Source organism: Streptomyces tsukubensis, assembly GCF_003932715.1.
In the GTDB taxonomy this organism is placed as follows: Bacteria; Actinomycetota; Actinomycetes; order Streptomycetales; family Streptomycetaceae; genus Streptomyces; species Streptomyces tsukubensis.
Window position 1 is genome coordinate 7,130,088 of the sequence record NZ_CP020700.1, and the last position, 115,343, is coordinate 7,245,430.

At 71.0% G+C, this 115,343-nt stretch carries 93 protein-coding genes, 1 tRNA gene and 4 pseudogenes (2 of these 98 cut by a window edge); 42 read left to right on the forward strand and 56 right to left on the reverse strand.

Translation table 11 applies throughout. The annotated features are described in order from the left end of the window. The 7 genes from B7R87_RS29685 to B7R87_RS29715 all read right to left on the reverse strand — a co-directional run. On the reverse strand, positions 1-222 hold the start of the coding sequence (locus tag B7R87_RS29685; protein ID WP_006345319.1) for an ABC transporter substrate-binding protein. 2,724 nt of this gene lie to the left of the window's left edge; 222 of the gene's 2,946 nt are visible here — the first part of the coding sequence; the start codon lies at positions 220-222; its stop codon lies beyond the left edge, outside the window. A 201-nt stretch (positions 223-423) separates the two neighbouring features. Continuing rightward, entirely contained in the window at positions 424-1,278 is an 855-nt protein-coding gene (locus B7R87_RS29690) for an ABC transporter ATP-binding protein (RefSeq protein WP_006345318.1), read from the reverse strand. Beyond that, positions 1,275-2,324 (reverse strand): FecCD family ABC transporter permease, encoded by a 1,050-nt coding sequence (locus B7R87_RS29695; RefSeq protein WP_040913154.1) that lies wholly within the window; start codon positions 2,322-2,324, stop codon positions 1,275-1,277. The genes B7R87_RS29690 and B7R87_RS29695 overlap by 4 nt, the downstream gene beginning before the upstream one ends. A 29-nt stretch (positions 2,325-2,353) precedes the next feature. Next, entirely contained in the window at positions 2,354-3,397 is a 1,044-nt protein-coding gene (locus B7R87_RS29700) for a FecCD family ABC transporter permease (protein WP_006345316.1), read from the reverse strand. A 6-nt stretch (positions 3,398-3,403) separates the two neighbouring features. Further along, positions 3,404-4,354, reverse strand: coding sequence for an ABC transporter substrate-binding protein (locus B7R87_RS29705; protein ID WP_006345315.1), 951 nt, complete (start codon positions 4,352-4,354; stop codon positions 3,404-3,406). Positions 4,355-4,456: 102 nt separating this feature from the next. After that, positions 4,457-5,299 carry a siderophore-interacting protein gene (locus B7R87_RS29710; RefSeq protein WP_006345314.1) on the reverse strand — a complete coding sequence of 281 codons (843 nt, stop codon included), beginning with the start codon at positions 5,297-5,299 and terminating at the stop codon, positions 4,457-4,459. A gap of 236 nt (positions 5,300-5,535) precedes the next feature. Continuing rightward, a complete protein-coding gene (locus B7R87_RS29715) occupies positions 5,536-8,007 on the reverse strand; it encodes a hypothetical protein (protein WP_130584752.1) in 2,472 nt (823 codons plus the stop codon). Positions 8,008-8,383: 376 nt separating this feature from the next. Between B7R87_RS29715 and B7R87_RS29720 the strand changes: the two genes are divergently transcribed. Then, the gene (locus tag B7R87_RS29720) at positions 8,384-17,023 is read left to right on the forward strand and encodes a DNRLRE domain-containing protein (RefSeq protein ID WP_006345312.1); all 8,640 of its coding nucleotides are present in this window, start codon (positions 8,384-8,386) and stop codon (positions 17,021-17,023) included. After that, complete coding sequence (locus tag B7R87_RS29725; protein ID WP_006345311.1) at positions 17,014-17,553, forward strand: SMI1/KNR4 family protein; 540 nt, start codon at positions 17,014-17,016, stop codon at positions 17,551-17,553. The genes B7R87_RS29720 and B7R87_RS29725 overlap by 10 nt, the downstream gene beginning before the upstream one ends. 55 nt (positions 17,554-17,608) lie before the next feature. On the opposite strand, the gene B7R87_RS29730 is transcribed toward B7R87_RS29725, so the two are convergent. Continuing rightward, on the reverse strand, positions 17,609-18,298 hold the full coding sequence (locus tag B7R87_RS29730) for an RNA polymerase sigma factor (RefSeq protein ID WP_130584753.1): 690 nt from the start codon (positions 18,296-18,298) through the stop codon (positions 17,609-17,611). 155 nt (positions 18,299-18,453) lie between these two features. On the opposite strand from B7R87_RS29730, the gene B7R87_RS29735 reads away from it, so the two are divergent. The 3 genes from B7R87_RS29735 to B7R87_RS29745 all read left to right on the forward strand — a co-directional run bounded on the left by B7R87_RS29735 (position 18,454) and on the right by B7R87_RS29745 (position 21,140). Continuing rightward, positions 18,454-18,918, forward strand: a complete 465-nt coding sequence (locus B7R87_RS29735; RefSeq protein WP_006345309.1) for a hypothetical protein — start codon at positions 18,454-18,456, stop codon at positions 18,916-18,918. A gap of 239 nt (positions 18,919-19,157) precedes the next feature. Continuing rightward, on the forward strand, positions 19,158-19,934 hold the full coding sequence (locus tag B7R87_RS29740) for a S1 family peptidase (protein WP_006345308.1): 777 nt from the start codon (positions 19,158-19,160) through the stop codon (positions 19,932-19,934). 363 nt (positions 19,935-20,297) lie between these two features. Continuing rightward, positions 20,298-21,140 carry a DUF4097 family beta strand repeat-containing protein gene (locus tag B7R87_RS29745; protein ID WP_006345307.1) on the forward strand — a complete coding sequence of 281 codons (843 nt, stop codon included), beginning with the start codon at positions 20,298-20,300 and terminating at the stop codon, positions 21,138-21,140. A 94-nt stretch (positions 21,141-21,234) separates the two neighbouring features. Here the strand turns inward: B7R87_RS29745 and B7R87_RS29750 are convergent, their stop codons facing one another. The 3 genes from B7R87_RS29750 to B7R87_RS29760 all read right to left on the reverse strand — a co-directional run bounded on the left by B7R87_RS29750 (position 21,235) and on the right by B7R87_RS29760 (position 23,748). Then, a complete protein-coding gene (locus B7R87_RS29750; RefSeq protein WP_006345306.1) occupies positions 21,235-21,747 on the reverse strand; it encodes a hypothetical protein in 513 nt (170 codons plus the stop codon). Positions 21,748-21,900: 153 nt separating this feature from the next. Beyond that, complete coding sequence (locus B7R87_RS29755; protein ID WP_198965082.1) at positions 21,901-22,851, reverse strand: class I SAM-dependent methyltransferase; 951 nt, start codon at positions 22,849-22,851, stop codon at positions 21,901-21,903. A gap of 330 nt (positions 22,852-23,181) precedes the next feature. Next, on the reverse strand, positions 23,182-23,748 hold the full coding sequence (locus tag B7R87_RS29760) for an EF-hand domain-containing protein (protein WP_006345304.1): 567 nt from the start codon (positions 23,746-23,748) through the stop codon (positions 23,182-23,184). A gap of 174 nt (positions 23,749-23,922) precedes the next feature. Between B7R87_RS29760 and B7R87_RS29765 the strand changes: the two genes are divergently transcribed. After that, positions 23,923-24,807 (forward strand): GNAT family N-acetyltransferase, encoded by an 885-nt coding sequence (locus B7R87_RS29765; protein WP_006345303.1) that lies wholly within the window; start codon positions 23,923-23,925, stop codon positions 24,805-24,807. A 115-nt stretch (positions 24,808-24,922) separates the two neighbouring features. Here B7R87_RS29765 and B7R87_RS29770 read toward each other — a convergent pair whose 3' ends face one another. After that, positions 24,923-25,864, reverse strand: coding sequence for an NAD-dependent epimerase/dehydratase family protein (locus B7R87_RS29770; protein ID WP_130584754.1), 942 nt, complete (start codon positions 25,862-25,864; stop codon positions 24,923-24,925). A 70-nt stretch (positions 25,865-25,934) separates the two neighbouring features. Between B7R87_RS29770 and B7R87_RS29775 the strand changes: the two genes are divergently transcribed. After that, positions 25,935-26,837, forward strand: coding sequence for a LysR family transcriptional regulator (locus tag B7R87_RS29775; RefSeq protein WP_040913150.1), 903 nt, complete (start codon positions 25,935-25,937; stop codon positions 26,835-26,837). A 69-nt stretch (positions 26,838-26,906) separates the two neighbouring features. Here B7R87_RS29775 and B7R87_RS29780 read toward each other — a convergent pair whose 3' ends face one another. Then, positions 26,907-28,364, reverse strand: a complete 1,458-nt coding sequence (locus B7R87_RS29780) for a cellulose binding domain-containing protein (protein WP_040913149.1) — start codon at positions 28,362-28,364, stop codon at positions 26,907-26,909. A gap of 311 nt (positions 28,365-28,675) precedes the next feature. Between B7R87_RS29780 and B7R87_RS29785 the strand changes: the two genes are divergently transcribed. The 12 genes and pseudogenes from B7R87_RS29785 (at position 28,676) to B7R87_RS29840 (ending at position 44,237) form a co-directional block, all read left to right on the forward strand. After that, complete coding sequence (locus tag B7R87_RS29785; protein ID WP_130584755.1) at positions 28,676-29,995, forward strand: cytochrome P450; 1,320 nt, start codon at positions 28,676-28,678, stop codon at positions 29,993-29,995. Positions 29,996-30,317: 322 nt separating this feature from the next. Beyond that, positions 30,318-31,733 (forward strand): family 2B encapsulin nanocompartment shell protein, encoded by a 1,416-nt coding sequence (locus B7R87_RS29790; RefSeq protein WP_006345297.1) that lies wholly within the window; start codon positions 30,318-30,320, stop codon positions 31,731-31,733. A 79-nt stretch (positions 31,734-31,812) separates the two neighbouring features. Beyond that, positions 31,813-32,943, forward strand: a pseudogene (locus tag B7R87_RS29795) (family 2 encapsulin nanocompartment cargo protein terpene cyclase); the annotation flags it as partial. A gap of 32 nt (positions 32,944-32,975) precedes the next feature. Continuing rightward, a complete protein-coding gene (locus B7R87_RS29800; protein ID WP_006345295.1) occupies positions 32,976-33,854 on the forward strand; it encodes a geranyl diphosphate 2-C-methyltransferase in 879 nt (292 codons plus the stop codon). A gap of 101 nt (positions 33,855-33,955) precedes the next feature. Further along, complete coding sequence (locus B7R87_RS29805; RefSeq protein ID WP_040913148.1) at positions 33,956-34,384, forward strand: RidA family protein; 429 nt, start codon at positions 33,956-33,958, stop codon at positions 34,382-34,384. Positions 34,385-34,596: 212 nt separating this feature from the next. After that, the gene (locus B7R87_RS29810) at positions 34,597-35,739 is read left to right on the forward strand and encodes an ROK family protein (RefSeq protein ID WP_006345293.1); all 1,143 of its coding nucleotides are present in this window, start codon (positions 34,597-34,599) and stop codon (positions 35,737-35,739) included. A gap of 278 nt (positions 35,740-36,017) precedes the next feature. Next, positions 36,018-36,863, forward strand: a complete 846-nt coding sequence (locus tag B7R87_RS29815; protein WP_078902030.1) for an ABC transporter permease — start codon at positions 36,018-36,020, stop codon at positions 36,861-36,863. Next, positions 36,860-37,756, forward strand: a complete 897-nt coding sequence (locus B7R87_RS29820) for an ABC transporter ATP-binding protein (protein ID WP_006345291.1) — start codon at positions 36,860-36,862, stop codon at positions 37,754-37,756. Before B7R87_RS29815 ends, B7R87_RS29820 begins: the two co-directional genes overlap by 4 nt. A 6-nt stretch (positions 37,757-37,762) precedes the next feature. Continuing rightward, on the forward strand, positions 37,763-38,770 hold the full coding sequence (locus B7R87_RS29825; RefSeq protein WP_006345290.1) for an aliphatic sulfonate ABC transporter substrate-binding protein: 1,008 nt from the start codon (positions 37,763-37,765) through the stop codon (positions 38,768-38,770). Next, positions 38,767-40,404: a sulfatase-like hydrolase/transferase gene (locus B7R87_RS29830; protein WP_006345289.1), complete on the forward strand. Its 1,638-nt coding sequence runs from the start codon at positions 38,767-38,769 to the stop codon at positions 40,402-40,404. The genes B7R87_RS29825 and B7R87_RS29830 overlap by 4 nt, the downstream gene beginning before the upstream one ends. After that, positions 40,385-42,637 (forward strand): DUF4838 domain-containing protein, encoded by a 2,253-nt coding sequence (locus B7R87_RS29835; RefSeq protein ID WP_130584756.1) that lies wholly within the window; start codon positions 40,385-40,387, stop codon positions 42,635-42,637. The genes B7R87_RS29830 and B7R87_RS29835 overlap by 20 nt, the downstream gene beginning before the upstream one ends. A 154-nt stretch (positions 42,638-42,791) precedes the next feature. Beyond that, entirely contained in the window at positions 42,792-44,237 is a 1,446-nt protein-coding gene (locus B7R87_RS29840; RefSeq protein ID WP_040913143.1) for a glyceraldehyde-3-phosphate dehydrogenase, read from the forward strand. Between the two features lie 97 nt (positions 44,238-44,334). Here the strand turns inward: B7R87_RS29840 and B7R87_RS29845 are convergent, their stop codons facing one another. The 16 genes from B7R87_RS29845 to B7R87_RS29920 form a co-directional block, all read right to left on the reverse strand. Further along, entirely contained in the window at positions 44,335-44,880 is a 546-nt protein-coding gene (locus B7R87_RS29845) for a MarR family winged helix-turn-helix transcriptional regulator (protein WP_006345286.1), read from the reverse strand. A gap of 5 nt (positions 44,881-44,885) precedes the next feature. Continuing rightward, a complete protein-coding gene (locus B7R87_RS29850; RefSeq protein ID WP_006345285.1) occupies positions 44,886-45,794 on the reverse strand; it encodes a class I SAM-dependent methyltransferase in 909 nt (302 codons plus the stop codon). Then, positions 45,787-46,365, reverse strand: coding sequence for a VOC family protein (locus B7R87_RS29855; protein WP_130584757.1), 579 nt, complete (start codon positions 46,363-46,365; stop codon positions 45,787-45,789). Before B7R87_RS29855 ends, B7R87_RS29850 begins: the two co-directional genes overlap by 8 nt. After that, positions 46,362-46,694 (reverse strand): hypothetical protein, encoded by a 333-nt coding sequence (locus B7R87_RS29860; protein WP_130584758.1) that lies wholly within the window; start codon positions 46,692-46,694, stop codon positions 46,362-46,364. The genes B7R87_RS29855 and B7R87_RS29860 overlap by 4 nt, the downstream gene beginning before the upstream one ends. Continuing rightward, a complete protein-coding gene (locus tag B7R87_RS29865) occupies positions 46,691-47,791 on the reverse strand; it encodes a class I SAM-dependent methyltransferase (protein WP_006345282.1) in 1,101 nt (366 codons plus the stop codon). Before B7R87_RS29865 ends, B7R87_RS29860 begins: the two co-directional genes overlap by 4 nt. A gap of 65 nt (positions 47,792-47,856) precedes the next feature. After that, positions 47,857-49,434 (reverse strand): ABC transporter substrate-binding protein, encoded by a 1,578-nt coding sequence (locus B7R87_RS29870; protein WP_006345281.1) that lies wholly within the window; start codon positions 49,432-49,434, stop codon positions 47,857-47,859. 30 nt (positions 49,435-49,464) lie between these two features. Continuing rightward, positions 49,465-50,403: an oligopeptide/dipeptide ABC transporter ATP-binding protein gene (locus B7R87_RS29875; protein WP_006345280.1), complete on the reverse strand. Its 939-nt coding sequence runs from the start codon at positions 50,401-50,403 to the stop codon at positions 49,465-49,467. Further along, positions 50,400-51,476 carry an ABC transporter ATP-binding protein gene (locus B7R87_RS29880; RefSeq protein ID WP_006345279.1) on the reverse strand — a complete coding sequence of 359 codons (1,077 nt, stop codon included), beginning with the start codon at positions 51,474-51,476 and terminating at the stop codon, positions 50,400-50,402. The genes B7R87_RS29875 and B7R87_RS29880 overlap by 4 nt, the downstream gene beginning before the upstream one ends. Next, a complete protein-coding gene (locus tag B7R87_RS29885) occupies positions 51,476-52,384 on the reverse strand; it encodes an ABC transporter permease (protein WP_006345278.1) in 909 nt (302 codons plus the stop codon). The genes B7R87_RS29880 and B7R87_RS29885 overlap by 1 nt, the downstream gene beginning before the upstream one ends. A gap of 3 nt (positions 52,385-52,387) precedes the next feature. Beyond that, positions 52,388-53,347 (reverse strand): ABC transporter permease, encoded by a 960-nt coding sequence (locus B7R87_RS29890; RefSeq protein ID WP_006345277.1) that lies wholly within the window; start codon positions 53,345-53,347, stop codon positions 52,388-52,390. Positions 53,348-53,375: 28 nt separating this feature from the next. Continuing rightward, positions 53,376-54,407 (reverse strand): SDR family oxidoreductase, encoded by a 1,032-nt coding sequence (locus tag B7R87_RS29895; RefSeq protein ID WP_006345276.1) that lies wholly within the window; start codon positions 54,405-54,407, stop codon positions 53,376-53,378. 61 nt (positions 54,408-54,468) lie between these two features. Continuing rightward, positions 54,469-55,983: an aldehyde dehydrogenase family protein gene (locus tag B7R87_RS29900; RefSeq protein WP_006345275.1), complete on the reverse strand. Its 1,515-nt coding sequence runs from the start codon at positions 55,981-55,983 to the stop codon at positions 54,469-54,471. Between the two features lie 15 nt (positions 55,984-55,998). Continuing rightward, positions 55,999-56,742 carry a maleate cis-trans isomerase family protein gene (locus B7R87_RS29905; protein WP_006345274.1) on the reverse strand — a complete coding sequence of 248 codons (744 nt, stop codon included), beginning with the start codon at positions 56,740-56,742 and terminating at the stop codon, positions 55,999-56,001. After that, positions 56,736-57,914: an FAD-dependent oxidoreductase gene (locus tag B7R87_RS29910; protein ID WP_040913134.1), complete on the reverse strand. Its 1,179-nt coding sequence runs from the start codon at positions 57,912-57,914 to the stop codon at positions 56,736-56,738. The genes B7R87_RS29905 and B7R87_RS29910 overlap by 7 nt, the downstream gene beginning before the upstream one ends. A 147-nt stretch (positions 57,915-58,061) precedes the next feature. Beyond that, positions 58,062-58,907 (reverse strand): HpcH/HpaI aldolase/citrate lyase family protein, encoded by an 846-nt coding sequence (locus tag B7R87_RS29915; RefSeq protein WP_006345272.1) that lies wholly within the window; start codon positions 58,905-58,907, stop codon positions 58,062-58,064. Positions 58,908-58,946: 39 nt separating this feature from the next. After that, positions 58,947-60,431, reverse strand: a complete 1,485-nt coding sequence (locus B7R87_RS29920; RefSeq protein ID WP_006345271.1) for a dihydroorotase — start codon at positions 60,429-60,431, stop codon at positions 58,947-58,949. Positions 60,432-60,593: 162 nt separating this feature from the next. Here B7R87_RS29920 and B7R87_RS29925 point away from each other — a divergent pair, with 162 nt between their 5' ends. The 5 genes from B7R87_RS29925 to B7R87_RS29945 all read left to right on the forward strand — a co-directional run bounded on the left by B7R87_RS29925 (position 60,594) and on the right by B7R87_RS29945 (position 67,986). Beyond that, a complete protein-coding gene (locus B7R87_RS29925) occupies positions 60,594-61,886 on the forward strand; it encodes a CaiB/BaiF CoA transferase family protein (protein ID WP_006345270.1) in 1,293 nt (430 codons plus the stop codon). Positions 61,887-61,888: 2 nt separating this feature from the next. Further along, on the forward strand, positions 61,889-62,752 hold the full coding sequence (locus B7R87_RS29930) for a cyclase family protein (RefSeq protein WP_130584759.1): 864 nt from the start codon (positions 61,889-61,891) through the stop codon (positions 62,750-62,752). Continuing rightward, complete coding sequence (locus B7R87_RS29935) at positions 62,749-64,215, forward strand: MmgE/PrpD family protein (protein ID WP_006345267.1); 1,467 nt, start codon at positions 62,749-62,751, stop codon at positions 64,213-64,215. The genes B7R87_RS29930 and B7R87_RS29935 overlap by 4 nt, the downstream gene beginning before the upstream one ends. 177 nt (positions 64,216-64,392) lie before the next feature. Next, on the forward strand, positions 64,393-65,274 hold the full coding sequence (locus tag B7R87_RS29940; RefSeq protein WP_006345266.1) for an IclR family transcriptional regulator: 882 nt from the start codon (positions 64,393-64,395) through the stop codon (positions 65,272-65,274). Positions 65,275-65,439: 165 nt separating this feature from the next. Next, the gene (locus B7R87_RS29945; protein ID WP_045852757.1) at positions 65,440-67,986 is read left to right on the forward strand and encodes an ATP-dependent Clp protease ATP-binding subunit; all 2,547 of its coding nucleotides are present in this window, start codon (positions 65,440-65,442) and stop codon (positions 67,984-67,986) included. Positions 67,987-67,997: 11 nt separating this feature from the next. Here the strand turns inward: B7R87_RS29945 and B7R87_RS29950 are convergent, their stop codons facing one another. After that, a complete protein-coding gene (locus B7R87_RS29950; RefSeq protein ID WP_045852756.1) occupies positions 67,998-69,395 on the reverse strand; it encodes an MFS transporter in 1,398 nt (465 codons plus the stop codon). 163 nt (positions 69,396-69,558) lie between these two features. Between B7R87_RS29950 and B7R87_RS29955 the strand changes: the two genes are divergently transcribed. Beyond that, positions 69,559-70,464 (forward strand): aminoglycoside phosphotransferase family protein, encoded by a 906-nt coding sequence (locus B7R87_RS29955; protein WP_040913129.1) that lies wholly within the window; start codon positions 69,559-69,561, stop codon positions 70,462-70,464. A gap of 45 nt (positions 70,465-70,509) precedes the next feature. Here the strand turns inward: B7R87_RS29955 and B7R87_RS29960 are convergent, their stop codons facing one another. Continuing rightward, positions 70,510-73,323: a hypothetical protein gene (locus tag B7R87_RS29960; protein WP_130584760.1), complete on the reverse strand. Its 2,814-nt coding sequence runs from the start codon at positions 73,321-73,323 to the stop codon at positions 70,510-70,512. Between the two features lie 301 nt (positions 73,324-73,624). Between B7R87_RS29960 and B7R87_RS29965 the strand changes: the two genes are divergently transcribed. Beyond that, a complete protein-coding gene (locus B7R87_RS29965) occupies positions 73,625-74,152 on the forward strand; it encodes a hypothetical protein (RefSeq protein WP_006345261.1) in 528 nt (175 codons plus the stop codon). Positions 74,153-74,187: 35 nt separating this feature from the next. Here B7R87_RS29965 and cobF read toward each other — a convergent pair whose 3' ends face one another. Then, positions 74,188-74,943 carry a precorrin-6A synthase (deacetylating) gene (cobF, locus tag B7R87_RS29970; RefSeq protein ID WP_040913124.1) on the reverse strand — a complete coding sequence of 252 codons (756 nt, stop codon included), beginning with the start codon at positions 74,941-74,943 and terminating at the stop codon, positions 74,188-74,190. Between the two features lie 62 nt (positions 74,944-75,005). Then, the gene (locus B7R87_RS29975) at positions 75,006-75,386 is read right to left on the reverse strand and encodes a DUF309 domain-containing protein (RefSeq protein ID WP_233168961.1); all 381 of its coding nucleotides are present in this window, start codon (positions 75,384-75,386) and stop codon (positions 75,006-75,008) included. Positions 75,387-75,601: 215 nt separating this feature from the next. On the opposite strand from B7R87_RS29975, the gene B7R87_RS29980 reads away from it, so the two are divergent. Further along, a tRNA-Pro gene (locus B7R87_RS29980) sits at positions 75,602-75,675 on the forward strand. Positions 75,676-75,776: 101 nt separating this feature from the next. On the opposite strand, the pseudogene B7R87_RS33880 reads toward B7R87_RS29980, so the two are convergent. The 11 genes and pseudogenes from B7R87_RS33880 to B7R87_RS30035 form a co-directional block, all read right to left on the reverse strand. Beyond that, a pseudogene (locus tag B7R87_RS33880) lies at positions 75,777-76,227 on the reverse strand (IS5 family transposase); the annotation flags it as partial. A 40-nt stretch (positions 76,228-76,267) separates the two neighbouring features. Next, a complete protein-coding gene (locus tag B7R87_RS29990; RefSeq protein WP_006345257.1) occupies positions 76,268-77,215 on the reverse strand; it encodes a GNAT family N-acetyltransferase in 948 nt (315 codons plus the stop codon). Positions 77,216-77,254: 39 nt separating this feature from the next. After that, positions 77,255-78,454 carry an MFS transporter gene (locus B7R87_RS29995; RefSeq protein ID WP_006345256.1) on the reverse strand — a complete coding sequence of 400 codons (1,200 nt, stop codon included), beginning with the start codon at positions 78,452-78,454 and terminating at the stop codon, positions 77,255-77,257. A 585-nt stretch (positions 78,455-79,039) separates the two neighbouring features. Next, positions 79,040-80,308: a lysine N(6)-hydroxylase/L-ornithine N(5)-oxygenase family protein gene (locus tag B7R87_RS30000; protein WP_006345255.1), complete on the reverse strand. Its 1,269-nt coding sequence runs from the start codon at positions 80,306-80,308 to the stop codon at positions 79,040-79,042. An 84-nt stretch (positions 80,309-80,392) separates the two neighbouring features. Then, positions 80,393-81,265: a hypothetical protein gene (locus B7R87_RS30005; protein WP_006345254.1), complete on the reverse strand. Its 873-nt coding sequence runs from the start codon at positions 81,263-81,265 to the stop codon at positions 80,393-80,395. Between the two features lie 73 nt (positions 81,266-81,338). Beyond that, the gene (locus tag B7R87_RS30010) at positions 81,339-82,592 is read right to left on the reverse strand and encodes an ATP-binding protein (protein WP_006345253.1); all 1,254 of its coding nucleotides are present in this window, start codon (positions 82,590-82,592) and stop codon (positions 81,339-81,341) included. A gap of 57 nt (positions 82,593-82,649) precedes the next feature. After that, entirely contained in the window at positions 82,650-87,632 is a 4,983-nt protein-coding gene (locus B7R87_RS34320; RefSeq protein ID WP_006345252.1) for a non-ribosomal peptide synthetase, read from the reverse strand. A gap of 18 nt (positions 87,633-87,650) precedes the next feature. Then, positions 87,651-88,799, reverse strand: a complete 1,149-nt coding sequence (locus tag B7R87_RS30020; protein WP_052704591.1) for a phosphonoacetaldehyde reductase — start codon at positions 88,797-88,799, stop codon at positions 87,651-87,653. Then, positions 88,792-89,907 (reverse strand): phosphonopyruvate decarboxylase, encoded by a 1,116-nt coding sequence (gene aepY, locus B7R87_RS30025; protein ID WP_006345250.1) that lies wholly within the window; start codon positions 89,905-89,907, stop codon positions 88,792-88,794. The genes B7R87_RS30020 and aepY overlap by 8 nt, the downstream gene beginning before the upstream one ends. After that, the gene (locus B7R87_RS30030) at positions 89,904-90,767 is read right to left on the reverse strand and encodes an isocitrate lyase/phosphoenolpyruvate mutase family protein (RefSeq protein WP_006345249.1); all 864 of its coding nucleotides are present in this window, start codon (positions 90,765-90,767) and stop codon (positions 89,904-89,906) included. Before B7R87_RS30030 ends, aepY begins: the two co-directional genes overlap by 4 nt. Before the next feature lie 161 nt (positions 90,768-90,928). Beyond that, entirely contained in the window at positions 90,929-91,771 is an 843-nt protein-coding gene (locus B7R87_RS30035) for a TauD/TfdA family dioxygenase (RefSeq protein ID WP_006345248.1), read from the reverse strand. A 587-nt stretch (positions 91,772-92,358) separates the two neighbouring features. On the opposite strand from B7R87_RS30035, the gene B7R87_RS30040 reads away from it, so the two are divergent. The 7 genes from B7R87_RS30040 (at position 92,359) to B7R87_RS33895 (ending at position 99,306) form a co-directional block, all read left to right on the forward strand. Continuing rightward, positions 92,359-93,690 carry a hypothetical protein gene (locus B7R87_RS30040; RefSeq protein ID WP_130584762.1) on the forward strand — a complete coding sequence of 444 codons (1,332 nt, stop codon included), beginning with the start codon at positions 92,359-92,361 and terminating at the stop codon, positions 93,688-93,690. Between the two features lie 35 nt (positions 93,691-93,725). Further along, positions 93,726-94,949 carry an argininosuccinate synthase-related protein gene (locus tag B7R87_RS30045; protein ID WP_006345246.1) on the forward strand — a complete coding sequence of 408 codons (1,224 nt, stop codon included), beginning with the start codon at positions 93,726-93,728 and terminating at the stop codon, positions 94,947-94,949. A 128-nt stretch (positions 94,950-95,077) separates the two neighbouring features. Then, complete coding sequence (locus tag B7R87_RS30050) at positions 95,078-95,704, forward strand: hypothetical protein (RefSeq protein WP_130584763.1); 627 nt, start codon at positions 95,078-95,080, stop codon at positions 95,702-95,704. Then, positions 95,701-96,906: an ATP-grasp domain-containing protein gene (locus B7R87_RS30055; protein WP_130584764.1), complete on the forward strand. Its 1,206-nt coding sequence runs from the start codon at positions 95,701-95,703 to the stop codon at positions 96,904-96,906. The genes B7R87_RS30050 and B7R87_RS30055 overlap by 4 nt, the downstream gene beginning before the upstream one ends. A gap of 103 nt (positions 96,907-97,009) precedes the next feature. Beyond that, positions 97,010-97,438 (forward strand): NUDIX domain-containing protein, encoded by a 429-nt coding sequence (locus B7R87_RS30060; protein WP_006345243.1) that lies wholly within the window; start codon positions 97,010-97,012, stop codon positions 97,436-97,438. A 727-nt stretch (positions 97,439-98,165) separates the two neighbouring features. Beyond that, positions 98,166-98,465, forward strand: a complete 300-nt coding sequence (locus B7R87_RS34455; RefSeq protein WP_408647346.1) for a peptidase inhibitor family I36 protein — start codon at positions 98,166-98,168, stop codon at positions 98,463-98,465. A 373-nt stretch (positions 98,466-98,838) separates the two neighbouring features. Then, complete coding sequence (locus tag B7R87_RS33895; protein WP_006345242.1) at positions 98,839-99,306, forward strand: hypothetical protein; 468 nt, start codon at positions 98,839-98,841, stop codon at positions 99,304-99,306. Positions 99,307-99,398: 92 nt separating this feature from the next. Here B7R87_RS33895 and B7R87_RS34460 read toward each other — a convergent pair. The 3 genes and pseudogenes from B7R87_RS34460 to B7R87_RS30080 form a co-directional block, all read right to left on the reverse strand. Continuing rightward, positions 99,399-99,458 (reverse strand): annotated as a pseudogene (locus B7R87_RS34460) (hypothetical protein); the annotation flags it as partial. Between the two features lie 289 nt (positions 99,459-99,747). Then, complete coding sequence (locus B7R87_RS30075) at positions 99,748-100,551, reverse strand: hypothetical protein (protein WP_040913095.1); 804 nt, start codon at positions 100,549-100,551, stop codon at positions 99,748-99,750. A 206-nt stretch (positions 100,552-100,757) separates the two neighbouring features. Next, positions 100,758-101,258 carry a carboxymuconolactone decarboxylase family protein gene (locus B7R87_RS30080; protein ID WP_006345240.1) on the reverse strand — a complete coding sequence of 167 codons (501 nt, stop codon included), beginning with the start codon at positions 101,256-101,258 and terminating at the stop codon, positions 100,758-100,760. Positions 101,259-101,354: 96 nt separating this feature from the next. On the opposite strand from B7R87_RS30080, the gene B7R87_RS30085 reads away from it, so the two are divergent. From B7R87_RS30085 to B7R87_RS30095, 3 genes are all read left to right on the forward strand, one after another. Beyond that, complete coding sequence (locus B7R87_RS30085) at positions 101,355-102,296, forward strand: pirin family protein (protein WP_040913112.1); 942 nt, start codon at positions 101,355-101,357, stop codon at positions 102,294-102,296. A gap of 22 nt (positions 102,297-102,318) precedes the next feature. After that, positions 102,319-102,663: a GNAT family N-acetyltransferase gene (locus tag B7R87_RS30090; RefSeq protein ID WP_006345238.1), complete on the forward strand. Its 345-nt coding sequence runs from the start codon at positions 102,319-102,321 to the stop codon at positions 102,661-102,663. A 283-nt stretch (positions 102,664-102,946) separates the two neighbouring features. Beyond that, on the forward strand, positions 102,947-103,708 hold the full coding sequence (locus B7R87_RS30095) for a serine protease (RefSeq protein ID WP_130584766.1): 762 nt from the start codon (positions 102,947-102,949) through the stop codon (positions 103,706-103,708). 113 nt (positions 103,709-103,821) lie between these two features. On the opposite strand, the gene B7R87_RS30100 is transcribed toward B7R87_RS30095, so the two are convergent. The 3 genes from B7R87_RS30100 to B7R87_RS30110 form a co-directional block, all read right to left on the reverse strand. Continuing rightward, on the reverse strand, positions 103,822-104,334 hold the full coding sequence (locus B7R87_RS30100; RefSeq protein WP_006345236.1) for an FBP domain-containing protein: 513 nt from the start codon (positions 104,332-104,334) through the stop codon (positions 103,822-103,824). Between the two features lie 513 nt (positions 104,335-104,847). Continuing rightward, positions 104,848-106,374, reverse strand: coding sequence for a S41 family peptidase (locus B7R87_RS30105; protein ID WP_187144519.1), 1,527 nt, complete (start codon positions 106,372-106,374; stop codon positions 104,848-104,850). Positions 106,375-106,561: 187 nt separating this feature from the next. Further along, positions 106,562-107,869: a flavin-containing monooxygenase gene (locus B7R87_RS30110; protein ID WP_006345234.1), complete on the reverse strand. Its 1,308-nt coding sequence runs from the start codon at positions 107,867-107,869 to the stop codon at positions 106,562-106,564. A gap of 73 nt (positions 107,870-107,942) precedes the next feature. Between B7R87_RS30110 and B7R87_RS30115 the strand changes: the two genes are divergently transcribed. Beyond that, a complete protein-coding gene (locus B7R87_RS30115) occupies positions 107,943-108,650 on the forward strand; it encodes a helix-turn-helix domain-containing protein (protein WP_233168963.1) in 708 nt (235 codons plus the stop codon). 183 nt (positions 108,651-108,833) lie between these two features. Here B7R87_RS30115 and B7R87_RS30120 read toward each other — a convergent pair whose 3' ends face one another. The 3 genes from B7R87_RS30120 to B7R87_RS30130 all read right to left on the reverse strand — a co-directional run bounded on the left by B7R87_RS30120 (position 108,834) and on the right by B7R87_RS30130 (position 110,539). Further along, positions 108,834-109,202 (reverse strand): peptidase inhibitor family I36 protein, encoded by a 369-nt coding sequence (locus tag B7R87_RS30120; protein WP_157997818.1) that lies wholly within the window; start codon positions 109,200-109,202, stop codon positions 108,834-108,836. A gap of 140 nt (positions 109,203-109,342) precedes the next feature. Beyond that, a complete protein-coding gene (locus tag B7R87_RS30125; protein WP_130584767.1) occupies positions 109,343-109,720 on the reverse strand; it encodes a hypothetical protein in 378 nt (125 codons plus the stop codon). A 234-nt stretch (positions 109,721-109,954) separates the two neighbouring features. Then, positions 109,955-110,539 (reverse strand): TetR/AcrR family transcriptional regulator, encoded by a 585-nt coding sequence (locus tag B7R87_RS30130; protein ID WP_040913105.1) that lies wholly within the window; start codon positions 110,537-110,539, stop codon positions 109,955-109,957. A 101-nt stretch (positions 110,540-110,640) separates the two neighbouring features. On the opposite strand from B7R87_RS30130, the gene B7R87_RS30135 reads away from it, so the two are divergent. Continuing rightward, complete coding sequence (locus B7R87_RS30135; protein WP_040913091.1) at positions 110,641-111,726, forward strand: alpha/beta hydrolase; 1,086 nt, start codon at positions 110,641-110,643, stop codon at positions 111,724-111,726. A gap of 141 nt (positions 111,727-111,867) precedes the next feature. Further along, on the forward strand, positions 111,868-112,272 hold the full coding sequence (locus B7R87_RS30140; protein WP_006345228.1) for a gamma-glutamylcyclotransferase family protein: 405 nt from the start codon (positions 111,868-111,870) through the stop codon (positions 112,270-112,272). Positions 112,273-112,335: 63 nt separating this feature from the next. Here the strand turns inward: B7R87_RS30140 and B7R87_RS30145 are convergent. Further along, positions 112,336-112,419: pseudogene (locus B7R87_RS30145) on the reverse strand (winged helix-turn-helix transcriptional regulator); the annotation flags it as partial. Positions 112,420-112,662: 243 nt separating this feature from the next. On the opposite strand from B7R87_RS30145, the gene B7R87_RS30150 reads away from it, so the two are divergent. Further along, complete coding sequence (locus B7R87_RS30150) at positions 112,663-112,809, forward strand: hypothetical protein (protein ID WP_157997819.1); 147 nt, start codon at positions 112,663-112,665, stop codon at positions 112,807-112,809. A 33-nt stretch (positions 112,810-112,842) separates the two neighbouring features. Here B7R87_RS30150 and B7R87_RS30155 read toward each other — a convergent pair whose 3' ends face one another. Then, on the reverse strand, positions 112,843-114,096 hold the full coding sequence (locus tag B7R87_RS30155) for a helix-turn-helix transcriptional regulator (RefSeq protein ID WP_006345226.1): 1,254 nt from the start codon (positions 114,094-114,096) through the stop codon (positions 112,843-112,845). A gap of 206 nt (positions 114,097-114,302) precedes the next feature. On the opposite strand from B7R87_RS30155, the gene B7R87_RS30160 reads away from it, so the two are divergent. Then, entirely contained in the window at positions 114,303-115,076 is a 774-nt protein-coding gene (locus B7R87_RS30160) for a response regulator transcription factor (protein WP_233168964.1), read from the forward strand. Between the two features lie 66 nt (positions 115,077-115,142). On the opposite strand, the gene B7R87_RS30165 is transcribed toward B7R87_RS30160, so the two are convergent. Next, positions 115,143-115,343 carry the 3' portion of a hypothetical protein gene (locus B7R87_RS30165; protein ID WP_130584769.1) on the reverse strand. The gene runs 42 nt beyond the window's last position, so the window shows 201 of its 243 coding nt (coding positions 43-243); the start codon falls outside the window, past its right edge; it ends in the stop codon at positions 115,143-115,145.

Below are 115,343 nucleotides of genomic sequence, written 5' to 3' on the forward strand. Positions count from 1 at the left end.
ACCCGCGGCAGCCGCTGTGGTGTTCGTGCCGTCCCGGCCCGCGGCGGCACTGCCGACCTCGGTGCTTTCGGTGTGCAGGACGACCACCGGCATCGGCGGATGGCTGCTCCGGAAGTCCCGTACCAGCATTTCCAGCCGCCGCTGGACATCGGCCCCCGCCCCGGTCGACATGCCGTGCCCGGCGTCGGAGCACTGCGGCAGTTCGCGATCCTCGTTCCGCATCGACTTCCCCCCGTTCGTCTCAGGCCGGGATACGCCGCCGGGGCGAACCCGCGCAAGGGGGTCGCTTCCCGTTGGCGGGAACTCCCATGCTGCCTACGGAAGATGTACGACAACGTGACCGACGGCTGTACGACGAACGGGGCCGGTGGCGCGGACGGCACCTACGGGCGTCCGGTGGCGGGGCACGGACCCCGGGGTGGGTCAGGTTCCGGCCCCGGACCCCGCCGTGCGGGTGTCCGCCGGTACGACCAGCGGGGTCCCCGTGACGGGGTCGGGGATCACGATCCCGGGAAGCCCGAAAACCTCCCGGACGAGATCGGCGGTGATCGTCTCGCCGGGGGCGCCGGACGCGGTGATCCGGCCGTCCTTCATGGCGACGACGTGCGTCGCGTAACGGGCCGCGTGGTTGAGGTCGTGGAGCACGGCGACGACGGTACGGCCCTGCCGGTTGAGGTCGTGGAGCAGATTGAGGACGTCGATCTGATGGGCGATGTCCAGATAGGTCGTGGGCTCGTCGAGCAGGATCAGCGGGGTCTCCTGCGCCAGGACCATCGCGATCCACACCCGCTGCCGCTGGCCGCCCGACAGCTCCTCCACCCGGCGGGCCGACAACCCGTCGACACCGGTGGCGGCGAGGGCGTCCACGACGGCCTGCTCGTCCTCGCGCGACCACTGCCGCAGTACGCGCTGGTGCGCATAGCGGCCCCGGGACACGAGTTCGGCGACGGTGATCCCCTCGGGCGCGGTCGCCGTCTGGGGCAGCAGACCGAGCCGCCGCGCGGTCTCCCTCGGCGGGTAGGAGGCGATGTCCGCACCGTCGAGGACGACCGTCCCGGCCGTCGGCGGCAGCAGTCCGGCCAGGGCGCGCAGCAGGGTCGACTTGCCGCAGGCGTTCGGGCCGATGATGACGGTGAAGGACCCGGCCGGTACGACGAGGTCCAGATCCTCGACGACGGTCCGGCGGCCGTAGCGCAGGGTGAGGGAGTCGGCCCGCAGGCGCGAACCGGCGGTATCGGCGGGGTGCCCGCCGGGGGCGGGGGACGGCTCTTTCGTCATGTCTGTTTTCTGGCTTGGTGGATGAGGAGCCGGACGAGATAGGCACCGCCGAGGACGATGGTGACCACCCCGACGGGCACGGTGAGCGGAAGGACGTGCTGCGCGATCAGATCGGACCCGAGGAGCAGTACCGCGCCGACCACCCCGGTCGCACCGAACGGGATACCGGGGGAGCGGGTGAGCCCGCGGGCGATCTGCGGTGCGGCCAGGGCCACGAAGGCGATCGGCCCGGCCACCGCGGTGACGACGCTCACGAGTCCGACGGCGACCGCGATCGCGGCCGGACGGATCCGGCCCACCCGGACCCCGGTCGCCCGCGCGGCATCGTCCCCGAGGTCCAGCTGGTGCAGGGACGGGGTGAGGAACGGCATGAGCGCCAGCAGTACGAGGACGCAGAGCCCCGCGGGCACCGCCGTGGTGACGGTGACGCTGTTGAGGGTCCCCGCGCCCCACGCGGAGGCGAACAGCGCGGTCTCCAGCTCCGCCCGCAGCAGCATCCAGGTGTTGAACGAGGAGAGCACGGCGGAGATGCCGATGCCCACCACGATGAAGCGGAAGCCCTGCAGCCCGTCGCGGTAGGCGAGCAGATAGATCGCGAGCGCGGCCAGCAGCCCGCCGATCAGCGAACCTGCCGTCAGCAGCGGCCAGCTCCCGCCGAGCGCCAGCAGCGCGACGAGCATTCCGGTGAAGGAACCGTTCGCCAGGCCGATGATGTCGGGACTGGCCAGCGGATTGCGCGTCAGGGTCTGGAACACCGCCCCCGCGACACCCAGCGCGGCCCCGAACAGGACCGCCGAAGCGGCGCGCGGCAGGCGCCACTCCAGCACCACGGTGCGGGCGAAACCCCCGGTCCGCCCGGTGAAGGCGCCCAGCACCTCGGCCGTCGTCAGCGGGAAGTCGCCCAGGGCCAGCGCCACGACCGCGAGTACGGCGATCAGGGCGGCGGCCACCAGGACGACCACGGCGGACCGTACGTTCAGCACGGCGTGCAGCCGGTCGGAACCGACCACGACACGGCGCCTGCCGACGTCGAGCGCAGCCCGCACCGGGGATCCGGGACGCTGCGCCGGCGCGCTCACAGGCCGCTCGCCTGCGGACGGCGTACGAGCGCGATCAGCACCGGCGCACCGATGAAGGCGGTGACGACTCCGGCGGGCATCTCACTCGGCAGGACCGCGATCCGGCCGACGACGTCCGCGAGGACGACCAGCGCCGGAGCGACCAGCAAAGAGCCGAGAACGATCCGCCGCTGGTCCGTCCCGACCGCCCAGCGGACGAGATGGGGAACCATCAGCCCGACGAACACGATCGGCCCTGCGACGGCCGTGGCGCACCCGGCGAGCAGGGTGACGGAGACGAGTACGGCCCACCGCACCCGGTTCACGTCCACCCCCTGGGCGCGCGCCACGTCGATACCGAGGGCGACGGAATTCAGACCGGGAGCCGCGGCGACCGCCAGCACCAGCCCGACGACCACCAGGGGAAGCACCGGAAGCACCACCTCGAAGCCGCGCCCCAGCAGGCTTCCGGCGCTCCAGCCCCGCATCCGGTCGAAGGCGTCCGGATGAGTGAGCGTCAGACCCGTGGTGAGCCCCGTGAAGACCGCGCCGACCGCGACGCCGGTGACCGTCAGCCGGACCGGGCCCGCACCGTCCCGTCCGGCCGACCCCACCCCGTACACGACGGTCGTCAGGACGAGAGCGCCCGCGCACGCCAGCCAGACATAGCCGAACGGGCTGGTGACACCGAGGAAGGTGATACCGACGGCGACGGCGAACGCGGCACCCGCGTTCACCCCGAGGATCCCGGGATCGGCGAGCGGATTGCGGGTGAACGCCTGGATCAGGGCGCCCGCCACGCCCAGCGCGGCACCGACGACGAGTCCCGCCGCCGTACGCGGCACCCGCTGGTCCCAGACCACGAAACGGGACTCGTCGGTGCCCCCGCCGACCAGGGTGTCCAGCACCGTCGAAGGGGCCAGCGGAGCCGCGCCGACCAGCAGGGAGAGGACCACGGCGACGGCCAGGACGGCCGCCGCTCCGGTCACCCGCGCCGAACGGGGCACCACGGGAGCCCGGGGCGCGGCCGCCTCACCCCCGCGTACACGTGTCAGGGCCATGGAGGGCTACTTCGAGGAGGTGAGAATGCGGTCGATGTCGTCGAGCACGGCCATACCGCCGAGCGGGCCGACACCGGAAATCCAGAACGACTGGTCCACCACGTGCGGCGCCGGGAAGGTCTTCGCGTTGTCGCGGATCGCGTCGGGAACGGCGTCGGCGGCCTTGACGTCCGCGGCGGTCACGATGACGAGATCGGCCCGCGCCTCGCGTACCCGCTCGGGAGAGACGTCGACCGAGATGGAGTTCTCCCAGTTCCGCTCGGGCGTGGTGAATCCGGCGCATTCGAGGGTGCTGCCAGCGAAGGACGTGGGGCCGTACAGGGTCAGCACACCGTCGCGGGGCCGGACGAGCTGCGCGGTGCGGCCCTTGGTGCCGTGCTTCCCGGCGACCTCGGCGCAGCGCGCCTGATAGCCGGCGAGCAGTTTGCCGGCCCCCTTCTCGTCACCGAGCGCCCGCGCCACCAGCTGGACGTTCTCGGTCCACGGGTCGGTCTGGCTGGCCATGAAGACCGTGGGCGCCACGGACGTGAGCCGCTCGTAGAGGGCCGAGTGCCGGGCTTCGGTGCCCAGGATCAGATCCGGCTTCAGCGCGGCTATCTTCTCGATGTTCGGTTCCTGGACCGTCCCCACCGTTTTGATCCCGGCGGCCTTCTTCCCGAGGTACGGGGGCACTCCGGCGGTCTCGTTGAGCACGGCGGCACCGACCGGGACGAACCCGAGGGCGACGGAGGTGTCCAACTGCACCGGTTCGAGGGTCACCACGCGCTTCGGCGCGGCCGGTACCTTCGCCGTGCCCCGGGCGTGCTTCACCTCGTGCCCGCCCCCGGCGGCGCCGGATCCGCCGCTGTTCGCCGATCCGCCGTCACCGCCGCACGCGGTGAGCGCGAGAGCGGCGACGACGGGGAGGGCGAGCCTCGTGAGCAGCCGACGCGGGGCGCGACCGGTTCTGGACAGCATCGGGTGGTTCCGTTCCTGGAGGGGGCGAGGCCACAGTGCAAGTTAGCTTAGGCATGCCTAACGTAGCAATGGCTGGTTTTGGACCTCGCCACCGTCCACTTGCTAAGACGTGCGGACCCTGTCGTGCCAGTAACCCTGGGCGTGGAGGCGGTCGGAGGCGATGCCCGCGTCCCGCAGCCGGTCCCGCAGCCGGGCCACCCGGGTGCTCTCCGTGGCCAGCCATGCGTAGAACCCCGTACCGAGGGCCGCCGCCTCGGCACCGTACGAACGGATCCAGGCGTCGATCTCCCCGAACAGCGGCCCGGAAGGGTCACCGGCGGTGCGGCGCCGGACCGTCGGGGAACGGCCGTCGAGCCCCTCGCACGCCGCCACCGCATCGGCGCCGTCCCCCACCTCAAGGAAGATGTCCGCGCCGACCGAACCGCCCAGCGTGGAGACGATGTTCCGGATCGCGGGGAACGCCGTCTCGTCCCCGGCGATCAGCACCCGGGTGGCCGGCCCGGGCTCCCACTGGACCCCGTAGGACGGCTTCCCGCGACGGGCGTCGGGACCCGAGAGAAGCACCCGTTCCCCCTCCCGGGCCGAGAGCGCCCAGGCGCTCGCCGGACCCGGCCGGGTGTGCGCGTAGAAGTCGAGATCGACCTCCCGCAGCCCCGGCCGGACGCCGCTCGTGGTGTAGCTGCGCATGACGGGACGTTCGGCGGCGGGCAGGTCACGCCACCGCCTGCGCCACCGCGCCTCGGTGAGGAGGTCCTCGTCGAAGACCGCCGGATAGCCGCCGTTCGGAACGAGCAGCTTGACCCGCTGGTCGAGGCCGTACGGGGCGAAGGCAGCCAGCCCGGGGCCGGTCAGGGTGAGCCGGACGAAGCCGGGGGAGAGCCGGCGGACCGTGCGTATCCGTGTCTCGAAGAGGACATTGGGCGAGGTGTCGAAGGACGGTGACATCGGGATGGGACTCCAGCCGCCAACAGGGGGAAGGGCCCGCCGCACCGGGAGGGACGGTCCCGGCGCGCGCCGTCGGCGGGGGCCGTGCCGACGGCACACGGCACGGCACGCCCGGACCGGCGCGGGTGAGATCCGGCGGCGCATCTCCCGGCGGAGGGGAGCCGATCGTGACACGGGCCCGGTCCCTTGATCAAACGGTCGTGCCCGGGGACCGCCCTTCCCGCACCGGAATCCGGTCAGGACCCGGTGTCCACCCCGTCGGCCGCGGTGAGCAGTTCGTCCCCCGCGAGCCTCAGACCGCGACAGCGGTCCGGGTCGAGGTCGTCACCGGGCCGGGCGGTGACGGTACGGGCCGCGCCACCGGCGGCGGCGTACCCCTGACGGCTCCAGCTCAGCGCGGCGCAGCGGCGCAGCAGCGGGTCGTCGTCGGTGAGACGGCGCTCCAGCGCCCGCCGGTTCCGCGGGCCGGGTTCGTGCAGGGCCAGGCCGAGGAGGATCTCCGCCCGGATCTCGGCCGAGGGTTCGGCGGTGAGCCGCTCGTCCAGTACGGCCGCGGCCACCTCGCCCGGTGCCGCGGCCAGCAGGACGACCGCCAACTGCCGCAGGTCGGCCCGCCGATGGGCGGCCAGGGCCCGCCACACCGGCACCGCACCGGCGAGGCTGGTGAAGATCTCGTGGTAGGCGTCCTCCCAGTCGTAGTTGGTGTAGTCGGTCGACCATTCACCGTGGGCCGGTGCACCGGCGAAGGCGGACTTGAGCCGCCGGACCTGACCGTTCACGGTCTCGTCGGCCTCGCCGGTCACGTTGTCGACGGTGACGACGGCGACCAGGAGTTCCAGCAGCCGCTTCCGGTCGTCGTCGGCGGCGACCCGGTCGACCAGCGCCGTCAGATACCGGAACGCCGGGCCGGTGGCCGTGGCGATGGTCTCCTGGTGCCACAGCAGATTCGACAGCACGGCGAGCGCGGTGGAGAAGGCGTACGGATCGGCGAGGGTCAACCCCTTCAGCAGGAACGGCAGATGGCGGGCATCGCCGTAGAACGTGGCGAGGCCCGCCCAGGGCACCCGGTCGGCGTCGGCGAGTTCGGGTACGGCCGGTGCCGAGTGCCAGCCGGGCAGGGCATGGGCGATACGGCCCAGATCGGCGTGGGCCGCGACCCGGTCGAGCCCGTCGAAGGCCACGGTGCCGAGACCGGTGCCGTCGGGTCCGTAGAGCCGCCACGGCCCCACCGGCCCGCCGCCCGCACCGGCTTCGACGGCCCCCTCCGCGACGACCGCACCGGCCGCGTCCAGAGCCTGCCACCACTCGACCGGTTCGCCGTCGACGGGGGCGTCGACCGCCGTGACCTCGGCGGTACGGACCCCCGACGCGTCGAACCAGGACGCCACCACCAGGGTCCCGTCGAGCGTGGTGCGCTCCATGCGCACGGCCCCGTCGGGGTGGAACGACCGCATCGTGGTGGTGCCGTCGGCAGCCCACTCCGATTCGCGGTCGAGGCGGTGGCGGTAGTCCCACGAGCGTCTCAGCCCGGTCCCGTCCGGTCTCCGGCGCTCCAGCGCGGACAGTGCGCCGCCGGAGAAGTAGCTGCGCCGTTCGACCCGCCGACCGTCGGTGAAATCGGCCTCGCGGTAGCTGTGCTCGTAGTGCGACGTGTAGCGGGACTGCTTCCAGATGCGCCAGGTCCCGACCGCGGCACCGGTCTCCTCGTCGACGTCCCCGAGGACGTACGACTCCATGCCCTGCACCCACACCGTGTCGCCGGGCGCTTCGGGCGGCGGCGGACCGGGCTCGTACGCGACGGCCGGTTCCGGCTGCCCGCCTTCGGCCCGCTCCCGCCGCAGCAGCCGCAGCGCCAGCTCCGGCAGTTCCTCGTACGCGGCATACCGCGCCGCCTCCGGTGACCGCCCCAGACCGGCGGCCAGGCACAGCTCGACCGACGCGGCATCACCGTCACGCGCCGCCTCGGCGAGCGGCCTGTCCCCGTGGCGCGCGACCTCGTCGCCCGCCCGGTTGTAGACGATCAGATGCGGTGTCCCGTCGGCGTTCCAGTGCCGGGCCAGCCCTTCGAGGCGGCCGTCGCGCCAGCGCGGGGCCGACCACTTCCCGGTCGGCCAGAACGTGGCGACCTCCGGCACCCCGGCCGGGCGCTCCGGCACGGGATCGCCTGCCATGGTCACCTCGCTGCCGTCGGCGGCGAAGCAGGCCCAGCGAACCCTGGTGCCCCCGTCGTCGAAATCGTGGACGATCGTACGGACGGCCGGGGGCCAGCCGTCGAACGAGAACGGGTCGCTGCTGGGGTTGTCGCTGCGGTGGCCCGTCACGGTCGCCGGCGTGCCGTCGCGGTGCTCGGCACGGACCGCGAGGCTGCCGTCGTCGTGGTAGCGCAGCAGAGTTCCATGACGCTGCCCGTCGCGCCAGTCGCCTTCCTCCAGGGCTATCCCGTCGGGACGCCACAGTCGCCACCGGCCCGTCGGCACGTCACCGCTCCAAGCGCCGACTCCCCATGCCCGCCTTTTCGGGCCGCCGGGAAACAGCTCCCACTCCTCGATGAACTCCGCTTCCGCGGGGACGCCCGCGGGCCGGCCCGCACCCTCGGCCCGCCCCGCCGCCGCGCCGGGACGCCCGGGCCCCGGAGCCCTGTCCCCCGGCCCCGGTACGTCCCCGGAGCCGCCCCCAACACCGTTGTCGCTGTGCAGATCATCAGGCATGGGCCGAATGGAACCACCCCCCACCGACACCCCCCACCGGACACCCCGCATCCGCCGGTCCCTCCGGCCCCGGCCCGTACCGCACTCCGGGATCGCACCGCCCTCCTGAACCGTCTCCGGCTTTGCCGGTTGAAATACCCGGCCGTCCGAAATGTCCGGAGGGTTGACAGGCTGTCAGGTATATGTCAGATACTTTCGCCGCCGTGCCCGGAGGGGGGAATGCGCCCGATCCTCCGGACGCGGTGCAGAAAAGGGTTCCGGCTGGGCGGAAATCTCCGCTCCAGCACATTCGGCGTGCCCGCTTTCCGCTCTCCGGAGGCGGCGGCGGGGCGCCGGAACGGAAGGACGTGAGGTGAGAATTCCCTACGGAAGAACTGTGTCCTGCCTGGTGGCGGCGGCGATCGTGGGCACGGTGCTGCCCCAGGCGGCCCAGGCCGCCCAGGCATCACCATCGGGCAAGGGGGATGGAAAGGGCATCTTCGACACCGTCAAGGGCTGGTTCTCGGACGACGACGAGAAGAAGTCCGAACATGCCGAACCGCCCCCCGGCGGAAGGATCGAAATACCCAGCCGGGAAAAGCTGTCCCGGGGAAAGAAGGCGCCACCGGCCAAGCGGGTCAAGGAGCTGGCCGACCGGAGAACCCCGCAGGCACGCTTCTGGCAGCTTTCCGACGGGCGGGTCGAGGCGGAATTATCTGCCGCCCCCGTCTCCTATCGGGCGGGTTCCTCCTGGAAGTCCGTCGACACCACGGTCAGGGCGGTCAAGGGCAAGGGATTTGCCTTCGCCAACACGGAGAACGTCAGCCGGACCTGGTTCGGCGAGGACCCCGGGCGGCTGCTGCGCTTCGAGGCCCCCACGGGCGAAGCCGTCACCCTCGGGCTGCTGGGCGCGGCCCGCGGCGTCAAGCCCGGTGCGCAGGGCGACACCGTCACCTACAAGGGACTGGCCGCCGGTGCGGACGTCTCCTACCAGGTCGGCGCGGGCCGGGTGAAGGAGAACATCACCCTGAACCGGCGGCCCGCGAAACCGGTGTCGTACGTCTTCACCCTCGACGCCGGGACGCTCCGGCCGACCGAGCGGCGGGACGGTTCGATCGCCCTCTTCGGCGAGGATCCGGGCACCCCGGTCCTGGTGATCCCACCGGCCTTCATGACCGACAGCCGGAAGGACCGTACCTCCCCCTACGGCACGTCCTTCAGCCCGAAGGTGGCCCAGAAGCTCAGCCGCCACGGCAAGGGCTGGCGGATCACCCTCACCCCGGACGCGTCGTGGCTGGCCGCACCGGAGCGCGCCTATCCCGTGGTCATCGACCCGACCATCACCATCGCGCCCTCCGCATCGGTCTCCCAGGACGTGATGGTCCGCTCGGACCAGCCCACCACCAACTTCAACGGCACCTGGGAGATGGCGGCGGGGAAGACCAGCGCCACCGGAATCGCCCGTTCCCTGATCAAGTTCCCGCTGACCGAGATCCCGGTGGGCGCCAAGATCGACGCCGCCCGGCTCGGCCTCTACTACGACCAGACCCACACCGCCTCGGGCACCAACGTGGACGTGGAGATCCGCCGGGCCACCGGCGCCTGGGACGAGGCGACCGCCACCTGGAACAACACCAACGCCCTGGTGGGGGAGCAGTCCGCCACCACGGTCCAGCTCGACGACGGCGATCCCGGGACGGCCGCCGTCGGCGAATGGCCGCGCGTCACCGGCACCGGTGCCGGCGGCGACTACACGTACAACAAGAACGCGGCGACCGGGGAGTCGTACACCTACCAGCCGCAGGTGCACGAGACGGCCGACTACCGCGTCGAGGTGTACACCACGCCCCAGACCGACGGCGCCACCGCGGCCCCGTACCGGGTGAACTCGGCGGAGCCCGTACAGAACTTCACGGTCGACCAGTCCACCGGCACCGCGGGCTGGCGCCGGCTCGGCACCGCCCAGATCGACTTCACCAAGGGCAGCACCGGCAGCATCGTGCTCGGCGACACCGGCGATGCCGCCCGGCGGACCATGGCCGATGCGGTACGGCTGGTGAACGCGGCCCAGATCCGCAAGGACGTCGGCGAATACAACTCCTGGCACAACTTCGCCGTCGCCGACACCGTCCAGAAGTGGGTCAACGGCACCTCTCCCAACCACGGCTTCGTCGTCAAGGGCGTGGACGAGTCGTCGACCGCCCCGCTCGGCGGGCCCGCCTACGAGGCCGGGGACTACGACTACGGCGGCGAGACCTCCACGATCCCCCGGCTGACGGTCACCTTCGGCAAGGTCGGCACGTCGCTCCGCTCACCGACGGTCATCCACTCCACCGGGCCCGAACTCTCCTGGTCCGCCTACACGAACACCAGCGGCGACCCCGATCTCGACCTCGTCGAGTACCAGCTGCACCGCTCCACCCAGCAGGTCTTCACGCCCTCGTCCGCCACCCGGATCGCGCCCGTCGCCCGGACGCTCACCCGGTACACCGACACCACCGCGGTCCCCACCCCGGACAGCCATCCCGAGGAGATCGGGAAGGTGTACTACTACCAGATCGCCGTGAGAACCCGGGACGGACAGCTCCTCGGCTCACCGACACGACTGGTCGCCATCCCCAAGGCGGGCCGCACCATGCGGCTCATCCAGGCCGGACAGACGGACACCACCCTCTCCTCGGCCAAGCCGACCACCAACCTCAACACCATCGAACAAGGCACCGTCGGACAGCACTGGCTGAGCGTCGGCAACAACTCCGGCACCTACGGCAGAACCCGCGCGGTCGTCGACTTCCCCACCACCGCCATCCCCAGCACGGCCACGATCCTCGAAAGCCGGATGTTCCTCTGGCGGACCCTGACCGAACGCACCGGCACCGCCAAGGCACGCTACAACCTGCACGGGCTGACCAGGGAGTTCACCGAAACCGCCGCCACCTGGAACAACGCGGCCGCCACCACCGCGTGGACCACGCCCGGCGGTGACCACTCGGCCGCCGTCGCCGACTACGTGCCCTCCGTCAACACCGACCTGGGCCGCCACTGGTGGGACGCCACCGGCCTCACCCAGAGCTGGGTACGGACCCCCGCCAACAACAAGGGCGCCCTGGTCAAACTGCACGACGAGTCGGCCACCGGACCGCAGGAACGCTCCCTCTTCCTCTCCGCCGGCGCACCCGACGCACAGCTCCGCCCGCTGCTGCGGGTGATCTACGTCGACGCCACCGCGGAGAACACCTACTACGCGCCGAACACCCCGCACCGGATGACGACGAACACCGACTACACGGGCGCCGTCACGATCACCAACACCACCCCGACCGCATGGGCGGCCGGTGAGCGGGAGCTCTCGTACACCTGGAAACTGCCCGACGGCACCGACGTCACCACGGCGGCCAACCAGAAGCGGACACCGATCCCCGCGCTGCTGCCCGGAAAGTCGGCGACCGTCAACGCGGCCATCAGATCCCCCGACATCACCACCACCGGCAACGAACGCGCCGAGCACTACATCGACTGGGACATCCGCAAGGTCTCCGACGGAACCTGGCTCTCCGCGGGCGCTGGCGGCATTCCGCCGCTGCGGCAGGACGTGGCCGTCGAGGACCTCAAGGCCCACCAGCTGGGGCTGGAGAAGTACTACCCGTACACCGGGAAGAACACCGGCTCCGGCGCCACCCTGATGAACAACCTGGCCGCGGGCAACGGCGTCTGGTCGTACAACGCCTTCAGCAACCCGGGCCGCGGCCTCACCTCCTTCGCCCGCTTCGCCCACAACTCGCAGGACACCTCCGACTCGGTCCTGGGACACGGCTGGTCCGCCCAGCTCGCCGGGCCCGTCCGGCTCGGCGTACCGCTCGACTTCCACCCCAGGACCAGCCCCACCGAGATCCGGCTCACCGACGGCGACGGCACCACCCACCTCTTCCGCAAACAGGCGGACGGCAGCTGGCAGGCGCCCGCCGGACTCCACTACCGGCTCACCATGAAGACGGGCCTGTCCTGCACCCCCGCACAGGACACCGTCACGGACGCCTGGACCCTCACCCGGCCGGACGGCACCCGCTTCCGGTTCGGCTGCGACGGCTATCTGACGGAAGCCGTCGACAAGAACGGCAACACTCAGGAGTTCACCTACGAGGAACGGGTCTCCCACAACAGGACCGTCAAATTCCTCACCTATGTCACCGACCCCGCCAACCGCCAGTCGCTGACCATCGACTACTGGCAGAAGGGCGACGCCACCTACGAGTACATCGACGGCACCGGCGCCAAGGTCACGGGCACCGCGCTCAACAACCCCCGGATCCACGACCATGTGAAATCGGTGACCGACGTCTCCGGCCGCACGATCTCCTTCCACTACACGCTGAAGGGCCTCCTCGGCCGGATCACCGACGGTGACGGCACCACCCAGCCCAAGGTCTTCGCCTTCGACTACGACCCGGCGCAGGCCGAACGGAACGCCAAGCTGGTCCGGATCACCGATCCGCGCGGCAAGCACACCGCCGTCGCCCACCACGTGCCCGGCGGCACCACCGCCGTCAAGGACAACTGGCGGGTACGGACCATCACCGACCGGCTCCAGGGCACGACCGGCTTCACCTACGCGGCGAACGCCGCCGACGCCGCCCACACCGACACCACGGTCACCGACGCCGAGCAGCGCGCCTCCGTCTATGTGACGGACGCCGCCGGGCGCGGTATCCGGCACACCAACGCCCTCTCGCAGACCGTCAGAAGCGACTGGGACAGCGACCACAACGTGATCCGGCTGGAGGAGCACAACGGCGCGAAGACCGCCTACTGCTACGACCCGAAGACCGGCTATCCGCTGTGGACCCGCGACGCGGAGCAGAACCGGACCGGTGTTCCGCCGGCCGCCGACTGCGCCCCGGGCACCGCTCCCGCCAACGCGACCCGCTTCGAGTACCAGACCCGGGCCGACGGCTTCTCGGCGGACCTGTTCCGGAGGACCTCGCCGGAGGGCCGCGCCTGGCAGTTCGGATACGACTCCTTCGGCAATCTGACCCGGGTGACCGACCCCAAGGGCGTCGCCACCCCGTCCGTCCCGAACGACTACACCACCACCTACGCCTACGACGCGCACGGCCAGCTCACCACCGCGACCGACGCCAACGGGAACCCGGCCACCAACGGAGGCTTCGGCCCGCACGGCTACCCGGCGACCGTCACCGACGCCCTCGGACACACCACCACCTATCTGTACGACGCGCGCGGCCAGGTCCGGGAGCTGACCGACCCGCTGGGCAAGAAGACCACCCAGACCTACGACGTCTACGGGCGTCCGCTGGTCAACAAGGCACCCAAGGACCAGACGGCCGGGGTCTTCATCACCTATCCGGCACCGGTCTACGACGCCAACGACAACATCACCACCTCCACCTCCCCGGCGGGCGCGGTCTCCACGGCGGTCTACGACGCCGCCGACCAGATCACCGAGGCCACGGCACCGCAGGACACCCCCACCGGCCCCGTCCGCCGCTCCGTCTACACCTATGACCGGGTCGGCAACCTCCTCACCTCGACCGAACCCCGGGGGACCCTGACCACGGCCGACCCGGACGACTTCCGGACCGTCCACACCTACGACGCCATCGACCAGCTGACCCGGCTGACCAACTCGGCCGGCGACCGGATCTCGTACGAGTACGACAACGTGGGGAACGTCGTCACCGTCACCGACCCGAAGAAGAACGCCACCCCCGACACCACCGACTTCACCACCCGGACCGCGTACGACCTCAACCACCGGGTCACCATCGTCACCGACGCCGCGGGCCGCACCACCTCCCGCGCCTACGACAAGGACTCCCTGGTCACCGCAGTCACCGACCAGGAGAACAACACCACCAGCATCACCTACGACGAGGCCGCCCGCCGGACCGAGGTCCGCGGCCCTTACGAGGGCACCACCCACCGGACCACGAAGTACGAGTACGACCAGGTCGGCAACGAGACCCGGCGGATCAGCCCCCGCGGCGTGAACACCCCGGCGCCCGACGACTTCGCGTCCGAGACCACCTACGACGCGCTGAACCGGCCGGTGCGGCAGTACCTCCCGTACGACCCGGCCGACCCCCGGCACAACACCCGGGTCCACACCCAGACCTCGTACGACGCCGCCGGACGGGTGGCGAGGGTCTCGCTGCCCCCGTCGGAGGGCGAGACCGTCCGCAACGACACCGACCACCAGTACTACGACAACGGCTGGGTGAAGCGGTCCACCGACCCCTGGGACATCGCCGCCGCCTTCGACTACAACGAGGAGGGCCAGCAGACCGCCCGGACCGTCACATCCGCCAACGGCACCGCGTCCCGCACCATGGGCTGGTCCTACTACCCGGACGGGAAGCTGCGGACCAAGACGGACGACGGGGTGCCGGTCGGCAGCGCCGTCGTCGTCGTGGACAACTCCGACTCCCAGTCCACCTCCGCCACCGGGACCTGGACCAAGGCCACCGCGACCGGCCAGCACGGCCACAACCACCAGACCCACCCCGCCGGGACCGGCACCGAGTCCTTCACCTGGGACCTCGACGTACCCCGCGACGGCTCCTACACCGCCTATGTGAAGTACCCGCCGGTCAGCGGTGCCGCCACCACCGCGAAGTACACCTTTACCCGCTCCGACGGTACGACGGCGGACATCGTCCGCGACCAGAGCACCGGCGCAGGCAACTGGGTGGCGATCGGCAGCTACACCCTGACCCGGGACAACGGGGCGAAGCTCCGCCTGTTCCGGAACCAGTCCGGCACCGTCGTCGCCGACGGCGTCAAGCTGGTGCGCGCCGGTACCGGCGAGCCCGACGACGAGCGGCGCTCCTTCGCCTACGCCTATGACGCCAACGGCAATATGACGTCGATCGACGACACCTCGTCGGGCCGGAAGATCGACGCGTACACGATCGCCTTCGACGGGCTCAACCAGGTCACCAGGGTGACCGAGGCGCTGGCGGGCCAGGAGCGGAAGGCCACGGCGTACACCTACGACGCCAACGGCAGCCCCACCAGCGTGACCCACCCCGACCAGCACTCCGTCTACACCTACGACGCGCGCGATCTGGTGTCCTCGGTCTCCGTGGGCCGTTCCCCGCAGGACACGACGCCCAAGGTCTCTTCCTACACCTACACCCCGCGGGGGGAGAAGCTCCGGCAGACGAAGGGCAACGGGAACGTCGTCGACTACACCTACTACCTCGACGGTGCGGTCCACACCCAGACGGAGAAGAAGCCCGGCGGCACCCTCGTCGCCTCCCACACCTACGACTACGACGCCAACGGCAACAAGGCGCGGGACACGGCGAAGAAGATGAACGCCGACAACCGCACCGCCCTGCTCGAAACCACCACCGAATACGGCTACGACCCGGCCGACCGGCTCACCCGCGCGGCGCGGACCGGACACGGCGCGGGCACCGACACCTATGTCCACGACGACAACGCGAACGTCGTCAGCCAGAACGTCAAGGGGACGGCCACCACCTTCGCGTACGACCGCAACCGGCTGGTGTCGGCCACCGCGGGCGGCACCACCTCCACGTACGCGTACGACCCCTTCGGGCGGCAGAGCACCGTCACCCGCGGCGGACAGATCGTCGAGCGGAGCGTCTACGACGGCTTCGACCACGTCGTCGAATCACGGAAGCGCAACCAGGCGGGCGCGTTCGTCTCCACCACCTACAGCTACGACCCGCTCGACCGCACCGCGTCCCGGACCGAGGGCACCAAGACCACCGACTACACCTACCTCGGCCTCTCCCAGGAGGTCCTCAACGAAGAGGTCGCGGGCGCTCTCACCAAGTCCTACCAGTACAGCCCGTGGGGCGAGCGGCTCTCCCAGGTGAAGCACAACACCGACGGCACGACCGAGTCCGGCTACTACGGCTACAACAGCCACTCGGACGTCGAGCTGCTCACCGGCTCCGACGGCGACAGCACGGCCACCTACGGCTATACGGCCTACGGCTCCGACGATGTCCAGGACTTCACCGGAATCGACAAGCCCGAAGCCGCGAACCCGGGCAAGGAGGCCCACAACTCCTACCGCTACAACGCCAAGCGCTGGGACTCCGCTTCGGGCACGTACGACATGGGCTTCCGCGACTACAACCCCGGCCTCAACCGCTTCACCAGCCGGGACATGTACAACGGCGCCCTGACCGACATGGGGCTCGGATCGGATCCGTTCACCGGCAGCCGGTACGCCTTCACCGGCGGCAACCCGGTCTCCAACGTGGAGATGGACGGGCACTGGTTCGTCATCCCGCTCGTCTACTATGCGGCTGCCGCGGCCCTCGGCACCGCGGCCTACGCGGCGACCCCGCAGGGTCAGCAGAACCTGGCGGACGCGGCCGAGGCCATCGGCCGGCTGATGCCGTCCGCCCAGGACGTCTCCTCGTCCGGTTCATCAGGCTCCTCCCGGCCCGATGCGGGCCCCACGCCGAGGCCGTCGCCGGGGCCGGCGCCCAGGCCGCAGCCGCGTGGGACGGGCAACCAGAGCAGCACCTGCAACAGCTCCCCGTCCCTCGACGGGAACCGCCTGTACTTGCCCACGGAGGAGTTCACCGACCGGAGCGGGAACAAGCGGTGCCGGGCGACCGGAACCTACGCCTTCGTCGGTCCGGACGACTACACGAAGCGCGGGACCTGCGACAAATGCGAGACGGGCTCCTACGACCCGCCTGGCATGGGCGAGATCCGGGCATCGGGCGGTACACCGGAGATCGGGCACCTCATCGGCTATGTGATGCGGGGCTCCGGACGGGATCCGAGGAACCTGGTGCCCCTGCACAAGAAGACGAATTACCCCGAGATGTACCACAAGGTGGAGAAGCACATACGTAATGCGATGCTGGCCAAGAAGTGGACCACGGTCCATGTGAAACCCGTCTACGGAAACGCCAACTCGGGGGTTCCGACCCAACTCGACTACACCTACAGGATCATGGGTTCGTCAGCGGTGCGCTGCACCATCATCAACCAGCCGACGACCGGTGGTACCACATGCACCTAGCGCCGACCTTCGACGATCTGCGGGAACTGCTCGGCGAGCCCCGTTTCCTGTGGACGGACCCGCGGCCCTGGACGGAACTGGAGACCGAGCTGGGCATCCGGTTCCCCGCGGACTACCGGCGGTTCGCCGACGCCTACGGGGCGATTCTGATCAACAATCAGCTGACGATCTTTCACCCCGCGACGGTCTGGTACAACCTGGGCCAGGAGATCCGGGAGGAGCCGGAGCTCTGGGAGGACATCGACGAGGACCGGCCGCCGTGCACCTTCGGCACCGGCCCGGGCGAGGTGTTCCCCTGGGCGCATTCGGCATCCTCCGAGAAGGCGTACTTCAAGGTCCCTCGCGACGAAACGGACGCCTGGGCCGTCGCCGTCATCGAAAGGGACGAGTTCGTCTACACCGAGTACGCGATGACGTTCAACGCCTGGATGTTCGCGTATCTCGGCGACGAGGACGAGGACCTGGCCATCAGCGCACGCGAGTTCGCGCCGGACGGCCCGTTCTTCAGTGAGCTGCCGCAGCCCGGATAGGAGGCACCGAGCCTGCGACGGCCCGCCGGACCTTCCGGCGGGCCGTCGCCCGTGTTCACCGGCCGGTGCTCCCGGGATCCGGCTCCGGCGGGCTCCCGGCGGCCCGGGCCGTCCCGCGGCCCCGCTCCCCGCCGCGGGACCGGGCGCCGTCCGGCCGCACCGGGGCCTGGCCCGTCAGGGTGAGGTAGCGCGCCAGGCCGTTCAGACCCCGGTGCACCGCGGACCGTACCGCCGGGGGGCGGGCGACCAGCAGCCGGGCCGCCGTCGCCGTGTCGAGTCCGATGACGGTACGGAGCAGGACCGCCCGTGCCTGCCGCTCCGGCAGGATCGCGATCAGGGCCAGCGTGCGCTCGGTCGAGATGCTCTCCAGCGCCTCCCGGGCCGTGTCCCGGGGACCGGGGACCTCATGGACCTCGTGGTCCAGCAGGGTCGTCCTCGGCCTGCTCCGCTGACGGCGCAGATGGTCGACGGCGCGGTGTCGCGCGATCGTCCTCGCCCAGGCGGTGAAGCCCGCTCCGGAGCCCCGGAACCGGCCCAGATCCCTCGCGATCTCCAGCCAGCTCTCGGAGGCGACGTCCTCCGCGTCCGCGCCCACCAGCCCGGACAGATAGCGCAGCAGGCCCGGCTGGACGGCGGCGTAGACGACACGGAAAGCGTTCTCGTCGCCCGTCCGCGCCCTGTGGACCGCCCTCCCCAGCTCCGCCTCGCGGGCCGTGACCGGCCGCTCTCCGCTCCATGAACCCATGGGGCTCCCCTCCCGGTCCGGTCGCGGGTCCCCCTGGACGCTGCCCCGCCGTGCGGGCCATCACGCCATCCCCGCGTGATGGCGGGACGGTTCCGTCCGCTTAGCCACCGGGGGCCGTACGGCGCCCCGAGTCGCGACGGGAAGGGTGATCACCGATGCAGCCGATCGGCTATCGCGTACCTACGGCACTTCACGTACGCAGCTATGTCGCGGAGTTCGTGGAAGGAGTCAACGCACGGGCGCGGCTGCCCCTCGACTACTCGGTACGGAGTCTGCGGGTGGTCGACCGTGTGGTGGACGGCCTGAGACGGGGCGGGGCCGAACGGGCCCGGCCCGTGGAGACCCTCTTCGGGCTCGGTGCCTACGCGGGCGAGGTGATGGTCCGGCGGGCCGGCGGCTTCTGGGTCGACCTGGGGGCGGAGCAGCGGGAGCTGTTCGGCCAGCCGCTGGCCGTCCGGATGCCCGACGGGCGGCGCTGGAATCCGCTGGGGAAGGTCCTGAAGCGTTTCGATTACGGGGCCGAGGAGTCGGTGGCCCTGCTCTACCTCCAGCTCCACGGCAGGCGGCACGGCACCGGCCACCCCCCTCCGCTCGGCGCCGTCCGTCCTCCGGCGGCCTGAGCCCTGGCCGGGACCGTGCCTCTTCGATCTCCGCCCCACGGTGTGCGGCGGGCTGAATCAGCCCGTCGGACCGGCCCGGACCTCGGACTTCTCCAGCCCCAACGAACGGTTGCCCAGGGCGTGTTGATGAGAGGAATGCCATGGTCGGCGGGGCGGACGAACCCGGCGGGCGAAGGTGCCGTCCTGCTGGGGGGACGTACGGCCGACCCGGCCGTTCGCCCGTTTCAGGAGAGGCTGCCATGCCCAGGTCCAACAGGCGTACCACCGCCGCCGTGTTCACCGCGACCCTGCTCACGGCGGTGGGGACCGCCGCCACCGTGACTCCCGCCGTCGCCGTCCGGGGAGGCCAGAACACCACCGTCACCGACCATCCGTACGCGATGCGGATCGTCAACAAGGGCGGTGCCCATGTCTGCGGAGGCACCCTGGTCGCGCCCACCAAGGTGCTGACCGCCGCCCACTGCGTCGCCGGACCGACGGCGCGCGAATTCAAGGTGATCGGCGGCCGGACCGAGATCCAGAGCACCCAGGGCACCGTACGCGCCATCTCGTCCATCAAGCTCCACGCCAAGTACGCGCAGGGCACCTTCGCGTACGACGCCGCCGTCATCACCCTCGGCTCCGCGATGCCGTACGCCACCCTGCCCGTCGCCGGGCCGAACGAATCGGCGCTGTACACCCACGGCAAGACGGCGAAGGCGATCGGCTGGGGGCTGACCGCCAGGGACACCAACGGCACCCGGCTGAAGTCGGCCGTGCTCACCCTCGGGCCGCTGGCGAAGTGCGAGCCGTTCACCGAGCCCGGGGACTCCGGGGCGCTCAAGGTCTGCGGACTGCCGGGGCCCGGCACCACCGACAGCATCTGCCGCGGTGACTCCGGCGGCCCGCTGATCGCCGGCGGCAAGGTCATCGGCGTGGTCTCGACCGGGAACAAGTACTGCGACACGGAGCATCTGAAGTCGGTGTTCACCCGGACCGGGGCGGTCGCCGCCGGACTGGGCCTGCCCGTCGGCTGAGGCCGGACACCGCGGGAGCCCGGCGCCCCGATGCCGGGCCCACCCGCCTCTGATGGCGCCACCCAGGCGCCATCAGAGGCGGGTGGGTGCAGGATCACGCCATCCGCGACAGATGTCCGCCCCCGCTGTGACGACAGCAGGGGGCGGACGTCCTCCGCCCCCTGTGAAAGCTGCCCTGCCGTGGCCATCAGGTGCGTTGCTGTGGCGTCGACGGCGCCGCCGGTTCTGCGCGGGGCCGCGGCGATACCGTTCGAGCCGAGTCGACTTGATGTGGCGCAATATGCGCACCATAATGGCGCCATGCGAGTGCCCGTCGGTGAAGTGCGGGGACGGCCGTGGGACAGTGCGAGAAGGGGAACAGCCATGCCTGCTTTTGAGACTCCCGAACCGATCTCCGTCACGATCGACATGGGGGCGGGCGATGTGGAGATCATCGCCGATGACCGGACCGACACGGTCGTCGAGGTGCAGCCGAGCGACGACACCGACGAGTCGGATGTGAAGGCCGCCGAGCAGGTCAGCGTCGAGTACGCCGACGGAGTGCTGACGATCAGGACCCCCAAGTCCAGGAAGCTGGACCTCTCCCGGAAGACCCGCTCGGTCGATGTGTCGATCGTGGTGCCCAGCGGCTCGGCCCTGCGCGGCGAAGCGGAGGCGGCGGACCTCCGCTGCTCCGGCCGCCTCGGGGAGTGCACGTACAAGACCTCCGTCGGGCACATCCAGGTGGACCGCACCGGACCGTTGCGCCTGAAGACCGGAGGCGGCCGGATCACCGTGGCCGGGGTCGACGGCGATGCCGAGCTCGCCACGGGCACCGGGCGGATCCGGGTGGGAGAGGTCGACGGCTCCGTCGTGGCCAGGAACTCCAACGGTCATACGGAGATCCGCGAGGTCACCGGCGACGTCCGGATCCGCTGCGCGAACGGCGACATCTCCGTCGAGCGCGTTCGGGGGGCGAGCACCGAGGCCGAAACCGCGAACGGCAGCATCCGGATCGGGGAGGTGACCCGCGGTACGGTCGAGCTCAAGACCGCCACCGGGGATCTGGAGATCGGGCTCGGCGCGGGCCTCCCGGCGAAACTGGACCTGTCCACCGGGTTCGGGCGGGTGTTCAACACCCTGGAGAGCGTCGCCGAATCGTCCGAGCAGTCGATCGCGGTCCGGGGGAAGACCTCGTACGGGGACATCACGGTCCACCGGGCCTGACGGAGGCAGTCGCGTACGGAACCGAGCGTTCCGTACGCGACCGTGCCAGCAGGAGTTCAGCGGTTCAGCGCTGCAGTGGCTTAACGGTGCGGTGCTACCGCACCCAGCCGTTGAACTGCTGCTTGCCGCGGGGCGCCCGCCGGTTGTTCGCCAGCGCCGCCGCGGAGGCACGGATCATCCAGGCGTTGACCGAGATGCCCTGCCGCGAAGCGGCCTCTTCGATCTGCTCCTTCATCGCCTGCGGTGGCCTGAAGTTGATCCGCGCCGTGGCGCCACTCGCCGCTCCGCCGGAGGCTCCCGTGGTCCATTCGCTCGCCATGTCGTCCGCCGGGTCCGCGAGGTCCCCGGCAGGAGCCCCGTCACTCGGGGGCGGGGTCACCACGAAGCTCGGCTCCATCCCGCGCAGGCGCAGGTCGACCGAGCCGGGGGCCAGGTCCCGGGTGATCTCGTCGGCCGCGTCGGACAGGACCTTGAGCAGCGTGAGCCGGACGGCCGCTTCCAGTGGAGCGACGAGCCGCTCGGCCGCCGCGCGGGTCTCGGCATCGCCCGCCGCGGAGGCGGCGACCAGTTCGTCGCGCAGGGACTCGACGTACTCCCGTAGTTCCATTCTCCTATCATGGCACACTTGTGGCGCCACACTGAGCCACCCGGTCGGTTTCCTGCGCCATGCGGTCGGCCGTACGGCCGCCGCCGAGGCCCGAAGGACCCCGGGGAGCGGGGGACACCGCTCCCCGGGGCAGGTGCCCGGCAGTGCGCTGCGTCAGCCCCGGTGACGCCACCAGAACGAGGCGGGGCGGAAGTGCCGGGTGACCCCGAGCCGGTGCCAGAGCGGACGGAGCAGGGCCCGGAGCTCCGGGTCGCCGTGGACGAAGGCATTGGGCAGCTGGACGTCGAAGCGCTCGGGAGCCGATGTGAGCATCGCCGCCAGCAGATACTGCTCGGAGTAGAGCCGCCAGCGCCAGGACTCCGGATAGTCCGACGGCAGCATGATGTCGTGGACCTGGATCAGCACTCCGGGCTTCAGCCTGGGCAGCAGCTCGAAGAAGAACACCATGACGTCCGAGCCCATGTGCAGACGGTGCGACCCGTCGAGGAAGACGATGTCCCCCGGTTCCAGTTGCTCGAAGACCGCGGGGTCCGCCCGCTGGAGCGGCACCCGGACGACCTCGTCGCACAGGGCGTCGATCGGGGCCCGGGGGCGGGGGTCGACCGAGACGATCCGGGTCGTGAGCCCGAGGTCGTCGACGGCGCGGCGGGCGAACTTGGTGGAGTTGCCGGAGCCGATCTCCAGATACCTGGCGGGTTTGGTCTCGGCGAGCAGACCGTACAGGGACAGGGCGTCCAGGGGCGGCAGCCAGGTGTTGCCCCAGTAGGGGACGGTGCCCAGCTCCCTCCCCTCGACGGAGATCCCGGCGAGCAGATCGGCAAGGCTCAGAAAGCCCGTCAGTCGCTCGGCATAGGTATCGCGGTGCTTTTCCAGTAACTCTCGTACCGGGGTGAGTTCGGCGCGGGGCTCCGGCACCACCATATGGTCGAGAAAGACCGGCTTGACCAGTCCGGCGGCCCACATGGTCAGCCCGAAGGCGGTGGGCCTGCGCTCCAGCCGGTCGAGACCGCGCTGGATGAGGGGAAACCGTTCGAACACCGTGGGGGAGGGTTCGCCGGCGGAGTTGGGGGTCTGGGCACGCAAGGAGAGAAGCCTTTCGGTCATGGAACGGCCGGGAAGGACGTGCTCTGAACCATGCTGTGGTGCTGCGGCGTCGCTGCGGTGCGTGTCGTGCCGTTCGCGGCGTCGCGCAGATACGGGGCTGGGCGGGTGCGGCTGCTCCGGTTCGGTCGGCGGAGGATCGGGACGGGATGATCTTTTCCCCGGACCCGGGCCGGATATCCCGCCCGGTCCAAGCTGACTGGAACCCGGCGCTCCGGGGCGGATCCGGGTACGGCCCCGCCCGGGCCGCGCGTTCGGGGGATACGGGCGGGGCCGGGGCGCCCGGCCCGGCACCGTACGGAGGTACGGCCCCGGGCGCCCCGCGGCGGTACGTCAGCCGACGTCGAGCGGGCCCAGCAGCCAGGCGCCCGGGCCGTGGGGGTCCTCGTCGAAGTAGTACCCGCGGATCGCCTCCAGCAGATCGTCCCGGTGGATCAGCCCGTCCCCGTCGCCGTCGAGCCGCCCGAAGACCTCCCGGGCGTCGGCCTCCGGCATGCCCATCAGCGCGCCCGTCCAGCGGACCTGCTCACCACGGGTCAGCCGTCCGTCGCCGTCCCCGTCCACCACATCCATCAGGGCGTCGAGGAACGGTATGTATCCGGCGTCGAACGACTGGGGCGTCACCAGCAGCCCGGCGGCGAACGCCGCCCGGTACTCGCCTTCGTCGATCCTTCCGTCCCCGTCGGTATCGGCCACCCGCACCAGGTGCTCCCACAGCCCCACGGCCAGGCCCCGCAGCCGCTCCAGGTCCGCTGCCCCCTCTTCCCGGCCGAACGCGGCACCGAGCCTGCGCACCGCGGTCTCGAAGTCCTCGCGCTCGATGAAACCGTCACGGTCGGTGTCGTACGTCAGGAACCTGCGTGCGAGCTTCCGCTCCAGGAACCCGCTGATCTCCGGCATGTGTTCCGCCCTTGTTCTCGTGGTCGCCGGGGCATCCGCCCCGTCTCGGTCTACCCCTGCCGAACCCGCCCCGACCGTCCGGAATCCTGTTCGGAAACCCGTCCGGGTCCGCACCACCGACCGCCCGGCCGCACGGGCCAGGGCACTGTCAGTGGCGTCTGGTTGGATGCGGCCATGGCTGACAGGGTTCACGACGACTCGTTCCTGCGCGCCGCGGCGGAAGCGTATTTCGACGCGGTGCCCCGCTCCTCCGCCCGGGCCGAGGACTTCGGCGCGCTGACCCTCTTCGTGCCCGGGGGCCCGGGAGGGGGCTGGCCCCGGTTCGCGCGCCCCGCCCCCGGGAGCCGTATCACGTCCGCCGATGTGACCCGGGTGCGCGCCCGGCAGCGGGAGCTGGGGGCGCCTGAGCGGTTCGAATGGGTCGCGGAAACGGCACCGGCGCTGCGCGCCGCGGCGGAGGGCGCCGGGCTCGCGGTCCAGGAGTATCCCCTGATGGTGCTGGCACCGGGCGAGGCGTCGTCCGCCGTGCCGGAGCTCGCGGACGGGGCGCGGATACGGGTGCTCCGGGCCGGTGACGCGGAGCTGCCGGGCGCCCTCGCCGTGGCGGGGCTCGTCTTCGGCTCCCGGCCCGCCGCGGACGGTACGGCACCGGAGGAGCGGACCCTGCTGGTGGCGGAGGCGGAGCGGGTGAAGGCCGACGGCACCCTCTCCCGTACGGAGGACCGGATCCGGGCCGGGCTGCTCGGGGTCGCGGCAGCCGTCACGGGGGACGGGGAGATCCTCTGCTCGGGGCAGCATCTGCCGTCGGCCGGGGCGACCGAGATCGTCGGGGTGGCGACCCTGCCGTCGGCGCGCCGGCGCGGTCTGGGCTTCGCCGTCACGGCGGCGCTGATCTCCGACGCCCGGTCGGCGGGAGCCTCGCTGGTGGTGCTCTCGGCGGCGGACGAATCGGTCGCCCGGCTCTATGCCCGCCTCGGTTTCCGCCGGATCGGCATGATGCTCGTCGCGGAACCGCCTGCGGCCGACCCGCACGCCGGACCGGACGGCTCCGGCGTGTGACGGGGCGGCAGAGCGGCGGATGACGCGGGCACCGGGCGCGGAGGCCGGTGGGGGACCGGACCCCGCGCCCGGACACGGCCCCGGGCACCGGGCCGCGGGCAGCGGGACCGGCCGGTCAGCCGGCCGGCAGGGTGGCGGCGGCGAGGGCCTCGTCGACGGCCGACGGCAGCCAGTCCCCGACCGGGGAGAAGCGGAATCCCAGATCCGCGGCGCGGGCGTTGCTCATGGCGTAGTGGCGGTCGAAGGAGTACGGCGAGGCCTCCTCGCCCTCGGCCACCGTCCGGAATCGGGGGGCGCGGCCGGTCCTGGCGGTGACGGCGGCGGTCAGGCCGTGGACGTCGAGGGTCCCGTCGGAGCAGGCGTTGAGCGGGCCCGTGAAATCGGTCTCCGTGGCCGCCCACAGCAGGCAGTCCGCCATCTCCTCGTGGTGGACGAACGACGAGGGGAGCGCCCGTGCGTGGACCGCGATCTCCTCGCCCCGCACGATGCGGTCGGTGTAGTGGGCCAGCCGGCCCGTGAAGTCCTGTGCGCCCCCGCCGAGTACATGGGCGACCCGTACCGTGGCGAACTCGAAGGGCGCCTCACGGGTGAACACGGCCTCGGCCTGGCGCTTGCCCTCCGAGTAGTGCGCGTCCAGGAACTCCTGGTCGCGCCAGGGCAGCCCCGGGTCCACCGGCCGGCCCACCGGGTTCACGGTCCCCTCCGACAGAAGAGTGTCCTCCGGTACGGGCGGAAGCGCCGTCGTCGCCGGGTTGTAGACCTCGATGGTCGAGGTCATGACGTACCGCCGGGTCCGCCCGCCGAAGACACGGACGGCCTCGGCCGCCTGGAGGGGGCTGTAGCAGAACTGGTCGGAGACCGCGTCGAAGGTACGGGACCCCAGGGCCGCTTCGAGCGCCGCAGGGTCGTTGCGGTCGGCGACGACGTGGTCGACGCCCGGAGGCGGCGGGGTCGAACCCCGGTTGACGAGGGTGACCCGGTGCCCGGCGGCCTGGAGGCGCCGGACCAGGAGTATGCCGAAGTATCGGCTGCCGCCGATCACACAGATTCTTTGCATGCCCTCATCGTGAAGTCCTAGGGTCCTCAGTGGAACTGGTCTGTTACTGGATGTGTATAAAGGAAAACTGTTGATTGATGTGCAGCGGCTCCGAGTGCTGCGGCAGGTGGCGGAGTGCGGGAGCTTCAATCGCGCGGCGGCGGCGCTGGGGCTCACACCGTCCGCGGTCTCCCAGCACATCGCCGCGCTGGAACGGACCGTCGGTACCCCCGTGGTGACCCGCAGCACCCGGGGGGCCGCTCTCACCGAGGCGGGCCGGATCATGGTGGCCGCGGCGGAGTCGGTCGCCGCCGAACTCGCCCACGCCCGCCGGCAGGTGGATCTGCTGGGCTCGGGCCGCCCCCGGCTCACCGTCGCGACCTTCACCAGCGGCGGCAGGTTTCTGCTGCCCGGCGCCCTCGCCGCGCTGACGGCGGCCTGCCCCGACGCCATGCTCCATGTGCGGGAGGCCGAACCCGAGGACGCCCTGCGACAGGTCCGCCAGGGGGCCGTACAGCTCGCGCTGGCCTACTGCTTCGACGGCCCCCTGCCGGGCGGGCGCGCCGGAGTGGAATGGATCCCGCTGCTCGACGATCCGCTGCGCATCGTCCTGCCCGCCGGTCACCGGCTCGCGGACCGTACCGCACTCGACCTCGGTGAACTGGCGTCCGAGCCCTGGGTACTGGGCTGTCTGAGGACCGAGGAGTATCTGCGGCGCTACGCCGCACGGGCGGGTTTCGCCCCGCAGGTGCGTGGTACGACGACCGACTACTTCTTCGCCTGCTCCCTCGTCGCCGCGGGGCTGGGAGTGGGGCTCGTCCCGTCCATCGCGCTGGCGCAGGAGATGCCCCCGGGAGTGTGTGCCGTTCCGGTCGCGGAGCCGGAGCCGGTCCGGCGCATCGGGATCGCCGTGATCGGCCGCCGCCGGGACGATCCCCTGCTCGCCGCGTTGACCGGGGCGCTGCGGGACCGGGCGGCGGCCGTCGGCCGGTGACGGACGGACGACGGGCCCGGGGGACCGGACCGGCACCCTCGCGGTGCCGGTCCGGCCGCCGCGGTGCCGTCAGTTCGCGGTCACGGTGTCCTCGAACGAGGTGCCCGCGGTGCGGTAGGCCGCCACCCGGGACGCGACCTCGGCCGGGGTCAGGACCCGGTCCTTGACATGGAGCACATAGTCGACCTGCTGCTCGTAGGTCCTGGGCGCGGTGGACGTCTGGCCCGCGAGGCTCGTCAGCCACTGGTTGAACGCGATCAGCATCCCGCGCTCCGGGAGATAGGCGGAGCTGTGCGTGCCGAAGAGCCTGCCGTCGACGTAGTAGCGGATGTCCTGGTCGTCGATGGTGAACACCAGATCGCGCCAGCCGTCGAAGCTCTGCCGCTCCACGGTGTGCGTGTTCAGGACCTGCCCGGTCGTGGGGTGGTACGTCTCCCAGGACGTGGTGAAGAAGGCGTTCGAGGTCTCGCCCCAGCCGCCGTTGGGCAGATACTCGAAGTCGTACTCCGCGTAGTCGTCGGCCATCGGGGACTTGAGGTCGTTGATGGCGAAGAACGTCTGGATCACATGGTCGCCGTCGGGACCACTGACCGGGGCGTCGCTGAACTTCACCCGGGCCGCGTAGGTCCCGTTGCGGAACTTCATGGTGTTGGTGGAGATCTCGGCCTGCCGGGTACTGGCCGCGGTGCCCTCGGTGGAGGTGCTCAGCTTGAGCAGGGTGCTGCCGCCCTCGGTGCCGAAGCCGATGTTCTGCGGGGACCAGGTGGCCCCGGGGACCCCCGGGCCGCCGCCCCAGCTGCGGATCATCCAGCCGTTCGCCGTGAGCCGGGGATCGTTCGCCGCGGTGTAGGCGAAGTCGTCGAAGAGGGTCTGGGCGGGCGGCGGATCGACCGGACCGCCGGGCTCCGTGCCCCAGACGGTGGTGCCGGACAGCTGCGCGGTGACCTTCGGCCAGTCCGCGTAGGCCGACTGCGCGGCCCCGAAGGAGTGGTCGTCGCTCTGGACCAGCTGCTGCCAGTCGGTGCGGTGGAAACGCACCTGGATATCACCGGAGTCGGCGCCCGGGGCGAGGGTGCCCGCGGCGGCCGAGAAACCTATCTCCAGATAGCGGTCGGCCGTCGCCGTGGGCCGGGCGAGGGTACCGAAGGAGCCGGTGACGTTGGAGCAGCCCCGGACCGCCCAGTCGCAGGCGAACCGGTAGTTGGTGGTGGCCGCATCGGCCTTGAGGTAGTAGCGGAGCTTGACACTGCTGAGCGGTACGGCGGCCGTACCCGTGTTACGGATCTTGAACCAGGGTGCGGACTGGCTTGCGGTGGCACCGCTCACGCCGGTGCGGTACTGCACGGCGAGGGTGCTGCCCGAGGTGGACGCCACGGTGGTGGGGACCGTGCTCGCGGTGCGGGGCGCACCCGTGGTGCCGGACGCGTTCGCGGTGCCGGGGATCGCCGCGAGCCCGGCGGTGCCGAGGATCATCGCAAGCGCACCGGCCGCGGTGGTACGCAGCCGGCTGTGGGGGGTTCTTCGCATGATCTGCCTCTCCGATACGGATCGGGACGGAAGAAATCGCCCGGCCGGAGCCGGGCGACTGCCCATGATCGTACTGAAGAGCGAACGGGAAAAGTGCTGTTGAGCAGAGTGTGAAGCGTCTTCGGTACGTGAGGAACAACCCGTTTCGGCAAGGGAGTTGAGGGTATCCGGCCCGCGGCGGACCCCTGGCCGAAAGGAGTGGGGGCGGCAGCCCGGACACCGGCCGGCGGCGACCGCCCGGACTGTCGCCCGCCGCGTCCCCTCCCCTACAGTGCGTGACGGCGTACCCCCTGTCGAAGAGGAGCAGACCCGTGGTCACCTCCGTCCGCCCCGGCCCGCCCCCTCCGGCCGGGCGCCCGGTGCCCGCGCTGGACCCCGCCGTCGTCGGACGCTGGCGGGCCGCCGGTGGAGAGCTCGTCGAGCTGTTCGCCGAGGCGCAGCAGCGGCTCGGCGGACTCGCCGCGCTTCCCCTCGGGCCGCGCCCGACCGTGCTGGTCACCTCCCCCGAGGCGGTGCAGCAGGTCCTCGCGCTCCGCCCCGAACGCTATGTGAAGCGCTCGCACCGGGCCCGGCTCCTCATCGGCGACGGCGTGCTGGCCGCGACGGGCGAGGCGTGGAAGAGGCAGCGGAAGCTGCTCCAGTCCCAGTTCACCGGCCGGGGCATGCGCCGGTACGAGGAACGGATCGCGGTCGCGGCCGGGGTCGCCGCTGCCCGCTGGGACGGGTACGCGGCGACCGGCGAGGTCTTCGACGTCGGCGAGGAGATGCGCCGCTTCGCCCTGGACACCATCTGGCGGGCCCTGACCGGACACCCCCTCGACCCCGCTGTGGAACACGATCTGGCCTCCGTGCCCGCGGTGGTGGCCGCCCTGCCCAGCCTGCCCGCGGACGCGACGGCCGCCGAGGCGGCCGTCGCCGCCGAACTGGCCCGGATCGACGCCCTGGCGAGCCGGGCCGTCGCGGCGGCCCGAGCCGGGGCCGGACCCGACGGGCCGGGCCTGCTGAACGTACTGCTGGAGGCGGCCGACACCCGCCCCGAATACACCGACCGGTTGATCCGGGACGAGCTGGTCACCCTGCTGCTCGCCGGTCACGAGACCACGGCCACCACCCTGACCTGGCTGTATCTGCTGCTCGACCGGCACCCCGAGGCACGGCAGTGGGCCTTGGCCGCAGGTGCCGAAGGCTCGCCCGAGCGCAGCCGGGCCGTCCAGGCCCTGGTCCACGAGACGCTGCGCTTCTATCCGTCGGCCTGGATGCTGCCGCGCTGCGCCGCGGAGGACGATGTGCTGGCCGGTCACCGGGTCGAGGCGGGCACCGACGTGCTCGTCTGCCCGTATCTGACACACCGTGATCCGGCCGTCTGGGAGGACCCGGAACGGTTCGACCCGGAGCGCTTCACCACGCCCGGCCGCCGCCCGGCGCACCCGGGCAGCTATCTCCCGTTCGGCCTCGGCCCCCGGGCCTGCCTGGGCCTGCAGTTCGCCCTCCGGGAGTCGACCGCCCTGCTGGAACGGCTGCTGCCCGCCCACACTCCCCGCTTCCGCTCGGTCCCGGCCGGCACGGTGTACGGGATCACCGTCCGCCCCGACGGACCGGCCCCCGCCACGCTCCTGCCGCCCGCGCAGTAGCCCCGCCCCCTCGTAAGCCCGTACACCGAGGGTGATCTCCCCTGCTCCGGCGCACTCCGGATCGTTGCGGGGAGTGAAACCCACCATGCGCTCGTACGTTCGTATGACCATGAGTGCGGTTCTGCGCACCGTAAACCTCCACGGCATGGAGTTCACCGGTTCGTAGGACGAAATGACTCTCTTCATGGCTGAACGGTCCTCACAGCACCTACGGTTCTGGCGGGTCCGGGGGATGACCGCCCCCGATTCCCTCGCATCTCATCCACACCTTCAGCACTGCGCCGATGCTCAACGCTGCCCTCGTGAAGGAGAGCACTGCCCGATGACCGTGGACACCAGCCCGGAGCCGCAACAGCAGGACCCGCGCCCGCAGAGCAGCCTGGGCACTGCGGCTGCCCGCAACCTCGCCACCACGACCAAATCCGCCCCGCAGATGCAGGAGATCACCTCCCGCTGGCTGCTCAGGATGCTGCCGTGGGTCGAGGTCTCCGGCGGAACGTACCGGGTGAACCGCCGTCTCACCTACACCGTGGGCGACGGACGCATCGAGTTCGTCCAGGACGGTGCCGAGGTCCGGGTGATCCCCCAGGAACTCGGTGAACTCTCCCTGCTGCGCGGCTTCGACGACGCCGAGGTGCTGTCCGCGATCGCGGGCCGGTGCGTCCAGCGCGACTTCCGCGCCGGTGAGGTGATCGTGGAGCGCGGCACCCCCGCCGAGCAGATCCACCTGATCGCCCACGGCCGGATCGAGCAGATCTCGGAAGGCCCCTACGGCGACGAGACCGTGACCGGTGTCCTCGCCGACGGCGACCGCTTCGGCCAGAGCGCACTGCTCGACGCCGACGGGGTCTGGGAGTACACCGCCGTCGCCAGGACCGCCGGAACCCTGCTCACGCTCGCCCGGACCGACTTCGCCGCCGTGACCGCAGGTTCCCCCGCCCTCCAGACGCATCTGCGGGAGTTCGTCTCCCTGCCGGAACAGCGGCAGAACCGGCTCGGCGAGGCCGAGATCGCGATGTCCGCGGGCCATGAGGGCGAGGCCGTCCTCCCCGGCGCCTTCGTGGACTACGAACTGAAGCCCAGGGAGTACGAACTCTCCCTCGCCCAGACGGTTCTGAAGGTCCACACCCGCGTGGCCGACCTCTACAGCAAGCCGATGAACCAGACCGAGCAGCAGTTGCGGCTCACCATCGAGGCGCTGCGCGAGCGCCAGGAGTACGAGCTGATCAACAACCGCGACTTCGGGCTGCTGCACAACACGGCCTTCAACCAGCGGATCCAGCCCCACTCCGGCCCGCCCACCCCCGACGACCTCGACGAGCTGATCAGCCGCCGCCGCGGCTCCCGCTTCATCTTCGCCCACCCCAGGGCGATCGCCGCGATGGGCCGGGAGTTCAACGCCCGCGGTCTCTACCCGGACCACGTCGACGTCGGCGGACAGAGCGTGCCCGCCTGGCGCGGGGTGCCGATCCTGCCCTGCAACAAGATCCCCATCACCAAGGAGAACACCAGCTCCATCCTGGTGATGCGGACCGGCGAGGACAACCAGGGCGTCATCGGCCTCAACCAGACCGGACTGCCGGACGAGTACGAACCCGGGGTCTCGGTGCGCTTCATGGGCATCGACGAGAAGGCGATCATCTCCTATCTGGTGACCACCTACTTCTCCGCCGCCGTCCTGGTCCCCGACGCGCTCGGGGTGCTGGAGAACGTGCAGATCGCCCGTACCGGAAGCTGAGCGGGCCGGTGCGGACCACCTCACCCGCAGGAGGAGTGGTGCGGTCATGAGCACCGAAGCACCGCGGTGGATCCCGGGCGGACCGACCGGTCTGGGTACGGCGGCCCTGATCCCGGTGCGCCCCGCGGAGCCGCCCCGGTCCGAGGCCGCCCCGGCCCCGGACCGGGCCCCGGCCCCCGTCCCGCCCCCGGCGGCGGATCCCGGCGGCCCGGCCGCCGGACCACCGCCCCCCGGCAGCCCCGTCCCCGGCCTCTACCACCATCCCGTAACCGAGTACGACCGGGGCCGGGCCGCCGAGGTCGACCGGCTCATCAAGATCTGGGCCATCGAGGAGATCGAGCTGTATCCCCCCGAGTGGGCGGAGCAGTTCGAGGGCTTCCAGGTGGGGATGTACATGACCGTCTGCCACCCCGACGCCCCCACGGTCGGGCAGCTGATGGTCGCCGCCCGGCTGATGGTCGCCGAGAACGCGGTCGACGACTGCTACTGCGAGGACCACGGCGGTTCGCCCGACGGACTCGGCGGCCGGCTGCTGCTGGCCCATACCGCGCTCGACCCCGTGCACACCACCGCCGAGTACCGGGCGCCCTGGGGCGAATCGCTGAAGGCGGACGCCCCCCGGAGGGCGTACCGCTCCGCCATGGACCACTTCCTGGAGGCGGCCACCCCGTCCCAGGCGGACCGGTTCCGGCACGATATGGCCCGGCTCCACCTCGGCTACCTCGCCGAAGGCGCCTGGGACCAGACGGATTACGTACCGGAGGTGTGGGAGTACCTGTCCATGCGGCAGTTCAACAACTTCCGCCCCTGCCCCACCATCACCGACACCGTCGGGGGCTACGAGCTGCCCGCCGACCTCCACGCCCGGCCCGAGCTCCAGCGGGTCATCGCCCTCGCCTCCAACGCCACCACCATCGTCAACGACCTCTACTCGTACACCAAGGAACTGGACAGCCCCGGCCGGCATCTGAACCTGCCCGTCGTGATCGCCGAACGCGAGAACCGGTCCGAGCGCGACGCGTACCTCAAGGCGGTCGAGGTCCACAACGAGCTGATGCACGCCTTCGAGGCCGAGGCCGCAGCCCTGTCCGCCGCCTTCCCCCTGCCGGTCCTGACGCGCTTTCTGCGCGGTCTGGCCGTCTGGGTCGACGGCAACCACCACTGGCACCGCAGCAACACCTACCGCTACAGCCTGCCCGACTTCTGGTAACCACGACCTCCGGCAAGGAAGGGAAACCGTCGTTGTCTCTGTCCGACGTGACCACCCGTGACACCGTCACCATCCCCGGCCCGGCGACGCCCTACCAGGGCGACATCGCCCGCTACTGGGACCACGAGGCCAGACCCGTCAACCTCCGCCTCGGCGATGTCGACGGTCTCTACCACCACCACTACGGCATCGGCGACGTCGACCACGCCGCCCTCGGGGAGCCCGGCGCCCCGGACCGGGAGGAGCGGCTGATCGCCGAACTCCACCGGCTGGAATCCGCCCAGACCCAGGTCCTCCTCGACCACCTCGGGCCCGTCCAGCGGGACGACACCCTGGTCGACGCGGGCTGCGGACGCGGCGGCTCCATGGTCATGGCCCACCAGCGCTTCGGCTGCTCCGTCGAGGGCGTCACCCTCTCGGTCAAGCAGGCCGACTTCGCCAACCGGCGCGCCAAGGAACTGGGCATGGAGGACTCCGTCCGGGCCCGGGTCTGCAATATGCTCGGCATGCCGTTCGCCACCGGCGAGGCCGCGGCCTCCTGGAACAACGAGTCCAGCATGTACGTCGACCTGCAGGACCTGTTCGCCGAACACTCCCGGATCCTCTCCGTGGGCGGACGCTACGTCACGATCACCGGCTGCTGGAACCCGATCTACGGCCAGCCCTCGAAATGGGTCTCCCAGATCAACGCCCACTTCGAGTGCAATATCCACTCCCGCCGCGAATACCTGCGGGCCATGGCGGACAACCGGCTCGTCCCGCAGGCGGTCGTCGACCTGACCGCCGAAACGTTGCCCTACTGGGAGCTGCGCGCCACCTCGTCCCTGACCACGGGCATCGAGGAGGCGTTCATCAACTCCTACAAGGACGGTTCGTTCCAGTATCTGCTGATCGCGGCCGACCGGGTCTGAGGTCTCCGCACCGCCCGTGCGGTACGGAAGGAGGCGGCCCGCCCCCGCTCGTCGCGGGGGCGGGCCGCCCGCCCCGTTTGCGGACGGTGCAGGATGCCGTCATGAAGATCGACCACTTGACGCATATCCCGGACCCGGAGGGCGTGCACCCCGCGGTCCCCTACACCCATGTCGTGACCGGCGCCGGACGGTGGGTCGCCGTCTCCGGACAGATCGCCCTCGACGAAAAGGGGCAGCTCGTCGGCCCCGGGGACCCGCTGGCCCAGGCCCGTCGGGTCTTCACCAACCTCGGCCGCTGTCTGGCGGCCGCCGGCGCGGGCTTCGACGATGTGGTGCGGCTGACCTACTACATGGCGGACATCGCCCATCTGAAGGAGGTCGCCGTCGCGCGGAACGAGGTGATGGACCCGGCACGGCTCCCGGCGTCGTCGGCGTTCCAGGTCGTGTCGCTGGTGTCGCCGGAGTTCCTGATGGAGATCGAAGCCGACGCGATCGTCCCCGCCGACCGGGAGCTGCCCGGACGAGGGTGAGACGCCGATCCGGGGGACGGCGCCGGAACCGTGGCCGCCGTATCAAGGGACCGTGAACACTCCATGGCACAGAAAATGCCGCAAAGGAGATGTCGACCGGATGAAAGCCGCCAATCGGCCGGTGATTTGATGGTGGTTCGTACGGTAATGGCGGGTCCGGGAATTCCTCCGGAACGTTGACGTAAATCGGGCGCGGCGGCACGCTCCTCCGCATGCCCAGGACCGAGCCCACCGCGCTGACCCTCCTCCGCCGCACCCACGAGGCGCAGGTGGTCGAGGTGCTGCGCCGGCTGGGCGCGGTCAGCCGCGCCGGGCTGGCACAGCACACCGGGCTGTCCCGCACCGCGCTGTCGTCCATCACCGCCGCCCTGATCGAACGGGCGGTCGTCGTCGCCGGTCCCGCCCCGGCCGATGGGGTACGCGGTCGGGGCAGGCCCGTCGAACTGCTCCGCCTCCACCCGGCCACCGGCCGCTGCGCGGGCGTCGACCTGGGCCGCGGCCGGGTCCGGGCGGTCGTCGCCAACGCAGCCCACGAAATCATCGCCTCCGGGGCCCGCGCCTGGCCGCCCGACGCCCCCTGGGAGCAGCGCACCGGCGCGGCGCTGGAACTCCTGGACGAACTCCTCGACGGCTCCGCGACCGGCCTGGAAGGCATCGGGATCGGTCTCGTCGGACCGGTCACGGAACCGGGCGAACGGGCCGGGGCGCTGGTGGCGCTCCTCCGCGAGCGCTACGGCGCACCGGTCCTGGCCGAGAACAACACCCGGCTCGCGGCGCTCGCCGAAGCCGTGCACGGCGCCGGAGCCGGGGTCCGGCACGCGGTCTACGTCCGGCTGTCGCACGGGGTCGGCGGCGGACTCGTCGTCGACGGGCGGCTGCTGGGCGGCGCGGGCGGTACGGCGGGGGAGATCGGACATGTCACCGCCGAGCCCGGCGGGCCGCGCTGCCGCTGCGGAAACCACGGCTGTCTGGAGCTGTACGCCTCGCTGCCCGCGGTGACGGCGGCCGGGGGCACCGGCGACGAGGAGGCCGTGGCCCGGGCCGGCCGGCTGACCGGAAGGGTCCTCGCCGGACTGTGCACCACGGTCAACCCCGAACTGCTGATCATCGGCGGGGAACTCGCCGCGCTGGGACCGCGGCTGCTCGGCCCGCTGGAGTCCGAACTGCGGGCCCGTACCCTGCCCGCCGCACTGGCGGGACTGCGCGTCGTCACCGCGCAACTGGGGGACGAGGGCGGGGCGCTCGGTGCCATCGCCCTGGTCCGCCAGGAGGCGCCCGTAGCGGTGGCGCGCGGCGGGGCCCGGAGCGCCTTCGTACCGCTCGCCGCGTGTACCGGGCCGGGAAGCGCCGGCTGACCTCTCCCGCACCTGCCGAACCCCTGCCGGGCCCGCGTGCCCCGGCACCGCGCTCCCTCCGGAGCACGGCGGCCCGGGATCCGTACCGCCGTGCGGTCCTTGCACCGGGAGCGTTCCGTGCCCCGGTGACCCGCCGCGCCGGCGCACCGAACCACCCTCTCCCGCCTACTCGTTGGCCGTGCCGCTCCCCGTGCCGTGCTCTGCGCCGTGGTCCGTGGGCCCGGCCCCGTACCCCGTTCCTCCACTCCGTACGCCCCAGGACCCAGAGGCGGCCCTCCATGCCCCGCACCACCGCACGACCCTCCCCTTCCCCACCCACCGCGGTGCCGCCGCGCGCCGCCCCGGCCGGTACGACCCGCCGGACCCGGGGCCCGGTGACGGCCGCCCGTCTGACGGGAGTCCTCTCCCTCGTCGCCGGTATCGCGCTCTGGCATCTGGCGGCCGCACTGGGCACGGTCGGCGTCCCCGGCCCCGGGCCGGTCGCGGCCCGGGGCGCGGAACTCCTCCGGGACGGGACCCTGGCCACCGACGCCCTGGTCTCGCTGCGCCGGGTGCTCACCGGCTGGGCGCTCGGCACCGCGGCCGCGATCCCCGTCGGCGCGCTGATGGGCTGGTACCCCCTGGCCCGGGCGCTGCTGGAGCCCTGGGTGCAGTTCTTCCGCGTCGTACCGCCCCTGGCGATCATCCCGCTGACGATCGTGCTCCTCGGCATCGACGAGCCCGCCAAGATCACCGTGATCTTCCTGGCGGCCTTCCTCTCCACCGTGGTCTCCGTCTTCCAGGGCGTCGTCGCGGTGGACCGGACCCTCGTCGACGCGGCCCGGGTGCTGGGCGCCCGGGATCCCGGAATCTTCGTCCGGGTGGTGGTCCCGGCCACCGTGCCGTTCCTCTTCGTCGGGGCCCGGGTCGGTCTGGGGGCCGCGTGGTCCACGCTCGTCGCCGCCGAACTCATCGCAGCCCAGCAGGGGCTGGGCTACCGGATGCAGCAGGCCCAGCTCTACTACGACCTCGAAACGATCTTCGTCGGGATCGTCGGCATCGGCACTCTCGGGCTGCTGATGGACCGACTGCTGATCGCCGCCGAACGCCGGGCCACGGTCTGGCAGGAAAGGAGGGCGGTATGACCCCCGCCGGACCCCCGCCCGGAAGCTCGGCCGAACCCCTGCCCGAACCCCTGCCCGAACCCCTGAACGGACCCCTGACCGGGACCCCCGCCCCGCCGCCGCCCCTGATCTCCTTTCGGGACACGACCCGTCACTTCCCAGGCCCCGACGGCGGGTTCACCGCCCTCGACGGCGTCGACCTCGATGTCGCCGAGGGGGAGTTCACCGTACTCGTCGGCCCGTCCGGCTGCGGGAAGTCGACCCTCCTCGGCATCGCCGCCGGACTCGTCGAGCCGAGCCGCGGCGAGGTGCGGCTCGACGGCCGCCCGGTCCGCCGCCCGGGCCCGGACCGCGGCATGGTCTTCCAGCAGTACGCCCTCTTCCCCTGGCTCACCGTCCGCGGCAACGTCGAGTTCGGGCTCCGTACCGCCCGCGTGCCACGGGCCGAACGCCGCCGCAGGGCAGCCCACTTCATCGACCTGGTGGGCCTCACCGATTTCGCCGACGCCCTGCCCAAAACCCTGTCCGGCGGAATGCGGCAGCGCTGTGCGATCGCCCGCGCCTACGCCGCCGACCCCCGGGTGCTCCTGATGGACGAGCCCTTCGGCGCGCTCGACTCCCTGACCAGGTCCCGGCTCCAGGAGCAGCTGCTGGAGATGTGGGAGCGGGAGCGCAGAACCGTCCTCTTCGTCACCCACGACGTCGACGAGGCCGTGTTCCTCGCCGACCGGGTGATCGTCATGGCCGCCCGGCCGGGCCGCATCCACCGGACCGTCGACATCGGTCTGCCCCGGCCCAGGACCGCCGCCACCCGGCTGACCGACTCCTTCACCGCACTGCGTACCGAAATCTGGCGCGCCGTCCACGAGCAGGAACCCCGCACCACTCCGACTCCCACCCCCTTGGAGCCCTGAATCCCCATGTCCACCTCCTCTCATCGCCGCCGCACCCTCGCCGCGGCCGCCGTCCTCGCCGTACTGGCCACCGGCGGCTGCACCGCGGCCTCCGCGGACGGCGACGGCACCCGGTCGGTCGACTTCGGCTATATCGCGGACTACAACCAGGCCGGGCTGCTGGCCGTCGCCCGGGAGCGCGGGCTCTGGAAGGAGCACGGCATCCGCGCCACGTACAAGGTCTTCACCGACGGCCCCACCCAGATCACCGCCCTGGGCGCCGGCGACCTCGACTTCGGCACCATCGGCCCCGGTGCCGCCTGGCTGCCCGCCTCGGGCCGGGCCACCGTCGTCGCCGTCAACCAGCTGGGCCGCGCGGACCGGGTCGTCGCCCTGCCCGGCCGGGGCATCTCCCGGACCGCCGATCTGAAGGGCAAACGCGTCGCCGTCCCCGAGGGCACCTCCGGCGACATGATCCTCGGGCTCGCCCTGGACCGGGCCGGACTCTCCCGCGACGACGTCAAGATCGTCCCCATGGCCCCGGCCACCGCCGTCTCCGCCCTGGCCTCCCGCCAGGTGGACGCCGCCGCGCTCTGGTACCCGCTGCTGGCGACCGTGGAGAAGCGGATCCCCGGTCTGGTCCGGCTCGCCGAGAGCGCCGATTTCGCCGCCGATTTCGCCTTCCCCAGCTCCGTCGTGGCCGCACCCGGTGCCGTCGGGAAGGACCGCGAACTGGTCGAGGACGTCGTCCGGGTCCTCCAGAAGGCCAACGACTTCCGGCACAAGAACCCCGGCAAGACGATCGACATCACCGCCCGGTTCCTCCGGCTCGACCGCGACGCGGTCGCCGCCGACGCCCGCAACACCCAGCCCCTGTCCACAGCCGAACTGGTGACGGCGGGCCGCGACGGAACCGTCGCCCGCTGGTTCACCGCCCTCCAGGGCTTCTTCGTCCGCGCGGGCAAACTCGATGCCCCCGTACCGGTGGAGAAGTTCTACGCCGGTGACCTCTACCAGCGGGCGGCGGCCCGATGACCGGCCCCGCGTCCCCCCGCCCCGCCGACGGCACCCCCCGGCGCAACATCCTCTTCCTGATGACCGACCAGCACCGCACCGACACCATCGGCGCCTACGGTGCCACCGGCGGACACACCCCCCACCTCGACGGACTCGCTGCCTCCGGCACCCGGCTCGACCGCTGCTACACGCCCACGTCCATCTGCACCCCGGCCCGGGCCAGCCTGCTCACCGGTTACGCCCCCTTCCGACACCGCCTCCTCGCCAACTACGAACGGAACGTCGGATTCGCCGAGGACCTCGCCGACGACCAGTTCACCTTCACCACCCCGCTCACCGAGGCCGGCTACCGGCTCGGACTGATCGGCAAATGGCATACCGGAGTACGGCGCCTCCCGGCCGACTTCGGATTCGAGGGGCCCTACCTGCCGGGCTGGCACAACCCCGTCACCCACCCCGACTACCTCGACTACCTCGACGCCCGCGGACTTCCGCCGTACGCGATCACCGACCCGGTCCGCACCAGGCTCCCCGGCGGCGGCCCCGGACCGCTGCTCGCGGCCCGGCTGCGACAGCCCGTCGAAGCGACCTTCGAACACTATCTGGCGACCCGCGCCATCGAACTCCTGCACCGCTGGGCCGACGAGGACGCCGCCGACGGCACAGCCCGCCCGTTCTTCCTCGCCACCCACTTCTTCGGCCCCCATCTGCCCTATCTGCTGCCCGACGCCTACTACGACCTGATCGACCCGGCGACCGTACGGCTCCCCGAATCCCTCGCGGAGACCTTCGAGAACAAACCCCCGGTCCAGCGCAACTACAGCGCCCTCTGGGGGCACGACAGCCTCACCGAGGACGAGTACCGCAAGCTGATCGCCGCCTACCACGGCTATGTCGCCCTGATCGACCACCAGATCGGCCGGATCCGGGGCGCCGTCGCGGACCTCGGACTCGACGCCTCCACCGCCGTGCTCTTCACCGCCGACCACGGCGAGTTCACCGGCTCGCACCGGATGCACGACAAGGGGCCGGCGATGTACGAGGACGTCTACCGCATCCCCGGACTGCTCCGGGTCCCCGGAGCCCCCGGGGGAGTGGTCCGCCCGGAGTTCGCCACGCTCACCGATCTCACCGCCACGATCCTCGACCTCGCGGGCTGCGACCCCGCGCCCGCCGTCGACGGGCGCAGTCTGCTGCCGCTCACCGGCGGCGGCCCGGCCCCCGACTCCTGGCCGCGTCATGTGGTCGGCGAGTTCCACGGCCACCACTTCCCCTATCCGCAACGCATGCTCAGGGACGCCCGCTTCAAGATCGTGGTCAATCCCGAGTCGCTGTGCGAGCTGTACGACCTCGACCACGACCCCCATGAACTCCGCAACGCCTGGGACGATCCGGCCCTGCGCGACGACCGCGACCGGCTGGTCCGGAGCCTGTACCGGCTGCTGGTCGAACGCGGGGACAACTTCCACCACTGGATGGCGGCCGTCCTCGACACCGGCGGTCCGCCCGGTGACACCTCCCTCGGCTCCTTCGAGTCCGCCGCCGGAGCGGAGCCCGGAGCGGTTCCCGCCGTACCGGAGGACGCATCCCCCGCCCCCCGCCCGCTGCCCGCCCCGGAAGGACACCGCGCCCATGTCTCCCGAACCCCGTGACCCCGCCTCCCGCCCCGGCCGCAGAACCCTGCTGAGAACGGCGGCCGGTACCGCCGCCGTCACCGTGGCGGGCGGGCTCGCCGCCGCCCCGGCGGCCGCCCGCGAACTCCCCCGCGGCCCGCGCCGCCGCAGATCCCCCGCACCCCTGCCGGTGGCCGGGACCACCGTCGTGTGGTGGTCCTCCGACGGCCCCCCCGATCCGGCGTCCGACCCGGTCGCCTTCGCCGCCGCCGAGCTGGCCCGCTACCTCGGACGCATCACCGGACGGCCGCTCCCGCGGCACCGCGCGGACCGGCCGGGCCGGGGCGTGGCCCTGCTGCCCGCGTCCGCCGCGCCCGTCGAGCAGGGTGTCCCCGCCGCCCTCGCCGCGGCCGGGGACAGCCTGCTCGCCGGCCGCGGCGAGGACGCGCACGCCGTCGTCGTGGGACCCGCCGGAGCACTCGCGGCGGGCCGCGGCCCGCGGGCCGTGCTGTACGCCGTCTACGCACTCCTCGAACGCGCCGGAGTCCGGTTCTTCGCCCCCGCCTTCCCCTCCTACCAGGGCCGCGCGGAGCGGGTACCGCACCATCCGTCCCTCGTCCTGTCCGGCACCCACGGCACCGTCGAGGAACCCGCCTGGACCTGGCGGCGCAAGTACGTCGAGGAGGGCACCAGCCACACCGCCGAAGGGCTGGTCCTGCTGCTCGACTGGATGGCGAAGAACCGGCTCAACACCCTCGTCCACCCCTCCGACTACAACCACTGGTCCGTGATCACCTGGGACCGGGTCCGGTCGGCCGTGGCCCCCGAGGCGGCCCGGCGCGGCATCGTCGTCGAGGTCGGCGGCCACGGCTACGAGAGCTTCCTGCCCCGCGAGCGGTACCCCGCCTACTACACCGGCGGCGCGAGCGTCTTCGACGTCCACAACCCCGACGCCCTCGACGCCTACGTCCGGGCCGTCGTCGCCCATCTCGCCGCCCGGCCCGAGATCACCGTCTTCGACTGCTGGCCCCCGGACACGGCGACCTGGCCCGCCGGGGCGGTTGCCGCCTTCGGAACGGTCGCCAACGCGGAGGCGCATGTGGTGAACACCCTGCGCACCGCACTGGCCACGGCCCTGCCCGGGGTACGGGTGGAACGCATCGCCTACGGCGCGGCCATCGCCCCGCCCACACCCGGCCGGGGCTTCCACCCCGAAGTGCTGATCGACTTCGCCCCGTACGAACGCACCTACCAGCACGCCGTCGACGATCCCGCCTCCGCCGCCAACGCCCCGCTCGCGGCGCTGCTGCGGTCCTGGTCCGAAGCGGCCGAGGGGCCGCTCGCGGTCTACGACTACAACCGCCGCTACCGGTGGCGGTCGCTGCCGGTCCGCCCGCTCGGGATCCTGGCCGCCGACGCCCGCTTCTACGCCTCCCTCGGCATCGACGGACTGGGCTCCTACGCGGAGCCCGCCGACTGGCTGCCCTTCGAGGCGGTCCACCTCTTCTCGGCACGGCTCGCCCGCGACCCCGGAACCGACCCGGACCACTGGCTGGCCGGATATCTGGCCGACCGCTTCGGCTCCGCCGCCGGACACCTCGCCGACTACTACGCCCGGACCACCGCCGACCCCGACGGATTCACCGTGCCCGCCTACGCCTCGGCCGCCGAGACCGGCTACCGGGCCGCCGCGGCGGCGCTCGACCGGGCCCTGACCGTGCTCGCCGGACGGGAGGAGTACCCCGTCGCCGCGCTGCTCAGGTCCCATATCGACCTCGCGCTCGCCGATGTGGCGATCACCACGGCACCGACCGCAGCCGCCCGCACCACCGCCCGCGCCGCCTACCGGACCCTCCTGGAGGAACACCGCTTCCGCGGGCTCGTCCTCCAGGACATCCGGTCCGTCCAGCGCTGGGGCGGCACCCTCGCGCACCGGGACGGGCACGCCGTCTACCGGCTCCCCGCCCACGCCGCCCCCGTCGAGAGCGGGCTGACCGTCGCCCGCGGCGGCTCGGCCACCGTCCGGCTGCGGGCGCAGGACGTCGACTGGCGCGGACACACCGTGACCTGGAGCGCAACGGCGCCCCCGGGGCTGGTCCCCGGCACGGTCTCCGGGACGCTCGCCCCCGCCGGAGCCGCGGACGCCGTCCACCGGCTCGTCCTCACGGCGTCCGCCTCCCTCACCCCCGGCAGCCGTACCGTCACCTTCACCTTCCGCACCGAGGACGGCACCGTGCTGCCCCCCGCCCGCCTCACGGTGACCGTGATCTGACGGCGATCCGGCGGTGATCCGACGGTGATGGACACAAGGGGCGCCGGGCGGACCGCCTTCAAAGGTGATGTGCAGCTCACCCGGCACCCCTTGAATCATGGGTGGATCAGGTGGTTAGCATATGAGCGCCACCTAGCTCGAAAGAGAAGTGCCTGTGACTGTCATCGAGGATTCGTTCACCAACTGGAAGAACCGTGAGGAGATCGCCGAGTCGATGATCCCGATCATCGGGAAGCTGCAGCGCGAGCGGGATGTCACCGTCCTGCTGCACAGCCGCTCCCTGGTGAACAAGTCGGTGGTCAGCATCCTCAAGACCCACAGGTTCGCCCGGCAGATCGCGGGCGAGGAGCTCTCGGTCACCGAGACCATGCCGTTCCTCGAAGCACTGACCACGCTCGACCTCGGTCCCTCCCAGATCGACCTCGGCATGCTCGCCGCCACCTACCGGGCCGACAGCCGCGGACTGTCCGTCGCCGACTTCACCGCCGAAGCGGTCGCCGGCGCCACCGGCGCCAACAAGATCGACCGCCGCGAACCCCGCGACGTCGTCCTCTACGGCTTCGGCCGCATCGGCCGGCTGGTCGCCCGGCTGCTCATCGAGAAGGCCGGCTCCGGCAACGGACTGCGCCTGCGGGCCGTCGTCGTCCGCCGCGGCGCCGGACAGGACATCGTCAAGCGCGCCTCGCTGCTGCGCCGCGACTCCATCCACGGCCAGTTCCAGGGCACGATCACCGTCGACGAGGCGAACGACACCATCGTCGCCAACGGCAACGAGATCAAGGTGATCTACTCCGACGACCCGGCGAAGGTCGACTACACGGAGTACGGCATCAAGGACGCCATCCTCATCGACAACACCGGCCGCTGGCGCGACCGCGAGGGGCTCTCCAACCATCTGCGCCCCGGTATTGCCAAGGTCGTCCTGACCGCCCCGGCCAAGGGCGACGTCCCCAATGTCGTGCACGGCGTCAACCACGACATGATCAAGCCGGACGAGCAGATCATCTCCTGCGCCTCCTGCACCACCAACGCGATCGTGCCGCCGCTGAAGGCGATGGCCGACGAGTACGGGGTGCTGCGCGGCCACGTCGAGACGGTCCACTCGTTCACCAACGACCAGAACCTGCTGGACAACTACCACAAGTCCGACCGGCGGGGCCGCTCCGCGCCGCTCAATATGGTGATCACCGAGACCGGGGCCGCGTCCGCCGTCGCCAAGGCGCTGCCCGATCTCCAGGCCCGGATCACCGGCAGCTCCATCCGGGTCCCCGTACCGGACGTGTCCATCGCCATCCTCAGCCTCCGGCTGGAGCGCGAGACCACCCGCGAGGAGGTCCTCGACTACCTCCGCGAGGTGTCGCTGACCTCGCCGATGAAGCGTCAGATCGACTTCACCACGGCGCCCGACGCGGTCTCCAGCGACTTCATCGGCTCGCGCCACGCGTCGATCGTCGACGCCGGGGCCACCAAGGTCGAGGGCGACGACGCCATCCTCTACCTCTGGTACGACAACGAGTTCGGCTACTCCTGCCAGGTGATCCGGGTCGTCCAGCACGTCTCCGGAGTCGAGTACCCGACCTTCCCGGCACCGGTCGCCTGATCGCCTGATCCGGTGAACCCGCGATGACCGGGGCCGTTCCGGGGAGCACAGCCGGCTCCCCGGAACGGCCCCCGCACGTGCGGGGCTTGTGCGCCTGCTACTGCTCCGCCGGGCGCGGCGCGGGCAGCGCGGACCCGGTGGTACGGCGGCCCGGCTCCCGGTCGTGCGCGGGCAGGGCCGCCATCGCCGCGGGCTCCAGCCACGAGAGCACCGTGGTCAGCACCCGCATCGTCCGGGCCAGATCCTCCCGTCCGACGATCCGGTCGATCTCCCGCTGAAGTCCGGAGATCACCCCGTGGACCTTCCCCTCCAGCTCCCGCCCGGCCTCGGTGAGCGTGATCACCTGGCGCCGGCCGTCGGTCGGATCGGGGGAGCGGCCCACCAGCCCGGACCGCTCCAGATCGCTGATCAGCAGCGTCCCGGACGGCCGGGCCAGCGCCAGCGAGGTGACGAAGTCGTGCTGGAGCATCCGCCCGTCCGGAGTGCGCCAGAGCCGCACCAGCGCGGCGGCTTGGGCGTAGGTGACACCGTGCGGCCGCAGCGCCGCCGAGAGCCGGTCCTGGACCAGCCGGGCGGTCAGCGTCAGCAGACCGCTGAGGTGGTTCTCGGATCCGCGGAACAGTGCGTCGGTGTGGTTCTCCACCCGGCTCAGGCTACCTTCCTGCGGGCCCGCCAACTGGCCGACTGACTGTGCCGCTCCACCATCACCACGTCCTCGCAGCCGAGTTCGGCGAGCAGTTTCGGATGGTCCGTACGGGAGTACTCCAGCATGAAGGGCTCCACGTTGTTGCGGACCATGCCCTCGCGCTGCCGCCAGTCGCGTTCGTTCTCCGGGATGGCCCAGTCGAAGAAGCCGAGGAAGCCGCCGGGGGCGCAGACCCGGACCATCTCCGAGACCGTCCGGCGGATCTGGTAGGCGGGCATCTCGTGGAGGAGATGCGATTCGTGGACCACGTCGAAGCTGCCGTCGTCGAACGCCGACAGGTCACCGGCGTCCATATGGTAGAAGCTGACGTTGCGGATCCCCAGCTCGTCGGCGCGGCGCCGGGCCCAGCGCAGCACCGAGGGCGACAGGTCCACCCCGACGACCTCGGCCTCCGGGAAGACCTGGGCGTAGACGAAGGCCGTCGCCCCCGTCCCGGCGCCCACTTCCAGGATCCGCCGCGGGCGCACCCCCCGGTCCAGTACCTGGCTCTCGACCCACCACCGGATCTGTTCGCGCTTGCCGAGCGGGAAGTCCTCCGCCATCCGCTCCAGCCGGTACCCCATGGAGGGGTGCATCCAGTGCAGCCCCTTCATATGGTGGACCGGGTTGGCGATGTAGTACGCGGGGAAGTCGGCCGGCCGCCGCCGGCCGGGGGCCAGCAGATCCGACAGATCGCCCGGACCGGTCGCCTTCGGGGCCCGGCGCATCTCCCAGCGGATCACCGCCCGGGAGAGCCTGGGGTGCTTCTTCGCCAGCCGCAGCGAGAGCAGGGTGGGCCGCCAGCCCTCCGGCAGCGGCGGGCGGGTGCGGGGCGGAGGCGGTGCGCCGCCGGGCTTCGTGGTCTCAGGCATCGGTCGCCTCCGGGTCGGGGACGTATCGGGGTTCGTCCGGGTAGCGCGGGGTGTCCGGGTCTTCGAGGTTCTGCTCTTCGACGCACCGTTCGTTGGGCGCCTGGAGCTTGATGATGTTGTGGTCGGGGTCGAGCAGGGTGAGGAGCCTTCCGTACTGTCCGTTGAACTCGGGGGTGAAGTACGGGACGTCCATGGCCTGCAGATGGGCCCGGACCGCGTCGAGGTCGTCGACCTGGTAGGTGACGGAGACCGGGGTGTCCCAGACGTCCGCGGGCCGTCCCTTGGGCAGCCCCCGGCCGGTGATCTCGACACGGCGGTTGTCCGGTCCGACCAGGACCGCCATCCGGAAGGGGCGGTTCGGGACCCGGATCGGGATGTCGAACTCCAGCTTGAAACCGAGGACGTTGCGGTACCAGCGGACCGCGCGCGGCTGGTCCACGGAGCGGATGGTGATCATGCTGGTCCGCCAGAGGACGGGGGCGTCGCCCTGGCCGGGCTCCCGGGTCAGCCAGGCCGGCGCAGCCACCGCCGCCCCGGGCGGCGCACCGGCCGGGGCCCCGGCGCCGCTCATGAGCCCGCCGCCCGGCGCCGGGCGTCCGCCGCCCGGTGCGTGGCCTCCGGACCCAGATAGTCCGCGGCCAGCGGGGTCAGGATGCGGTCGAAGAAGGCGTCCCGCTCGGCCCGCCACTCGCCCGCCGCGGCGTCGGGGACCGGATACGATTCGGCGGCTCCGGCCGGGAGCGTGCCGTTCTCGGTGAGCAGGTGCTCCAGGACCCGGATCCGGTCGCGCTGGACGTAGATCTCGCCCGCCAGGGCCAGCACCATGCCGAGGAGTTTGTCGACCGCGGGGTCCTCGAAGAAGACCATCTGGCCGTCCGTGATGCCTGCGGGGTTCTTCATACCGGCTTCCTTCCCGTGACCAGGCGCCAGCCGCCGGCCCGGGCCCGGCGCGGGTCCGGGGGCGCGGCGGAGCCGTACGCCTTCTTGTCCCCGTGCCGGAACGCGTCCACCACGGTGGTGGTGACCTCCGTATAGCCCGCGTCCACGAGGGGCTTCTCCAGATCGGCCCTGAAGAAGTCGGACATAAACGGCTCGTTGTTGATGTGGGCGTGCCAATCCATCATGAACAGGCCGTAGGTGGTGGGCAGTTCGCCCGCCGTGTAGATGGCGAACCGGCCGCCGGGCGCCAGCAGCCGGAAGCTCTCCCGGACGATTGCGGCGATATGGTCCGCGGGCATCTCGTGGAAGATCATCGTCGAGGTGGCCAGCTCGAACGAACCGCTCTCGAAGCCGGTGTCGGCCGCGTCCTTCTGGACGAAGCGGATCGGCAGTCCCCGCTCCCCGGCCTTCAGATGGGCCCATGCGAGGAAGGGGGCGGCCAGATCGACCCCGATGACCTCGGCGCCGGGGAAGGTCTCGGCGAGCCCGAAGGTGCCGTCGCCGGTGCCGCAGCCCAGGTCGATGATCCGCCGGTAGTCGCCCCGGGGCAGTGCCTCGGTCTTCGCCCGGTGGATGGAGCCCACGTTCTCCAGCCCGGCGAAGTGGATCCGGGTCCCGAAGTCGTAGACCGGCCCGTCGAGGTCGTCCTGCCAGTAGCCGCCCTTCTCCAGATGGTAGTCGGTATCGGCGTAGTACGCGGGCATCGGCAGCTCCGGGTCCAGCTCGGGCCCGTCGCCGGAGGCCATACGCTCCGTCAGCTCCTCCCGGCGGGACTCGATATAGGCGTGGGTGCCGTGCGGTCCGTACTTCATCAGCAGCTGGGTGTGCCGCTGCAGGTACATGAAGTACCGGAAGAGCGCGGAGTCCTCGATGACCTCGCCGATCTCGGTGGTCTCCGCGGGCGCCCGGCCGTGCTCGGCGGCCCAGTCCTCCGCACGGGCGTCGAACAGGTCGAGCAGCGGGTGGTGGAGTTTGGCCCAGCCGATGCGCAGGCCGAGGTAGAAGTCCAGATAGGCGCGTTCGGTGCCCGTGACGGGCTCGTCGTTCAGTCCCAGCATGGGAGTCCTTTCGCAGACGGTGCGGTGGTACGGGACGGGGGCGCGGGTCGGGGTTGCGGGGCCGGTCAGCCTCCGATGCGGATACCGCGGAGGTTGAGCCGGCCGAGCGTCAGTGCCTTCTCGTCCACCCCGCTGATCTCGGCCCGGGTGGCCATCAGCAGTTCGGGGTAGACGGGCGGCAGCTCGACGGCGTTCTCGGTGAGTGCGCGGTTGAGCCGGGCGGCGATCCGGGCGCGTTCGGCCTCCGGGGCGGTGCCGAAGAGCCGGACGAAGTCCCGGTCGTAGGCGGCGTCGCGGTAGCCGGGGTTCTGCCGGGACGCGGTGCGGTAGACGGTGAACTGGGAGAGCGGCATCACACCGCCGACCAGGCCGTACTCCTGGACCGTGAGGGACATGTCGTAGTCCCGGACCAGCCAGCGGCGGTTCCAGTTGGCCGGGTCGGCCACATCGAGGCTGACCTTGAGACCGAGCCGGCCCCAGTTCTCGGCCAGCACCTGGGCGATGTCGCGGGCGGCGCCGCTGGTCGACACCATGATCCGGAAGGTGGTGTTCCGGGGGATGCCGGAGCGGGTCAGCAGTTCGGCGGCCCGGTCGAGGTCGGCCCGATCCGGATAGGGCCGGTAGTCCGCTTCATGGCCGGTGACCAGCGGGCCGAGGGGGCCCTGCGCGGTACGGGCCCGGCCGTGGAAGACGGCCTCCCGGACGCCTTCGCGGTCCATGGCGAAGGCCAGGGCGCGCCGGAAGTCCGGCCGGTCGAAGGGCCGGCGGGTCAGGTTCATCATGGCCCGTACGCCGCCGGTGCCCTGGACCGCGTGGAGCCGTAGCGAGGTATCGCGCCGGATGCCCGCGACATCGACGGGCTGTACCCCGGTGGCGATATGGATCCGGCCTTCCCGCAGATTGACCAGCCGGGTGGACGGGTCGGGTACGGAGGTCATCTCGATGGCCCGCAGCGCGGGCTTCTCGCCCCAGTAGCCGTCGAAGCGGACCATCCTCATCGACTGGCCGGTGACGACCTTGTCGATCCGGAACGGGCCGGTGCCCACCAGCTCGGCCTTCTCGGCCATGAAGTCCTGGTGGCTGACGGGGATCCGGGCCAGCTGGTCGGGCAGGATCCCGTACGGCATGCGCAGTTCGATCCGGACGGTCGTCGGGTCGACGGCGACGGCCTGTTTGAACCAGGGCGAGAGCAGCGACAGGAACTGACTCCGGCCCCGGCTGCCGGGGATGAAGTTGAGTCCGGCGGCTATGTGCTCGGCCGTCAGCTCGTCCCCGTTGTGGAAGCGGACGCCCGGACGGAGCCGGACGGTCCAGGAGACCCCGCCGGGTCCGGCCGCGGGCGGCGCGGCGGCGAGCTGGGGGACGAGCTTTCCCGCGGTGTCATGGGTGTAGAGGGCGTCGGTGGCGGGTTCGGTCACCCAGCGGACGTTCTGCGAGTTGGAGTAGAGGGGGGCGTAGCCGACGGGGATCTCGAAGAGCCCGACGGACAGGGTGCCGGAGCCGGATCCGCTGCCCCCGGAGTCGGGGTCGGTACAGGCCGCGACGGCGGCCCCGGCGGCGATCGCCGAGGCCGTCCGCAGCAGATCGCGGCGGCTGGGACGGCGGGTGGGGCCGATGGATCTCCTGGTGGTGGACGTGGTCATGACGGGCTCCTTGTTCGGGGTCGGCGGCCGTCAGGCGGTCAGATGGCAGGCGGCGGTATGGCCGGGGGCGATGTCGACGGCGTCGGGGCGGGCCCCGGCGCACTTCTCGACGGCGTGCGGGCAGCGGGTGCGGAAGCGGCAGCCGCTGGGCGGATCGACCGCGGACGGTACGTCCCCGGTGAGCGGCAGCAGGGTCCGGCGGCGGCGCGGATCGGGTACGGGGACGCTGTCGAGCAGCGACCGGGTGTAGGGGTGGGCGGGCCGGTCGAAGACCTCGTCGGCATCGCCGGACTCCACGACATGCCCCAGGTACATCACCAGCACCTCGTCGGCGAGCAGTCTGGCCACGTCGATCTCATGGGTGATCAGCAGATACGTCAGCCCGAGGTCGTCGCGGAGATCGCAGAGCAGATTGACCAGACCGGCCTTGACGCTGACGTCGAGACTGGCCGTCGGCTCGTCGAGGACGAGGACCCTCGGCTCGGCGGCGAGCGCCCTGGCGATGGTGACCCGCTGGAGCTCGCCACCGGAGACGTCGGCGGGGTAGCGGTCGAGGAATTCGGCAGGCAGGGAGGTCAGTTCGAGCAGCTGCCGGATCCGGGCGGCGCGGCCCCGGGCGTCGAGGTCGCGGCGGTGGATGCGCAGCGGCTGGTCGAGGGCGTGCCCGATGGTCTTGCGCCGGTTCAGGGCCGACCAGGGGTTCTGGGCGACGAGCTGGATCCGCCGCTCCCCGGTCACGGTGATGGTGCCGGAGGTGGGGCTCAGCAGCCCGAGGAGGAGTTTGGCCACGGTGGACTTGCCGCAGCCGGATTCTCCGATCACGGCGAGCGTCCGGCCGCCGTCGATGCGGAAGCCGACGTCGTCGACGGCGTGGACGGTACGGGTGCCCCGGCCGCGCAGCCGGGGGCCGCCGTGACCCCGGAGGGTGAAGTGCTTGGTGAGGCCGGCGGCCTCGACGACCGCGGTCATGCCGCGTCCTCCTCGGCGTGGTGGCAGCGGACCAGGGATCCGGCGACCGTGCGGAGCGCGGGCACCTGTTCGCCGCAGACGGCGTCCGCACGCGGACAGCGGGGCGCGAACGCGCAGCCGGGGATCCGGTTGGCCCCCGCCGCCGAGCCTTCGATCACCTTGATCCGCTCGCCGCGGGTGTAACGGCTGGGCAGGGCGCGCAGCAGCGCCCGGGTGTAGGGGTGGCGGGGCGCGTCGAAGAGTGCACCGACCGGCGCGCTCTCCACCAGCCGCCCCGCGTACATCACCCCGGCCCGGTCGCAGATCTGGGCGATGACACCGAGGTCGTGGCTGACGAACACGATGCCGATGCCGAGCCGGTCCCGCAGATCCAGCAGGAGCCGCAGCACCTGGGCCTGGACCGTCGCGTCGAGGGTGGTGGTCGGCTCGTCGGCCAGGAGCAGCGCGGGGCGGCGGGCGAGGGCGGCGAGCATGATCAGCAGCCGTTGGAGCTGGCCGCCGGAGAATTCGAAGGGGTAGCCGTCGAGCCGTTCGGCGACGGCCCGCAGACCGACCTGGTCGAGGAGTTCGGTGACCTCGGCGGGGTCGCGGTCCCCGAGGAACCAGCGCAGTTGCTTGCGCAGCGGGGTGACCGGGCTGAGGGAGGTCATGGGGCGCTGCGGTACGAGTCCGATGCCGGTGCCGCGGACCGAACGCAGCCCGGCGGCGTCGAGCCGCAGGAGGTCGGTGTCCCGGAACCGCAGGGTGGTGGCATCGGTGACGGCGACGGACGGCAGCAGTCGCATGATCGCGGAGAGGACGGTGCTCTTTCCGCTGCCGGACTCCCCGACCAGGCCGAAGATCTCACCGGGTTCGAGCCGGAAGGAGACGTCGCGGACGGCGGGCACCGGCCCCCGCGCGGTGTCGAAGACGACGCTGAGATCCTCGACCTCCAGCAGCGGCGCGGTCCGGCCCGGTTCCCAGGGCCTGCCGTTGCGGGCCCGCTCCCCGGCCGTGGGACCGATGGTGGGACCGGCCGGGTCCCCGACCGTGCGACCGGCGGCGGGCCCGCCCCGGCCCGTGCGGTTCTTCATCAGCGCTCTCCTCGGTCGAGCAGATCGTTGGCGCCGTCGCCGAGCAGGCCGAAGCCGACCGTGGCGACGAGCAGGACGAGACCGGGCATGACGCAGTACCACCAGGCCCCGGCCATCAGATAGCGGGTGGCGTCCGCGATGACCCCGCCGAGCGTCGGCGTCGGCGGCTGCACGCCCACCCCGAGGAAGCCGAGGGCGCCCTCCGCGAAGACCGCGACCGCCATCCAGAGGCAGCTCTGCACGATGACCGGCGGCAACACGTTGACCAGCAGCTCGTTGCCGATGATCCGGCGGCGGGGGACCCCGAGCAGCCTCAGCGCCGAGATGTAGTCCTCCTGTACTTCGGCGAGGGTCGCGGCCCGGGCGACCCGGGCGAAGTAGGGCGTCGCGGCGATCGCGATCAGCAGCACGATCTTCCCCGCCGCGCCGATCTCGACCGGACCGAGATGGAAGGAGGTGACGCCGGTGATCCCGAGGACGACCATCGCGAAGACGAACAGCGGCACGGTCTGGATCGCCTCGAAGATCCGCATGATCAGTTCGTCGGGCCAGCGCCCGGCGCAGTATCCGGCGGCGATGCCCAGCGGCAGGGCGACCAGCAGTCCGATGCCGACGCTGAAGACGGCCACCAGCACCGAGACCCGGGCCCCGGACGCGACCCGGGACAGCAGATCGCGGCCGAGGTGGTCGGTGCCGAACCAGTGGGCGGCGGAGGGGCCTTCGAGCGGTGCCCCGGTCCGGGCCAGCGGATCGGGGGTGAACAGCGGACCGAAGGCCGCGAAGAGCAGATAGCCGGTGACGAGGGCGACACCGAGGACGGTGAGCGCCTTGATGTGGCGGCCCTTGACGACGATGCGCCGCCGGGGGCGGGACCGGGTGCGGACCTGGGGCTGGATGATCGTGGTCATGGCTCAGGCACCTGCGAATTTCTGCCGTACGCGAGGGTTGAGCGCCGCGTAGAGGATGTCGACGATCAGATTGGCGAGCAGGAAGAACACCGCGAGGGCGAGCGTGGCGCCGACCGCGAGGGGATAGTCCTGGCGGCGGATCCCGTCCACCAGCAGCCGCCCCATTCCGGGCAGGTTGAAGAGGTTCTCGATCAGGACGGAGCCGCTGAGCATGACCCCGACCAGCTGTCCGACGACCGCGGTGGTCGGCAGCAGCGAGTTGCGGAAGGCGAGGGAGTGGTTGATGCGCCGTTCGGACAGGCCCATGGCGTGGCCGAAGCGGACGTAGTCGGTACGGACGGCTTCGAGCATGGACACCCGCAGGGTGCTCGCGGTGACGCCGAAGGTGCCGAGCCCGAGCACGAACGCGGGCAGGACCAGGGCCCGGAGGTGGCCCAGGGGGTCCTCGCTGAAGCCGACCCAGCCGCTGGACGGCAGCACCCCCGGCAGATAGAGCCCGAAGAGCAGGATCAGCAGGGCGCCCAGCCAGAAGCTGGGGACGGCGATGGAGAGATTGCCCATCACCCGCACGGCGGCGTCCGCGGCGGTGTCGCGGCGGGCGGCCGCGAACCGGCCGGCGAGCAGCGCCAGCGGAATCCAGAACGCCAGCGAGACGGCGGTCAGCTCCAGGGTGACCGGCAGCCGGAGCATCAGCTCGTCGACCACGGGCTCCCCGGTGAAGATGGAGTCCCCGAGGTCCCCGGTCAGGATCCGGCCCAGCTCCGCCGCGTACTGGACGAACAGCGGCCGGTCGAGGCCCAGTTCCCGTTCCACCTGGGCGATCTCCGCCTCGGTGGCGTCGGCTCCCACGATCAGATAGGCCGGGCTGCCCGGCGCCATCCGCATGAGGAAGAAGACGAGGGTCAGGACGATGAGGAGGACCACCGCCATGGCGGCCGCCCGGCGCAGTACATGGCCTGCCAACGGAACCTCCCTTCGAGGGCCGGGCCGCTCACCGCGGGCCGGGTGCGGACGGTGTCTGCCGCTGTGTGTAGTGGTCCCGGAAGACGCGGTAGGCGGCGACCAGCTCCGGATCGTGCTCCTCGGAGCCCTCGGGCCGCAGCAGCCCGAACCGGAACACGCCCTCGCCGCGCTCGTTGTGGACCATCACCCAGTACTCGGGCTTGCCCGAGTGCCGGCCCGGGCCCTCGCCGAACTGCAGACGCCACCGGGTGCGCCGGGAAAAGTGCAGTTCGGGGCCTTCGAAGTAGTTGACGTACCGCTCGCTGACCTGCCAGTCCGTGAAATGGACCTTCGCCTCGGCCATCGCCTCGCCGGTGCTGCCGCCGAAGACCGCCAGATGGACCCGGCCGAGCCGCCGGAGGTCGAAGAGGAAGTCGACGATGTTCACGGACGGGGTGACCGCGTCGAACGCCTCCGCCGGGGCCAGTTCGCCGTCGAGCACCTCCAGGGCCCGGCCCGACTGATCGTGGCGCCCGACGAGTTCGGCGACGACGGCGGCCACATCGGCGCGGGTCACCTTCCCCCGCGCCAGGCCCTCGCCGAGGACGACCCGCCCGGTGGGTTCGGCGTCGGTGAGCCCGCCCGGCCGCAGGACGCTCCAGTCCAGTCCGCTGCCCGCCAGATGAGCCTCCGCCTTCGCCTTGATCTCCAGGTACGGCCGCAGGAATTCGGGCGCCCGCCCGGGAGCGTCCGTGCCCTTGGAGGTGACGAGGACGAACCGCCGTACCCCCTGCCGTACACAGGCGTCGACGAGCGCGCAGCAGCCGGTGTTGTCGAGCCGTTCGGCGTCCTCCACCGCACCACCGCCCGGCCCGGCCAGCCAGACCACGGCATCCGCACCGGCCACGGCCAGGTCCAGTTCGCCGGGGTCCGCGGCGGCCAGATCGCAGCGGTGGGCCTCGGCGCCGGGCACCGGCCCTTCGGAACGGGTCAGCGCCCGGGTGGCGTGCCCGGCGGCAGTGAGCAGCGGGATCAGCCTGCGGCCGGTACGGCCGGTGGCTCCCGCGAGGACGATCAGCATGGTGACTCCAGGTCTGGGGATCCGGATGGGGGTGGGGTGGGCGGTGGGGCCGGGGGAGTGCTCAGAACTCGTAGCCGGGAGGCGGCCCCGGCTCGGTGGACGTCCATACGCTCTTGGTCCAGGTGTAGAGGCGGACGGCGTCGGGGCCGCCCTCGCGGCCGTACCCGGACCGGCCGACCCCGCCGAACGGCACGCTGTCGGAGAGCATCCGGTAGGTGTTCAGCCAGACCGTGCCCACGCGCAGCCGGGCCGCCATCCGGTGGGCGCGACCCAGGTCGCCGGTCCAGACCCCGGCGGCGAGCCCGAAGTCGGTGGCATGGGCCAGTTCCAGGGCCTCCTCCTCGGTGTCGAACGGCATCGCCGCCAGTACGGGGCCGAAGATCTCCTCCCGCATCACCGTCATCTCCGGGGTCACTCCCGTGAACAGCGTCGGCGGTACGTAGAAGCCGCCCGCGAGGCGCTCGTCGTCCGGGACCGGAGCGGCCGCCTCACGTATCGCGCCCTCCGCGAGACCTGCTTCGATCATCCGCAGGGTCTTGTCCCGCTGCCCCGGGGTGACATGCGGCCCCACCTGCACGGACCGCTCCCGCGGATCACCGACCCGCAGCTCCGCCACGGCCTTGCGCAGCCGGGCGACGAACGGTTCGTACACCTCTCGCTGGACCAGCAGTCGGGAGCCCGCGATGCACATCTGTCCGGTGGCGCTGAACGCGCCCAGCAGTACGGAGGCCAGCGCCCCGTCCAGATCCGCGTCCGCGAAGACGATCTGCGGTGATTTGCCGCCCAGCTCCATCGCGGTCGGGGTGAGCCGGGCCGCCGCTTCGGCGGCGATCGCCCGCCCGGTGCTGTCGGCGCCGGTGAAGACGATCAGGTCGGCGCGCGGGTCCGACACCAGGGCCCGGCCGGTGTCCGCGTCTCCGGTGACGATCTGCGCCACGCCCTCCGGGAGCCCCGCTTCGAGGAGCACCTCCGCCAGCATCAGCGCCGTCAGCGGGGTCTCCTCGGCGGGTTTGAGGAGACTGACGTTGCCGAAGGCCAGCGCGGGGGCGATCTTCTTCGCGGCGAAGACATAGGGGACGTTCCACGGGATGATCCCGATCGCGACCCCGTACGGTTCACGGCGGGTGTACGTGTGGAAGGGGCCCGGTACGTCGAGGGTGTCCCCGGTGACCTTGTCCGCGAGCCCGCCGTAGTAGGCGAAGCAGGCGGCGGCGCGGGTGGCCTCGCGGCGGGTGTCCTTGAGGAGCTTCCCGGTGTTGAGGGTCTCGGCCCCGGCGAACTCCTCGACCCGGCTGTCCAGGAGTTCGGCGGTGCGCAGCAGGATCCGGCCGCGGCGTTCGGCGGGCATTCCGCGCCAGTCCGCGAGGGCGGTCCGGGCGGTGTCGTAGGCGGTGGCGACCGCGTCCGCGGTCATCCGCCCGACGCGCCGGACCGGTCGGCCGTCGATCGGGCTGACGATCAGGGAGTCCGCGGTCGCCGGCTCCGGCGGCCCGGGCTCGTCGCGGGAGTCGTCCGTGTCGTTGCCGGACCGGGCGGGAGCCGCGGGGACGGAGGTGGACGGTGCGGGGGTGGGCATATACGGGGTTTCCCTTCAGTGTTCGGCCAGCAGTCGGCCGGCGCCCTCGACCCGGTCGGTGATGCCGTGCTCGCGCAGCGCCGTCCAGAGGGTCGCCGTGTTGATCGCGACCACCGGCAGGGCGAGCCGCCGCTCCAGCTCCGCGGCGAGACCGGCGAACCAGAGGTTGGTGCCGACCTGCACGATCGCGTCGGGTGCGGTCGCCGCCAGCTCCTCGACGACGGGCACGATGTCCTCCTCGCCGACCTCCGCGATCTGGGTGGCCGAGGTGCAGAGCAGCGACCGCAGCCCGGTGACCGTGAACCCGGCTTCGGTGAAGTAGCGCCGTACCTCCGTGTCGTTGACCGGCCGATAGGGGCTGAGGACGGCGATCCTGCGGGCGCCCAGGGCCCGCAGCGCCCGGGTGCAGGCGGTGGATCCGGCGGTCACGGGCACCCCGGCCAGGGCGGCGACCTCCGATTCGTACGCCCGCGCCCCCTCGGTTCCGCCGTAGAAGGTGGGTGCCGACATGCCGAGCAGTACCCGGTCCGGCCGGCAGTCGAGCACCGAGCGGAGTGCGCCTGGCACCCCCCTGCGCACGTCGGTGAGGAGCCGGGTGGTGTCGTCGTCGCTGGCCACGGAGGGGGCGGGGACCGGCATCCGCCCGGTGTGGACGGTGACCCCGGGCGGGGCCAGCGACCGGTACTCGGCCTCCACGACCGTATTGGTGGACGGGACGAGGACCGCGAGCCTGGCCCGCTGCCCGCCGATCCTCAGCACGGCAGCAGTCCCTGTCCGCGGACCGCGCGCAGCATCGAGGCGTCGAGCAGCCAGTCGCGGGCCTTCGCCGGGTCGGCTGCGGTGGCGGCCAGTTCCGCCTGGGCGGCGCGCCTGCGCTCCGGGTCCTTCTCGCCCAGGGCGCGGGCATTGCGGTCGGTGATGACCTTGACGTATTCGAGTGCGGTACGGCGGCGGCGGTCCGCCCAGGAGTCGAGTGCCTCGTCCGTCCAGGGCGCGGATCCGTCCCGCACCCCGGCGGGCCGCAGCGCCGCCGCGAGGGCGAAGGCGTCGTGGATCCCGTTGTTCATGCCCATACCGCCGATGGGGCTGTTGATGTGCGCGGCGTCGCCGATCAGCAGCACCCGGCCGGCCCGGAAGCGTTCTGCGACCCGCTGGTGCACGGAGTAGAGCTGGTGGTGAAGGACGGTGTACGGCTCCGGACGGGCGACGACGCCCTGGAGCATCCGCTCCCACTCCGCCGGGTCGGTGACGTCCTCCCGTACGGGGAACAGCACCCGCCAGGCGTCGGGAGCCCGCAGCAGCACCACGTACTCGTCGGGGTCGGAGATGTAGGCGACTTTCGCCAGTCCTTCGAGATGGTCCTCGAAGCGGAAGTCGGTCAGCAGTACCAGATAGCGGTCCTCGTAGGTGAAGCCCTCGAATCCGATGTCCAGTGCCCGGCGGACGGCGCCGGGGGCGCCGCCCGCGTCGATCAGATGGCCGGCCTGGGTGACCAGGGGTCCGTCGGGGCCTTCGGCACGGACGACGGTCCCGTGGTCGTCCTGGGACACCCCGAGGACCCGGTGGCCGAAGCGGACCCGGTCCCCGAGCCGTTCGAGGAGCAGGGCGGAGAGCTTGTGCTGTTCGGCCTGGAGGCGGAAGGGGAAACCGGTGTCCCGGGCGAGGTGGGCGTGGTCGAAATCTGCGACGAGTCCGCGTTCGCGGTCCCGGTGCTGGTAGACGGGGGCCTTCAGGCCCTGGGCGATCAGCGGTTCGGCAAGCCCGACGCGGTGGAGGAGGTCGAGGGTCGGCGGATGGAAGGTGGAGGCCCGCGGCTGGGTGCTGATCGAGTCGGCGGCTTCGAACACCTCGACGGTCAGACCGTGTTCGGCGAGCAGGAGGGCGGTGGTCAGACCCACGGGGCCCGCACCGGCAACAAGGACATCTGGCATGATTGCCTCCCAGTTGTTAGGGGATAAAACAACTTTGCCGACAGGCCGTCAATACTTTTGGCCGAATGGGTCCGGCCGAAAAACGGGGGAATCGGGGTGGGAGCATGGCGCGAATGCGCCGTAGGGTCCCGGCCGTGCCGGATGGGTTCAGGTTCCGGAGAGCAGCCGCCGGGCGGAGCGCACCACTGCCTCGTCGATCAGTCCGCCGTCGGCGTCCAGGCCGACCGCGGCCCCTGAGGCCAGCGCCCGCTCATGCCGTTCGACCAGGTCACGGGCGCCCGCCAGTTGTCTCTCGGTGGGTGTGAACACCTCGTTGACGACGGCGAGTTGAGCGGGGTGGATACAGGCGCGGCCGCGGAACCCCAGGGCGCGGAATCCCAGGGTGGTCCGTCGCAGCGCCTCGGTGTCCCGGACGTCCGTGCTCACCGGTGCCGGGGGAGGCGGTAGTCCCGCGGCCGCCGACGCCAGCACGATCCGGGAGCGTGCGTAGAGCAGCTCCAGCCCCTCCGGGCCCGGTTCGGTGCCGAGTTCGGCCCGGAGGTCCGCCTCGCCGAGCTGGAGCCGGACCACCCGGGGCGCCCGGGCGATCTCCGGTGCCGCCAGCACGCCCGCCGCCGTTTCGACCAGGGCGACGATCCCGAAGGTGCCCGCGGCGAGTCCGTACCGCTCCTCGGCCGCCCCCAGCGGAGCCCCGAGCGCGGCCGGTCCCGCGGCCGCACCGGTCTTCGCCGCGACGACCCCGGCGACCCCGGGCACCGCCACGGCGGCGGCGTCCTCGATTCCGGCGGCCCCCGGATTCACCCGTACCCAGATCCTCGGACCGGCGCCGGGCGCATTCCGCGCCAGCCACTCCGCCGCGCTCCTGCGCGCCCCGGCCCGGGCGGGCGGCGGTACCGCGTCCTCCAGATCGACGATGATCTCGTCGGTCTCCAGGCCGAGGGCCTTGTCCAGCTTGCGGGGCGCATCGGCGGGAACGTACAGCGCGGATCTCACGGCCCGCTCCCGTTCCCCGGCCGGCCCGGGGCCGGCAGGTCAGTCGCGGCGCAGATAGCGGCCCGTGGGCTCATCCGCCACCTCCGGTCCGCCGTCACCGAGCCGGTACGCGATCCGCCCGCCGACCACCGTCGTCACCGGCCAGCCCCGGACCCGTACGCCCTCGAAGGGGCAGTGGTCCTGGCCCGACAGCAGCAGCTCGGCCCGGACCTCCTGCTCCAGTCCGGGATCGACGACCGTGAAGTCGGCGTCGTAGCCGACCGCGAGGCTGCCCTTGCGGCCCCAGAGGTTGTACGCCCGCGCGGGCCGGGCCGAAGCCAGTTCCGCGATCCTGGTCAGCGGGATGCCCCGGCGGTGGAACCCTTCGCTCAGCAGCACCGGATACAGCAGGGCGCTGCCGCCGAACCCCGGGCGGGCGGGCCACAGCTCGTCCCCCTTCTCCTCCTCCATACAGCAGGCGTGGTCGGAGGCGACCCAGTCGACGGATCCGTCGCGGACGCCCTCCCAGAGCCGTTCGGCGTCCCGGGCCGTACGGATCGGCGGATTCACCTTGCCGCCGAGACCGCCGCGGGCGTCCAGCGTCTCGTGGTCGAGACAGAGGTGGTGGAGGGTGACCTCGAACCGCATGTCGGTGCCGTGGTGGCGGCGGGCGGTGAGCGCCGACTCCAGCGCGTCCGCACTGGAGAGATGGAGCAGATTGACCCGGGCGCCCGCATGCGCGGCGAGCGTCGCCGCCTCCCCGATGGCGACCTGTTCGGTCAGCGGGGGCCGCCCGTCCGAGTAGGCCCGCAGATTCTGCGGCGCCCCGCTCGCCCGGACCCGTTCGATGAACACCCTCATCAGCTCGGCCTGTTCGCAGTGGAGCGAAAGGGAGAGCCGCAGTTCGGGGTGGTCCCGCTGGGTGCGGGCGAGCTGCTCCAGGATCAGATAGAGATGGCCGAGGTCGTACTCGTCCCCCATGGTGAACGAGCGGGCGTCCCGGCTGTTCGCCGCGAGGTCGAAGCCCTTGTAGAACATGTAGTACTTGAACGAGGTCACCCCGTGGTCCGCGACCAGGGACGGGATCTCGGTGATCTGGTCGACGGTCATCGGCGCCAGATGGAAGCCGTAGTCGGTGTAGGAGCGGCCCTGCACCGCGCCCAGCACCTCGGGAAAGATCTCCCGGTAGCTGCCGGTGCGGTTCAGATAGTGCTGCCCGGTACGGAAGTACGAGAGCACCGAGGTGACCCCGCCGACCAGGGACGAACGGGTCTCCTCGGCCGCATCGAGCCCGAGGTCGCGGTAGATCCCCAGATGGTAGTGGGCGTCGACGGCACCGGGGAGCACCACGCGGTCCCGGGCGTCGAGCACCTCGGCCGCTTCCGCGGTCGGCAGATCGTCACCGATCGCCGCGATCCGGCCGCCGGAAACGGCGAGGTCGGCGCGGACTTCGCCGTGGTACGGCACCACCAGAAGGCCGCCCTTGACGAGCAGGTCGTATCGAGTCATACGGATCGGGCCGGTCAGGGGGATCCGACCGGCCATCACCTCCTCCGGGATGAAGGGCCGCTACTGCCGGGCCTGTTCCAAAAAACGTAACGCCGTTCTACATTCAAGCGCCAGGGTCGTGAACGAGAATTCGTAACAGCGTTCCGCTCACCGGAACGGGCCCGCTCCACAGGAACAGCTCCGACCGCGGGAGGACCGATGGCACGACCGGCACCGCAGCCCCACCACGACCACGACTCCCCACCACCGCCCCCCGAACCGGCCCGGACCCCGGGCACCCGGCCGCCGCACCCCCCGGGCCCCCTGGCCGGAACCCTCGTCCTCGACCTCGCCACCCTCTTCGCGGGCCCCCTCGCGGCCACCGTCCTCGGTGACTTCGGCGCGGAGGTCATCAAGGTCGAACACCCCGCCAAGGGCGACCCGTCCCGCACCCACGGCCCGGCCAAGGACGGACACGGCCTCTGGTGGAAGATGCTCGGCCGCAACAAGAAGGCCGTCACCTGCGATCTCGGCACCGAAGAAGGCGCGGAGCTGCTGCGTGCGCTCGCCGCCGACGCGGACGTCCTCATCGAGAACTTCCGCCCGGGGACCCTGGAGCGCTGGGGCCTCGCCCCCGAGGAGCTCCGGCGGATCAACCCCCGGCTGGTGATCGCCCGGGTCACCGGCTTCGGCCAGTTCGGCCCCTACGCCCGCCGGCCCGGCTTCGGCACCCTCGCGGAGTCGATGAGCGGATTCGCCGCCGCCACCGGTGAACCCGACGGGCCGCCCACCCTGCCACCGTTCGGCCTCGCCGATGGAATCGCCGCACTGACCTGCGTCAACGCGATTCTGATGGCGCTACGGCACCGGGACACCGGCCAAGGCGACGGCCGCGGCCAGATCGTCGATCTGGCCATCATCGAACCGCTGGTCACCCTGCTCGGGCCCCAGCCGATGATCTGGGACCAGCTCGGCCGGGTCCAGGAACGCACCGGAAACCGCTCCGTCAACAACGCGCCCCGCAACACCTACCGCACCAGGGACGGCCGCTGGGTCGCCGTCTCCACCAGCGCCCAGAACATCGCCGAACGCGTGATGAGGCTCGTCGGCCATCCGCAGGTCATCGACGAACCCTGGTTCTCGGGCGGCGCGGGCCGCGCCGCCCACGCCGACCTCCTCGACGCCCACGTCGGTGACTGGATCGCCGCCCGCGACGCCGCCGAGGTGGTCGACGCCTTCGAAGCGGCCCAGGCGGCCGTCGCCCTCGTCTACGACATCCGGGACGTCTTCGACGACCCCCAGTACCGGGCCCTGGACACCGTCACCACCGTCGACGACCCCGACCTCGGACCCCTGCGGATGCAGAACGTCCTCTTCCGGCTCTCCGATACCCCCGGGTCGATCCGCAGCACCGGCGCCGCCGTCGGAGCCCACAACGCCGAGGTCTACGGCGAACGGCTCGGCCTCGGCCCCGACGATCTCGACCGACTCCATGCGAAGGGCGTCATCTGACGATGCGTACGATCGACCTCGCCCAGCCCCTGCGGCGCGGCATGCCCCAGTCGCCCAACCACCCCCCGTTCCGGATGGCCCTGGAACGCCGCCACGGCGATCTGCTGCGCCCCGACGGCGGCTCGGCCGCCAACGAGATCATCGTCATGGGAGGCCATGTCGGCACCCATGTCGACGCCCTCGCCCATGTCTCGCAGGACGGACTCCTGTACGGCGGACTGCGCCCCGCCGACATCAGCGACCATCTCGGTTTCGACGCACTCGGCATCGACACCTTCGAACCGTACGTGGGACGGGCCCTGCTCCTCGACATCGCAGCCGTACACGGAGTGCCGGTCCTCCCCGCCGGGTACGAGATCACCCCCGGCGACCTGGAACGCGCGGCTGCCGGACTCGAACCCCGGCCCGGGGACGTCCTGCTCATCGGCACCGGCTGGTCCCGGCACTGGGCCGACGCCACCGCCTTCATCGGCCGGGAGCAGGGGGTGCCGGGGCCGGGCGAGGCCGCGGGCCGCTGGCTCGCCGGGCACCGCCCCCGGGCCGTGGGCGGCGAGACCATCGCCTTCGAGCACCTCGCGCCCGGACAGGGGCACGCCACCCTGCCCGTCCACCGGATCCTGCTGGTCGAGTCGGGCGTCAACATCGTGGAGACGATGAAGCTCGACGAACTGCTCGACAGCGGGGTACGGGAGTTCACCCTGGTGCTCAATCCGCTGCCGGTCGTGGGTGCGACGGGAGCGCCGGTACGCCCGCTGGCCCTGCTCCCCGACCCCGGCCCTGCCCCGGGGGCTCCAGCCCCTCCGGCGCCACCGGGAGGCTCCGCCGCGACGGACGGCCCCCGTACGGACGGGGGTAACCGGTCATGAACGGGAACTCCCGTACGGCAGCGAACGCGATCGGGACCGGGACCGCGTCGGAGCCCGGCGCGTCGACCGATCCCCGTACCGCGGTCCAGCAGCTCGCCCGGTTCGCCGTGGACTGCCGGGACCGGGGACTGCCCCCCGAGGTCGCCGCCGATGTGACCGGCCGGGTCCTCGACGTCGTCGGCAACTGTCTGGCCGGGCGGGCCGAGGGCGGCCCGGCCGAGGCCGTGCTGGACACCGTGCGCGCCATGGGCGGCAGCCCCCGGGCCAGCCTCTTCGGGGAGGCCGGCCGGCTCCCGGCCGCCCAGGCCGCCCTGGTCAACGGCACTCTCGCCCATACCCTCGACTTCGACGACACCCATCTGCCGTCCGTACTGCACCCCAGCGCCTCCGTTGTACCCGCCGCCCTCGCCGCCGCCGAGGAGACCGGGGCGAGCGGAGCCCGGCTCGCGGCGGCCGTCGCCGCCGGTATCGAGATCTGCAACCGCCTCGGCATGGCGTCGTACGTCCCCGGGATCCGTAACTCCCTCTTCTTCGAGAAGGGCCAGCACGCCACGTCCATCTGCGGCACCCTCGGCGCCGCGGCCGCCGTCGCCCTGCTCTACGGACTCGACGAACAGGGCGTGGCCGACGCCCTCGGGATCGCCGCCAGCATGGGCTCGGGCATTCTGGAGGCCAACCGCACCGGAGGCACCGTCAAACGGATCCACTGCGGCTGGGCGGCCCACTCCGGTGTGATGGCCGCGGCCCTCGCCCACGCCGGGATCACCGGCCCGCCGACCGTCCTGGAGGGACGATTCGGCTTCTTCCGGGCCTGGCTGGACGGCACCTGCGATACGGAAGCCCTGCTCGGCGGGCTCGGTGAACGGTGGGAGACGCTGCGGACGGTCTACAAGCCCTACCCCTCCAACCATTTCACCCACCCCGCCGTCGACTGCGCCCTGGCCCTGCGCGCCGAAGGCCTCGACCCCGGTGACATCGCCTCCGCCGAACTGGGCCTGCCCGCTCCCACCCTGCGGACCGTGGCCGAGCCCCGGGACGAGAAGGTCCGCCCCCGTACCCCGTACCACGCCAAGTTCTCCGGACCCTTCACCGTCGCCACCGCCCTCCTCGGCGGCGGCGGACTCGGCGTCCACCTCGACGACTTCACCCCCGAAACCCTGGGCGACCCCGGAAGGCTCGCCCTGGCGGCGCGGGTCACCTGCTTCGCCGACGACCGGGCGAGCGAGATCTTCCCCACCGCCTTCGCGGCCGTCCTGCGGGTCCGCACCCGCGGCGGGGCCCTGCTGGAGAAACGGGTCGACTCCTCCCGCGGCGGCCCCGGCCATCCGCTGAGCCGGGCCGAGCTGCTGACCAAGTTCCGGCTGAACGCGGAGCGCGGTACAACCCCGGAACGGGCCCGGCAACTCGCGCACGCCGTAGGCTCGTTGCCCACGGCGCCCGATACCCGGGCGCTGTTCGACTGACACCCCGCGGCCCCTGGGGCGGAACCGCGTTCCTATCATCGGAATCTCACCGGCCGGCCCGGAACCGCCGCGGCGGGCGCCGTGCCGGTCCGGCCGGGACCCGGGCGGCACCCCGCCGCCCGGTGCGGGGTCCGCCCGGACACCAGACCACGACCGCTCCACGGGCAGGGGACGCGCATGCCGACCGACACCACCGAAACCACAGCCGCCACAGCCACCACCACCGACAGCACAGCCGCCTCCGGTACCCGGGCCGCGCCCCGGGGTTCCGCGGGCGGCAGCCAGAGCGCGTCCACCGTCGAACGCTCCGCCGACGTCCTGCTGCTCTTCGCCGAACCCGGCGCCATCACCCTCGGCGTCACCGAGATCGCCGACCGGCTCGGCCTCTCCAAGCCCACCGTGCACCGCATCCTGACCTCCCTGCGGCTGCGCGGCCTCGTCGAACTCGACGAGGACACCCGCCGCTATGCGCTGGGGCTCTCCACCATGCGCCTCGGCCTGGCCTACCTCGACCGCATCGACGTCCGCCGGCTCGCCGCCCCCGAACTGACCCGGCTCTCCCGGCTCAGCGACGAGACCGCCACCCTGTCGATCCGCACCGGCGACAGCCGCGTCTACGTCGACCAGGTCACCCCCAGCCGGGAGGTCATCATGGCGGTCCGGCTCGGCGTGCCCTATCCACTCCACGCGGGCGCGTCCTCCAAGGCCTTTCTGGCGTTCCTGCCCGACGACGAGATCACCGCCTATCTGGACCGGGCCCCGCTGACCCGGCTCACCGATGCCACCCCCGCCGACCCGGCGGCCCTCCGGAAGGACATCGCGGCCATCCGCCGCCGCGGCTACGCCCGCTCCAGCGGCGAACGGCAGCCCGGCTCCTCGTCGGTCGCCGCCCCCGTCCTCGACCACCACGGCCACCCCGTCGGAGTGATCAGCATCAGCGGCCCCCGCGAACGCTTCCGGAAGGAGGCCGGCCGCTGCGCCGAGGCACTGCTGGAGACCGTCGGACGGCTCTCGGCACAGATGGGGTACGGGGCGGAGCCCGGATCCGGCGGACGCTGACCGCAGCGGGTACCGGGCCTCCCCGGACGGCCCCACGGCCGCCCCGCTCCGGTCGCCGGACCCCGGACACAAGGGAACAATGGTGCCGGTACGGGCACAAACGATGCGGTGGGCGCCCGGCGGGCGGACCCCGGCCCGGTGACGCCCGGCGGAGGGATGATCACCGTGACGACTTCGCCCTTCGGGTCCGGGGACCCGTTCTCCGACCTGTTCAACCGGTTCTTCGGGATGAGCCCCGCGGCCTCCCCGCCCGCCGTCCAGCGCGTGCCCATCGGCCGGCTGCTCAGCGACTCCGCGCACGAACTGCTCGCGGCGGCCGGCGCCCGCGCGGCCCGGGACGGATCCGACCTCGACACCCCGCACCTGCTCTGGGCCGCGACCCAGGTGCCCGCGGGGCGGCAGGTGCTGGAGCACGCCGGAGCCGACCCCGACCGGCTCGCCGAGGACGTCGCCCGTACCCTCCCTTCCGGCGGCGGCGACGAGGAACCCTCCCTCACCCCGGCCGCCAAACGGGCCCTCCTCGCCGCCCACGCCCGCTCCCAGGCCGCGGGCGCCTCCTACATCGGCCCCGAGCACATCCTCGCCGCCCTCGCCGACGACCCCCGCTCCGGACTGGGCACGGCCCTGCGCTCGGAAGGCGTCCCCTCCGGGGCCCTGGGCGGCCCGGCACCCGGGCGGAACGCCGAAGGCCCCCGCGGCGGCGGGGACACCCCGACCCTCGACCAGTACGGCCGCGACCTCACCGAAGAGGCCAGGGGCGGACGCCTCGACCCGGTCGTCGGCCGGGCCCAGGAGATCGAACAGACGGTGGAGGTCCTCTCCCGCCGCACCAAGAACAACCCGGTGCTCATCGGCGACCCCGGCGTCGGCAAGACCGCGATCGTGGAAGGCCTGGCCCAGCGGATCGTCGCCGACGAGGTGCCGAAGGCCCTGCGGGACCGCCGGGTCGTCTCCCTGGACCTGCCGGGACTGGTCGCCGGCTCCAAGTACCGCGGCGAGTTCGAGGAGCGGCTGAAGAAGGTCATCGACGAGGTCACCGCCGCCGACAAGAGCATCGTCCTCTTCATCGACGAACTCCACACCGTCGTCGGCGCGGGCGGGGGCGGCGAGGGCGCCATGGACGCCGGGAACATCCTCAAGCCCGCGCTCGCCCGCGGCGACCTCAGCGTCGTCGGCGCCACCACCATCGACGAGTACCGCAAGCACATCGAGAAGGACGCCGCGCTCGAACGCCGCTTCCAGCCCGTGATGGTGCCCGAGCCGACCGTCGACGAGACCGTGGAGATCCTCCGCGGGCTGCGCGACTCCTACGAGGCCCACCACCAGGTCCGCTTCACCGACGAGGCCCTCGACGCGTCCGCCGCGCTCTCCGACCGCTATCTCACCGACCGCTTCCTGCCCGACAAGGCCATCGACCTGATGGACCAGGCCGGAGCCCGCGTCGGACTGCGGAACGTCGGCGGACCCTCCCCCTCCGCGGACCTCGAAGACCGGCTCACCAAGCTCCGCCGGGAGAAGGACGAGGCCGTCGGCGCCGAGGACTACGAACGCGCGGGGTCCCTCAAGGAGAGGATCCGGCAGACCGAGAAGGAGATCGGCGAGCAGGGCCGGGAACGGGAACAGACCGCGAGCGTCACCGCCGACGACATCGCCGAGGTGCTCTCGGCCCGTACCGGCATCCCGGTCTCCCAGCTGACCGAGACCGAACGCGAACGCCTGCTCAAACTGGAGGACTCCCTCCACGAACGCGTCGTCGGCCAGGAGGAGGCCGTCACCGCCGTCTCCCAGGCCGTCCGCAGGGGCCGGGCCGGAATGGGCGACCCCGACCGCCCCACCGGCAGCTTCCTCTTCCTCGGCCCCACCGGCGTCGGCAAGACGGAGCTGGCGAAGGCCCTGGCCGAGCTGCTCTTCGGCGACGCCGACCGGATGGTCCGCTTCGACATGAGCGAATTCCAGGAGCGGCACACCGTCTCCCGGCTCGTCGGCTCGCCCCCCGGCTACATCGGCTACGAAGAGGCCGGACAACTCACCGAGGCGGTGCGCCGCAAACCGTACAGCGTCGTCCTCTTCGACGAGGTCGAGAAGGCCCACCCGGACGTCTTCAACCTGCTGCTCCAGGTCCTCGACGACGGCCGGCTCACCGATGCCCAGGGCCGTACCGTCGACTTCCGCCACACCGTGGTCATCATGACCAGCAATATCGGCTCCCAGCGGATCCTGGCGCACCACGGGGAGGTCGCCGCCATCAAGGACGAGCTGATGAGCGACCTGAAGGCGCACTTCCGCCCCGAGTTCCTCAACCGCGTCGACGAGGTCATCGTCTTCCACGCACTGACCCGTGACGACCTCGTCCACATCGTCGACCTGCTGCTCGACCGCAGCCGGCGCAGGCTCCACGCCCAGCACATCGGCCTGGAGGTCACCGAACCCGCCAAGGAACTCCTCGCCAACCGCGGATACCAGCCCGAGTTCGGCGCCCGGCCGCTGCGGCGCACCCTCCAGACGGAACTCGACAACCGCCTGTCGACGCTGCTCCTGGACGGCAGCCTCGACCCCGGCGACACGGTCGTCGCCGACGCGGCCGACGGTGAACTGAAGCTCTCCGTCAAGGAATCCGCCAACAGCACCGACGGCACCGACGGCACCGACGGCAGCGGCGGTACGGCGGACGGGGCCGCCGGAGCAGCGGACACCGCCGGACCGGGTGCCTGAGCGCAGCGGCGTCAGGACTCCCGGGCGCGCCCCGCCAGGACGGCGGCGAGCAGCGGGAACACCAGCAGCAGGGCGAAGGTCGAACCGAACGCGAACAGCGGATCGACCGGGGAGTTCAGCCCCGCGTTGAACAGGGCGGCGGCCAGCCCCATCACCGCGATCTGGCCGAGGTTCTGGGTGGTCTGGAGCGCACTGCCCGCATAGCCCTGACGGCCGGGCGGGCTGTGGCTGAGGGAGAGCAGGGTGACCGTGGGCGTCAGCATGCCCATCCCGAAGGCCGCGACGACCAGGGAGACCGCCGAGGTGGCCGGGGGTGTCGCGGGGAACGCCCCGGCGACCGCGACGACCATGGCGCCGACCATGACGAGCGCGCCGACCGTGACGGTGCGATGGCGCGGCCAGTGCGCCGGCCACCGGCCCTGGAGCCAGGAACCGGCGGCCCAGAGGAGTGCCGCGCCCGTGAAGGCGATGCCCGTCTGTACCGGCGGCACCTTGCGTTCGGAGTCCAGCATCAGCGGAACGAACGCCTCCAGGGTGAAGTAGGCACCCGACGCCAGACCGCGCAGCAGCACCGTCGCCGGCAGCCCCGGCGCGGCCCGCCAGGTGCCCGGCGGCAGCAGCTTCGGGGCGAAGACCACCAGCAGCACCAACCCGGTCCCGGCGCACACCAGATGCAGGACGTCCCAGTCCGATACGCCGTACTGGCCGAGCGCCGCGCCCAGGGCGACCGCGGTCGCGATCAGCAGCGGCGGCCGGGGCCCCTTCTCCGGGGACTTCCCCTCCGCCGGTGCGGCGGCCCGGGCCCGGCGGACCAGCATCACGACGATCGCCAGGGCCGGAAGCACATTGAGCATCGCCAGACCCAGGAACACCATCCGCCAGGACGACCAGGCCACCACAAGACCCGCGATCGGCGGCCCGATCAGCGAAGGAACGATCCAGCAGGTGCTCATCAACGCCAGCGCACGGGGCCGCAGCCGGTCGGGGAAGGAGTGGGCGATGGCGGTGTTGACGGCCACCGCGACCATGCCCGCGGCCATTCCCTCCAGGAACCGGCCCGCGGCGAGCTGCCAGACGGTGGTGCTGGTACCGGAGACCAGCAGGGTGACCACCGCCATACCGACCCCCGCTGCGAGCGGCCGGTGCGGCCCCGAACGGTCCGCCCAACTGCCGCCGATCACCCCGCCGATCAGGCTCGCCGCGACGAAGCACCCGGCCACCAGGGGATAGAGCGACACCCCGTCGAGCTGACGGGCGGCCAGCGGCAGGGTCGGCAGCACCGCGAGCGCCGCGAAGCCCTCCAGGAACATCACCACGGCGAAGGTGGCGGTCGCGGCACCGTACCGCCGTGAGAACAGCCCCTCACCGGGCGCCGTACCGGACTCCTGCACTGCTGGTTCACTGGTCACGAGCGCGGAACGTACAACGCGCCCGTCGACACGTGCCAACGTTTTTGGGGCCCTCGGCCGGAGGGGTGCGTGTACGGAAAACGGCTCGACGCTCCCCGGCGCGGTCGGCTGGGATGGACGGCGACCGCCCGCCGCCCGCGGGCCGATACCCGGGGAGACCGTGGTGGCACAGGCGACAACCGGAGGAACCCGGCCCGCGATCGGCGCCGCACTCGCCCGGCGACTGGTCGACGACCAGTTCCCGCGCTGGTCCGGTCTGCCGCTGGCACCCGTCGAACCCGGTGGCTCCGATCACGTGATCTTCCGCCTCGGCGGGGAGCTGTCGGTCCGGTTGCCGCGGCACGAGGAGGCCGTCGGGCAGGCCGCCAAGGAGTACACCTGGCTGCCCCGCCTCGCACCGCACCTGCCGCTGGCCGTCCCCGTACCGGTCGCCGTCGGCGAGCCCGGGTTCGGATATCCCTGGCCGTGGGCGGTCTCCCGTTGGCTGGACGGTGACACGGCGACCCCGGACGGCATCGGGGAATCGGCGGCCGCCGCCGAGACGCTGGCCGGTTTCCTCACCGCCCTCCAGCGGTTCGCCCCCGCGGGCCCGGAGGGTGCGGAGGCGCTGCGGGACCCCGCGCTCACTGCGGAGCCACTGGCCGCCCTGGACGGTGCCACCCGGGCGGCGATCGCCGCCACCGGCGGAGTGTTCGACGCGGCGGCGATGACCGCGGTATGGGACGCGGCCCTGGCGGCACCGGCCCGGCAGAGCCCCCCGGTCTGGTTCCACGGCGACTTCCACACCGGCAATCTGCTGACCCGCGGCGGCCGGCCGAGCGCCGTCATCGACTTCGGCAGCCTCGGCCTGGGGGACCCGGCCCGGGACCTGATGATGGCCTTCACCCTGCTGTCGCCCCGGACCCGGCCGGTGTTCCGTGCCGCGCTCGGCGCCGACGAGGCGATGTGGACCCGCGGCCGGGGCTGGGCCCTGGCCACGGGTCTGAACGCGTACCGCCACTACGCCGCGGTGAACCCGAGGGTCGCCGCGCAGACGTCCCGGCAGATCGCGGCGGCGATCGCGGGGTAGCCGGTCCCCGGTGGAGCGGCTACCCCGCCGACGGGTCAGGACGGGTCAGGACGCGTCGCGCACCGTGCCCCTCACCTCCGGACCCGTACCGTTGCCGTCCTCGTCGAGCAGTGCCAGCGTTACGGTTTCCACCGGTTCGCGCTCGGCGTCCGCGACCGTCGGCACGGTGATGTCCATCTCGGTGCCGCCGACGGGGAACTCCGCAACGAAGGAGGTGTACGCCGGCCAGGTCTTCGACAGCGGGCGCTCCGGCGACGGCGATGCCCAGAACTGCTCACCCAACCAGACCGGATCCACGTCCCGGGTGGACAGTTCGGGACTCCCGCCCGTCACCGGCGCGATCCCGATATTGGCCGCGAAGTACCCCGTGTCGACGGGCTCGGACAGGGAGAGCCGCCAGGTCAGGGCGGCGCCTTCGGTGACGCTGTCGGAGACCGGCACGATGCTGATCGTCGGCATCGGGTCGTCGTTCTCGACGAGGACCCGCCCCCTGTCGGAGCCGACGGCCGCGTTCCGCACCGCCTTGACGTATGCCGTACGGGACAGGTCGTTGCCGTAACGCGTATTGCCCTCGACGGTGATCGACACATCGACGGCAGCCGTGCCCGGCGCGACCGTCACCAGTTCGGAGACCACCTGTTCGCCGTCCGGCGTGGGCACGAACAGCCGCACCTGGCCGCTGCCCTTGCCGGAGACCGTGACCGGCACCCGGTAGGTCCGTACGCCCGCATCGCCCTCCTGCACGGTCAGCATGCCGAGGTCGACCCGGGGCAGCTCCGAGTTCTGCACGGCGGGCGTGCCCGGACGCCAGCCCCAGGCGTCCATCAGCCAGATCTGGCCCCGCATGCTGCGCGGTACCAGCTCCAGCGCCCGGATGTTCCTCAGATCCACCCCGGCGGTGTTCGCCGCCGTCAGCGGGACCCGCACCTCACGGGCCCAGTGCGCGGTGATCCGCCCGGTCCCGGGCAGACCGTCGATCCGCACCCCGCCGAGGACGGCCCGCCGCCCGGAGGTGTCGGTGACGGCGACGTCCATCCGGTTGTCGCGGGTGTTGGGCGGGACGGCGATCCGCAGCGCCAGCGCCTCGGAGCCCGCCACGGAGACGGGGTCCGGCACGGTCATGCGCACCGGCGGCGTTCCGCTGCGCGACCACGCAGCCCAGCGCGCCGTCACGGCGTACCGGCCCTCCTCCGGCGTGACCTTCCAGCGGGCGAAGTGCGCCGAGTTCCAGTCCGTCGTATCCCGGTCCTGGCAGCCGGACGTGTGCTCCGCCGGGATCTGCAGGCACACCGAGCCGCCGGTCACGGCGACCGACGGATCCGGTACGACCACGGGCGTCCGGTGGCCGCCGACCGCGTGGGTGAACACCCGGGCGGGCGCGGCCGACGGCGCGCTGCGCCCGGAGCCGTCCAGCAGCGGACGCACCCGGTCGTCACCCCCGGCGAACAGCCGGGCCGCCGCCGCTATGTACGTATTGCCGGCCTTCTGCTGCTGGGTCGCGGTCAGCCGGGGCGCCGCACCGGGTGAGCAGACCCGGTCCGGCCCGTCGAAGGAGCCGAAATCGTCCTCCGCCGGGGCCTTCGTCTGGCCCGGGGTCCACTCGCTGTTGAAGTAGTTGTGGTTGGCCCCCATCAGATACGCCGCGCTGTGGAGCGCGGTCACGCTGCCGGAGCCGCGGGCGCCGTCGACGTAGATCTGGCCCTGGAGGTTGGACACATCGCCGTCGCAGCCGGGCAGCAGCGTCAGCGAGGGCACGTCCGGCGCCGGGTTCTGTCCGAAGATCGTGGGGCCGATCAGGACCGTACCGCGGATCGTCCAGCTCACCGGGCCGTGGTAGCCGTCCTCGGCGGCCGGAGGCCGGTGGAGGCTGTCGAGCGCGGCACGGTTGACGCCCTCGCCGCCCCGCGAATGCCCGACGAGCAGCACCCGGGAGAGATCGGCCGGAGCCGCCCGGCGCACCGCGTCCGGCGCCGTCCCGCCGCGCGACCACGCCGCCCAGCGCGCCAGGTGCAGGCGGACCAGGGAGGAACGGGCCTGCGCCCCCAGGTCCATCGTGTCGTTGTCCTGGGCGTTGATGCCGTTGGCGGATATCGAGACCGTCACATGGCCCTGCGAGGCGAGCAGCTTCTGGGTGTGCAGATAGCCGCGGTGGCTCAGGATCGGCCGGGTGCCGCGCGGGCACGGCCAGACGAGCGGCGCTGCGCCCTTCGCGTTGTAGCAGGTGGCGTGCCTGCCGTGCAGGAACAGGGCGACCGGGCGCTTGCCGGGCGCGCCCACGGGGGAGACGACGGTGCCCCGCATCTCCACCGCGGTGGGATAGCCGGGGAGCCGTACGGAGGGCAGGGTGTACTCGCCGGAGACCGTACGGTACGGGCCGGGGAGCCCGGGATCGACGGCGTTCACCGGCCCCGGGGCGGCGGGCGGCGCCGCGGGCGGGCTCTGACGGCGGGCCTCGGCCGCGGCAGCCGCCCGGCCCGCCGCGTCCAGCCTGCGGCCCGCGGCTATCACCCGGAGATCGTCGCCGAGGCCCGTGGGCGACTCGCCGAGCTCCAGGGTGAACCTCCGCTGGGCCGCGTCGGCCCGCGGATGGCCCAGAAGCCGCTCCCCGGCGAAGAACGCGATCCGCGCGTCTCCGACCGGCACCGGCTCCGGCGCGGTCCACACCAGACGGCCGCCTCCGGCGGAACCGGCCGCCGGGGGTATCCAGCGCCAGTCGGGCGGCAGGGCACCCGGAGCGCCGGGAGCGGGGGCGGTCACCGCCCGCGCATCGGGCGGCCGGGCGGTCGCCGTCCCGGGCGTCGCCGCCGCCAGCGCCAGCACCGCTGCGGCAGCGGTGACGATGCGCGTCACACGGATCACGGTGATCTCCTCGTTCGTCGTTCACCGCCCGCGGCCGTTCCCCGTGGTTCGCCGTGCGCCGCAGTTCGCCTGCGGCAGGTCCATCCGCCGACAGGTCTGCTGACACCCCGTGAGAACCGCGACGACGCGCGGGCATTCGTCGTCTCCGGAGGACGGTCGACGCGAGCCGGAGGTTGCATCAGCACCAGGGGATTTCCCCGCTTCACGCCGCCGCGGCGGCGGCGCCCGCCTGTGGGATCCTGCCAACGGGACGGCGGGCAGCCCGGGGCACCGGGGCCGCAGCGGAAGGAAGGGGCCCAAGATGACGGGGGAGCGAAACGGAAACGCCCCGGACGCATCCGGGGAGTACGGGACGTACGAGGTCGGTGAGCCCGGCGAGGTGAGCCGGCGCGGCAGGGGCACACACACCCCCTACCCGGACGAGGTTCCCGTCGTGGCGCGCGTCGCGCGGGCTCTGGAGGCCCTCGGCGCGACCGATCCCCGCTTCGAGGTGTACGCCACCGGCGGACCGGGCTGGCTGGCCGACTGGGACGGCGAGCTGGGCGGCTCCGCAGTGGGGATCGTCTTCGAAGGCGCGGGGCCCGACGCCGCCGACGTCCGTCTCTTCCTGGACCGCTGGATGTTCGAGTGCATCCCCTCGGCCGATCTGCCGGACCTCCTGACGGCGGTCTTCACACGCCGGGCCGCCATCACCGTGGAGCGGTGGCTCTACTTCTGGCGGGTGGACGTCCTCACGGTGACCGTCGGCGAGCGGACGTACTCCACCGGGGACGGCCATGACCCGGAGCGCCGGTGGAGCCCGTGGGAGAACGACCTCCGCACGGCATAGCCCCCGCCGGTGGCGACGAAGGCCGTCGTATCGCCTCAGCCCCTGCGCAGCAGATACGTGTCCATGATCCACCCCTTGCGCTCCCGGGCCTCCGCCCGCAGACGCTCGATGCGCTCCGAAACCTCCGCGAGCCGCCCCTGCACCAGGATCTCGTCCGCCGTACCGACGTACGCACCCCAGTAGATGTACGCGTCCTGGTCCAGATGGCGGGTGAAGGCGGTACGGGCGTCCAGCATCACCACCACATCGTCGACGCCCTCCGGCCAGCCCTCCGCGAGCCGCCGCCCGGTGGTGATCTGCACCGGGCGGGCCACCCGGTTCAGCCCGGTCCGGTGGCGGGCCAGCAGCGCCGACACCGAGCTGATGCCCGGCACCACCTCGTGGTCGAAGAGGACCGTGCCGCGGGCCGCCACCTCCTCCAGGACCCCGAGGGTGGAGTCGTACAGCGCGGGATCGCCCCACACCAGGAACGCCCCGCACTCGCCGTCGCCCAGATCGTCCGCGATGAACCGCTCGAACAGATCGGCCCGGCGGACACGCCAGTCGTCGACGGCGCGCACGTACTCAGAGGTCTCCCGGTCCCGCTCCGGATCCCGGCCTTCGACCAGACGGTACGAGCCGGGCTCCCGGTGGGCGTCGAGAATGTCCCGCCGCAGCCCGGTCAGGTCCGCCTTCACCTCGCCCTTCTCCAGGATGAAGAAGGCGTCCGCGGCCTTCAGCGCCTTGACCGCCTGGAGCGTCAGATGATCGGGGTCGCCCGCCCCGATGCCGATCACGTAAATCTTCCTCACCCGCAGAGTCTCCCTCACGGCCTTCCCCCGGCCGCAGGCGGACCCCTCTCAGCCTCGCAGCCTCAGGTGAGGGTCAGCCGCGGCGCCTCGGCCCGCGGATCGACCGGCGCGCCCCCGCGGGCCAGCCGCTCCGTGAGGTCCCGGGCCCAGGCCGTCAGCCCCGACACGTCCACGTCGTACGGATCCCCGTAACCCGCGATCCGCTCCGCCCCGCGCTGCAGCAGCGTCACCCCGCCCTGAGCATTGCCGCGCGCCGCGTGCGTCAGCCCCACGGCGAGCTGGGCCAGCCCCTGCCAGAGATCGCGCTCCGGCTCGGGCCGCGACTTCCAGGCATCCTCGAACACCTCGTGCGCGTGGAACGGCTTCCCCTCGTCCAGCAGCTTCTGCGCCGTCTCCAGCGTCTCGCGCGGCGCCCGCACCACCCCTTCGTCCTGGCGCGCCACCCCCGCCCGCCCGTACGGCAACGGCCGCCCCAAACCGTCCCGGGGCCGCGCACTGCGGGCGCGCCCTTCACTGTCCCGGTCTCTCGGTGCCCTGTCCACGTTCGGAATTCTCCCCGAAACCCCCACCCGCCCGCAGGCCACCGGCCGTACCCACCCGCCGAGTGGGGTAAAGTCTTCCCTGCAAGCCCGGCCGCAACGGCGGCGGGGCCAGCGAACGGGACGTGGCGCAGCTTGGTAGCGCACTTGACTGGGGGTCAAGGGGTCGCAGGTTCAAATCCTGTCGTCCCGACTTGTGTTTTCGCAGGTCGCAGGCGGTATCGGAGTAATCCGGTGCCGCCTTTTCGCTGTTCTTGGGGACCAGTTGGGGACCACGAGGTCCAGGTGTGTTGTCCCGGGACGTTGGTGACATGCGAGCGGGCGGCACCGGCCGTCGGCCGCGAGGTGGATCTTCGTCGTCAGTCCGCCGCGGGACCGTCCGAGGGCATGACGGGCGGCTCGCCGGCCGGGGCCCGTTGTGACGGACCCCGGCGGCGTGCTGGTGGGCACGGACGATCGTGGAGTCCACCGAGACGACCCGGTCCAGGTACTCCGCGTCGGCCTCGGCGAGGAGCGCGGCGAAGACACGCTCCCACGTGCCGTCGAGCGCCCACATCCGCAGCCTGCTGCGGGCGCCTTTCCACGAACCGCGCCGTTCGGGCAGGTCCGTCCACGGAGTGCCCGTCCGGTACTTGAAGGCGATCGCGTCGATCACCTGCCGACGGTCACGCCACCCGCCACCCCGCCGGGGTGTCCGGTCCGGCAGCAGCGGTTCGATTCGCGCCCACTGCGCGCGTCGGACCACGACACGCCTTCGCCGGGTACGGCAGGCTCAGGGCCGAGTACTACCGTTGGATCACCATCGTCCGGCTGCTGCGGAAGCCCTCGGTGCGGAAGGTTCCGGCAGCATCGCAGGGGCTGCGGGAGAGCAGGACCAGGTCGAGGCTCGGGGCCGCATCGGGCCAGGTCGGGAGCGCGGTGGCAGTGGGGTCCACCGTCACCACGAGGGACGGGTCGGACAACGCACGGAGGCTCACGAAGCGATCAGTGGTGACACCCCCCAGATGCGGGTCGAGCATCGCGGACGGGACTGCGGAGAAGCCCAGTCGGCTTTTGAAATTGAAGAGTCCGGGCTGGACCACGTGCCCGAAGAGCGACGGATCGTTGCCCAGGGACGCGTACGACAGGCCGTGCTCACGGGCGAAGCGGAACGCCTCCGCGTAGGCGGCCCGCATCACCCGGCTCGCCCGCGCGCTCGGCGCGGCCGCGGAGAAGCGCATCTGGAGTACCGACGCCCCGGGTCGGATCCACCAGATCGAGGTGACGACCGCCTTCCGGCCGTCGTAGACGAAGACGCTCATGTACTCGTCGCCGTTGTCGAGGAGACGGGTGCGGAATCTGCGGGCGTAGTCCTTGCCGCGCGCCATACCCGCGAGCTGCGCGTCGTACACGGGCAGGAACTCCTCGAAGACCTCCTCGGTCAGTCCGGACCGGACGCTCAGGCGCAGCCCTCCCTCCTGCACGGCTCGGCGGCCCAGTCGGATGTTCCGCCGCTCGGTGCCCGATACCCGGGCGGTGAACTCCTCCTCGGATGCGCCGAGTGGTGCCAGCCAGTTGACCCAGCGGGGACGGGTCAGAAATCCGAGGCGGTCCAGGACGGCGGGATCCGGATCCTCGTTGTCGTGGAGCCGGACCACGTCGACGGAGAGTTCCGCCACCGCGCGGGCATCGTGCTCGACGTCGTCACGCGTGACCTTCGCGATGACGAGGTCGTCCTGCTCAATGATCTCCATGTGTGTCCCTATCCTTGACGCGCTCGTGTTCTCTGCCGCTCAGCCCGTTGCGGCCGCCTCCGGCTCCTTCAGCCGATTGCCGTGCCGGGTGTAGACCGCCCAGATCACGACGGCGAGGGCCCAGATGGCCAGCGACGGCAGCCAGAACCGGTATCCACCGAGATGGCTGGCCCAGGCGAAGAGGAAGCCCGACAGCGGCACCGCACCGGTGATGAACATGCGGATGGTCGCGTTGGCCCGGCCGGCGACCTCCACGGGAATCGTCTCCTGCCGGTAGGTGATGGAGGCGACGTTGCTCCCTGCGACGGCAAAGCACTCGATCATGAAGCCGGCGACCTGGACGGGTGTCCACGGCGTCGCGACCAGGGTCAGAGAGGCGAGCCCCACCACCTGCCAAGCAAGAATTCGCCGCTCGGGGCCCCATCCGGGGAGGATCCTCGGCGCCAGGCGGCTCGCCACCGCACCCGACAACAGGCCGATCGCCATCAGCACCGAGATGAGGGTGACGTTGATCTGCCGGTCGGCGAACTGCGTGATCAGTGCGGGCTCCAGCTGCCCGATCGCGATGTTGGTCATCGACATGGTGATCACGAGCCAGAGGATCTCCGGTTTGGCGACCCAGCGGAATCCGATGGTCAGGTCCCGGCGCAGAGCCGTCTTCTCCTCGTTGCCCGGCACCGGAGGCAGCAGCGCGGCGACAGATCCGGCGCCCAGATAGAGCAGGGCTATGCACAGGGACGTGGCGGCGGGCCCCAGAAGCGAGAAGGCCGTGCCCCCGGCCAACAGCCCGATCACCTTGGAGAACTCAATGGCGGAGTTCAGCTTGGCAACTGCCAGAGCCCGGGCCGGCGCGCTCACCAAGGCGGGGATGAGCACGAACTGCCCGGTGATCGAGCTTGCGACACCGCCGAGACCCGACACCAGCACCAGCGCGGAGACGCTGACCGGATGGGAGATGAAGACGGCCAGCAGCACCAGGCACACCGCCTGCTGGACCTGGGCCAGAACAAAAATGCGACGCCTGTCGAACCGGTCGATGAGGGAGCCGATGACGGGTGAGGCGACGTAGCTGACGCCGCGCATCGCGAACGAGACCAGCGACATGGCTACCGAATCGGTCTCCGCCAGGACAGCGAGCGGGATCACGATGCCGAGTTGCCAGTCCGCGACCTTTGACAGCACGGTCGACCCGAGGAGGACCCGGATTACCCGGGTGTCCGCCGGTGTCTGCGGGGTCATGCGGTGCTCCAGTTGTCGTGTGGTGAGAGACCCCGGCCGGCGCTCATATGCCGTAAGGCCCGCCCTCACAGGCTCTTTGACGGAGAAACAGGTGGAAGTAATGCATCGTCAGTAGGCCTCGGATGCGGTGTGGGTCCTCCCTGCAGCCGCTGCCTTCCCGGATGGCAGGGTCGGAGACGGCAGGACGACCGCCCGGTTCTCGACGGGATCGTGCGGTGTTCCGGATCTGTAGGGCCAACCGGCCCCGGCCCACGCATGTCAAACGTGGTGGAACGGTGCTTCGGCCTTCCCACGGCGTGACGGGGCCGTTGTCACCCGCTGGGGCGTGTCCGCAGAGTGGCGCCGTCCGTCCGAGGGACGGGGCCTGCGGCTCCCGCAGCTCTGCGGGAGAGTACTCGGGACATCCCGACAACGCAGGGGGAGTACCCCCACCCGCCCCGAGGGGCACAGGGGGAGAGTGAGCGTGCCGGGCGTCGCGGGGCAGGCGGGACTGTGCGGACACTGGTACAGAGCCCGCCGGCTTTTTGCAGGCGGCCGTCTTCCTCACTGCCCTCCCGATGTGGGCGTGACATCTGTAGACAACCTCTAGGAAAGCGACCACGAGGCCAAACCGGAAAGTCGGCCGAGACGGTACCGCTCGCCCCCGACGATGGAGTTGACGATGCGTGCGCTGCGCCACGACGCCAGGCTGAGATTGGGGTCCGCGATGCCGTGTGACTCCTCGGCGAAGTTCTGGACGTAGATCTGCAGGCCCTCGGGTCCGTCCCACTCCAGTGAGTAGTCCTCGCGGATCTCGAAGCGCTGGCCGTCCACCGTGACCCGCTCGCGCAGTGGTTCCAGGTAATCCGGGAAGTCGGCGCGGTAGCCGGTGCAGAAGATGACGATGTCCTCTGTTCGCCGTGCCGTGCGTCCACGGTCGTCGTCGTGCAGGGTCACGGTCAGCGCATCGCCGTCGCGGGCGAGGTCGAGCACGCGGTGGTTGGCGACGATCCGGTGCTCCAGCAGGCCGTCGGCGACCGTGCCGAGCTGGTAGAGGCGCCGGTAGATCCGCCGGAGCAGGTCCTCGGAGATGCCGTCGCTGGACAGGCGCTGCTGTTTCAGCAGATGGGAGCGCCGCTCGGCATCCAGGGAGTGGAAGTGCTCGACATAGGAGGGCGTGTACCAGTCGTTCGTGAAGGGCGAGTCGTCGATCGGCAGGAAGCCGGCGCGGCTGGAGACCCAGGTGAGGGACTGGGGCAGAGCCGCGTCGTCGGCGAGCAGGTAGTTGACCACCTCCGCGCCGCTCTGGCCCGCGCCCACCACCATGACGCGCCTGCCGGCGGTGGCCGGCCGACACGTCATGATGTCGCTGGAGTGCAACACCTGGTCGCCCTGCAGGACAGCCGCGAAGTCGGGCAGGTACGGCGTCCGGCCGGAGCCGAGGGCCAGCGTGGCCGTCTGCGCGACTTCCCCGCTCTCGCACTCGATCTCGAAGCTGCCCTCGTTCAGCGAAACCGATTTCACCTTGTGCCCCCAGCGGACCGACGGGAGCTGCCGGGCCACCCAGCGGTAGTACTGCTCGAACTCCTGACGCGAGCTGCTCATCCCGTTCGCGACCGCAGACCGGAAGATCCGGCCCTCGTGCACCAGGAAGTTGAGATAGGTGAAGGGGTTGGTCGGGTCCACGAGGGTGACAAGGTCCTTGAGGAAAGAGACCTGGATCTCCGCCTCCGGCAGCATGAGTCCCGGATGCCACTGGAACTGCGGCTTGGCGTCGTAGAACCGTGCGGTGAGCCCGTCGACGGGCTGCGTGAGCGCCGCCAGACTCAGGTTGAAGGGCCCCACTCCGACCCCGATAACGTCGAACCTCTCCATCGAGGATTCCTCTCTGCGCGCGCCCGAGCTGCTCGACCGCCTCGCGTGGTCAGTGGTGGTCACGGTTGCTGTTGGGTCAGCCGGCTACCCCTGGCCGAAGTACCGGGCCAGTTTCGGGTGGGAGCACAACGCGGCCAGGCCGCGTTCCGTGTTGGCTTCCACCCCCGCGTGGTCGACTTGGTGGACGGTCCAGCCCAGGGAATCCGCGTACTCCCGGAAGAGCTTCGCCGTCTCGTCCTGCATACGGCTGAACGACTCCTCGCTGCGCTCGCCGGCCGGTCCGTAGTCCTCCAGCGCGCCTACGGCGCCGTTCTGGGCGGTGCGCCAGCGATAGGCGTAGGCGGAGGGGCCGTCGACGAGGATGCCGATGTCGGGGCGCAACAGTGACGAGCTGAAGATCACGTCGAGCAGTCCGCGGACAGTGCCGGCGAGCGAACCCACAGCTGCAGCCGCCGGGTCGCCCTCCTCCCTGCCCTGGAGCGCGAGCCGGTCGGCGACCGCGAGTTCCTTCAGGACGTGCTTGATGGGGTACGACTCCTGGACCACGACAGCGCCCCGGGCCACGGCTTGGCGGGTCACCTCGGATGCGAGGATGATGTTGCCCGCGATCTCCACAAAGGCCGCCGCGAGTGCTCCGGAGGCCCGGTTGTGCATGACGGGCTCGGCCGCGAGGTGGCGCTCCCACTGCTGCGCGTCCCAGACGTCGTAGCCGCGGGGGATGTCCAGCGGCTGCCCTTCCCGCAGCCCGCCGCCGTACAGGGTACGGAAGGACTCCAGCCACAGCTGCTGAAGGGGAACGGCCGGCCACGGGGTGGCGGTCTCCTCCAAGGCCGAACGCCAGGTGACCGTAACCACCTCCGCTCCGGCAGCCCGTGCGCGCTCCTCGAACGCCCGGCACAGGGTGCTCTTGCCGATCCCGTCGATGCCCAGGAAGGCGACGGTGAGTCCTTGGTTCATGGTTCTTGCCCTTCTCGGTCTTTCCTTCGTGCTGTCCGGGTGTTTGTGGCGCGCGGTGTGCTGTGTGGGCCGCTCAGCCCAGGTCGTCCAGACGCCGGGTGATCTCCTCGACGTAGCAACGCAGTCCCTCGATGCGGGAGGCGTCAAGACCTTTGCGGACGAGCCCGGCGGCCGCAGCCCGGCTGTCGGCGGTGGCCAGTGCCTGGGCGAGGATCAGTTCGTAGCTCATCGGCCGGCCCGGGTCGAGTGAGCTGATCCAGCGCAGGCCCTCGACGTCGGCCAGGTCGAATCGAGTCAGTGCGCCCAGATCGGGAAAGTCGCCCAGCTCCCCGGGGTGGAGAAACAGCCGAGCTTCCATGCAGTGCCGGGAACGGTCCACGGGCAGTGTGTCCGGGGCGATGGCCTCCCCCCGGGCGATGCGCAGCTGGAGCTCGATCAGATCGGTGCCGGTCTGCCGTTCGGACATCCGGTAGGCCAGCGGGAGTCTGCCGTTGACCTCCAGAAAGTAGTAGCCGTCCGGCCCGGCGATGAACTCGACGGTCATGACGTTGCGCAGACCGAACGCGAGGGCGATACGGGCCGCGTCGACACGCATCGCCGCCAGAGTGGCGGCTCCGACGCCCGTGGCCGGAGCGACCTCCAGCAGCTTGAGCCCGTGCGAGATCAGCAAGCTCTCGCGCTCGCCGAGCGGAATCACGGTGCCGTGGTGGTCCACAGCCAACGAGACGCCGACGACCCGGTTGCCAGGAACGTACCGCTCCAGGTACCAGGCGGTGTCGGCGCCCCCATCGGCCAGCGCGTCCGCAACGTCCGCATACGAGTGCACGATGCGCACGCCCAGACCGCCTTCGCCGAAGTCCGGCTTGAGGACGGCGGGGAGGCCGATGTCCGCCAGCCGGGCGTGCACGTCCGCAAGGCCACGCGCGGTGGCGTGGGGCAGCACGGATACGCCGATGTCCCGGGCCGCCCGGACGGCTGCAGCCTTGCTGCCGGCCAAGCGCAACGCGGCGGAAGGCGGGCCCACGTAGGCGACGTTCCTGGCTTCCAGGCCCTCGGCGAAGTCGGCGTCCTCTGCGAGCGCGCCGTAGCCCGGGTGGACACAGTCGACTCCGCTGCGGTCGACGGCCGCGAGAACCTGCTCGGCCGAGTCGTAGGTCTGCGCCTGCCCCCGGCCGGGAATCAGGACTGTCCGGTCGGCGTGGGTCAGGTGGATGTTCTGGGTGTCGTCGGCCGCAGCCAGTGCCGTCGTCCGGTAGCCGAGCCGGCGGGAGACCTGTGCTGCGTGGACGGCCACCGCTGCACGGTTGGCGATGAGGATGCTGCGCATGGACGCTCCGCCTTTCGGGTTCGGGTGTTCAGGGGGCTGATGGACGGGGTGGCGTGCTCATCCGGACAGCCGGGACATCCAGCGCTCGCACGCCGCCGCGAGGCCACGTATCTGCTCCTCGCGGTCTACGTCCGCGCTGTACTGCCACGTCAGCCGCAGGAAGTCGGGTTCCGCCCCGGCGTAGACCTTGATCCGGTAGGGCTGGGTACGGTTGGGCGTCATCTCGGTGCCCACTGCGGTGGCACGGACCCGGAACGGCGGTTCCAGGTCGTGTTCCCCCATGCGTGAGCCGAGGAAGTTCAGGTAGATATCGGCTGCCGGCAGTGCAGCGAGGCTGCCGCGGACCTCGTCCAGGTCGTGGAGGTAGCGCAGGGCTCCCCACGTCTGCTCCATGTCCCGGATGTCGGTGATCTGCTCGCGCAGCACCTGCGCCGTCTGCCGGTCGCTTGCTTCCTCGGGCAGTTCGAGCAGGTAGGGGGCGATGCTGTTGAGCCATCCGACCGCGTTCGCGAAACCGGGGCCTCCGGTGGGATCGGTGCGGCCGTGCCGGCACACATCGACGGCACCGACGCGACTGTTGGTCGCGTCGGCGGCAGCCGCGGCGAGGGCCGAAAGCAGCAGCTCCTCGACGCGGGCGGCGCCGGGGGCCGCGGGTCGTGGGATCAGCGTCTGGAGGGACTTGATGTGACTGAGGTGCATGCTGCCGTCCGGGCGGTCCGAGGGGAGTGGACGCAGAGACTCCCACCGCAGGGCCCGCCAGCGACGCAGGAACAATGCGCCCAGTGGGCCGTTCACCAAACGGCGGAGGACCGCGGCGTGGTCGGACCAGGACGAGGTGCCTGCCAGGGGGTGGACGACGCCGGCGGCGATCTCCCGGTAGGCCGTGACCAGTTCCCGCGCAATGACCTTCAGGGACATGCCGTCTGCCACGAGGTGGTGGAAGACCAGGAGCAGTACATCGCCGTCGGCGGAAGAAAAGTAGGCCGCCCTCCAGACGGGCCCGTCCCGCAGGCTCAGCGATTGGTGCAGGCGGTCTGCCTCCTTCAGGAAAGCCTGGTCTCGGTCCCCGGGTCCGGGGCCGGAGAGATCGTGCCGGGACAGCGGTACGTCCGTCGGCCCCGAGTACGGCTCGGTCCTGATGCGGTTGCCCACCAGCCTCAGCCGTAGCGCGGAGTGGCGCCGGGCCAGGGCCGCCAGTGCCCCGGCGAGCGCTTCCCGGTCCACCGAGGCGTCGACATCGAGGACCAGCGAAACGTTGTAGTGGTCGCGGTCCTGGTAGTCCCATCCCAGGAAGCGATGCTGGGCGGGGGACAGGTCCGGTCGAGCTACTGTCTCCGGGGCGGGTACGGAAGCCGGCTCGAAGGCGCGTTCGGCCAGCTCGCCGAAGGTCCCGGTGGTGTACACGTCCGCAGGCCGGATTCGCAGACCGAGGTCGCCTGCCCGGATCGCCACTTCCATGGCACTGAGGCTGTCGCCCCCCAGGTCGAAAAAGTTGTCCTCCGGGTTGATCCGGGTGACGCCGAGGACGTCTCGCCAGATTCCGGCGAGGCCGTCACCTCCGTGCGGTCCGGGCCGGGCGAGCCTGCTGAGCGCGCGGCGGTCCGTCTTGCCGTTCGGGCTCAGCGGGATCTCCCGGACGGCGACGATGCGGTGCGGCACGGAGTAGGCGGGCAGGGCGCTGCCCAGCAGTGACCTCAGTTCGCCGGTGTCGACGGCGGCGCCCTCGGGCGGTACGACATACCCGACCAGCCGCAGCGCGTGGTGGCCCTGCTCGGCCACGACAGCGGCGGCGCGTACACCACCGAGCCGGAGGAGATGATCCTCGACCTCGGCCGGTTCCACCCGGTGGCCGCGGATCTTGACCTGGTCGTCGGTGCGACCCTCGTAGGCGATGCGGCCGTCGGAACGACGCCGGCCGAGGTCACCGGTGCGGTAGAGGCGTTCGCCGGGCCGGAAGGGATCGGGGATGAAGCGCTGGGCGGTCAGTTCGGGCCGGTCGAGGTAGCCGATCGCCAGACCCGGGCCGCCGATGTGGATCTCGCCGGTCTCGTCATCCGCGCAGCGACGCCCGTCCCGGAGGATCTCGACGACGGTGCGCGCAGCGGGGCGTCCGATGGTGATGTCATCAGGCCGGACCTTCTCGGACAGCGAGTAGACAGAGGTCTCGGTGGGCCCGTAGATGTTCCACACAGCCCTGGCCTGGTCGAGTGACCTGGCCAGAGCAGGCGTCAGTGCCTCGCCGCCGGAGACGATCCGCAGGTGGCGGGGCGGTTGCCAGCCGTATGAGGTCAGTGCGGTGAAGAGGGACGGAGTGCCCATGAGGAAGGTGGCACCGCGTTCGGCGATGGCCTCGTCGAGCAGCCCGGGGTCGCGGGCGACGGCACGATCGACCACATGCACGGTGCCGCCGCAGATCAGCGGCAGGAGGATCTCCAGCTGGGCGAAGTCGAAAGAGAACGGGGCGAGCGCGAGCACCGAGTCCTCTTCGGTGAAGCAGAAGTCGTCCCGGCTGTACTGCAGGATGTCGGCGATGCCGCGGTGGGTGAGCACTGCTCCTTTGGGGGTGCCGGTAGAGCCCGAGGTGTAGATGACGAAAGCGGCATGGTGGGCTTCGGACGTGCGGTCGAGGGCGGCGGTCCGCTGTCCGTCGCTGCCGGGCCGCTCGTCCGTGTACACGAGACGATGGTCGCCGGGGGGCGATGGAGGCTCGATGCCACGTCTGGTCAGCACGGCTGCCGGTCGGGCATCGTCGATCATGAAGCGCAGCCGGTCCGCGGGGTACTCGGGATCGAGGGGGAGGTAGGCGCAGCCGATCGTCAGGGCTGCGAGCAGACCCGCGACGAGGTCGCGGGAGCGGTCCAGGTGGATGGCGACCCGGTCGCCGGGACGTACCCCTGAAGCTTCCAGCAGCACTCCCAGCTCTTCGGCGCGAGCCATGAGCTGGCGGTAGGTCCAGGAGCCGTCCTGGTCTCGGACGGCGATTCGGCCGGGCACCCGGAGGGCCTGTTCACCCACCAGGGCGTGGACGGAATCGCCGCCCGGACGGCCGTGGCCCGCATCCTGTGCGGTGCTGGTCTGTTCGGTGGCGGTGAAGCACCGCTGGTACAGCGCGAGTTCCGCATCCACGCACGCGAGGATCGTTTCGCTGCGCTTGAAGCCGTGCCGTTCCCCGGCGAAGACCCGGTGCAGGTACGGTGCCCTGTCGGGGCGCACACCTGACAGGAAGAGCTCCGCCTGGGCGGGCGGGCAGATCGGGTCGGCGTCGCCCTGCAGCAGGACGAACGGTCGTTCGACGCGGGCTGCGGCCAGGGCGGGCGACCGCTCCGCATAGCGCTGCGCGGTCTCGGGCCACGGACCGATGAGGGAGTCGAGATAGAAGGCCTCGAAGCCGCCGTTCTGCGACTCTCGCCAGGTTGCCGGGTCCAGAACGGGGTAGAGCAGCACGGCGCAGCAGTAGATGTCCTGTGTGGTGAGGGACACGGCTGCGGTCCAGCCACCGGCGCTCGCGCCGCGGATGGCGAGCCGAGCCGGGTCGGCGGTGCCCTCGGCCGCCAGGGCGCGGGCCACGGCAGCACAGTCGTCGACGTCGGCGATGCCCCAGGAGTGCCTCAGCCGGTTGCGGTACTCCCGGCCGTACCCGGTCGACCCGCTGTAATCGACGCCGACCACGCCGATCCCTCGGCTGGTGAGGTAGGCGATCTGCAGATCGTAGGCCCGGGGGAATCGCCCGGTGGGGCCGCTGTGTGCGAAGACGACGAAGGGGGGGCTCTCACCGGGCAGTCCGTTGTGGTCGGGATTGCGCGGCAGGAAGACCGTGGCATGCACAGGTCTGTCCCCGGGACCATCGAAAGTCCGGGCCTCGGGCCGTGGCAGATAGGCCCGGTCGACGACGGTGCGCGGCGCAGTGAGCTCGGTGGATGTTCCGGTGGTGGTGTCGAAGAGTACGGCGGCGAAGTCGCTGTCGGTGCCGGCACCGACAGCGATGAGCCGCTCGCCGCGGGCAGCCAACAACGGTTCCCACTCCGTACGAGGTGAGAGCAGGTTGCGGAGTGTGCCCGTGGCCGGGTCGAGCACCGACAGCGTTGTGGTGCGGGTGCTGTGCACCATGACTGCGAGACATCCGCCCGGCAGCGGAGCGCACCAGCTCAGGCCTACTTTGGTGAGAGCTCCGGCGAACTCCTCCTCTCGCGGGCAGACGTTTGCTCCGGTACGACCGTTGGCGGTGGTGCGGTGCACATTCCACCAGCCGGACCCGTCCGTGATCGCGTAGAGCTCGCCGTCGTCGGTCCAGACGATCTGTGCGACGGCCTCGTCGGGCCCGCCGGCAACGACCCGCGCGGGTCCGAGTGTGCCGTCCGGCAGTACGTCCGCGACGAAGGCGCGGCTCGCGTCCCAGGGCATATCCGGGTGGTCCCAGCCGATCCAGGCGACCTGTTCGCCAGTGGGCGAGGGCCGTAGGCCGGAAAGGAAGTCGCTGCCGGCCGTGAGGGGGCGCAGTGCGGCGGTGTCCTCGGCAGCACTGCCGTCCAGGGGAATCGCGACGAAGTCCCGAACGGGGGCCCCGCCGGGCCCGGTACTCTCCCGAATGCACCAGGCCTCGACGGGTGTGTCCCCGCTGCCGGAGGCCGGCATGAGGACAGGATCGGCGAAGCAGAGGGTGGAGCCGGGGGCCGGCACCGGGGTGAGCGGGCGTGGCCCGGCGCCGGGCACCTGCGATGCGTAGGCGTACAGGCGCTGGTCTTCGGCTTGGACGAACACCACCAGCGGGCCGTCGGCGCTGATCGTCCCGGCCCAGGCCCGGCCCCCGTACTCCATGAGGCGGCTGCGCACGTTCCACGGCGCGGGCAGGACGCTCTGGGCCGGGCCGCCTCCCTCGGTCCAGCGCATCAGAGTCGTGCGGCCGCCCTCGTCCGGCAGGCGCTCCGACCACCAGACCTCGTCGCCGACGAAGCCCGGCCAGTTCGGGTGGCTGTCCGTGGCGGCCACGTCAGCGGCCGTGATGGGGGAACTCCACGTCCCGAAGGGAGTGGCCTGCCTCATGATGATTTTCCTTCTACCTCAGTGGATTTCGCGGATGGCCTGGAGGACCAGTGATTCGTCCAGCCGCACGGGGTTGTTGACGGCCCTGGCGGTGGAGCCCGTCCCGGCCCGGACACAATCCGCCAGATCGGCCTCACGTACCCCGTAGTCGGAGAGCTGCGGGGACCAGCCCAGGTCGGAGAGCAACCCGGCCAGGTGGTCCGGCACTCCGGCTACCGTCAGGCGCCAGGCGGCGGCCACGGTCTCCAGCTGGACGCGGACGTGATCGGGCCCCCGATCGTCCTCGCAGTACGCTTCCAGCTGTTGGGCGTTGTAGCCGTACAGCCAGCGGAGGTTGAGCAGACAGGCCACGCCGTGGGGTACCCCGTAGCGGCGTGTCAGGTGGTAGGCGAACGCGTGTGCTGCGGTGGTCCGGGTCACGTTGATGGCCGCGCCCGCGTCGAGTGCGGCACGGGCCAGCCGCACGCGGACCTCGGGGGAGTCCTCCTTGAGGCGATTCCCCAGTGGACCGACGAGACCGTCCAGTGCCCGCCGGGCGTCCGTCCGCGAGGCGTCCGTGGAACGCCGTGCCCAGAGCGATTCCACCGCGTGGCAGAGCGCGTCCATGGCGCAGCTGGTCGCCACGGTGGGCGGGCAGCCGACGGTGAGCTCGGGATCAACGAGGGCATGAGTGGCGGCGGCCAGCGGGTGGTCGAACGAATGCTTGCGATCACCGTCGAAGACCGTTGCGAACTGAGTGACCTCACTACCGGTCCCGCTGGTCGTGGGGACCAGTACGAGAGATTCGACACCCGTGACGGGTCCGTTCGGTCCGTCGTCCGCGCCACCGGCCAGACAACGCAGGGCTGCAGGGCGGCCGGCCGGCAGGGCTCGGACGAGCTTCGCCGTGTCCATCCCGCTGCCTCCGCCGAGGCCGACGACGACCGTCGGACGCCAGGCGTCCCGCAGGGCGCAGCCGGCCAGGACATCGTCCAGGTCGGGGTTCGACCGGAATCCGGAGAAGATGCGGTGCCGCGGGCTGGCCCGCCAGTGTCCGAACCCGGCTCTGTCCAGACCCCTCTCACTGGATACGACCAGAACGCGCTCCGCCCCGAGTCCGTCCACCAGGGAATCGAGGCCACGCACCGTGCCGGCGCCGAAGATCACCTTCCCTGTGGTCTCAGCCACGGTGCTGCTCCGCTGCACGCAGCCGCTGTGCGAAGCCCTCACGGATGTCGGTCGTCGTCATCGCGGCCGTCGCCCGCGAGAACACGGACGCACCGCCACTCGACACGCGCGCCACCACGCAGTGCGGACCGTTGCCGCGCAGTGCGGTGTCAAGGGCCGATGTGACTTCCTCGACGGTGTGGCACACCTGGGCGGAGACGTATCCGGCCGCCCGGGCCACTGCGGCCAGGTCCGTGGCGTGCGAGGTGGTGGCCTGTCCGCCGGTGGACTCGTAGGAGCCGTTGTCGAAGACCAAGTGGACCAGGTTGCCGGGCCTGGCAGCTCCGACCGAGGACAGGGTGCCCATGTGCATGATCGCCGCGCCGTCCCCGTCGAGGACGACCACCGGGAGTCGCGGCGAGCGCAGTGCCGCACCCAGTCCGAAGGCGAGTGCATGGCCCATCGAACCCTGCATGTAGAAGTGGTCCTTGGAACCGGTCACCCCGAACAGTTCCCGAGAGGTGTAGCCGGTCGTGGAGACCACCGCAACGCCCGCGAACAGCGGTTCGATGGCGCGCAGCACTTCGACCCGGCCGAGGCCCGCCACTTCCGGTGCGTCACCGGCGGCGCGGTTCTGCTCGATGGCACCCTTCTGGGTGAGGACGAACACGCTCCGGCGCTCGGTCAGAAACTCCTCGGCCTCGTCGAGGGCCGGCCCGAGGTCCGTCGCGGTGGCCGGCACGGTCACATGCGGTACGCCGACAGCGTCGAGGATCTTGTGCGTGGACGTGCCCATCACTGCGTGCTGAGGCTCGTCCTGTGCAGGGTCGGGCCAGCCGCGCAGGCTCATGAACACCACAACGGGGATGTTGTAGGTCTCGGTGAGCGAGGTGAGCGGATTGACGAGGTTACCCAGGCCCGAGTTCTGGGCGATGACTGCGGAACGTCGACCGTGCACCGCTGCTCCGGCGGCCGCGGCGAGGGCGGCGCCCTCGTTGGAAGCCGGAAGGTAGCGGCCCTCACGGGTGAGTCGTTCGATCGGTCCGGAGAAGTAGGAACAGGGCACGCCTGCTACGAAGTCGATGCCTCGTTCCGCCAGCGTGGTGCAGAAGTTGTCGTTGGTGATCACGCTTCGAGTGCCATCCAGTCATCGAGCTTCTGCAGGGCGAAGACGTCGGATATCGGTGCGATGCCGTCCTCGACCCCGAGGGAGGTGCCGTCGGCCAGGATGGTGCCGAAGGTGTCGCGCAGCGCCTGGACCGTGGCGCGCAGGCCCTGGTTCGCGTAGATCACCACGGAAGCCCCGTGCTTCTCGGCGTCGGCGGCCGCCCACTGCGGGTAGGTGGTCGGAACGATCACGACGGGGCAGCGGCCGTCCCAACCGTTGAGGAACTCAACGATCTCGCCCTGGTCGCGCCGCTTGGAGTGGATCAGGACGGCGTCGGCACCACCCTCCGCGTAGGCGTAGCAGCGTTCCAGTGCCTCGGCCACGCCCAGCTTGTTGATGAGGGCCTCGGTCCGTGCTATGACGTAGAAGTCCTCACCGCGCTGGGCAGCCTTGGCGGTTTCGATCTTGCGAACGAAATCGGGCAGGGGCAGCAGGTCGTGGGCAGTCTCCGCGAAGCTGTTGACCTTCGGGTAGACCTTGTCCTCGATGCAGACGGCCGTGATGCCGGCCGCCTCGTACTCACGGACCATGTGCGCGACGTTGAGGTTGTTGCCGTAACCGGTGTCGACGTCGGCGACGACCGGGATGTCGATCGCTTTCTGCATGGCTGCGGCGGCCGCGAGGTACTCGGTCATCGTCAGAACGCTGGCATCGGGTAGGCAGCGGGATGCCGAGACCTCGAAGCTCGACGCCCAGACCGCCTGGAAGCTGGCCTCCTGGGCGAGCTTGGCACCGAGGGCGTCGTGTGCGCCTGCGATACGTACCAGTCTGCCGTTCGCCATCACGTCACGGAACGAGCGGTACGAAGGGTGCATGACCATCAGCTGTACTCCTGTGGGCAGATCGGATGTAGCCGGGGCCTTCAGAGGTGCGGGCGCACCCGTGAGCCCCGTGCTCGGGTCGTGGCAAGGTGGGGCGGTGCTGCGCCGGCGGATCCGCTTGTTGCGGTGCGGCGAGATCTGATCCGCGCCCTGTGGCGGACTCAGGACGAACGTTCGGTGATCCAGGTGCGCAGCATCAGGCGCTGGTGGTCGCCTTGACGGTCCTGGAACTCAACCCGGCCGTGCAGGGTCCAACGGTTGTCGATGAAGATCATCTCGCCCTCCCGGAGCCGGTCGCGGGACCACAGGTCCGGCGAGTCGAGCAGGGAGTCCAGAAGGTCGAAGGCCAAAATTTGATGATCCGTCAAAGGCGGTGCCCCCGGCTGGCGGTGGCCGATCTCGATGTACTCCCGGAGGTAGTGGATGCGGTCCCTGCCGTACTTGTTCTCCAGCACGGGCCGAAGCACAGTGCGCGGTGCGCCGGGAGCGTTGTCGCGGGTGTCGAAGCGCACCGGGAGGCGCAGAGTATCGAGCACCCCGGGGTGTTCACCGAGCCGTTTCACGAGGTCGGCGAGTCTGACAAGCACCAGGTCGCCACCTACGGCGGCCTGATGAACACATGTCAGGGTGAAGTAGTCGGGCACCATGCCGAGGCGGTGCGGCGAGTCGGTGTGCAGATTGCCGCCGCCCCGGGAGTCCGAATAGCGGCCGGTTGCTCCCTCGCCCAACTCCACTCCACGATAGCGGACTTCGCGCACCAGAGTGCCGGCACTGTCCTGGGGTAGCAGTTCCCCCAGGGCCGTGGAGGCTGTGACTGCGAAGGTGTGCAGCTCGTCCGGCCTCAGGTCCTCCAGTCCGGTGAGGACGAAGCAGCCGGGATCACCGTCGAGATATCGGCGGGCGTAGGGCATGACCACCTCACGGAGACGGTCATGTGTCGTGTTCCTGATCATTTGCTCGGGCACTTCGAACCGCACGGGATCGAAGGCGTGGTGCGTGGTCATGAAAGGCCCCTCGGCAGAACTGAACCATCCGGACACCGCAGCTGCCGACCAGCTGCTTTATGTCTCGGGCAGTGACGGAGAATGCCGTCTGCATTGATGGACCAGGGTGCACGCTTCGGGGCCGGACGTGCCGGCGCAGCAGTCCGCGAATGGACCTGTCTCCTGTGCTGCCGGCAGTGCTAAGAGCCGTGCTTTCTCTGACTTCACTATCCCCCCGTGATGACCCCGTGCGCCCCGGATCCTCCAGAGCAGGCTCGGCGCGATCTTGAGCTTCATTGAGTCGAGGAAGCCTGTCAAGGTAATCGAGCCGGGCGAGCGTCAACATCAGGGCATGTCCGATTTCAGGTATTTTTTTCGCATGGATCGCGAGCCCCGCGGGTGATCGGCGTTCCGATCGGCAGGGCCGCGTCGAATGAGTGTTGACGATTAGCTTGACCCGGCCTAGGTTTCTCCCTGATTCCAGCGACTCGCCACTCCGGTGTCACCGGCCTGGCCAACTTCCGTCGCTACTTCCTGGCACCGGAGCAGGCGGTGCGGGTTCGCGCTCGGCACCGACCGGGCGGAGTGAATGCCTCGGCTACTTTCAGATGATCCTCAACCATCGCGATGCGGAATCCGTTTCCGTTCAACCTGTGGGAGCACATTTGGCTGCGCAGATGATTTCAGAAGGCGAGGAGAACTGTGGGGTCGTCGAACGGCGGCTTGTCTTCGCCGACGTCGCCTACCAGTACTCGGTGGAGCCGAGCCGCGGGGCGCCGTTTGTGGTGACACTGCTCCACGGGACACCGGACGACCGCACGCGGGCGATGGAGTTCGTCCGCACCGAGCAGAGCTCGGCCCGCGATATCACCCTGCTGGGCGCCGACGGGTCCGTGCAGGCCGCGGTGCAACCTGCCGAACCGATGGCGACCTGGACCGGAACCGGCTTCAGTACCGAATTCGAGACCTTCCTGAGGGCCTCGTTCCCGCCGGCCGCCGACCGGGTGGACGGTATGGACCCGACTCCGCTGGCGCCACTGCTCCTGCTGCGCACCCATCGGGGCGTGCACGCGCACACCGAGGTGCTCCTCTGCGCACGGGTGCGGTCCATCGGGACGCTCTTCGCGCGGGTGGGTGGCTTCGATCACCCGGCGGCAGCGACGGAGGCCGAGCTGATCCCGTCGGCACTCTCCTTTGCGGATGTCCTGAAGGATCGGATCCGTATAGAGGGGAACGCTTACACCACCTATGAGCAAGGCACTGAGATCGAGCAAAAAATCACCCTCTCCGACGAGGTGGCGATCTGGTCGCTGACCATGGGGTTATGGACTTCGATCGAGCAGGGTGAATTCTCCGAGTTCATCACCGACCCTGGCTATGAGCTCACCCGCTGGCATTTCGTGCAGGAGAATTTCGAAATCATCGGCCCAGCCGAAGAAGTCGGCCATATGGCGTTCCAGGAGAATCCCGACGGGAAGTACCAGCTAAAACACAAGCGATTCCGTGAGGATTCGCTTCGGCGTACGGAGATGTTCCGCAAGGGAATTGATGTCCCTGAGCGAGACTTTGAGGGATTTCTTGCGAGGGAGTATCCGGAATTGAAATTCCGTCGCCTTCCAAGCTTTCGCAGAACGCGTTTCGACATCAACGTCCAATCCGTCCTGACCGGCCACTACTTCGGCATCGAAACGGACGAGGTCACCGTTGAAACAGATTCTGGCCGGCACAAGCTGCGCCAGGTCGAGATCGAGTACCTGGAGACGCGTTGGCACGAGGGGATGAACGCGGCCTCGATCGACACCGACCTGGAGAAACTTACTGTTCTGGTCGAAGACCATCTGGCCGCCGTCGGCATCACCGCCCGGCGTAACCACTACTCGAAGCTGTCGTTTCTGCGGGACTGTCTGAACGGCACCGCCGCGCAGCCGACCGGGTCATAGGCGCGGGCTCCTTCTCGAAGCAACAGAGCGCAAGGATGTACGCATTGAAGAGCAGCAGGAGAAGCATTCGCTCCATCCGGGAGCTCACCGACGGCGAGGTCGACCTGCACGGTCCCATCGTCACGCTGTTCAGCGGAGGATTGGACAGTTCATACCTCCTGTACCGGCTGGTCCAGGCCGGCGCCACCGATGTGCACGCCATCAGCGTCGGTCTGGGAGGTGATGAGAGGAACACCCAGATCCAGCGGATCACTGACACCCTCGGCGTTCGGCTCCGGTTCTCGGATGCCCGGGCCGCCTTCGTGGAGGAGTTCGTCCGACCGGCGATCGCCGCGAGCTCGGTCTATCTCGACACCCACCCGATCAGCTCCTCGCTGAGCCGTCCGCTGATCGCCCGGATCGCCGTGGACATGGCCCGCGAAGTCGGTGCCCAGGTCATCCTGCACACCGCGAACCGCTCGCAGAACACCCTGCGCCGGCTGAACTGTTCTCTCGAACTCCTGGGATTCGAAGGGTATTTCGGCAGTCCGTACGAACTCGATCCAGTGGACCGCGAGGTCAAGATCAAGGAACTGCGTGCGGTAGGCCTGGACGAGATGGCCGAACGATCCGCCAGTGGCGACTCGAACCTTTGGTGCCGGGAGTTCGAGTCCGGTGCCCTCGACGATCCCGAGGAGCACTCCGTCCCCGAGTCCTATTACCGATGGAGCGCCGTGCGCGATTCCCCGGTTCCACCGACAGACGTCTCGGTGACCTTCCGGGCCGGTGTACCCGTGGCACTGAACGGCCGTCAGTGCCCGCTGGCCGACATCATCGAGGAGCTGAACTGGACCGTCGGGGCACACGGACTCGGACGCTACACCGGTCTTGAGCACCTCCCGGGCGGTGCGAAGGTCCTTGAGATCCGGGAGATGCCTGCCGCCTGGCTTCTGCTGGCCTCGCGCAGACATCTGGAGACGGCCGTCCTCGACGCCGAGACGATTCGCGAAAAGCTGCACGTTGAACAGGTCTGGGTGCGCGAAGCGTTGGAAGGCCGGTGGTTCGGTGCGCTGCGTGCGGCGTGTCAGGCATTCGTGCTGCAACTCTCCACACCGCTCGACGGGGTCGTCCGGTGGAGGCTGTCCGGTGGCCGGGCGTCCACCACCTCCATCGTGGCGGACGCACCGCTCTATGTCCGCAACCGTGAAGACTGGGAGCACGCTGCCATCCGCAGTGAGCTCGCCCACTGGGGAAGGGGGACCGGACAGTGGCACAGCTGACCTCTGCAAGTCCGCGCGCACAACGGCGCCTGGTGGTGATCGACGCGACGGTGCCCGTGGCGGAGACGGCCCACTCTCTTGACTGTCACACGTTCTTCGTTCAGCAGCCGGGCTCGCCGGCTCGCAGCTTGGTGGACGATACATCGGGCTACTACTCCGTCGACTTCACCGGCGACATCTTCGCCGACTTCGTCGACAAGGTCCTGCGCCCGCTGCATCCGACCGCGGTGGTCTCGGTGAGCGCGGGCGGATCGTCTGCCGCCGCTGTGGCCGGTGAACTGCTCGGCACGCCGGGCGCGTCCGTCGCCGCCCTGGCGGCTCTGGCCACTGTGGCGGACTGCGCCCACGCCGCCGGTGCCGGGGCACGGTCGACAACCGCCTACACCCATACCGCCGGGGGCGCCCACCGGCTCGTCGGGCTGTTGCCGACGCCACCGGTTGCCACCGGCCCGCCCGGTCAGGGCGACCCCGCAGTCTCCCTGTGCCCCGAGGATCAGCAGGCAGCCGAGCGCGCCGTCCGCGACGTCCTCGACCGGTCCCGAATCACACACGGCCCTGTCCGCATGGAGCTGTGGCTCACTGCCGACGGCATCCGGGTCGTCCGCGCGGAGCAGCGCGTCGACCAGGACGAGGCCGCTGTCCTGCACCGCCTGACCGGTGTCGACTTGGTTCGACAGACTCTCGACCTGTCCCTCGCGGCGGGCGCCGGAGGGCACACCGCGCCGACCGAAGCGCTGGACGGAAGTACACGATGAAACCAACCGCCTTGTTCATCAACAAGCATCCGTACTCCCACTTCAACCGCCGTGGACGCTACATCCTGCCCGCCGGCGAGATCGACATCCACATGGTGACGCGCAATCAGATTCATGGTGGGCTCAGTGGACTGGACGCCCATCCGCTTGATCACGTCGCGGTCTGCGACGCCGAGGAGGAAGGGCGCTGGCGCGCCGTTTGCGAGTGGATGCTGCACAACCACCCGATCAGCCGGGTGATTGCTGTCCATGAGCGGGCAGTTCTGCTCGCGGCGGAGATGCGGTCGAAGTTCGGACTGCCGGGCATGCAGTACGAGACCGCCGAACGCTTTCGCGACAAGCTCCGGATGAAGGAGACCGTTCGCGCGGCCGACGCCGCAGAGTTGCCGGAGTTCGTCGCCCTCGATACTCCGGAGGACCTCACCGCTCTCGACTGGGGTGCCGGCCGCAAGGTCATCAAGAGCCGCCGCGGTCTGGCCGCCAAGGACCTCTACATGGTGGATACTCTGGACGACGCCAGGCGCATAGTCGCCGGACTCGATCTGTCGGGCGGGCGCTACGGGCTGGAAGACTTCGTCACCGGCCAGATCTATCACTGCGACTCGGTCGTGCAGCAGGGCCGGATCAGGTTCACCAGCGTCGGAAGGTACCTCGCCGATCCCGCGAGCTACGGGCCGGGGCGCACCTTCGGCACCGTTCTGGTCCGGGAGGGTGAGCTCGTCAAGCGGATCAACGAGCTGAACGAGGCGGTCCTCGGCGCGCTCGGGATCCAGGACGGCACCACTCACCTGGAACTGTTCCATACTCCCGAAGACCGGCTTGTCTTCTGCGAAGTCGCCGGACGCCCGCCCGGGGGCGTCATCCCGCCCGTGATCGAATGGCAGTACGGATTCGACATCGTCGAGACGCAGATCAGGATCGACGCCGGGCTGGGCTTCGCGCCGGCTGATCCACCACAGTCCACCGATGACGGCACCTGCGGCTTCATCGCGTTCTACCCCGGCTGTGACAACCGCGAGATCCGCCCCGAGCGCTTTGCCGCGCTGGGCATCGTGGAGCACCTCGCTCACCACGGAGCAGGCAATGGCGACGGCGGAGTTCGGCATTCCACCGACTTCCAGGACTCGTACGTCGTCAAGGCGCCGGACGATGCCACGCTACTGCGCCGGATCGCTGCGATCGAGGACGAGTACCGGGGCTGACCGCGTTCCGGCACGGCCGACCCGCACTAGGCTCATGATCAGAAAGCGCTTCTGTCATGGAAGTTCACGTTCACCGACCATCTACATCCTCCGGAGGCTGGCCATGGCCGAGCAGGTGCGCTCGCGCATTTCGGCGTACGCGATCGCTACGGCGGGTGAGCAGCTGCTGCTCACCCGGCTCTCCGAAGCATCGCCCGTCTTCCTGCCCGGGCTGTGGCACCTCCCTGGCGGTGGCATCGACCCCGGGGAGCAGCCCGGCGAGACCCTGGCCCGGGAGATGTGGGAGGAGACCGGGCTCGAACTCGCGAGCGCCCGGCTCGTCGACGCTCGCAGTTACACGGCTCACCGTCTCGGTGTGCACTGGCATTTGGTGGCCCTGTTCTACCGGGTCGAGCTCAAGTCCGGCACTCTCAAGGTCATCGAGACCGGGGGATCTACCGCCGAGGTCCGCTGGTTGCCTCTGCCCGACCTCGTCGATGCGGTGCTGTCCCCCGCCGCGATCGACGCGCTCGGCATGATCGGCCGCCGCTAGTGCAGTGACCGGAAAGGTATGCCGTGGGCCCGCGTTCCCCCCAGTCTGCGGCTGGGCGGGCCCCCAGGTGCGATGTATCGCCAGGCGGAGGTCCACGGCTCGTAGCGGACGTACTTGGGTGGTCCGACCATGCGGCGGGGGTATCACCCGGCCCGCCGGGCCCAGGGGGAGTGCCGTGCCGGGCGTCGTCGGCCGGTGAACCTTTCCGGTCGTAGCGCTGGCCCCCGAAGGCGCCCGGGGCCGGGGGAGTGGACCGGTCGGTCCGCAGTGTGTGCAGAGGCGTTCGGCAGCGTCGACAGCGGCCGACGATGATGCCCCCCCGGAAGGCGCTGACCGCCCGCGGCCTGTGCATCCCGCTGGACGACGGATCGCCTCACCCCTATCACGTCGTGCTCAACCGCTCGCAGGCGCCGGCTTGGGTGCCGAGCGATTCAGTATTTCAAATCTTCCGGAACGGGGCGCAGCGTGCCGCCCGTTCCGCCGATTCGGGATGGCGCGATGGCAGAGACCGTCCCGGTATCGGTTGCCTATCCATGCGCTCTCAAGATCAAATTCTGTCATCCCGAGAAGCTCTCTTCCGCCACTTATGGCGATTCGCCCAAGCTGCTCGATATCAATCGACAAACATCCAGATAACCTGACTGAAGACCTACAGAGAGGCGATCCAAAAATGTCGAAAATGAAAAACTTTGCGCGTATTGCAGCGACAGCTGGAAGTGCTTCATTGATGTTATTTTCGACCCTGGGGGCAGGCGTTTCACAGGCGGATCAAAGGGTATCGCAGCCGTGCCCGAGTGATGTTGTGTGCTTCTACTCGCAGCCGAACTATCAAGGTGTCCGGAAGATCGTGAATTTTACTCTGACTCCAGGGTGTGACGATAAGATATCCGCGCGCTCTGTGATCAATAATCGCAGTTACCCGGTAGGCCTGTACGTCGATCGAGAGTGTACTCAGTTTCTCGACCAGGTGGACCCCGGTCACTCTCGAAGCAATCTCATAGCCGGAGTTGTTTCGGCAGAGGCATAGCATCTGCGGATTGAATCAGTGGTGCCGTCGAGCCGTGCACGGCGGAGTCACGACGGCGGTGGGCTCCGGGGAGGTCGCTCCCGGAGCCCACCGTGGCATGCCGTCGGCGCGGTGGCGGTGCAGGCTGTGCCGCGATGACACAGGTGTCTTCGGTGCTCTGGTCGGTGAGTCCGATCCGTGCGAGGCTCCGCCCCGCAGTGCGAGTGCGCCCCGCGGAGTATCCCTCTGTCTTCGGCACCCTGACCAGCCGGCCCTTGCCACCCTTGGGGCTGCGCAGTACACCCGAAGCCCCGCGGTGTCCGCCGAGGCTCCGGCACGGCACATGGGTACGCATACTCATGACCCGGGCCCGGTTCGGTGGTCGTATGGATGCATGGGAATCACCGCGAAGAACTCGCTGACCGGCGCGGCTCTGGTCTTCGGGGCGCCGCTCGCCCTGTGGGGCCTGATGGGCCAGCAGGACGACTCCACCGCCGCACAGTCCGAACTCACCTACGCCCTGGAGCCGATCAGGGCTCTGGAGGGCTGGGCCACCGGGCTCGGTATCGTGGCGCTGCTGATCACCGGCCTCTCGGCCCTCTACTTGGTGCGCGCCACCTTGAGCGGTGCCCTGGACCCGCGCCGTTGGTTTGTCCTGCTGCCACTGGCGGCGGCCGGGGTCGTCGTCGCGTGGAGCCACCGTGTGCTGACCGCCGGGACGGCCGACGCCAACATCGGGGCCGGGCTCGCGGTCTTCTTCGGCACCCCGATAGCGGCGGGGCTGTTGCTCGCGGCGCTGATACAGACGATCCGCCTCCGTGACGGACGCGGCACCGGGCGCGCCGGACCGGCCGCCTGCTGAACCACGCCGACGGCGTTCCGATTCCTGGCGGGCAGGGCGACGCGGTGGCATGTGAGATCGACTTCGATGATCCTTACGGTGATCTCGTCACCCCCGCTCACGATCCGGCCGGGGTGCTCGACGGGCTCGTCACGGAACTCGGGGTTGTGCACGAGGCCCCGACGCCATCGGCGATGCGGTCAAAGGCTCCGAACGGGATCAGCTGGTGACCCGGCCGGAGCCCGCTACTGCTGGGGGCAATGTCGGTCACGGCCTGGTTCTCCTGTCGGCGTGCGGACGCGGCTCGTCCGACGGACAGGTGCACCGGCCGAGCCGTCCGCGACCGCAGTAGGCGACCCCACAGTCCGCTGTGCCCTGCAGTTCCGGCCACGGAGCGGAAGCGGCATCCGGACCAGCCGGTGTTCGAGGGTGTTCTGCCCGCGCTGCATACCGGGATCGCAGCTACCTGTTGCCGTCCCGTGCCGGAGCGGAATCGGTGTCCCGGAACAGGGACCGTACCTCGTTCTGGGTGAGTACATCCTCGGCGGCTGGGTGGGTGGCCCCGACCGGTTCCCCGTATCCGGAGAAGACGGCCGTGAACGGGCTCTCGCCGCCGGTCCGCTCCATCTTGTGCAGAGTCGGATTCCTGCCCGGGCCGATGTGCACCGTAAGGGTCTCCTCCTGATCGCGGGCGGTGAACACGACCCGGCGGCCGTCTGCCGTGACAGTCCCGGGAGCCTCTACTGCCGTGGCCGGCAGCTTCGGGATCATGTTCCGGATATCGCAGAGCTGCAGGGTCTGCCGTACCTGTGGCGCGGACGGGTCGCCTTTGAGCCACTGGTCGGAGAACAGGCGGACATCGGCATCCACCTGTGCCGGAGTCCGGGATCCCGGCCGGGATCTGATCTGCGCCTCGCTGAGCCGGAGGTAGGCTGCGCCGTCGCGCGTTCTGATCACATCGACCGTGCCTCCACGGCCGGTGGTCATCTCGGCTCGGCACTCCTTGTCCCGGCCGATCCGCACGGTGCCTTTCGTCATCCGGCCGTCGCGCTGCCTCGTCAGCCCGATGGTGACCGACGGGGCGTCATGGAGGGCGTCGACTGCCGGAGCACCGATCGCCTCCCACGAGTACGACCCGTCCGGCCCCGAGCCGTGATCCCGGCTCTCGGACGTTCGTGCGCCCTCGGCGCACCCGGCTGTGCCCAGCGCCAGGAGAACAAAGGCAGTGAGGGGCCGGTAGGCGCGGCGCGGCAGCGAAGCAGGCACGGACAAGTCTCCGGGGAAGGGGCTGGCAAGCAGACATGAACGGGAAGACGGTCGGCAGCCATCACCTGGCACTGAGCCCGAACCGGAATGATCTTCGCACTCTACGGTGCCCCTGACCAGCGAAATGCACTTCCGGCAGGCTCACACGGTGCACTGCCGACGACCAGACCATGTCCGGCCTCGGGGACCGGCGGTCCCACGGGGCCTCAGCGGGCGGGCGCCTCCCGTACCGGGTGTTTGCTGAGGATGGACACCCGGTTGAAGGCGTTGATCGTGATCGCCACCCAGACCACGGCGGCGATCTCGTCGTCGTTCAGCACCTGCCCCGCCTCCGCGTACGCCCGCTCCTGGGCCAGGGCGTCGGAGGGGTGGGTGGTGGCCTCGGCCAGGGCGAGGGACGCGCGCTCCCGGGGGGTGAAGAGTTCCGTGTCCCGCCAGGCCGCGAGCACCCCGAGGCGCCGCGTGGACTCCCCGGCGCGCAGTGCGGCCCGGGTGTGGACGTCGAGGCAGAAGGCGCAGCCGTTGAGCTGGGAGACGCGGAGGTTGACCAGCTCGACCAGGATCCGGTCCAGGCCGGCCTCGGCGGCCGTCGTACGGACGACGTCCGCGGTCCTGACCAGCGCCTGGTACGCGGCGGGGCTCTGCTTGTCGATGTAGATCCGTCCCTTGGGCCGGTGGGCTTCCGCGGCCTGTGCGGTCTCGATCACCTGTACTCCTCCGTCTGTTGTCCCGGGTTGCCTTCGGATCTATGATCACCCATAATTGTTGAAAACGAAACTACTTTGTTCGCGGAGGGCCGGGAGATGGATCACACGGGTATCGGCGTCGAGGCCGGCATCGAGGTCCTCGCGGCCCGGGACGTCCCGCTGGGCGGACCGCGGGCGATGACCGTACGGCGCACTCTGCCCCAGCGAGCCCGTACCCTCATCGGGGCCTGGTGCTTCGCCGACCACTACGGCCCTGACCGGGTGGCCGAGTCCGGCGGCATGGACGTCGCGCCCCACCCCCACACCGGGCTCCAGACCGTCAGCTGGCTGTTCGGCGGGGAGATCGAGCACCGCGACAGCGCGGGGACGCACGCCTTCGTGCGGCCCGGCGAGATCAACCTCATGACCGGCGGCCACGGCATCAGCCACACGGAGGTCTCCACCCCTGGCACCACCGTGCTCCACGGCGTCCAGCTCTGGGTGGTCCTCCCCGGCGAACACCGCCACGCACCGAGCGAGTTCCAGCACCACGCACCTGCGCCGCTCCGCGTCGACGGCGCGGAACTGCGGGTCTTCCTGGGCACACTCGCCGGCGCCACCTCTCCCGTGCGCACCTTCACCCCGCTCCTCGGCGCCGAGGTCCTGATCGACGCCGATGCCACCGTCACCCTCGACGTCGACCCCGGCTTCGAACACGGACTCCTCGTCGACGAAGGCGACGTACGCCTCGACGGAACCCCCCTGCGCCCCGCGGAACTCGGCTACGCCGCCCCCGGGCGTACCACCCTCACCCTCACCAACACCTCCGGCCGCCCGGCCCGGGCGGTCCTTCTGGGCGGTCCGCCGTTCGAGGAGGAGATCGTGATGTGGTGGAACTTCATCGGCCGCAGCCACCAGGACATCGTCGAGGCACGAGAAGACTGGGAGTGCGCCTCCGGCCGCTTCGGCACCGTCGAGGGCTACCCGGGCGAGCGACTGCCCGCCCCCGCCCTGCCCAACGCCGTCATCATGCCCCGCAAGAACCCCTCCCCTCGCTGACCCGAACCGGAAGGCCGCCCTCATGAACGAGCAGAGCCCCAGTGCCCCCGTCGTCCGCCACGCCGACACCCGCCACCGCTACGAGATCCTCGTCGACGAGGACCGCGCCGGCCTGACCGCCTACCGCGACCGCGGCGACCAGCGGGTCTTCTTCCACACCGAGATCGACGACGCCTACGCCGGCCGGGGACTCGCCGCGATCCTCGTCGAGCAGGCGCTGACCGACGTCCGCGCCTCCGGACTGCGGATCGTCCCCGTCTGCCCCTACGTGGCCAAGTTCCTCACCAAGCACCGCGAGTTCGCGGACATCACCGACCCCGTCACCCCCGAGATCCGCACCTGGCTCACATCCCGGCTGGGCCACTGAACAAACCGGCTGGAAAAGGGTATCGGTGGGTGAGTGCCGGCGGTGGCGGGATTGAGATCACTCACGAGAGTGATGAGTGCGATAGGCAGTTTGTCGGGCTCCGGGCAGGGGAGAGCATCTTTGGCCCTGGCGCCAGGTACAGGGTCCACCACCCTCTGATCCGGCGTCACGTCGTCTTCGCTGTTGTGCTGCGGACGCGAGGGGCCGGTTGCGGGACCTCATTGGAATCCCTCCGGATAGGTCTTCCCGGCAGGGACTTCCCTTGTCTTGAAGGAGGTTTCGAGTGCGTAGTTTATTCCGGTCCAGGGCAGTTCCGGCAGTCGGCACCGCTCTGCTGATGCTCGGCGGCGTGCTGAGCGGGACCGCTGCCGCCGGGGACGAGCCCGAGATCGTCGGAGGCCGGCCCACGACCATCCAGAACCATCCGTACCAGGTCAGCCTCCAGTACAACGGCAAGCACATCTGCGGAGGGACGCTGGTCAAACCCGACCGAGTGGTGACGGCGGCCCACTGCACGGACGGGGCCTCCGTGAGCGATCTGGGGATCCGTGCCGGCTCCAGTTACCACAGCTCGGGCGGGCCGCTCTGCCGGGTCGGTGAGGTCGTTCAGCATCCCCAGTACGACCGGTGGACCACCGACTTCGACGTCAGCATTGTGAAGATCAACTCGCGGTGCACCGGCCGGCCCGCGCCTCTCGCCGAACGCGAGCCCGCGACCGGATCGCAGGTCACCGTCACCGGCTGGGGCGCCCTGAGCGAAGGCGGCCCTTCCCCCGACCAGCTCCAGGAGGTCACCGTCGATGTCATCAGCCGTGAGGCGTGCCGACGGGTCTACGGGAGCTATGCCGTCACCGGAAACATGATCTGCGCGGGAGGAGGCCAGGACGGCAAGGACGCGTGCCAGGGCGACTCCGGCGGCCCCCTGGTCCAGAACGGTGTGCTCTACGGCATCGTGTCCTGGGGAAGCGGCTGCGGCCGCCCCGGCTATCCCGGCGTCTACTCCAACGTTGCGGCTCTCCGCCCCTTCATCGACAGCAACCTCTGATATCGGCCCACCCCTGCGGGAGACACCGCTGCCGGCGGTGTCTCCCGGAAGGGGAGGGCCGCACCCATGCCGACGGCGATGGGTGGTTCAGTGCCGTCCCCTGCGGGACCCTGTCATGTTCTCCGCCGAGTGGTTCGTTCCTTCTCGGACACCGAGTGGATGAAGGTCAGGGTGCGGGAACGCATGCCCACGCGGCGTTGCTCGATCATTTCCTCGACCGGGGGGTCGAACGGCTGGCGGATCGGTTTGCTGTGCAGCTTCACCGCGCAGTCGAGGTCGGTGCAGAGGAGAAGACCCACCGTGTTGAGGCGTTTGCGTTTGTCCCGGGACGGGAGGCGGGCGGTGAAGAGGGAAATCTCGTTGAACCGGCGGGTGAAGCGGCACAGGTCGCACATCATCGCGCGCGAGCCGTGCGCCGCGTCGTTCGGGGCCTGCCGCAGCAGGACTCCCAACGCCTGGTCGTCGGCCTCGGTGACGAGGTAGGCACGCTGCGGGGAGCGCAGGTCCCGCCAGCCGAGGTAGTCGATCCGGTCCCATCGGACGTCGTCGAACCAGGTGGGCAGCCGGACCTTGGTGTCGGCCGAGTCCGGGTTCACGATCGCGCCGCGTACCTCTTCCCTGGTCATCGGACGCATGGCAGCTCCCGGCGAGTTGCCTGTGCGCGGATGAACGTGCCGGTCGGGAAGGCGAGTGGAAGGGGAGGGAGGGCTGGGAGGGTCCTTGGGGTACTGGACACTCGGGGTGCTCCTTGCTGAGAAAACCGTCATGACAGCAAGAGCAGGCCGAGCGGCTCGACGAAGAGGCCCACCCGTTCGCCGCGACATGGCACGCGGGCGTGGAGGCGTGGGCTGGTTCAGAGCACCGGAGATTCACGTCCGGTCCGCCGCCGGGCAAGGACGGCGTCAGGGAAACGGACGGCTAGGCGGTGCAGCGAGGCGCGCTCGGCGCGGGCCGAAACATAAAAATCCCTCTTCCAGGGCGCAATGGGCCCAGAACAGATCGACGGAGCCCGGCCAGGTTAACAACACCTCCCGGAGCAGGGGCAACCGATTTAACGGCCACCTCCTCGGTCCGGTGGAGACCGCGGGTGGTGCCGGCCCCGTCCGTCGGGACCGGCACCACCGGGGTGTCGGCGGGGCTCAGCGGCGCCGGGTGAGCAGGGTGACCGCCCGGTCGAACGCGGAGTCGCGGTCGGCGGCGAACTCCTCCGCGGTGAAGACCGGCACGGTGATGTGCGGGGGTACGCCCGGGCCTTCGTGGGAGATTCCGCGCGGGGTGGTGTACCGCTCGTTGGAGAGTCCGAAGCGCCAGCCGTTGGGCAGGGCCCGGGGCAGGATGTCGGAGAGCGCGCCCTGGGTGTGCTCGCCGATCAGGGTGGTCGGCAGCGGGCGTTCGGCGAGTGCCTTGACGAAGGTCTCGCCCGCGCTGACGGTGGCTCCCGAGGCCAGGACGGCGATCGGGCCCGTATAGCGGGGCACTCCCTGAGCCGGGGCCACCCGGGCCGTGTACCGGGGGGTGAAACGGGTGTCGTCACCGGGGTCGTTCCTGGCCTCCTTGCGGTAGGCCGGATAGCCGCGGTCGGTCAGCCGGGCGGCGATCTGCAGGCCCAGCTCGTCGCTGCCCCCCTGATTGACCCGGACGTCGACGACGAGTCCGCGCCAGGCACCGGGACCCCGGGTGCGGGCCCGGGTGACGATACGGTCGAGGACCCGGTCCAGTTCGGCGGCGTCGGTCTCGATGGTCGGGGAGCCGGCTGTGTACCCCCCGAACCGGCTGATTCGCAGATAGCCGATGCCGCCCGGGACCTCCGCGTAGCCGATGGCCCCCTGGGCATGGGATTCCAGCGCGGTACCGCCGAGATTGCGGCGCTCGACGAAGGTACGGACCCGCTCGTCGTAGGCGTCGTCGGGCGAGACCGTCCCGGCGCGCTGCCCGGAGGTGTAACGGCCCAGATCGGAGGCCTCCAATCCGACATGGGCGTCCTGGAGGGGCTCGGCCATCGCGGAGAGTATGCCGAACAGCTCCTCCTGGGTGGTGCCCGCGTGCACCGCCGGGCGGTACCGGGCCCGCACGGCGTCCCAGTCGACGCCCCGGCGCTCGAAGAAGGCGTAGTTCTCCTTGAAGGTCTGCCAGAAGACGTCGAAGACCGCCACCGGACCGGTGGGCGGGGGCTGTTCGCAGCGCGGCGGCAGTGCGGCGATCCGGCGCAGGGAGCGGGGGCCCAGAGAGCCGTGGACGCGCAGTGCCGCACGGTCCCCGGCCCGTGGGGTCACCGTGAGGCTGTACTCCGGGCTGTCGAAACGCACGGCGCCTCCGGGGCCGGTGCCTCCCGCGCTCCGGGCGGTGGGTCCGGGCAGACAGCTCAGTGCGGTGGTGTCCCAGAACCGCAGATCGCGGCCGTGAACGGAGACGACCGTCCCGTATCCGTCCATCTGCCAGACACCCTCGACCGAGAACCCCCCGTACCCGTACCCGGACCCGGATCGCGGTGCCGCGGCGGGGGCGGGCGCCGCGGCGGCAGTGGACAGGGAGCCCGCGAGGGCGAGTGCCGTCCCGGCGGCGATGAGGACTCCGCGCCGGGACGCCGGACGTCTGCCCCGGCGGTCCTCGACGGCGGGTGCGGCTGATGTCTCTGGTGTCACTGTGTTCCTCCGGTGGTCGGTCACCGAGCATCCTTCCGGCGCCGGCGCGGCCACCGCGTCCACCTGCGGGCGCCACCTCCGTCAACCATCGGTCGTACAAACCGAGTTGTGTCCCCTAGGGTGCGCGCGGGTGACCGGCCCTTCCGCCGGGGTACGTCCGCCGGGGACACCGCCGCTCCACCGCCCCGCGCGACGGCCGGGCCCGGGGGGCCTACGGTGTGATCACCGAGGCCGGAGATCCGGTTCGCATGATGTGGTCGACGTGGATACGGCGCGCGATGAAGCGCCCGTTCTCGACATTGGCGCCGATGGCCACCGGGGCGAGGGAGTTCCCGTCCGGGAGTCCGGCGTAGTACAGGCCGGGGATCGCCCCGAGGATGCCTTTCTGCTGCAGGGGCGCGCCGTGGTCGTCGAGTACGTGCGCCGGGAGAATCCGGTAGTCCGGCCCGAACCCGGTGCACCAGACGATCGAGGTGATGCCCTCGCGCTCCAGGTCGAGGCGGTCCCCGAACGGGGAGATGCGGTCCAGATCGACACCGGGTGCCGGGTGCTGTTCCGGTACCGGGTAGCCCCGTGCCCGGATACCGGTGTCAATGGTGTCGATCACCTGCCGGAACGAACGGGCGGACGCCTCGGCGACGGCGACGACGTTGTCCTCCAGGAGCAGCGTCCGGCCTTCCGCGGCGCGCGCGGAACCGACGAGAACGACTCCCTTCCCGGCGAGTGTGCCGAGATTGAGATCGCCGGTGCCGTCCAGGACAGCCGCCACCGGCAGACCGGGCAGCACCTCCGCCGGACCGTCTCCGCCGGTGCCCACCCTGACGTACTCCTCCTCCAGGGAGAACACGAACATCCATTCATGGAGGCTGCGGCCCCGATAGTGGCGTGGCCACGCGCCGTGCCGGCCGACCGACAGGAACACACCCCGCCCGGCGTCCACCAGTTCGTCGGCGATCTGCTGTCCGCTGATTCCCGCGCCCACCACCAGAACGGCGCCGTCCGGCAGGGATGCGGAATTGCGATAGCGGTGCGAATGCAGCTGTGTGACGGACGCGTCGATATCGGCCGCGAGGGCGGGGACGCGGGGGGCGGCATAACCACCCACCGCCACGACGAGGTTACGGGACCCGATGGAACCCCCGTCGGACAGATGGGTCCTGAACCGCACCTCGTCGTGGTCGGAGGCGTCCGGCGGGCACTCGACCTCCCGGACGGCCGTGTGCTGCCGTACCCGGAGCTTCCGGTCCTCCGCGTAACGGCGCAGACGGTGGGCGAGTTCACGGCCCGGCATGAAGCCGTCGGGATCGTCGCCGTCGTACTCCCGGCCGGGAAACCGGACCGAGCGGTTTCCGCTCCCCACCAGCAGGCTGTCCCACCGCTCAAGCCCCCATGCCTGGCCGATCTCCCCCCGTTCCAGAACAACGGATTCCCGGCCCAGCTCCTGCAGGGACGCGGCCACACCGCACCCCTGCTGGCCGGCTCCGATGACGACGGTCTCCGCGTACTCGACCTCTGACACGTTCGATCCTCCTGCCGATGGGATGGGCATTCGGAGCTTGCCTGGTGAAGTCGGCTTGATGTCAACTGGACGTGTGACGCGACAAGGAGTCTCCATCGGTGAAGCAGCGGCACTGTACGGCCTGGCGCCGTCCACGGTGCGGTGGTGGGAGCGGCAGGGCGTGCTCGACCCACCCGCCCGCGTCGGAGGCAAGCGGCTCTACGACGAGGCCGGCCTCCGCCGGATCGGTCTCGCCTATCTGTGCTGTGTGGTCGGGCGGATGCCGCTGGACCGGGCAGCCGTCGTCACCTCGGGAAAGGCCGCGCTCAGCACCTGGCAGCACACCATCGACGAGCAGATGGAGCTGCTGGAGCAGCGGATCGGCGATCTGAAGGCCGCCCTGGAGTACCTCCGCCATCTGCGGCTCTGCGAGGACGACGACATCGTGCGGCAGTGCCCCGTCCTGGAGTCCGAACTGTCCGTGCACACTCCACGCGGGCACGCCCCCGGTGCCGACCTCGTCACCGCGGCTCGCGCCGCCCGAAGCGGCGGAGCGCGAGGGGAGGGGACGGAGGCCCGTGACGAAACTCCGGTGATGCATGCGCCGGGTGACGAAAAGCCGGGTGGTGAAAGGCCGGGTGGCGAGATGCCGGTGTGCTGCCCCGGTTGCCGGGGGCCGGTGGTGCCGTCCCCCCGCGGCCGGCCCCGTACCCACTGTTCGGCCGCCTGCCGGCAGCGCACGTACCGAACACGGCGCAGTGGTACAGCCGTTCCGGCTGCCGAAGGGTCCGACCGTTCCTGACGGCCGATCGACGTCGCGGTGCCACCGGTGTCGCCCGGGAGCCCGGGAGCCCGGGAGCCCGGGCGGCAGGTCGGCCGGTGGCGACGGCCCCCGCCGCTCGTCGGTCCCCGTGACCACAACCGGGTCACGGGGACCGACGTCACGAGAGCCGATTCCTCTTCCCCCGCACGGGCGGAAGCCTCCTCAGCACGGGCGGAACGAACTGATCTTGTCGTTGATCCACCCGGGAAGCGTGGGCCACCACTCCCAGGGGCCGATCCTGAACTCAAGACCGCCGTAGCCGGGGTGCTCGTAGAAGCAGATGGAGTAGGGCGAGTCGTTGACGATGGAGGACACCTGGTCCTGGTACTGGCCGAGGTTCGAGTGGACGTTGGGCATGCTGAAGGGGAGGGAGTAGCCGCCGTAGTTGTCGTGCTTCCGGAGACACAGGCTGCGCCCGTTCTCCATGCAGCCGGCGGCCTCGGCGGGGGTCGCGCTCGCGAGGACACCGGCCGATGCGGTGAGGGTGACGACAGCGCCGAGCAGCGCCAGTCGACGCTTGGCGTGCGTCAAGACGGAGATCCTGTCTTCGACACGGGAATGCATGGCTGCCTTTCTGTCGGCGCGCTGTCCCCTTTCCTCTCCGTTCGGGCACCTCAAGGAGCGGTCGGCCGGCGCGCGGTGGGCGGTGATGTCGTGCGGATCGCCTTCGGTCAGCAGGGCCGGTAGGACGAGATCCTGTCGTTGATCCACCCGGGGAGCGTGGCCCACCATTCGCCGGGGCCGATCCTGAACTCAAGACCGCCGTAGTTCCCGTGCTCGTAGAAGCACATGCGGAGGTCCGTGCTGTTGCCTATGGAGGACGTGCTGTCCTGCGCCGGGCCGCCGAGGTTCGCGACCTGTACGGGCGCACCGCTGGGGTACACCGGGATCGAGTAGTTGGGGTTGGCGTAGATGAAGACGCCGGCCAGTGCGGGGGCCGGAGCGGCGGTCGCCGGGGGTGCGTTCATCACCAGGCCTGCCGAAACGGCCAGGGCTCCCACGGCACCTGCTGCGGCCAGACGCTGCGCGGTCTTCCTCAACAACGACATGAACTTGCCCTTTCCTTACGGGAAGGAGCCCGACGTCGGAGCACATCGGGCCCTGGGACGGAGGTTCGTCATGACGCGATGTTGCAAGATCTTGCAGAAACCTACAGTAAGGATTTTCTCCAAGGGGGCGGCCGAAGGCAAGAGGTCGGTCCGCGGTGGGGGCCGTCGGCGCGCGATGTCATGGATCGGCGGGCGCCGCCGCAGTGCCCGCGCCCTTGGGGCGGCGGGGCCGGGTCAGCGGGTCAGGCCCGCCAGGAGCAGGTCGACGAGCCTGCTGCTGAGGTGTCCGTCGTGGGGGCGGCGGGTGAGCAGGGCCCGGAAGTGCAGAGGTGCGATGAGGGTTTCGAGGATGAAAGCGGGGTCGGTGCCCTCGGGGATCTCGCCCCGGGCGACGGCCCGGTCGATCATGACCCGGGCCAGGTCGAACCGTGTGTTCCAGAACTCTTCGCGGCTTTGGGCGAGGGCCTGATCGTCGGATGCGGCCGACATGGAGCGGACGAGGGCCTCGCCGAACGGGGTGTCCAGGTAGCCGGCCAGCGAGTCCGCGAAGCCGACGAGGTCCCCGCGCAGGGTTCCGGTGTCCGGGATATGGAGCTGTTCCTGGCTGTACGTCAGGAGCGCGTCGACGACGAGACGTTCGCGGGTGCCCCAGCGGCGGTACACCGAAGTCTCGTGGACGCCCGCCCGGCGGGCGACCTCAGGGATCCTGACCGCGTCGGGGCCGTGCTCGGCCATGGTCTGCAGGGTCGCGTCCAGGACGGCCCGGCGGACCCTCGCGGACCGGCCGCCGGTCCTGCGGCGGGCGCGCTCTTCGGTCACCACCGGATGCTATCGCAGGTTACTTGCATTAGCCGTCGGTGCGGCGATACCTTCCGAATTAACGCAGAGTTCCTGCGTTAGCAGTCGTCGGTGGAGGCGTGATGTCGTATCGGTGGCCGTTGGAGGCGAAGGAGTTGTTCGCGGAGCGGTACGCGCAGATGGTCGGCTCCGGTGTGCCGGTCGCGGACGTGGACGCGGTACGTGCCTCGGTCACCGATATGTGGGCGGACGAGCCCGGCGGTTGGGTGTACGAGTGGTCGGCTCTCGCGGCACGCCACGCCGAGGCCGGATCGCACGGCCTTTCGGCCCTCGCCTACGGCTGGGCGCGGTTCCCGACCCTGGCCGACGAGGCCAAACGGGCCGCGCTGGCCCGCCAGACCGAGCAGTACCTGCTCGCGGCGCCCGGATTCGGGGTGTCCTTTCGCAGGGATGTCCTGGACCTGCCCTACCGGGGCGGTGTCACGCGGGTGCCGGTGCATGTCCTCACCCCGCCCGCTGTCGTGGAGAAGGGGCCGGTGCTGCTGGTCAGCGGCGGCGTCGACAGCTGGAAGATGGATCTGCACGGTCTGCTGCTGGCGCTCTGCCGATACGTCGGCCTGCCGGCCGTCGCCTTCGACATCCCCGGGACGGGTGACTCGGAGGTGACGATGAGCCCGGACGGCGCGGAGATCGTCCGCGGTCTGATCGGCCACGCCAGGACCCTGGGCAACGGCATCGTCGTGCATCTGGGCATCTCGATGGGGGGTCACTACTCCGCCCGTTCCGGCCTGGCCGGTGAGACCGATGCCGCCATCGTGCTGGGCGGCCCCGTCGAGGCGGCGTTCGACCGTGGCCGCCTGGCCCGGTTCGGGATGGACGGCATTGTCGGCAACGCCCTGGGCTTCGACCGCCGGCCCGGCCGGGACGACCTGTTCGCCGCGCTGGCGGCGTTCTCGCTGAGGCCGCTGCTGGACCTGGACGACCAGGCGCCGATGCTCGTCGTCAACGGCGCCGAAGACGTCCATGTTCCGCAGGGTGACACCTTGGTGTTCGAAGGCCGCCGCGATACCGAGGTCCATCTGCTGCCCGGGACGGGGCACTGCGCGGTCACCAGGCTCCCCGAAGTCCTGGGGATCATTTCCGAGTGGCTCCCGCGCACCCTGTCCACCCTCCGGGCGCACCCCGCCACCACTGCCGGACCGGAGTGAGCGGCACCCGGCCCCTCGACGGCAAGGTGCCCCCGGCCCGCGACGCCCGGCGCGCCCACTCTCGCCCTGTGCCCTCGCGGACCGGTTCGCGGGCGCGCCCCACCGGCGGGCGCCCCGGTGCGCTGAAGGAGACTGTGTCCCATGGCTGATCCGACCGTGCCCGAACGGGCCGCCCACCACCTCTTCTCCTACGGCACCCTGCAACTGCCCGAGGTCCAGCTCTCGCAGTTCGGCCGCCTGCTCCACGGCACCCCCGACGCGCTGTCCGGCCACCGTACGACGATCGTTCTGATCACCGACCCGGAGGTGATCAGGGCCAGCGGCACCGACCGCCATCCGATGGTCGTCCCCTCACCGGACCCCGAAGACGACGTGGCGGGGCAGGTCTTCGCGGTCAGCGACGCCGAACTGGCGATGGCGGACGCGTACGAGGTGGACGACTACACCCGCCGCGAGGTGACGCTCCGCTCCGGGATCCGCGCATGGGTCTACCTGGAGCGTTCGGGCAGCGCCCCCACCACCGCGGACGATCCGGCGCACCACTGACATCCCGCCCGTCCGCCCGCGGGGTGCCCCGACCGATCGGGGTCAGCCGGTAGTCCACCGTTAGTCCACCCGCATCTGCACCGACGCGGTCACCGTCCTGGTGAGCAGACCGTCACGTTCGAGGGCGCGCAGCGTCCGGGTCGCCATGGCACACTTCCGGGTCCGGTAAGCACTCCGAAGTACGTACGTCCCGAGCGCGATGCCGTCGGCCTCGGCCGGGACGTCGCAGGCACCGTCGACGTCCTCGGCCCCGGTGTCTCCGGTCTCCGCCGCGGCGATACGGTGATCGGCCTCTGCGACCGGCTGCCCCTGTCCTCCAATCCTCCAATCCTCCAATCCTCCAAGACACAGGCCGAATCCGCCGTACTGGACGCCGCCGCGATCGTCACCGTGCCCGCCGCAATCCTGCCCCTCGGCGGGCTCACCGCCGCCCGGGCACTCGATATCGCCGACACCCGGCCCGGCGACACACTGCCGGTCACCGGAGCGGCGGGAACCGTCGGCGGCTACACCGTGCAGCTCGCCGTGCGGCGGTAGGTGTCCGGTTGTCCTGTCGGTCAGGTCCCGGGCTCAGCGGGCCCGACGTGGCTCCCGCCGCCCCGGGACCTGCCCGGAGGCGGACGGCCCTCCGGTGTCCGCGGCCCGCAGTACCTCGGGCTCCACATGCCGGGCGAAGAGGGTCGCCACCAGTTCGCGGCGGCTGCGGACACCCGTCTTGTCGAAGACGGACTTCAAATGCTCCTGGACGGTGTACGGGGAGAGCCGGGCCAGGCGGGCGATCTCCGCCGTGGGGTGTCCGCGCAGTACCAGGGACACGATCTCGCCCTCCCGGGGCGTGAGTCCGTGGGCGGCCGTGATCAGGGCCAGATGCTCGCCCGGCCCCGCCGCCTCGACCGATACCGCGATCCGGGCGGGACCACCGCCCTCCATCAGCCACGCGTGCAGCCGGACCCGACCCAGGGTGGCGGTGTGCGCCCAGGACGCGAGCGAGCCGGAGGAGCCGGGGCCCCGGACCGCCGCGGCGATCCCGTAGACCGCCGGCGGAAGGATGCGCTCAGCCCAGCCGCCGGAAGCCCCGGTACGCCGCCGGTCCGGCCCGGCGCAGTGCCCGTGCGGCCGGCCGTCGCCTGCGGGACAGCGTTCGCCCAGGGCGGGCAGCTCGTCCAGCCAGAACTCGGCCGAGGGGCTGAGCTGCACGATGCCGTACTCCTCGTCCAGCAGGACCAGTGCCGGGGCCGGAGCGTATCCGGCACCCCCGGCGGCGGGCTCCGCCTCCCGGGCCCGCCGGGACAGATGCAGCCGGCGCAGCGCCTCGCCCAGCGGTTCGGTCAGCGACCGGGCCACGGCATGTGCCTCCGGCCCGAACGGCGGAGCGTCCGGGCCCAGTCCGAGGATCATGATGCCCCAGACGCCGTAGCGGTCGCGCAGCAGCACCCGGACCTCGTCGGCGAGACCCAGCGGATGCAGAATGTCCCGGTAGCGGGGGCTGCGCCCCCGGACACCGCCGACCGCACGGCCCAGCAGGCCCACCGGCTCCGGTGCCCGGGCGAGTTCCGCCACTCCGTTGACATCGCCCTCGCGGTACTCGATGTCCAGCATGCGGGCGAGGTACGGACGCGGAACGGCGTGCCGGAAGTTGCCGCCGGTGTTCATCAGGGTGTCGGGGTCGAGCGTGACACCGGCCCACAGGTCCGACCGGAGCACCGGGCGCATCGCCCCCAGGACGCCGTCGAAGAACCCGTCCACGTCGGTCGCCGCGGTCGCCGCGCGCACCGCAGCGTCCCGGACCCGGCCGGGATGCACCGTCCCCCCGTAGCGCACCATGGCCGAATTCTAGGGCGCTCTTCCGAAGAACAGGGGTTGTTGGAACAGCGGCGTTCGTTCCTCCCGGGCCACCCCCCAGACGTCTGGTATGCCCAGGCCGCCGCCCCCCTGAGACGCTGCGTCGTGGCCCGGGACGTTGTGGACGTACCGGGGCCGACCGGACGGGGGAGGCACGCACGATGCAGATGATGAGAACGATGCAGACGATGCAGACGACGCAGACGACGAGACCGGACACGGCGGCGGCGGACCGGGGGGCCGAGGGGGCCCGTCCCCTGCTGCGCCCGTGGTCGGCGGGAGGGCCGCCCGGCGCGCCGGGCGCTCCGGCGGAGGTCACCGTGGTGATCGCGGGCGGCGATCCGGTGTTCCGGATGGGGCTGGCGGCGCTGTTCGAGCCGCTGCCGGGTCTGTCGGTGGTGGCCGAGGCCGCCACGGTGGCGGAGGCGGTCGTGGCGGTGGAGCGCCACGGGCCGCGGGTCGTGGTCATGGACCTGCGCCCGGGCACCGGTGCGGAGTCGGGAATCGAAGGCACCCGGCGGCTCCGGCGGCTGCGGCCCGGTACGGCCGTGCTGGTCATGGCGGGGGAGGGCGACGATTCGCTGTTCGCCTGTCTGCGGGCGGGGGCGCTCGGCTATCTGCTGCGGAGCGCGAGCGGTACGGAGGTGGAGCGGGCGGTCCGGGCGGTCGCCAACGGGGAACTCCTGCTGGGGCCCGGCCCGGCCGGGCGGGTCGTCGCCCGGGTCGCGGGCCTGCCTGCCGGGTCCGCGGCGCCGGTGCTGCTCGGGCTGACCCGGCGGGAGCACGAGGTGCTGGACCTCGTCGCCCGCGGTCTCGACAACCGGACGATCGCCCTGGAGCTGTCGCTGAGTCAGAAGACGGTGCGGAACCATGTGTCCAACATCTTGATGAAGATCGGTGCCGCGGGCCGCCCGGAGGCCATCGTCCGGGCGCGCGAGGCCGGACTGGGCCGGGCCGGCTGACCCCCGTCCCGGAGCCCGCCGGACCGGGCCGGGCCCGGGCTGCTCAGAGGCCCGGGCCCGGCGCCGTCAGCTCAGCCCCGACGGCCTGACGAAGCGCCCCGCCGCCCGGGAGAGCGCGCCGTGCTCGGGGTAGACCCGGTCGACCCGGTCGACGGCCGTCGCCACGCTCCGGCGGAACCACGGTTCCGGCGCCTGGCCGACGAGAGGGTCGACGAGCCGTTCCTGCAGTGGCTCGGCCCCGGCGGGGTCCGGCCGGTCGATCAGGAT

Coding starts and splice junctions, on each gene's coding strand:
- B7R87_RS29835 (WP_130584756.1), top strand. CDS start 40,385: ATGTCTCCCGAACCCCGTGACCCCGCCTCCCGCCCCGGCCGCAGAACC.
- B7R87_RS29765 (WP_006345303.1), top strand. CDS start 23,923: ATGGCTGACAGGGTTCACGACGACTCGTTCCTGCGCGCCGCGGCGGAA.
- B7R87_RS29740 (WP_006345308.1), top strand. CDS start 19,158: ATGCCCAGGTCCAACAGGCGTACCACCGCCGCCGTGTTCACCGCGACC.
- B7R87_RS29705 (WP_006345315.1), bottom strand. CDS start 4,354: ATGCTGTCCAGAACCGGTCGCGCCCCGCGTCGGCTGCTCACGAGGCTC.
- B7R87_RS29760 (WP_006345304.1), bottom strand. CDS start 23,748: ATGCCGGAGATCAGCGGGTTCCTGGAGCGGAAGCTCGCACGCAGGTTC.
- B7R87_RS29755 (WP_198965082.1), bottom strand. CDS start 22,851: ATGACCGAAAGGCTTCTCTCCTTGCGTGCCCAGACCCCCAACTCCGCC.
- B7R87_RS29790 (WP_006345297.1), top strand. CDS start 30,318: ATGACCGTGGACACCAGCCCGGAGCCGCAACAGCAGGACCCGCGCCCG.
- B7R87_RS30090 (WP_006345238.1), top strand. CDS start 102,319: ATGAACGAGCAGAGCCCCAGTGCCCCCGTCGTCCGCCACGCCGACACC.
- B7R87_RS29815 (WP_078902030.1), top strand. CDS start 36,018: ATGCCCCGCACCACCGCACGACCCTCCCCTTCCCCACCCACCGCGGTG.
- B7R87_RS29805 (WP_040913148.1), top strand. CDS start 33,956: ATGAAGATCGACCACTTGACGCATATCCCGGACCCGGAGGGCGTGCAC.
- B7R87_RS29910 (WP_040913134.1), bottom strand. CDS start 57,914: ATGCCAGATGTCCTTGTTGCCGGTGCGGGCCCCGTGGGTCTGACCACC.
- B7R87_RS29690 (WP_006345318.1), bottom strand. CDS start 1,278: ATGACGAAAGAGCCGTCCCCCGCCCCCGGCGGGCACCCCGCCGATACC.
- B7R87_RS29860 (WP_130584758.1), bottom strand. CDS start 46,694: ATGAAGAACCCCGCAGGCATCACGGACGGCCAGATGGTCTTCTTCGAG.
- B7R87_RS29770 (WP_130584754.1), bottom strand. CDS start 25,864: ATGCAAAGAATCTGTGTGATCGGCGGCAGCCGATACTTCGGCATACTC.
- B7R87_RS29925 (WP_006345270.1), top strand. CDS start 60,594: ATGGCACGACCGGCACCGCAGCCCCACCACGACCACGACTCCCCACCA.
- B7R87_RS30160 (WP_233168964.1), top strand. CDS start 114,303: ATGCAGACGACGCAGACGACGAGACCGGACACGGCGGCGGCGGACCGG.
- B7R87_RS29810 (WP_006345293.1), top strand. CDS start 34,597: ATGCCCAGGACCGAGCCCACCGCGCTGACCCTCCTCCGCCGCACCCAC.
- B7R87_RS30100 (WP_006345236.1), bottom strand. CDS start 104,334: ATGACCAGGGAAGAGGTACGCGGCGCGATCGTGAACCCGGACTCGGCC.
- B7R87_RS30125 (WP_130584767.1), bottom strand. CDS start 109,720: ATGTCGTTGTTGAGGAAGACCGCGCAGCGTCTGGCCGCAGCAGGTGCC.
- B7R87_RS30005 (WP_006345254.1), bottom strand. CDS start 81,265: ATGAACCAAGGACTCACCGTCGCCTTCCTGGGCATCGACGGGATCGGC.
- B7R87_RS29940 (WP_006345266.1), top strand. CDS start 64,393: ATGCCGACCGACACCACCGAAACCACAGCCGCCACAGCCACCACCACC.
- B7R87_RS30155 (WP_006345226.1), bottom strand. CDS start 114,096: ATGGTGCGCTACGGGGGGACGGTGCATCCCGGCCGGGTCCGGGACGCT.
- B7R87_RS29730 (WP_130584753.1), bottom strand. CDS start 18,298: ATGGGTTCATGGAGCGGAGAGCGGCCGGTCACGGCCCGCGAGGCGGAG.
- B7R87_RS29780 (WP_040913149.1), bottom strand. CDS start 28,364: ATGCGAAGAACCCCCCACAGCCGGCTGCGTACCACCGCGGCCGGTGCG.
- B7R87_RS29820 (WP_006345291.1), top strand. CDS start 36,860: ATGACCCCCGCCGGACCCCCGCCCGGAAGCTCGGCCGAACCCCTGCCC.
- B7R87_RS29920 (WP_006345271.1), bottom strand. CDS start 60,431: ATGGCCGGTCGGATCCCCCTGACCGGCCCGATCCGTATGACTCGATAC.
- B7R87_RS29700 (WP_006345316.1), bottom strand. CDS start 3,397: ATGGCCCTGACACGTGTACGCGGGGGTGAGGCGGCCGCGCCCCGGGCT.
- B7R87_RS29880 (WP_006345279.1), bottom strand. CDS start 51,476: ATGAAGAACCGCACGGGCCGGGGCGGGCCCGCCGCCGGTCGCACGGTC.
- B7R87_RS30035 (WP_006345248.1), bottom strand. CDS start 91,771: ATGACCACGCACCACGCCTTCGATCCCGTGCGGTTCGAAGTGCCCGAG.
- B7R87_RS30060 (WP_006345243.1), top strand. CDS start 97,010: ATGGCCGAGCAGGTGCGCTCGCGCATTTCGGCGTACGCGATCGCTACG.
- B7R87_RS29865 (WP_006345282.1), bottom strand. CDS start 47,791: ATGCTGGGACTGAACGACGAGCCCGTCACGGGCACCGAACGCGCCTAT.
- B7R87_RS29995 (WP_006345256.1), bottom strand. CDS start 78,454: ATGACCCCGCAGACACCGGCGGACACCCGGGTAATCCGGGTCCTCCTC.
- B7R87_RS30045 (WP_006345246.1), top strand. CDS start 93,726: ATGTACGCATTGAAGAGCAGCAGGAGAAGCATTCGCTCCATCCGGGAG.
- B7R87_RS29855 (WP_130584757.1), bottom strand. CDS start 46,365: ATGAGCGGCGCCGGGGCCCCGGCCGGTGCGCCGCCCGGGGCGGCGGTG.
- B7R87_RS29830 (WP_006345289.1), top strand. CDS start 38,767: ATGACCGGCCCCGCGTCCCCCCGCCCCGCCGACGGCACCCCCCGGCGC.
- B7R87_RS30010 (WP_006345253.1), bottom strand. CDS start 82,592: ATGCGCAGCATCCTCATCGCCAACCGTGCAGCGGTGGCCGTCCACGCA.
- B7R87_RS34455 (WP_408647346.1), top strand. CDS start 98,166: ATGTTATTTTCGACCCTGGGGGCAGGCGTTTCACAGGCGGATCAAAGG.
- B7R87_RS29715 (WP_130584752.1), bottom strand. CDS start 8,007: ATGCCTGATGATCTGCACAGCGACAACGGTGTTGGGGGCGGCTCCGGG.
- B7R87_RS33895 (WP_006345242.1), top strand. CDS start 98,839: ATGGGAATCACCGCGAAGAACTCGCTGACCGGCGCGGCTCTGGTCTTC.
- B7R87_RS30000 (WP_006345255.1), bottom strand. CDS start 80,308: ATGGAGAGGTTCGACGTTATCGGGGTCGGAGTGGGGCCCTTCAACCTG.
- B7R87_RS29965 (WP_006345261.1), top strand. CDS start 73,625: ATGACGGGGGAGCGAAACGGAAACGCCCCGGACGCATCCGGGGAGTAC.
- B7R87_RS29725 (WP_006345311.1), top strand. CDS start 17,014: ATGCACCTAGCGCCGACCTTCGACGATCTGCGGGAACTGCTCGGCGAG.
- B7R87_RS29710 (WP_006345314.1), bottom strand. CDS start 5,299: ATGTCACCGTCCTTCGACACCTCGCCCAATGTCCTCTTCGAGACACGG.
- B7R87_RS30085 (WP_040913112.1), top strand. CDS start 101,355: ATGGATCACACGGGTATCGGCGTCGAGGCCGGCATCGAGGTCCTCGCG.
- B7R87_RS29930 (WP_130584759.1), top strand. CDS start 61,889: ATGCGTACGATCGACCTCGCCCAGCCCCTGCGGCGCGGCATGCCCCAG.
- B7R87_RS29750 (WP_006345306.1), bottom strand. CDS start 21,747: ATGGAACTACGGGAGTACGTCGAGTCCCTGCGCGACGAACTGGTCGCC.
- B7R87_RS29825 (WP_006345290.1), top strand. CDS start 37,763: ATGTCCACCTCCTCTCATCGCCGCCGCACCCTCGCCGCGGCCGCCGTC.
- B7R87_RS30040 (WP_130584762.1), top strand. CDS start 92,359: ATGATCCTCAACCATCGCGATGCGGAATCCGTTTCCGTTCAACCTGTG.
- B7R87_RS29935 (WP_006345267.1), top strand. CDS start 62,749: ATGAACGGGAACTCCCGTACGGCAGCGAACGCGATCGGGACCGGGACC.
- B7R87_RS30140 (WP_006345228.1), top strand. CDS start 111,868: ATGGCTGATCCGACCGTGCCCGAACGGGCCGCCCACCACCTCTTCTCC.
- B7R87_RS29895 (WP_006345276.1), bottom strand. CDS start 54,407: ATGCTGATCGTCCTCGCGGGAGCCACCGGCCGTACCGGCCGCAGGCTG.
- B7R87_RS29745 (WP_006345307.1), top strand. CDS start 20,298: ATGCCTGCTTTTGAGACTCCCGAACCGATCTCCGTCACGATCGACATG.
- B7R87_RS34320 (WP_006345252.1), bottom strand. CDS start 87,632: ATGAGGCAGGCCACTCCCTTCGGGACGTGGAGTTCCCCCATCACGGCC.
- B7R87_RS29735 (WP_006345309.1), top strand. CDS start 18,454: ATGCAGCCGATCGGCTATCGCGTACCTACGGCACTTCACGTACGCAGC.
- B7R87_RS30055 (WP_130584764.1), top strand. CDS start 95,701: ATGAAACCAACCGCCTTGTTCATCAACAAGCATCCGTACTCCCACTTC.
- B7R87_RS29885 (WP_006345278.1), bottom strand. CDS start 52,384: ATGACCACGATCATCCAGCCCCAGGTCCGCACCCGGTCCCGCCCCCGG.
- B7R87_RS30135 (WP_040913091.1), top strand. CDS start 110,641: ATGTCGTATCGGTGGCCGTTGGAGGCGAAGGAGTTGTTCGCGGAGCGG.
- B7R87_RS29875 (WP_006345280.1), bottom strand. CDS start 50,403: ATGACCGCGGTCGTCGAGGCCGCCGGCCTCACCAAGCACTTCACCCTC.
- B7R87_RS29850 (WP_006345285.1), bottom strand. CDS start 45,794: ATGCCTGAGACCACGAAGCCCGGCGGCGCACCGCCTCCGCCCCGCACC.
- B7R87_RS29900 (WP_006345275.1), bottom strand. CDS start 55,983: ATGCCCACCCCCGCACCGTCCACCTCCGTCCCCGCGGCTCCCGCCCGG.
- B7R87_RS30030 (WP_006345249.1), bottom strand. CDS start 90,767: ATGGTCATGCACCCTTCGTACCGCTCGTTCCGTGACGTGATGGCGAAC.
- B7R87_RS29990 (WP_006345257.1), bottom strand. CDS start 77,215: ATGGAGATCATTGAGCAGGACGACCTCGTCATCGCGAAGGTCACGCGT.
- B7R87_RS29870 (WP_006345281.1), bottom strand. CDS start 49,434: ATGACCACGTCCACCACCAGGAGATCCATCGGCCCCACCCGCCGTCCC.